This window comes from Methanomassiliicoccales archaeon, assembly GCA_038850735.1.
Classification (GTDB): Archaea; Thermoplasmatota; Thermoplasmata; order Methanomassiliicoccales; family JACIVX01; genus JACIVX01.
Genome location: JAWCLO010000003.1, coordinates 57672 through 167277, shown reverse-complemented (window position 1 = coordinate 167277; position 109606 = coordinate 57672). Strand labels below are relative to the sequence as shown.

Sequence of the window (109606 nt, the reverse complement as noted above, 5' to 3'; positions counted from 1 at the left end):
AATTGTGGCAAAATTACACCTAAATGCTACATCCTCCTTTCTACCAATAAATCCTATTCCTGCTGCTTCAAACGGTCCTCTGCCTGTATAAACCTCGTAAGGATCGTAACCAAGTATCGCTAAATGGGAGGTATCACTTCCTGGACGGATACCGGGAGCAATAACATCGATCAGGCCATTTATGCCATTTTCAGCATACCAGTTTAGATTTGGCCTGTGGGAACATTCAAGAGGCGTTCTCCAGCTCAGTTCCCTTATTGCCCTATCGCCCATTCCATCAACAACAATGATGAGGATTTTCTTAGTTTTAGGCATCGACGAGGTAATATCATTACGAATAGATAAACAAAATCAGCAATAAAATCAGCATTATTCAACAACTACTTCTGTTCTCTCTCTTGACCATATATTTTCAGGCAACGTGTCATAAATATTCATCGACTCATCCCTGATTTCCGATAGTTTTCGTGCCTCCTTTAGTATTTCATCTGTATTGATCTCCCAGTAGAAAATTCTCCAGCTTCTGCCGTTAGGTAGAATCGTTTCTTCCCAATCAGTCTTGAGAAGTTTGAGATCCTGCAGAAAATAGAAAAGCCGTCGATCCTCTTGATCGAGCATGTTATCTATTACCACCTCTCCATAACCAAAATAATTGAGGACGCGCATGGCTAATTCCTTTGCCATTGACTTATTTGCACCGACTTTACTTGCGATCACGTTTGCCAGAAAGTCGAATTTAAATGGGGGGTTTTTTGTCGTATTCATAAATAAAACTATTGTGTAAGTACTTCTATAAGAAATTATCTCCCATAAACTGATTTGATGCATAAACTGACTCCTACAATAATAGCAAAATTCGTTTTTGAAAAAAGCTCGATTACGTGCGTGTGGTTTGCATATCAGTTCAAAATAGCCGTGTGGCGCAAATGCATGCCTTTGTTCATTGACACAGTAACCAGCTCTCATTTATGCATTGGAAATTAATTGTCTGGCTGCAGGATTCCTTAGATTGTAGAAAAGGATATTTCTTAGGACTCTGTTCTTTGTAAGTGACAGGAAAAGTGAAATCAGGCTCTTAGGTTTTTTCCATTTATTGAAGAGTCTGCTATATCCAAGACGCACAAAGGTATCTAACTCTTCTTTGGAAAAGGGAGTTACAGGATACTCAAATATCCGGTGATTTGTTTTCCAATCATCTCCTCCAATGAGCCCCAAAGAATCGAAATTTTCCCACATTGGGGTTCCAACCAAACAATCCAGTATATTGATTTGAATTGCATGAGGGTAGGTTTCTTCTATAAGATCTAGAGTCATCATTACATCGTCATGATTCTCAATAGGAGCACCTATTATGAACGATGCAACAACCAGTAGCCCTGCCTTCTTCGCATTACGAATGGCGTTGCGAATTTCATCGGGTTTACATCCCTTTTTGTAATACGATAAGACCCTTGCTGATGCGCTTTCAGCACCAAAGTAAATGACTTCAAAGCCCGCCTTCTTCATTTCTTTCAGCAGTGAGATGTCGGCTCGGTCTACCCGACCTTCTGCATAGAACCTCAAATCCAATCGTTCTCGTCTTATGAGTCTGCACAGTTCGATTACTCTTTTTCTATTCAATGTGAAATTATCGTCGACAAAAATGCAATTCTTGTATCCTTGGCTTTCTATTTGAATCAGCTCGTCGATAACGTTAGAGGGGCTCCTTTCTCTGTATTTCTTCTTCATTAGGCGCGAGCAGGAACAATAAGTGCACTCATGGGGACACCCTCTTGATGAACAGATAGTCGTCAACTTTCCGAATGTTAATGGTACGCCGAGGTGTGAATACCCATATTCCACATCTGCCACAAGATGTCTATCTGGAAAAGGCAATGAATCAAGATCTCGTATCAGGTCGAATTCATTTTGGACGATTTTCCTACCATCTCGAAATGCGACTCCACTCAAAGAGTAAGGTCGCTGATTCTTTTCAATGAAATCAAGAAGCTGCGGGAGCACGAGTTCCCCTTCTCCCCTGACAATAAAATCGACTTCTTCATAGGACGCAAGAATTTCTTTGGAGGTAAAGGTTGGATGGTACCCACCAAGAATTACAGTAATATCTGGCATCCGCATCTTGACTTCGCTTACCACCTTCATGGTGTCTAGAAACATGTGTGTAGAGCAGTTCATTCCAAGTACGTCCGGTGCTTCCTTTTCAATCTCAGATACGAGGGTGCTGGAATCCATATTCAGGCAGAACGCATCAAATACTCTCACTTTGTCTCCCCTTTGTTTTTTCAGACTCGAAGCTAAATAAAGAAGCCCAAGGGGAGGCCAGCACTCTGAAGACTTTCCAGGTGGCGTAGAAAGCAGAATCTTCAAATCTAAACCCTTAACTAATCATTGACTATCTTTACTTATATGATTTCCGGGTATGTAGAATGTAGAACATTCAAATGTAGTATGCTTTCATTAATGCATAACAAAATCATGTCATCAAAAACTATATCCAGTTTTAACTTTCAAAATTAAAAAGGAATTGAATAAGAAAATACAGAACTACCTCGATCCACTACTTAGAAACCAATACAACATCCTGAAAGTAAATAAAGAATTCAAGAATGATAGGAATGGGAACCAAAGGAGTCAAGACTGTTTTGCATTGTAAATTATAAAATGTTGTTTTCTGGCACAATAGAGTTATTGCATCTAAACTAATTTTTATTGCAGGAATCCCAAAGAAATATTAACTGATTTTCTGACAAAAATGAATTAAAAAGTAAAAGAACAGGAAAATAGCAAGGAGATATATTAGAACTAATAAAACTCCAATTTCAAAGAGATCAATCCCAAGCAAGCATATTACTTATGATACAAGACGTAAATAGTGACAATGATGAGTCCAATGATCACAATTGCAAGAGCAAATTGACCATAAGGTGAATTAAGAGCGTCCCAATAGAAGTTAAAAAATCTCGCTATCTGTACGACCAGCAGGATCATAAGCAAAGAAACGATGATGATTCCACCTATAATATCACGCCGATGCTTTTTGTTAGTCTTATCGTTCATATGTAATTTTATGTAATCATCATATACATATAGTATTGCAGAAAAAATAATGGCACTTCTCAATCAAGATCGATTGTTTGACGAGTCATATAGATATATCTTACCTCGGCGAGATACATTTTCTTAGGTGATCACCCTCCGATCCAATAAGAATGTCCTTTTTTTGATCGATCACTTACATTGAATTCAACGGACAACAATTGGAACAATAAAGCCTTACACCAGTTTAATTCTATGGCGTTGGGAAAGGTTGATAGAAACGGGACCTAAACGCTGTCGATGTGCAAAAATAACCCTTGAGACCCAGTTTTTCAGCTGATGCTATTGGAGAAAATGGTGGGTGGAAAATCAAATGCCAAAGCCAAGAAGGTTCAGGAGTTCTTTTTCAACTCGTGATTTAGCCACAAGACGAGTCCTATAGTTATAGGAATCCCAAAGATGATTGCAGTCCAGACCACTATTGTAATCATCGAATGCGCAACATAGTCCAAGGTCCAAGATGCAATAGCAACATTCCAGTTTCCATCGATAAAAACCTTGATGCAGAGAGCAATAAAGAACACAAATGATGCCCCGCTTCCACCACGCATTGCGCGGGATCGTTTCTTAAAAAAACGATATCCTTTCTTTTCCTCAACGGGTAGCCTCTTCCACCACAGCCAACCTAATGCCGCTCCTATGATTGCTGGAACACCAATAAGGAGTGATTCCCAGAAAATCAAATTCAAAATAAATGCCACCACATGCCCAATTGTCCAAGAACCCAAAGCTATGGGTACTAGACCCGTTGACTGAATCTCTTCAATGAACCATGAAAAGACGTAGATTGCGCCCACAAATGCCAAAATTCCAGCTGCTGCGAATGCCGCAACTATGTTCCAGTGTTCTTTAATAAATTTCTTCCAATCTAAATCATTTTCTACATAAGATTTTTCAGTCATGACCATTCACGAAGTTCATATATAAGTTATTATCTCCATTAACGCATAATCTTGTCTTATCGTATTTTGAACAGCAATTGATATTAATTTAATTAGTCTTAACTGGTGTTGTTAATTGCGTCGGTTGTAGCGGCTATGGTTTTATGGAGAAGAAAGCGATGGCAAGCAATAGCGCTGAAATCCAGATCAGGATTGCCCCTATGCCAAAAAGAATAATCAGCAATGCACCTATTAGAAGTAATAATCCAGCTGTTGAGAACAAACCAACGCCTGATTTTCTTGAAAGCGCTCCAAACGAGCGTCTAACAAAGAATGCCGAAATTACAACAAACACCCAAAGTACAACGAATGCCGCTAAAATTCCTATCAAAAAAGGCATGATGACCTCTGTAGAAAACCTTGACATATCCGGTGTTAGACCTGAAAGAGCCGTCCAGTCTCCATTCCAATCTGGAAAAATCGTGTAGAGAAAATCTTTGAGCGAAGTTAGAACAGTAACGATGACCAATGCAATTGTGATTACGACGCCAATTAGTCCCATTGTCAATGCGTAAAGGGCATTGCTGAAAATCCTCCCTTCGTTGTAATAGTTAGCCAGATTGTGCAGAGCGATCATGATGAGTATTAGACCGACGAACTCAATTATGCCAAAATAATTGACGTATGGAAAAACCCCAATAAACATAAGTAATGAGCCCACTCCGCCCAATATTCTACTACTTCTTACTGACATTTTTCAGCCTCAACCCTTATCGTAGACGATATACGTATAAGAAAACTATCTCGAAGTTGTAATTTCCATCCAATTGCTTCTCCCCGTTAATTTCCAATAGAAAAGAAGACCGTCAGGAGCTTCCCCGTGATTATATTATTAATCAAAATCATTCAATGCAAGCAAACCAAGATCGTTACAAGCCAGTTGCTGCCAAAAGGTGCAGGGGGTGCGATTTGAACGCACGGACCCCTTCGGGACAAGGTCCTAAGCCTTGCGCCGTTGGCCAGGCTTGGCTACCCCTGCGGAATACTGTTCGATATCCCATGTAATATTTAATATCTTATGATATGAGAAATCAGATTCAAATCAAAAGTGCATTAGGTAGCTTCACTTCAATCGACGAGCTAGAGTAATCCCTTTTCTTTCAGGAAAAAATTATGCCGTCCCGTAGTTGGGAAGTCATTTCATGATATTCTTTTTACTTCGATCAGTTGAGTAAAGTACTCTCTTGCAACCTCAACTGCACGATCCCATGTGCTTGGATAGGCCATGATTTTGCCTTTTACCGCAATGACGTCCTCTCCCTCGCTCAAGATCAACCTCTCATAGAATGCTTCCTGCTTGTCAAATCTGAAAAAAATGAAACCATTTTCATCGATTCTCACCGACAAGGTTTCTAAGACGCGCTCTAAGTCCTCTAATCTCCATCGCACGAAAAAAGAATTGATTTCGTGGCTTCTATTAAGCGTTGATTCAAATATGGTTTTTGGATTGCCATGGTATCCAAGAGTGACAGACCTTCGAAACTGCTCTGTACCAGTTACAAACTGCAGTGCCTTGATAACTTTGTTCTCATCTTCCGTAGCATTTGCAAAGACCCTGAATTGAAGCGAATGAAATATGATTTTTCTTGAACTCATACAAAGATTCCTAATCTACAAAAGCATTACTTATGCATTCCTCGACAAAGCATGATTTGCAGCCTATATTAATATCATTTAACTGCAAATCGCTCGATAATCAACGAAAACCGAATGCTATCAAGTAACGTGCTCAATAAGAGCATAGAAAACGCTTATAACTACCGACCAACTTGACCGCATTGGTGTCATACTCATGATTGAAATTCGCATACATGGACGAGGAGGGCAGGGAGCCGTTGTGGCCTCTGAAATCCTTGCCCGGGCTGCGGTCAAGGACGGTATGCGGGTTGCAGCGTTCCCTTTTTTTGGCGTCGAAAGACGCGGGGCACCTGTGACAGCGTTTTGTAGGATCGATGATAAGCCTATAAGAATTCATGCAGGAATCTATGAGCCAGATTACGTGATTGTTCTCGACCCTAAACTTATGGAGTTCGTCAATGTTTTCCAGGGACTGAAAACCGGTGGAGAGGTTCTATTGAACACAACAAAGAGCAAAGCAGAACTCGGAATTCAAATTCCAAACAAAACTTGGATTGTTGATGCGACAGGCATCGCGCTGAAACACGGGCTTGGAAGCGAAACTGCGCCGATAGTAAATACTGCTATCGTCGGGGCATTTGTGAAAATTTTTCAAAAAATAAGATTAGAATCACTAATGGAAAGCATTAGGGAAGCGGCTCCGACTAAAAAGGAGGAAAACGCAGCAGCGGCAAAAGATGCCTATGATTTGGTAAGGGAGGTTTGATCATGATAAAATTGCCCCAAACCTACAAAGATTTGCCATCAACACCGATTACATTTTGCAATACTGAGGATAACAAGACAGGTACTTGGCGCACTATTAGGCCGGTGATCAACGCCGAAAAATGCACTCGCTGCTATATCTGCTGGAAATTCTGTCCAGATGTTAGTGTCGAGGTGGATAAAGAAGGTGACTATCCACGGGTAAACTATGAATACTGTAAGGGATGTGGAATCTGCGCAAATGAATGCCCATCTGGTGCAATCACCATGGAAAAGGAGATGGGAAAATGATCGAGGTTATGACTGCTAATTACGCGGCCGCTTACGCAGTAAAGCTGGCAAGAGTTAAGGTGATAGCGGCATACCCAATTACACCGCAGAGCAGTATTTCTGAGAAGCTCGCAGAATTTTATGCTATGGGCAAACTTGATGGGAAATACGTTCTCGTTGAAAGCGAACATAGTGCAATGTCAATGCTGATCGGTGCATCATATGTAGGAGCGAGAACTTTCACGGCAACTTCGTCACAAGGTCTTGCACTCATGCATGAAATGCTCTTTTGGGCCTCTGGCGCTCGAAGACCTATCGTCATGGGTGTCGTTGCCCGAGCATTAGCGCCCCCATGGAATATCTGGGGCGATCATATGGACGTCATAAGCGAGCGCGATACAGGATGGCTACAGTTGTTTTGCGAGAATAACCAGGAAACGCTTGATACGATCCTTATGGCTTACAAAATTTCTGAGGATCGCTCGGTAATGCTACCATCAATGGTCATCGAAGACGGGTTCATTCTTTCCCACACCTACGAGGCTGTGGATGTTCCAGATCAAGAAGAGGTCGATGATTTTCTACCACCTTTTGATCCAGAATGGAAAATTGACTTCGATGATCCTCGACGCTTCGGTGGGCTTACCATGCCAGATTGGTGGTCTGAATTCAGATATCGCATAGCAATCGAACAGGAAGCATCAAAGAAGAAAATCGTTGAGGTTGACAAGGAATTTGAGAGGAAATTTGGTCGTAGCTACGGCGGGTTGGTGGAATTCTACAACTGCGACGATGCAGATGTTGTTCTCGTGGTCGCTGGCTCTGCTGTAGGGACCGCAAAAGAGGTCTCTGATAGGATGCGCGAACGTGGCAAGAAGGTAGGCGTAGTGAAGCTAAAGTGCTTGCGGCCCCTACCTGCAGAGGAGCTGAAGAAGCTAAATGACATGGTGCCAGTTGTTGGCGTATTCGACAGAAGCTATACTTTTGGCTACGGAGGTGCCATGTACTCGGAAGTGAAAAACGCACTTTACGATCCCGCAGGAGGTCCGCTCATAAAAGATTACGTGGGCGGGATGGGAGGCAAGGACTTTACTCCGAGGAATATGGAATTTATTTTCGAAGACTTACTGGAGATCAAGAAGAAAGGGAAAGTAGATAGAATGGTCGAATGGATAAATATTCGAGACGGCACGGGGAGGTGGTAGGTATTCCTAAATTTACAATTCCAAAAGAAGAATACGTTTGCAGAGGACATAGCGCCTGCCCCGGATGCGGTACACCTCTTGCTATGAGGTACACGCTAAAAGCGCTGGGTCCAAAAACCATACTTAGCATTCCTGCTGGTTGTGGGGGTGTCATACTTGGTCTTTGGCCGGGATACGCACTCAAGGTTCCAGTCGTCGATAACGCGTTTGAGTGCACAGCTGCAATCGCAGATGGAATCAGAACGGGATTTGATGTCATGGGGATAGAGGATGCTAATGTAGTGGCATGGGCAGGGGACGGTGGTACAGTTGATATCGGTCTTCAAGCACTTTCCGCTACCGTTGATCGTAACGCAAACATCATTTACATTATGCTTGACAATGAGGCATACATGAATACTGGTATTCAGAAAAGCGGGTGCACACCGATTGGCGCATGGACTACTACAACGCCAGTTGCTGATGGGAAAGGCTGGAATACCTCGCCAAAGAAACGCATCATGGAGATCCTTGTTGCAAATGGTATCTCATACGGGGCAACCGTGAACGTTGCTTATCCAGAGGACTTTATAGCAAGAATCAAAGAAGCAAAGGAAATCAAAGGCACGAAGTTTATTCACGTCCTTGCGCCGTGCACCCCTGGATGGCGTATTGATCCTCGGATGACCATTGAAGTTGCACGGCTGGCGACCCAGACAGGGATATTCCCATTATACAAGGTGGTCAATGGAAAATATACCTTGACAAAAGAGATTAGGAATAGGAAACCAGTACGGGATTATCTAAAATTGCAGGGTCGTTTTAGGCACTTGTCTGAGGAGTCGATCAATGAGATTCAAAGGATAGTCGATGCAGAATATGAGCGCCTCATGAAACTCATCAAGAGTACGAATGAGTAAGTAATTTTTCTGCCCTTGAATTTCTCTGAAATTTTTTTTATTTTCTATGATTATATTTGGTATTAGGTCATCTCATCAGTCTTGTATTTTGCTGATTGAATTTGATCGCAAAATGAATTCATTTGAGAATAAAATATCACTACTAGCATGGCATTCATGCCAAAAAAATCGAAAATGCTTGAAGGAGGCTTCCGCATCAATCCATAGACATGGCTGATATTCGAATTGACAGACAAAGTAACTGTTTTGATCGAACCAGTCATGATTGCATATCGCTTCTCTACTACTGATTTATATTCGAGTTCGTTAATTGGGTATAAAGCCTGTATCCGAATCGTTAAATCCCTGATTGCCTGGTTCATGTTCTATTGCGGTGTGTAGTAGCTCAGCTTCGAGCGGTTTCTGTGGTGCAAACTCATCAGCATCTTCTTCGTCCAATTCCTGGAGCATTTCTTCAATGTCTGAGGCAATCTGCGTTATGAATGACTCGGTTATCTTTGCGCACACAGACTCAATGATTTTGATGATGCTACGTTCCATTATTGAAAAACTTTCATAGACTGGGAGATCTCCTGCGATTTCGAGCAGTTTATCGTTGTCAAGAACCAAAGTTGTTTCGGCAACTTCTCGAAGCTTTCGGATGCCCTCTTCTGCCTTTTTTCTGCATTCCTTCTCATGAGAGAACGGATTGATTGCGATGGCAAATGTAACTGCATCAAGTTCCCTGGCTATGTGTGCAACAACAGGGGCAGCTCCAGTACCTGTTCCTCCGCCCATGCCGGCGATGACAAATACAATGTCGCTTCCCTTTAGAACATCCCTCAAAGTCTCACGAGCACACTCTGCACAGTGTTCACCTACCTCAGGAAATCCACCAGCGCCCTTCCCATATGTAATGTCCTTTCCGATGAGAATTTTCTTATGAGCATCGATAGACTGGAGCTTCTTTTCGTCCGTGTTTATTGCGATGGTTTCAACACTATTCCTACAATTCCAGTAAATGTTGTTCACAATATTATTACCAGCACCGCCGCATCCCACCACGGTGATCTTCGGTTCGATCATTCCCTTGCTGAGCAACGCCATTATTTGCTCAGATTTCATGGTTGCATTCATCCCTTCGGCCTCCTTCACGAATCCTGAAGATGAGGTACCCTAATCGAATCGACTTTGATTTACAAAGTCGTGCATCCCATCCCTTCTACCGGCTACTCATCTTCAGTATTTTGGTCTTTTCCCGCAATTGGTACAGAGTCTGGAAGTATTTCTAGCATCTCGCTCTCGATCTCATCAACCCTCTTTCTAATTTCGTCAACGACTGCTTTTGATATGAATTCTTTCCTGATGCATTCCTCGATAGCTTCATTAATCGTGTTATAAACGCCGGCCCTCACAAGACTCTTTATTGCCCTTAATGCCAATGGAGGTACTCTGATTGTTACAGTTGTATCGCTTGCCAGTTTCCTACTTTCCTCCTTTCTTCCTTCGATGAAGGCTTTCAATGCTACTCTGGCAAGTTGAGATCTGCTGGTATACTCGGGATGTTTGTCGAGGAAATCATCCATTAATCGAAGTTCCTCAAATCCGAGCCTCAGCGAGATTCTTTCCTCGTTCATTGATTGCCAGCCCTCTGTCCCACCACGGGCGTCATACACTATGACGAAAACTATATTTATAATTTGTTGCAGAAGTCATATTTTGTCATACACAGGCAATCTTAAGGTTTCGGTTATATCTTATTCCTTTTAGAGCTCATAGTTTCAGTTTCAATATCAAAAATTTCTGCGACGGTCCATTGTGGATAATTAATTTATTATTGCGACAAATTCAGATGCATGATGACCACAAAAGAATTGCCTGGCAATTTCATAATGAGGCATTAATCTTTGCTTTTAGAGTAATCAACGAAAATATCTTTAAAATCATTTCTTATACCAAGGCGAAGGTAGAGCATGATAAACGGCAAATTTTCAGAGATTGAACAGAAATGGCAGGAAAGATGGTACGACGTTGGAATCAATGAAGCTGAGCCGGACAACCGACCAAAATTCATGATCATTTTTGCATATCCGGGCGTGACTGGTTATCTCCATGTCGGACATCTGCGAGGATACACATATGTAGATGCCATCGCGAGATACATGCGAATGGTAGGTTACAACGTGCTTTTTCCAGTGGGTACGCACGCTACCGGGAATGGGGCAATAAGTCTCTCTAGGAAAATCAAGATGAGGGATAAGAATACGCTTGACTACATGATTGCTAATGGTTGCCCGCCTGAGATGATCGAAAAACTCGAGGATCCCATCAACGTTGTTCATTTTTTTAATGATGTCTATATCAATCAATATTGGAAGAGATTTGGCTTCCTTGCAGACTGGCGTAGATTTACGTGTACGATCTATCCCGACTATCAGAGATTTATCCAGTGGCAATTCAAGAAGCTCATGGAAAACGGACTGTTGATCAAAAAACCATACTATGCTCCGGCCTGCGTTGAATGCGGGCCAGTTGCAGTTGATCCATCCGAGACTGATCTGCAAAAGGGCGGGAGAGCTGAAGTTGTTGAATATACGCTCCTCAAATTCAGATGTGAAGACTACTACCTGGTTGCGGCGACATTGAGACCTGAAACAGTTTTTGGGCAGACGAATTTCTGGATTAACCCAGATGTTGAATACGTGAAAGTGAAAAAAGGCACCGAAATGTGGATCATAAGTGAGCCTTCTTATGAGAAGATGAGATATCAAAAGGAAGGTTTAGAGATTGTTGGAAAAATTAGGGGAAGAGATCTCGTAGGGAAAAAATGCATCGCCCCAATGATTCACCGCGAAATCCTAGTGCTCCCAGCAAGGTTTTGTGATCCAAAAGTCGGTACTGGTCTAGTCACAAGCGTTCCGTCAGATGCCCCGGATGACTGGATTGCACTTCGAGAATTACAGCAGAACCAATCAATGCTCAACGAATTTGGCCTTGATGCAGCTGAAGTGCTTAAGATAAAACCCATACCGATAATCAGCATCGAGGGTTGGGGACCGCTACCAGCTGTTGAAATCGTAGAGAAAATGGGCATAAAACAAAGTGGGGATCCCAAACTGGAAGAGGCCAAGAAAATAGTCTACCGCGATGGATTTCATAAAGGAAAGATGAACGACAACTGCGGACCGTATGCTGATATGACTGTGCAAAAGGCCAAAGAACTTATGCGAGATGAGATGATATCAAAGGGAGAAGCAGAGATTTTTTATGATTTATCAGAAGAGGTTATTTGCCGCTGCGGCAAACCCGTCGTCATTAAGCGCGTTCCAGATCAATGGTTCATTGATTATGGGAACGTGGAGCTTACAGAGAACAGCAAAAGACATGCAAAAACTATGCATATACTCCCCCCCGAATATTATTCTAATATCCAGAATGTCCTAGATTGGTTCCATGAAAGAGCTTGCGTAAGGCAAGGAAATTGGCTGGGAACCCGCTTTCCATTCGATGATAAGTGGATAATAGAGGCGATATCTGACTCGACTCTTTATCCGATCTATTATCTCGTCTCAAAGTACGTCAACTGTGGAGAATTAAAGTTGGAACAACTAACAGATGAATTCTTCGACTTTGTCTTCCTAGGTAAGGGAAAACTGGAAGATGTCTGCAATAGGACAAGAATCGATCCTACTCTTCTCGCGAAAATAAGAGAAGATGTGGAATACTGGTATCCCCTGGATATAAACCTGGGCGGAAAGGAGCACATGACTGTTCACTTTCCAGCATTTCTTATGAATCATGTTGGAATACTTGAGCAAAAATTTTGGCCTAGGGGAATTTTTGTTAATTGGTACATCACAGGGAAACTTGGAAAAATATCGAAATCGAAGGGAGGTGCTGAGCCGATTCCCGGCGCAGCGGAGAAGTTTGGCGTGGATACGATGAGGTTATACTACGCTCATATCGCTTCTCCCTTTGCAGATGTAGAGTGGGACGAAGAAGCATTGGAAAATTACAAGAGTAGAATCGAAAGAATTTTCAAAACTATCGATGAACTGAGGAATCTCAATGGAAAGGGAGAGCTTACCCACATCGATCAATGGATACTGTCGCGCCTGAACTCAAGAATAATCAAAATAAGAGAGAGTATGAAGGAGTACGATTTGCGATTGCTTGCAAATGAGGTCTACTTCGAAATGATGAACGATATTAGATGGTACCTGCGAAGAGGGGGGAACAACGCACGTATTTGCAGCAGAATCCTCGACGCTTGGATTAGGATGATGGCTCCGATCACCCCCCACATAGCTGAAGAGCTGTGGGAGAATCTTGGAAAACAGTGCTTTGCCTCAACTTCGAGTTTTCCGAGCGCAATCCGAGATGAACTCAGAGCTGAAGTTGAAGAGGCAGAAGAATATCTCAGATCTGTAATCGCTGATGTCAATGAAATACTCAATGTTACAGGCATAACGCCTAAGCATATTCACATCTACACATCACCTAGTTGGAAATACCATATTTTCATGAAAGCTCTCGAAATGGCTAAACAGAAAAAGCTGAGCATACCCGAACTCACGAAACTCGTCATGAAAGACGAAACAATAAGAGTCCACGGGAAAGAAGCAGCAGAATTTGCACGCAAGTTGGCAGAATCACTCCTCAAATATTCTGAAGACCAGCTAGAACGGATGGCACTAAGACTTGATGAAACTGAATTCCTGACAAAGTCAGAGCCTTTCCTTGAGAAGGAGTTGAATTGCAAGATATCAGTGCATTCGGCAGATGATCAAGATATTCCCGATCCTCAAAATAAGGCCCGATTAGCAATTCCGAGGAGGCCGGCCATATTTGTTGAGTGATGTTTAACGAGGTGATTATATACCAGTATTTTATCTCCTGATGGCTATTTGAATTAGCCATGAAATAAATTGATTCCTACTCAGTTTCAACTATTGAAGTTTATTTGATTGACTAATATCAACTTCCTAGGCAATTTTTTCAGAATCATATCACGAGAGAGAGTCCAGAAAAAGTCTCGGCCAGCTGAACTTTGAAGCTATGGTCTTTAGTATCAATAAGCGATATTTCCATCATAATATACCACATTATATAACTAATTGCAATAAGGAGCTGACAAATGAAGGTAGCGCTTGTTGGGGATTGAACAATAATAAATTTATGGGAAATCTGCATTCTCTCCCCATTCAAGGGGTTCGCAGGGAGGTCTTGAAATGTTTGCCAAGATAGCTGAGTTTATAATCCGCCACTATAAGGCAATCATTGTATCATGGATTCTGATCTTGATCATAGCCGTCCCGATAGCACCTATGGCCTTTGGGGTAGTAAAATACGAAGAGACTGAAATGGCTCCTGAGAATATAGAATCAATAATCGCTCAACAGTTCATAAACGAGCACTTCCCATCAGCAGGGAAAGAAGGCACTACGATCATAGTGCTCACGAACGAAAACGCTTTCAACGAAGAGATGAAAAGGACTGTTTTCAAAATTAAGAGTGATATCATCAATGAAACGCTTGAGGGAAGGATCGATGGCAACGTTCGCGTTGACACGCTCTATGATTCACTTACACTATATTCAACTGGTGTTTTGAAAAATGTCCATTCCTCATATTATGAATTGAAATATCTGGCCAATCTTACAGGTTATGCGATTTTTGGAATTCCCACAGGATTTAGAGAACTGTGGAAGACGTCAAATCAGACATCATCATTGATCTTCGGTATACCGGCTACACACCTTGCAATTTGGGTTCAAACCAGCTATCAGCATCCTGATTGGAATGTTACAGCAATCGACGACGCCGCATATATAAATGCAACTGGCATTATCATGTACACATTAGCATCCCAGGATCTCAATGACACTGAAAGAGCCTTCGCATTGGGTTGGTATTCAACATATGTTGAAGCGTGGAATGCCACGAGGGGAACTCCTATTGAATCAAACGGGCCATTGAGAGCTGACGTCGCGCTTGAGAGCTTCAGCTATTACCTAGAGATTATTCCGCTGCCCGCGGATTTCAAAACATTTTTCTCGATTATGTATGACAGTTTCACTCTCAATAACTGGAACAACTTCCACCTCTTCAATGTATTCACCAAAAATCTATTCCTAGGAGAAGCAGAATTGATTTCTGAATTACCATCAGACTACCAGGACTTATTTTTAGGCTACTTCGATACTTTTTACGCGCTCTGGAATTCGTCATCGTCGGAGCCTAATGATTTGGCGTTCGTTAACATGGTCGAGCAATCGGTGAATGTTCTGAGCGGAATGATTGGCGGCGATGAGGGGGAATTCATCAAGGAGGTTTACGCAAATGTGGGATGGAACGGATGGGACAACCAGTCCGTTATCTGTAACTTCGTTTCATCGGTATTAGCTGAGAAGAGCCATGTCAATTTCTGGCTAGTGGATGCGGTTGGAAACCTCCCACCAAACGCTTCATTATTTGAAATTCACCGTCTTGCTGCACATCTCGTGGAAAATTCGTCGATCACAGACTTTCCACTCCCAGTGATTCCGGCATTGCTTTCTTCATTCGTCAATGTACCAAAAAACGACACGATGATCGTGCTTCTCACTTACGAGAGTGCTGATTCAAATGGTTCACCTGGAAAGGAGTCAATCGGAGTGGTAAGGGAAATCGCGAGGTCTGCAAGCACTTCGGCTGTAGCGATATACGTAACAGGTTCCGATGCAATTTCCACAGATATGGAGAGCTCCATGTGGGAAGACATTAAGAAAATCGATCCAATAACCGTGATCCTTGTCTTCGTTTTGATAGGCTTGTTCTTTAGATCTTTTGTGGCCTCGTCGATTCCGCCCGCAATCATCGGTATAGCTCTTGGCGTAAGCCTAGCAGCCGTTTATGCCATTGGTTCTTACATATTGCCAGTTCATTACAGCGTCCCGACGCTCATGGTTACCTCAATGATGGGCGCTGGATGCGACTACTGTATATTCATTCTTTCCAGATATAGAGAAGAACGGCGAAATGGACTTTCCAAGGAAGAAAGCGTTAGGACTGCAGTCACATGGGCAGGCGAATCGATTGCAACAAGCGGCGCCACAGTGATCATCGGCTTTGGCGTCCTCTCGCTCGGTAGATTTGAGATGCTCAAGTCTATGGGTGTTGGCCTTGCACTAGGCATAACGATCGCGCTGCTCGCGGCGCTAACACTCCTTCCATCGATTCTCATGCTCCTGGGCGATAAGGTAATGTGGCCTTCGAGAATTGATGGTAGCGAAAGAAATTCTGAGAATGAAACAGGTAATGAGAAAAGAAAGCACAAGGTGGGATACTTCACTAAGAGCGCAAAGTTTGCGGTGAAACATGCAAAGGCAATAGTGCTTGTAGCTATCGTCGTTTCAATACCATCCGTCTATCTTGTCCTTACGTTAGACACAAGTTATGACTTCATCCAAGCGATGCCCGACAATGAAAGCAAAATCGGCATTAATATTCTCAGCGAGAGTTTTGGCGCAGGAAGAATGCTGCCGACCTACATAGCAATTGAAATGGAAGAGCCAGTCCTTATAAACAGCTCGATAAACAAAGATGCGATGGATGCTATAGAGAACATGTGCGAAAATCTCTCTAAGATGTCCAGCGTAGCGGACGTGGTGAGTCCGAGCCGTCCACTCGGAGAGGATCAACCAATCAATTATGCAAATCTTTCTGTCTATCCACCAGATGAAGCGGCGCAATACCTCTCACTCATAAGAAACATGATCAGTGAGAACAACTCGAATGTCGTTTTGATCACTTTATCCTTCAAAGAGGATCCGTTTGCAAAGGAGTCAATCGATAGCATCAACGAGATAAGAGCGTTCACAAGAGAATACACAGCAACCAACGATAACATCCGTGCTATTTATGTTGCTGGATCAACTGCCATTATGTACGACATTTCAACACTCGTGTGGAACGACTTCAAAATGATGGAAGTTGTTGCGATCATAGGTATCTATATCGTCCTCATGATCGTCCTCGGTTCGATTATCAGTCCATTGCGTTCGATTATTACAATACTCCTAAGCATATCTTGGACAATAGCTGCCACTATGCTGCTTTTCAACTTCCTCCAGGGTGTTCCAATCCTGTGGCTGATGCCGATGGTGCTCACTGTAGTATGCCTTGGTCTCGGCATGGATTATGATATATTCATAACCACGAGGATAAGAGAGGAGGCGCAGAAAGGAAAGGAGGATACGGAGGCCATCGTCCACGCCATGGAAAGAACTGGAGGTATAATTACAGCCTGCGGAATCATCATGGCCGGCGCCTTTGGTACAATGCTTCTCTCGCAAGGCTCTTTGCTCCGGGAATTTGGCTTTGCCCTCGCATTTGCCATTCTGGTGGATTCCACAATTGTACGGATATATCTAGTGCCCGCCGTTATGTCACTTCTTGGAAAATGGAATTGGTATGCACCAGGAAACTTGCAACGAGTGAGGCGAGAAGAGAAGTATAAGAAGAAATGATGTTCCTTCAACAGCATAATCCAGTAGCATGAAGATTGAAGGAAGAAGTTTTCTTTTCTTTTTAATTTTTTTTAAGTTTTTTAATCCTGCTATCCCTTATGCTCGTATTCGCCTGAACGCCAGCGCGTATACAGATCATGCGGCTGACCTAATTGATCCAGAATCTTTCCAACTACGAAGTCTACTAAATCCTTGACTGTAGCTGGTTTGTTGTAGAACCCTGGACTCGCTGGCAATAAGATAGCACCTAACCTGCACAGCTTCAGCTCATTTTCCAACATTATAGCATTTACAGGTGTTTCCCTTGGGACGAGAATCAGTTTCCTCCTCTCCTTCAATGCGACTGAGGCCACCCTTGTGATCAGTGAGTCAGCGATTCCTGCTGCTATCTTCGCAACAGTTCCCTCCGAGCACGGAACAATGACCATCGCATCAAAACAGTGGCTACCAGAGGAAATTGGTGCAAAAAGATCGTCGTTTCTGAACACGACATCCGCCATCTCCTCGATCTTATACGGATCTATGCCAAGTTCCTCTCTTGCTATATCTTTTGCCGTTTCTGACAATACGAGTATTTTTTCGCCCTTAAGAACTTCTAAAAATCTCACGCCGTAGATCACGCCCGAAGCGCCCGTTATCCCAATTACACATTTCACGTTACGAAATTAATAGTCGCATTATTTTAATATTACAAATTAGGAAAGTCATATCTGCACCGTGAAGTTTCTTGTAGAAAAGATAAAGATGCATGGTAATCTCATTACCACGAGAAGCCACATTTCTACGTTCTGCAAAACGCTTTTATATGGGCAGACTATTAATGCCGCAGCGTCATCATTGGATTGGTAGAATTTAGGATATTCCTGAGGTTGGATACGATGGTTACTGTCTTTGATGTCCCTGCTGAGAGACTGATCGAAAGAACGGCAAAACTGCTGAAGACGTATGAGACGATAAAACCACCCGAGTGGGCGGATTATGTACGAACAGGTAGGCACACGGAAAAATCACCTGTTCAAGGAGACTGGTGGTACACTAGGGCTGCGTCTGTTCTGAGGAAAATCTACATAATGGGTCCCATAGGCACTTCAAGACTCGCTGCGGAATATGGAGGATACGCAGATCGTGGGTCTAAGCCTAATAGGGCTGTAAAAGGTAGTGGATCCATCACCAGAAAATGCCTCATGCAATTAGAGGCATCTGGATTGGTCATAAAAGACAAGAGGAAGGGCAGGATCGTCACGCCGAAAGGGCGCTCGATCCTCGATAATCTTGCGAAAGAGATATACGAGGAAATGAATAAGAAAGAAATGGGTTGAGGATGTGATCATATGGAAGACGCTGAACTCGAAGAGCTGAGGCGTAGGAAGCTTGCTGAGCTTCAGCGGCAGAGAGAACAGCAAATGCTCGCCGAAGAACAAGCGAAACAGATTGAGGCGGAGCGTCAAGCCCTCCTAAGGCAGATCCTCACTCCTGAAGCAAGAGAGAGATTAGCGACCGTACGAATGGCTTATCCTGATATTGCCAGACTTGTTGAAGATCAACTCATTTTGCTGGTGCAATCTGGCAGACTTGATAGACAAATCGATGATGCAACGCTTAAGCAGATTTTGAGGCGCGTTGCGCCAAAAAGAAGGGAGATTACGATCGAGAGGAAGTGAAGTTATGACTCGCAACAAACCGCTTGGAATGAAAATCCGCCTCATGAAGGCAACAAAGCAAAATCGGAGGGTTCCAGCTTGGGTTATGATAAGAACGAACAGAACTTTCCTTCGCCATCCTAAGCGCAGAAACTGGCGGACCCATAGGCTAAAGGAGTAGTGTTAATATGGATCAGGAAGAACTCATACTTAACATTCCTTTGAGACTCACTAAGAGAGTACCAAGGACTCAAAGGGCGGAACGTGCAGTAAAGGAAATACGCCAATATGTAGTTAGGCATCTCAAAGCTACGGAGGAAAATATCTGGATCGACAACCGATTGAATGAGGTTATCTGGAGCAGGGGAATTAAGAAGCCACCATATCGATTGAAAGTCAAGGCCGTAAAATTTGAAGATGGTCTGGTCGAACTCTCCCTCCCAGAGGACTGATCAATCGGTGCATTTGCAATGATGAAACTCTCCAGTTACAACGGAAACCCCTATGTTGGAGTTTACTGCGTTGCGAATGAATTCTTTTCTCTCATACCCTTCGATTCCTCTAAGACTCTTGAGCGAGACATCGAGGAGGCCCTTGGTGTCGAAGTAGAACGCTGTTCAATTGCTGGTGCAAATATCCTTGGATCACTTGTGGCTATGAACTCTTATGGTGCAGTGGTCACCAACATGGCATCCCTTAATGAAATCAAAGCGATATCCAGACGCATCCCTGTTTACAGAATCGAAGACAAACTTAATGCTAGTGGGAATAACATCCTTGTGAACGACAATGGCGCAGTGGTACACCCCGATATAAACAGGAGAATTGTAAAAAAAATTGAAAAAGTGTTGCAGGTGGAAGCGGTTCAGTGTTCCATCGCGGGACACAAGACCGTAGGGTCGGTTTGCGTTGCAACGAATAGAGGAGTCCTTGCCCATCCCAATGCAGGAAAGGAAGAACTCGAAGTAATCAGTTCTCATCTTAAAGTACCCGCTTCAATCGGTACGCTCAACTACGGAACTCCCATCGTCAGGGCGTGCCTCGTTGCAAATTCTAAGGGTGCAGCCGTGGGGTTCAAGAGCACCCCAATCGAACTAGGGAGAGTCGAAGATGCCCTCGGCTTAATCTAAAACCGTTAGAATTCAATAAATCATTCGAACGAAAATTGAATTATAAAAAGAGGTTCTTTATTTTAGATCAAATAATATAAGATGCTTAAAATAAAATAAGCATCATGCTGAAAAGACCCAATATTCTCTTTCTTTCGGAAGGTCTTCCTTTGCGAATTCTACTTCATTTCCAACTCTACGTATTTTTTCTTCCGGGATGCCTGAAAGAAAAACCTCTACGGGCTGAATCGATAAGGCGAGACCAGGTACTTTGAAATGCATAGGGATTACCACTCTTGGATCAAGATCTTCGACAACCCTTTTCGCATGTTCAATCTCAATAGTTGGAATTCCTCCAACGGGCAGGAATAAAATATCGATAGGTTTCAGCAACCCTATTTGTCCAGATTCGAGTCTATGGCCAAGATCGCCGCAATGGCAAAAGATCAAACTACCCAACTCAAACCTGAACACGATGTTCTTTCCCCTCTTCATACCCTTACAGTCATCATGCGCCGTGTTAACCCCAAGAATCAAGACGTTCTTAATCGCTCGTTCACCTGGTTCCTTCACAACCGCAAAATCACCTTTGACGGTTTTCACAGCATTATGATCAAAATGATCGTGGCTCACCAAGACTATATCAGCTCTTGCTCGAGGAGGCTTGATTCCGAGTGATTTTCCATCGTGCGGGTCTGTTACAATCGCTGTATGATCCCTTATCTCAAAACATGCATGACCGTGCCATATAATTCTCATTCTCACACCTCACGATGTCTTCATTCCTTTTGTTCCAGATATTTCAAATTCTACGCCACAGCATGGGCAGACCTCATCATCCTCCGAGACCACCTCATGACAAACCGGACATATTATTATATCCGTTTCGTCTTTTTCCATATATGGCTGGATTCCCATCGTCTTCGTGCCCTCATGTTCAAATTTTCTAGAACAAACGATATAAATAGCCACTACGCAACCAATTGCAGCGATTGCTGAGCCTGCAATTGAGAGGCTCCAACCAATTATCCATCCAAGAGATGCAGAGGCTTCTACCAATATTGCTGTTGTATAAATTGAAAAGCCAAAAATAATAAAAGATATGGACAAGTGGCCCCTTCTGTGCCCGAAAATCCGACAGAATCCTCCGTCAGCGGGCTTTGCCGATTTCTCAACGAGTTCCTCCTCAACCCGTTGACTTGTAAGTTCGTATTCCCTAGAAACGTCTTTATGAGATGATGGCTCCATGGGAGCTATGGTAGCTGCTTCATGCTCCTGCTGCCCCTCTTTTGGCTCAGTATCGGTCATCGTTTCGAAGAATTCCTCGATACCGGATTCGACATTTTGTATAACGTCGGTGATTTCAGATATGTCGATTGCCCCGCTTCTCGTGATTTCTTGCTCTTTTGTATCATGAATGACTGGTTGTTCACCTGCCTCCGGTTTCGGTTGTGCAGTTATCTGTTGCACTTCCGTGACGGATTGCATTTCCGCAGCAGCAACATTGTTTTCGACTGGTTCGGCTGTGATTTCACTAGTAATCGGAGAAGCATCTCGTATCACATCAGTAGGCTCCAGCACGTCATTTTCGACTCTCTTGCTCACTAGCTGGATGCGTTCCTTGTTTCTTACTAACGTTGCTTCCACGATCTTTGATTCTTCTCTAGATATTCTTTCGGATGATTTTTCGGAGGCTAAGCGCTCGAGTTCAATCAATTCCTCAGCCCACTCATCACTCACGTCATTAAACTCCCAGCCACAAAAATCGCATTCTGAAGCGTAGATTTTATTACGCAAGCCGCATCGAGGACATTCTTTGTAACTTTTTTTATTCTCCATTCTTTATTTGCATTAGGATCGTCGCTTATAATTTTTTTTACCCTTATTTGATTGGCTATCGCGTAATAAAACAGCATAATGAAACCGCATAAGTAAGACTAATTGAATGATAACAAGGGAAATCAAATTACATACCGGTATCAGTGCACTATTCATAAGGCGTTGTCGAGCCTTTATGAGCATCGAGAACATTTCTTGCGAGTTACGCTTGGAATAAAAAAATACAAATATATTGAAACTGGATGAGTTCACTGCATGAAGGTCATGGTCCTTTGCGTAGACCGCGACGACGACTTCGGAATAAAGACAGGACTAAATAGTCCCTTTATCGGAAGGGAAGAAAATCTCAACGCCGCTCTCGCACTTGGATTGAAAGATCCAGAGGATTCGGATACGAACACTCTTCTTGCAGCTATCGGCATGTACGACGAGATGGTGAAATCCGGGATCGATGCAGAAATTGCGACAATTTGTGGCGATGCCAAGGTAGGATACCAGTCAGACCTCGTTCTTGCCACCCAGCTGGAAAACGTCTTGGAAATGGTTAAACCTGATAGGGTTGTCTTGGTGAGCGATGGGGCAGAGGACGAGTACATTTATCCAATGATCTCTTCGAGAGTGAAAATTGATTCTGTGAGAAGGGTTTTTGTAAAACAAGCACCAACCGTTGAGGGTACTTACTACATTTTAACGAAAATGCTTCAGGATGACAAGATAAGGAGGAGAATGATTACTCCCGTTGGTCTTGTACTCGCCGTGTTTGGACTTTTTTCTTTAGTTCCAAAGATTTTCCAGCTCATGAGTAATTGGGATATGGGCATCGTATCGGGAATGGCTGCGGGTACGATCGCAGTGGTTCTTGGTATTTATTTGATTCTATATGCATATAGAAGTGGTGAAAGACTTAAAGAATTCTCAAAGAGAGCCTCAGCAGCTATAAGATCAGGTAGCCAAATGATTCCATTTGCAATTCTTTCAATTGCCCTCATTTTTCTCGGACTTGTATATGGTTTTGATGCAGCCCGTGCAAATGCGGAAGCGGGCGCCCTTGTTCAGGCACTCTTGTTTGTAAATGGAACAATCTGGGTATGGATATTTGCAGCGCTTTCCTACGAAACAGGACGCTTCGTCAATCACTTCCTTTCAGAAGGGAAAATATACTCTACTTATCTCGTTGTTTCCATTACAATATTCGCAATTGGTTTTATAATCCAAGGGGCAATCGATGCCGCGCAGTTTTTCCTAGGTTATCGAAATTATGAGGAATCCGTCATCGTAATGGAGGTCATTTGTGGATTTTTACTAGCGGTATTTGGTGGCCTTCTGAACACCGTTATGAGGGGAAGATCAGCAAAGAAGATCGCCGAAAAAATTGAGAACGGGGAACCAATGGATTAGGTGGTGGATTGGATTATCGCGAGTGGGAGCCCCTTTACTTCCAAATCCTCGAAGAATTCAATTTTTCTCGTTCAGATGATGAAATGGCTGCTCACATTCTCAATACGCTTGTCAAGAACAAAAGAATCTGCGAGCCTGATTGTCTTAAGGAAGTGATCCAGTGCAGGGCAACCATATACGGATACGGCCCCAACCTAGAAAGGGATATTGAAATCGTGAAACCTGCAGGAACGATTATTTCTGCCGATGGTGCCACTACAGTCCTTTTGAAGAATGGAATCGTACCAGATGTAATCGTTACAGATCTTGATGGCGATGTTCTTGCACAGATTAGAGCCAATAGCGAAGGCTCAATTGCTGTAATCCATGCTCATGGCGACAATATCCAAAGGATTTGCGATGCACTCCCATTCTTCGAGGGACGAATAACACCGACAACCCAGTCGAAACCATTCGATCGGATTTACAATTTTGGGGGCTTTACAGACGGTGATCGGGCGGTGATGTTAGCTAGACATTTTGGAGCAAAGCGCATTTTCCTGGTTGGCTTCGACTTTGAGTTGGTTAGAGAGCAGGCGGGAAAAGATTCTGAGATCAAAGCGAGAAAGTTGAGGTGGGCACGGCGTTTGATATTTGATTTTAACCCTCCCTATGTTCAGCTGTTGACTCCTTGATCCAATCCAAGTATGGTTTATGCCCCTCTGCGATTTCGTATCGTACAATACACGGTAGCTCGTACGGGTGTGATTTTAAAATGAAATCTTTGAGTCTATTGAAATCCTGCGATCGTATTTTTATCAATAAAATGAATTCGGTCGCTTCCTCGATTTGGTTCTTCCACCAATACATGGATTCAACGGGATAAATGTTCACGCATGCTGCAAGTTTTTTCTCAATAACATTTCTCGCAATTTTCTTTGCGGATTCGCGATCTGGTACTGTGATGAGAACGGTTGAGAACTCACGTTCAACTGTCATTATAGTAAGATATGTAATTTTGAGTTTCATTAGTTTAGCGATTCAAGTATCCTGTGCCACTCAATCAAACAATTTTGGCTAATGAGATATTGAAATGAATCAAAGAAATGATTTCAATGAAAATTCTCGATAAGAATTCTTTAGCAACCACATTCTACTCTTATGGAAAACAAGCTTACATCATGTTCTAGATTTAATTAAGATCAATGAATTAAAAATACAACTCAAGTTATTTTGCCAAATAGCTACAAACTCTCTAAAATGAAATGACTATCTTGAACTTATTTAACTGATTTTTTCAAGTATTATAGAATTTTTGTAATTAGACATTAGAATCAGACTGGCATGAAAAAACAGTTTCAAAATCTATTTATAGCTTCAAGGCTTTATTAGATACCCAGTCCCCTAAATTGGATTATCTTTTTGGGGGGATAAGGAGGAAGTCAGAAATGGAAGGCAAAGGCGAAGAACTTCCCAAAGAGGGGGCACCCAAAGGCTCGATGACAAAGATCATCGCAGCTATCATTGTACTTATTATCGTTGTCGCAGCCATAGCGGGTGCAGTTCTTCTCATGGGAGGTAAAGTCGTTGAAAACGAGAGTCCTACGGTCAGTGCTGAAGCGGACGTGACAACAATCATTGCAGGTGAATCAGTAACATTTGATGCTTCAGAGAGCGCAGATCCAGACGGAGAAATCGTTGAATACATTTGGAATTTTGGTGATGGAAGCACGGATAACGTCGCTGGTGCAGTTGTTACCCACACATACCCATTCCCTGGAAAGTATCTGGTCACAATTACGGTTGTTGATAACAAGGGCGCAAGAACAACCAACTGGAACGCACCGATTAGAATTGAGGTCCTGCCTCCAGCAATCGAGGAGCCCGATAATGCAACTCAACCTTATGCAGTGGTAGCGACTAGTGGTGATGTGATAGAGTCAGATACAAAGGTTGAGTTCGATGCAAGTTCCTCTGCTGCATACAGTGTGGAATACGATGAAGAGTCCGAGGAATGGCTACCGATCCTCGATAGTTCTTTTGTTGCTAGCGTTATCTGGAACTTTGGGGACGGGAAAGTTCTATGCGGCAACTTTGGCGATCTGACAGCGGTGAATCACACTTATGTCGGAAACGGAAGTGTTTATGCATCGTGGCTGGCTATTACAAGCGTGCATGGTGCTATTCAGCTCTATTATAACACAATAATCGTGCTACCTGAGGAAGTTGTCGTGCCCGTTGCTATAAAGAACCCAAATACATATATAGTAGCAACAATCGGAGAGCCAGAGTCCCTTGATCCAGCATATGACTACGAAAGTGCAGGTGGAGAAATCCTTCAGAACGTTTATGAAACTCTTGTCTGGTACGACGGTGAATATGCTGACAGACTCGTGCCAATGTTGGCAACGAATGTTCCAACCATCGAGAATGGTGGTGTATCCCCAGATGGCTTGAATTACACATTCCACATCCGGCAGGGTGTGAAGTTCCACGACGGCACAACCATGGACGCTTATGACGTGGAATACTCATTAGAACGTGTACTCATAATGAATGATGATTCTGGACCAGCATGGATGATGGGGCAAGTGATGGTGCCAAACTACGGAATAGGACCGCTCGATCTTAATGACATTGATGCCTCAGTAGAGGTCATTGATGATTACACAGTGGTGATACACCTCCAGTACCCGTATCCGGCATTCATACAAGTACTGGCATATACTGTGGCATCGATCGTTTCGATGGATTATGTTGAGGCTCACGGCGGTGTCGAAGTCAACACTCGCAGTGATTGGATGGATGAAAACGAGTGCGGAACGGGGCCGTTCAAACTCAAGGAATGGAACCCATATCAATACATCATGCTGGAACGTTTCGATGATTATTGGAGGGGGGCCGCAAAACTCAAGTACGTGATTATAAAGAAAGTCGAGGACGTTGGAACAAGAGAGATGATGTTGTTCTCTGGCGATGCAGATTCAGTATACATCCCAAGACAGCACAAGACTGATGTTGAGGGAAAACCAAATCTCCGTATTGTGCAGGGCAAGCCTACGTTCAACATAGATTTCATTGGTTTCAACCAGAAGATCAATCCCGGTCCAAACGAGATCGGAAATGTGTCTAGCACTTTCTTTGCAGATGTCAATGTGAGAAAGGCTTTCGTACATGCTTTCAATTATAACAAATTCATCAGCGATGTACTTCTTGGCACAGGTATTCAGCCAAGAGGCGTGATTCCAAAAGGAATGTTCGGATATAACGAATCAGTTCCACTGTTCGAATACAACTTGTCAAAAGCTGCAGAATACCTCAAACGAGCTATCAATCCCGCGACGGGACACTCTTGGGCTGAAGACGGATTCGAAATATGGCTGTACTACAACGCGGGTAATGCCGTGAGAGAAGCGGCATGCGAAATGTTCAAGCATGGACTCCAGACACTCTCAACTGAGCATCTTGTTAATGGCACGATCATCGTAAACGTGCAGGCGCTTGATTGGTCTGGAGCATATCTGCCAGCCGTTAAAGGGAGGCAGTTGCCTGTGTTCTTCCTCGGATGGGCGCCCGATTATGCTGATCCAGACGATTACACGTACCCATTCTACCATGAGAATGGAACATACGCTAACAGAATCAGCCTCAAGAATCACACGCTTACGCTGATGGTAGAAGAGGCAGCGAGAGAGCTTAATACTACAAGGAGAGCACAGCTCTACTACGAAATTGAAATGGCCGTTTACGAGAATGCGTACTTTGCATGGCTTGCTCAGGCAACGAACTTCCACGTCGAGCGCGACTGGACCAAGGGATACATATACAACCCGATGTTCTCAGGAATGTACTACTATCCGATATACAAAGGATACACTTGAAATGAATTAAACGCCAACAAACTTTTTTTTTATTTTGATTCTTTTGATTCTTCAAAATTACTTTTTGCTAATATTGGAAAGGCATAGTGTACTTCGGTTGAAACAATTACACATTAAATTATGCACTGGCCTCATAATCTCCTCATTTCTAGAAATCTAGGATTGATTTAGAATTCGATTCTCGAAAACGCTTTATAGCAAAATCCTATTTCATGAAACAAAGGTGACACTTACTTGAAACTGGGAGCCTATATAATAAGGAGGCTTCTACTGCTTATTCCAGTACTTCTCGGTGTTTCAGTTTTTATCTTCACACTCACCAGAGTTGGAGGTGATCCAGCAGCAGCTTACATACATGAGAAAATGACTGACGACCAAATTGCAAGGATTTACGAGAAATTTCATTTGAATGATCCTATATATGTTCAATACTGGTATTGGCTGGACGGGATATTGCATGGGGATTGGGGTTACTCAAAGACAGCGAGGGCGCCAGTAACAACTGCAATAGCGAGATACCTGCCAGCTACATTTGAATTGACTCTTATCAGTATCATCATAGCTGTCAGCGTTGGAATTGGCCTTGGCACTATATCCGCCGTGAGGCGAAATAAACCAGTAGATCATGCAACTCGCATTATGGCCTTGTCAGGAGTGTCGCTTCCGATATTTTGGCTTGGTTTAATGCTCCAGCTTGTTTTTTACAGCAGGCTTAGATGGTTCCCAGCTGGCGGGAGATACGATGAGTTACTGTATCTATCTCAAGGATCGATCACCAAGTATACGGGATTTTGGACTTTGGATACATTATTGAACGGAAATCTCACCTTATTTGCTGATGCTTTGTGGCATCTTATTCTTCCTGCAATAACATTATCATTTGGTACAATTGCCATTATCACTAGAATTATGAGATCGAGCATGCTAGAGGTTCTTGGCCAGGAATATGTAAAGACGGCAAGATCAAAAGGACTGCCTGAAAAAGTTGTCATAAAGAAGCATGCAAGAAAAAACGCGCTCATACCGACAACGACCGTCGTTGGTCTGTCATTCGGTGGTCTTCTCGGTGGAGCCGTTCTCACAGAAACAATTTTTCAATGGCCTGGAATGGGGCAATGGTCGACCCGAGCCATTATAACTAATGATTGGGCATCGATACTTGGATTTGTATTAGTTACTGCAATTATATATGTAATCGCGAATTTGGTCGTCGATATACTTTATGCGTTCTTGGATCCAAGAGTCAGACTGGGGTGAGATAATCGAAGAATCTGGTGAAAAAAAGACAAAAAAACCGTACGTATCGCGATATGATTATCTGAGAAAAACATTGGCTCCGAGGATCAGAGAATTCCGATATTCGCTTTTTCTCATGAGAAAAAGTCTGTTGGCAATCGTCGGTCTGGTGCTTGTACTCACAATAGTCATTATAGCAGTCATGGCTCCCGTTCTTGCCCCAATGAAGCCTGGTCAAAAAAACCCCATGGAAATTCCAAAAGATTTCTCACCTCCCAAGCCTCCAGGCGCGGAAGGTTATATTATGGGCACAGGAAAACTAGGAGCGGACATTTACTACGGCGTTGTTTGGGGAGCTAGGACATCAATTTACATCTCACTGTATGTGGTATTAGTGGCATCAATCATCGGAATAGTTCTTGGTGCCGTATCTGGCTATTTTGGTGGCTGGATCGATGAACTGATTATGAGAATCACCGATATTTTCCTCTCAATCCCTGGCTTGATTCTTGCCATGGCCATCGCCGCTGTACTTAGCAGAAACATCGAGAACACTATGCTCGCTTTAATCATCGTATGGTGGCCACCGTATGCGCGATTGATACGAGGTCAGGTGCTATCTATCAAAGAAAGCACATACGTTGAAGCTGCTCGGGCCGTTGGTGCAAAGAGAAGCAGGGTGCTATTTAGGCATGTAGTTCCGAATTCACTTGCGCCTATGCTCGTTTCGGCTACCATGGATCTTGGCGTTGTTGTCCTAGTCGCCGCAGGTCTCAGTTATATTGGTTTTGGGCCGCCAACTGGATATGCAGAATGGGGAAAAATGGTTTCTGACGGTCAGGAATATTTCCTCGGTGAAATACCGTATCCGTATCCAGATGGACCGAAATACAATCCATGGTGGATGGTCACCTTCCCCGGTCTCATGATATTCATATTCGTTCTCGGATTCAATCTTCTCGGCGATGGTTTGAGAGACATACTCGATCCACGTCTCAGGAGATGACTTCATGGAAAACAACAAGGAAGTGCTGCTCGAAATCGAAAATTTGTACACGAATTTCTATACGTATCAAGGAGTTGTCAAGGCTCTTGATGGAATCAATTTCACTATCAAAAAGGGCGAGACTTTTGGTCTCGTAGGAGAGACAGGTTGTGGGAAAAGTGTGACGGCAAACTGCATTCTTCGTCTTATTCCATCACCTCCAGGTAAGATCGAGAAAGGCAATATATTTTTCATGATGCCTCCAGAAGTGAGGGAGAAACGACTCAATCTTCTCGAAAAGATTTCAAAAATACAATCTGCTGGCAATGAAAACGGTCAGAAAAAGGAACTAGAAGAAGCTAGGAAAGAGTTGGAAAAGATACGACGTGAATACGATCTCTTGGCGAAAAATATGGTCTACATGCAGAAGATCCGAGGCAAATATATCTCAATGATTTTTCAGGAACCAATGAGTGCGCTCAATCCGGTGTTTACCGCTGGTGAACAAATCGCAGAGAACATCTTGCTGCACGAGAAAGACGATCTAGTAAAGGCTGTTTTGAACAACATCGAAAACAACGCGCATGTGGATACTAAATCGGGATTGAAGGGAGTCATGCGCCTGGTAATGCCGTATTACAAATGGGTTTACAAAATGATGGCAATGAGGAAGAATGCGGTAGCACCTCGGATTTTGGCAAGAATCCCCATTTTAAGGCGATACCAAAAACTCGTCAAACAAGAGGCGCTACGTCGCGCTGAAGAAATGTTGAAAATCGTTAGAATTCCAGACCCTCAGAACGTAGCTCGTTCCTATCCTCATGAATTGAGTGGCGGGATGCAGCAACGTGTGACCATAGCGATGGCTCTAGCATGCAAACCGCGGTTGCTCATCGCGGATGAGCCAACAACAGCATTGGATGTCACTATACAAGCCCAGATACTAAAGCTCATGAAAGATCTGCAGAGAGAAACAGGAACGTCAATTTTGCTAATCACACACAACCTCGGTGTCGTCGCGGAAACTTGCGATCGGGTGGGCGTCATGTATGCTGGCGTGATGGCTGAAATTGGTGATGTCCGATCGATTTTTAAGGAGCCACTCCACCCATATACGCAAGGTTTGATGAACTCAATTCCAAAACTTACCACCGAAAATATAAGACTCGATATCATCCCAGGAAACGTTCCGAACCTGATCCATCCTCCTTTGGGATGCCGTTTTCATCCGCGCTGTCAATTTGCTATGGATGTTTGCAGGAAAGAAAAGCCACCCATGATTGAGGTGAGGCCAGAGCACTTTGTCGCGTGTCATTTATACACAAGGAGGGCGGGCTGATGGAAGAGTACCTCATCGAGGCTCGTGCGCTCAAGAAGCACTTTCCTATACGCGCTGGCGTTTTCAAGAGAACTGTCGGGACTGTGAAAGCAGTCGACGGAGTGAACATCGCAATTAAAAAGGGAGAAACGGTTGGACTCGTTGGCGAAAGTGGCTGCGGAAAGACAACAGCTGGAAGATGCATGCTCAACCTCATCCCTCCAACAGAGGGACATGTCTACTACCGCATGCCTGCGAATGAGAGAAAGAGGGTTATTGAGCTCGAAGAGAAAATCAATCATCTGGATGGCAAGAACCCTGAGGACGAAAAGGAAAGAGAAAAACTAGAGAATGAATTACTCGAAATACAACAAAACTATGCTCTTGATGCCAAAGACGAAGAGGAAATGAGAAAGCTTCGTCGATACATGCAGATAGTTTTCCAGGATCCCTTTTCCTCGCTAAATCCGAGGATGCTCATAAAAGACATCGTAGGCGAGCCTCTACTCGTACACGGCATCGCCAAAGGTGAAGAACTAATAAGACGCGTGACTGGACTCCTTGAAAGGGTTGGCTTAAACCCTGAACATCTTTATAGATATCCGCACGAATTCAGCGGTGGACAGAGGCAGCGTATAGGAATCGCAAGGGCATTTGCCCTCAACCCTGATTTTGTCGTACTTGATGAGCCTACGTCAGCACTTGATGTTTCGGTTCAGGCTCAGATTCTGAATCTTCTCAACGACTTGCAAGCAGAATACGGATTATCGTATCTATTCATATCACACGATCTAAGCACGATCAAGTACATGTGCGACACGATAAATGTGATGTATTTAGGAAAGATCGTCGAAACGGCGAGCAAAGAAGAACTGTTTAGAAAGCCACTCCATCCCTATACAGAAGCGCTTCTTTCGGTTATTCCTGTGCCAGATCCCGATCTCAGAAGAGACAGAATTATTTTAGCCGGCGACATTCCCAGCCCTGCAAATCCGCCATCTGGATGTAGGTTCCACACAAGATGCAGGTACCGAGAAGCCGTATGCGAGCAGAAAGAGCCACCTCTTGTCGACAACGGCGGTGGTCACCTCGTTGCCTGCCATTTCCGTTGAGAGAATTATGGCGAAGAAACGAGTTATCAGAGTGAAAGTCGAAGAAAAGAGTGACGAGGCATCACAGACGCATGAAGAGAAAGAGGTCCCGTGGGGTGTGTGGTTAAGAAAGACATACACGAAATACTGGTATGTTGTTAGCTGCATGTTTCTAGATTCTTTTCTCGCGCTTGAAATTGCGAGATCCTATGGCGATGTGCTTGGAGCATCTCCGATAGCAATCATATTGGTTGCGGTTGTCGCCGTTGAGGTTTTGCTCTATACGAAATTGTGGCCGCGTGAGGACAGACGCGAGTAAGCGGTATCTTCTTATTGATTCAGATAAAACACGAAGAATAAAACACGAGCCCTTTATCATATTGTTAATATAGCAAGAAAGCAACTAAGAATCATGTGTCCGCAGTGACGGTTTTCATTGCGTCATTCATCGCTGCTGTGCTTATTTTCATCGTTCTCCCTTCAATTGTTGCCTTGTACAGCTCTTCAACCCTAATGGATTTATGGTATGAGGACTCTTGGGTTGAAGCATTTGCATATGGTTCACTGGCTGTTGTCTCGGCGATTTTCTTCTCTTTCATAAATCTTGTAATTGATGCTGGGCCTCCCATCATCAGTATCAATATAACTGGTGGGATGGCTCCTCTCATTATATCTGCGTTCATCATAGCCCTGAGGAAAGTCAGGCTGCTCAACATATTGATGCTCATCCCACTCGTAGCGCTCATTTCATTCCTTCTGTCGCATGTCGAGCATGGAAAGGTGCTGATAGAGTTTCCCTACTGGCTAATTACTAGTGGTATCGCAGGCATTGGCAGTTTTTGCCTGGCAGAAAGTGGTGATATTGCTAGCGCAGCTTCGTCTGCTTATGTCTCCGCAAGTATCGGTTCATTTCTAGGAATCGATATACTATATCTCTTTGTCTTGGATCCACTGAAAATGAATGAATTTATAATGGGCGCCGGCGGTTTTCTCGATTATGTGTTTTTATCTGGTGTGATGGCAGTTGCGATTTTGTGTGCATTCTCATGGTCTCTTTCAGCTCTAATGAGAAGGAATAGTCGAATAGAAGGAATTTAGCAACGTGATTGCTTCTGACGATGCGAAAAAAAGAATCTAATCTTAAATCAATACTTTCTTTTACTTGAAAAACCATTCGGGTGCTCGGGGAAAGGTTGACTATTGTAAGCATGGATGACGTCGTAATGGCTCTAAAGAATACCCTTGGAAAGAAGGGGATGGCCGAGAACGATATTAAACGCCTCGCAGAATATTTGATGAGTTTCTTTGGTTACACAAATGAGGTCATCGATAACCGCCTTACCTCCGAAGACAGAGATGTTTTTTACATGCTTGAAGAAGAGGGGTTGCTGACAACCACTCAGGAAGAGGTTCACCTCAAGAAGGGAAAGCTATGGAGGATTCACTACTGGATTTTGAAAAGCGATCAAATCCTACGGCTGGCAAAGCAGTGTGAAGATTCGCATAAGAAACAAGACGACGGTTCTGCAATTTACGACCAGATCTCTGATGAGGTCTGGAGCCGCGAATGAAATTCTCGTGTTTGGTCAGAGAGCTTCATTAATCTTTTAATACTATTTAGACCTTTACGAGCCAGATGGTATAATGAATCCATACCTCATCGCACTTGTAATCCTCATTGTTTATTTTCTCATACTTTATGTATTGAACAGGCTCGGCGCGTTTTCCAAGTACGGACTCAAACTTGTTGGACCAATAATCATGTGGAAGACCACCAGGGGAAAGAAATTGATAGAGAATCTGTCAAAGCCTAGATCGTTTTGGCGGGCTTACAGTCTTGTCGCCAAGGGCATTTGTTTTGGTGGCATGATCTTCATTATGGCGCTGCTCATTTGGGAAGCTACAATTGTTTCAAGAATACCGGCTGAGAAAGCACCGGGTCCGGAACTCCTGCTTGGAATTCCAGGTATTAACCCAATAATTCCACTCGGATACGGGATTGTTGGGCTTATCGTGGCAATCGTTGTTCATGAGTTCGCGCATGGAATCTTAACGAGGGTAGGCGGCATCTCATTGAAGTCCCTCGGTTTAATTTTTCTTGTAATTCCTCTTGGAGCATTTGTTGAGCCAGACGAAGAAGAACTTGCAAAAAGTGAGAAGAAAAAGAAAACGAGCGTTTATGCGGTAGGTCCCGCATCGAATATTGTACTTGCATTCATCTGCGCATTGATATTTTCATCAGTATTGGTAACCTCTGCGGTTCCCGAAAGACCGAGCCCAATCATTACCAGCGTGACTGAGGACAGTCCTGCGTATCACGCGGGGCTTAAATTTGGAACACAGATCATAAAAATAGGAGAGAAGGATATCAAAGATCTGTCTGACATACAAAATATCAGCGGCTTTGAACCAGGTCAAACCATTAATGTGCAATACTATTACGCAGGGGAATTGTTAAATGTCGAGGTGACCGCAGGTGTTGTCGTAACGATGACAGCGCCTGGGTTACCCGCCGAGAACTCTGGGATAAAACCAGGAATGATCATTGCTTCGATTAATGATACAATCATTCACAACCAGCGCGAATTCATGAACGCAATGGCGTTGACAAAACCGAACCAAACGGTGAATATCACAGTGCTTGCTTATTATGATGAAACTGGTGAGTACGAGGTATTTGAAGAAATAAGAAGTGTCAAGCTAGCGAGCAAGCTTGAATACTATCAAAGAGTGGCGCCAGAACTCATCGGTCCCGAATTTCAAGACATAGGATATCTAGGCGTCAACACAGCGTTTTTTGGTGCTTCTGCTAATTCACCTGATGTGGTATTGCGGAGACTCGCTCATCCTTTTGCTGGCGTCAACAGCTTTGGAAGCATGATATCCTCTGCCCTCTCATATATTGCGCTGCCGTTTTCGGGTCTAGCGCCAATAAGATCACCACTTTCGGAGCTCTTCATACCTAGCGGAATTCTGGCAGTTATTCCGGCGGATATCTTTTGGGTGATGGCTAACTGTATGTACTGGATATTTTGGATCAATCTTATGGTTGGACTTACAAACGTGTTGCCTGCCGTGCCGCTCGACGGGGGATATCTGTTCAGAGACTGGTTGGATTCATTTGTCAAGGCGCTGAAAAAAGATTCAACGGAAAAGGAGCGCGAGAAATACATAGCGACGATCACATATGCGCTGGCACTTACCGTGCTTGCGCTTATTCTCTGGCAGCTTATCGGACCGCGAATTACTTGAGCCTCTGGAAACTATTATTCCCTCCTGGGAAGGACATAACCAATACACTGAAGTGCAACGAGTTGCACCTCGGGCAAAGTTCTGGGTCAAAAGATTTGAAATTTGAAAACAGTTCGTAAATTTCTCCACATTCCCTGCATCTTCTGTAAATGGGAAAAAGTGGTTTGAAATCTTCGCAATAGTCAACGATTTCCTCCCTATCATGGAGGCATACATCGATCCAACAGTTATCACAGAGGCTTCTCCGACTTAAATTAACACAAAGATGCTGACCGACCCTCACTCTCGCCATGACACATTACCTCGTGCCCTCGAGTTCTTTTTTTCGCTTCTAGTATTTGAATTTTGTACAATGAACATAAAGATGTTCATTACAAAAATGAATTCTTTTCAAGGCATTGTTTACAACGAGAAAGATAAAAAGAAAAAGAAACTTTATACAACAAAAACTGGAAGGTGGGACGGTATAAATCACACTATTTCATTTCTCATCCTTTCCTTCAGCTCGCCGATCTTCCCTTTGTTCCAGCTGCTTGTTTTCGAAAAGAATCCTGTTACCCTTGTGATTCCTTCTACATCAGGGGATGAGCAATACGGGCATGTTGACCTCAGTCCTCTGCTAGTTTTTCCACAGCTCAGGCAGGATGTGAACTCAGGGCTAAATGCGATCTGGGCATTCTGCGTATTCTCAAAGGTCTTCTTAACAAATGCCGCAATGCTTTCAGCCGGCGGCTTGTGTTCTCCGAGCCATACATGCGTGAGTGCACCTGCTTCAATAATTGGGTGGAATAGACCTTCTGTTTTTACCCTTTCAATTGCGCTTACTGGCGCACCTACATTGAGATATGTGGAATTGGTATAGTAGATCTCCCCTGTGCCTTTATTGCCTCTAATAACAGTCGGTGCCTGTAGCGGGTAGTATTTCATGTCGAGCCTCGCGAAACGATAGGCTGTGCTTTCGGCGGGCGTTTGTTCTAGGGGCATTCTTATGCCGAGTTCAGATGAAAGACGATCAGCCTCTGTCTTCATCGCCGCAATAACCTTCAATCCAAACCGCAAGGCATCTTTTGATTCGTGCATCTGCTCGCCAGTGTGGTATTGCACCATTTCGTTAAGGCCGACCATGCCCACAAGGTATGAAGCCTTTTCAAGCCTGAAATACGGTTCACCATCGAGTTTCATGGTGAGCAGGGCTAGAGGACCATGTTTGCCCATGTTTAGGAGTTTCGTGATAAACTCTCTCTTTTGAAGGTGTGCTTGCGCGACGAGTTCTATCCGCTCTCTCAATATCTCAAACAGCTTCTCGTCGTCCTGATGCGCTTCGTAGGCTATCCTAGGTAAATTGATCGTGACATTCTGCATCGCTGAGTACCTCATTTTCCACGGCGTCTTTGCGTCTTCAAGATCGTTCCTATCCAGTTTAAATGCAAGCCTACAGCATTCGCTGATCTTGGCAGTGTTGCCCCTGTCGAAAACGAAGTAAGTATTTCCTTTCTCAGAGGCAACATGGGAAATCTTCCATAGAAATTCTTCGTGCCCATCTGTTGAAAAGAACTTCTCAGTCATGTGGACGTTGGGTTTCGGGAAGAAGAAAGGACGCCCAAGTGCATCTCCCTCAAGATAAACATCGAAGAGTGCCATCACGAACCTCTGGCTTTCTTTGATGTAATCCTCGTAATTCTGGCCCGTGAATTCTCCCTTTGGACCTATGGCAGGAACCCCAACAAAGTGGTCAGGTATCTCCCAATAGAGATTAAGGTCGCTGAAGATCGACTGTCCGCCCCTCGCGACTGCCTGCTGGGCAAATTCAAAAATGAGTATCTGGGCCAACTGCTTCATCCTGACATCATCCACGTTCTCGAGGTAGGGGGCGAGAAAGATGTTCACCGCATCCCAGCCGATTGCACCAGCAAAATGCCCTTGTAAAGCCGCTGAGAATTTTATTATCTGCTCTATAAGAACCTCCGGGTGTTTTGCCGGCTTTGCGATTGAGATTGCATTGGGCAGGTTGAGGCCAAATTTCTTCACATATTCTATTGACTGTCCGCTGCAGTAGGGTCTATCGATCATGCCAAGGTCGTGAAGGTGGATGTCTCCCCTCATGTGCGCGTCCGCTAGCTCCTGTGAGAAAACCTCCAGGAGCGCGAATTCCTTCTTAATTCGCTCTGCAAGTGTAAGATTCGTTGCTTCTGGCCCATGAGGAACGTTGGCGTTCTCCTTGTTTGGATTCATGATGATCTGTCTTGTATCATACAGGGGCACTCCGAGTCTGGTATGCTGTTTTCGGATCTTCGCAAGCCCATATTCAACAAGTTTAGCATTCGTCAGTTCCCTGATCAATGGGGCTGTGATGACATCCAAATCAAGACTCATGATTAATTTTTCCACTTCACGAGCTACAATAGATGCAGCGTCTTCGCTGATCGTTGTCTCGCGAATTAACGCTTCGTAAATTTTGCTGCGGTCCCATTTCTTAATCTCCTCATCTGACGTCCTAACAAATAAGGAAAGCTCTGTCGATTCCTTTTCGTCGGAGTAGACCTCGCCAGGTTCGCGAAGATACTCTATAGCTTTCATATTATCACACTTCTCAAAAGTGATGCATTGATATTCTGCATCCCATTACAAGGCAACTAACACTATTTCCACGACCGCTTAAAGGGATTTTGGAACGTGAATTGGTAACTAATTAACGCTATAGAAAACATAATTATTTATCAAGTCTGTTACCATATCTGTGATCAATTGTTCCATCCAGAGGAAGATTTGAGACGGACCATCTACGAAATTCTGAGTAAAGAGGGCAAATCGATCAGCGCGCTTTCGAAAGAGCTTGAAAAGAAAGGGTTCAAACTCCATAGGCTAGTTCTTACAGGATATCTTAAGGCATTGGCTGATTTGAGACATCTGAAGGAATGCGAAGTTCCACCTGCAAAGCTGTATGTACCGGTCAAATCAGTAGAAAAAGACATTTACGAAATTATCGGTGAAAAGGCGCGGCTCATTGGAAGTGGGGAGACTTCGGATGCAATAATACTTTACTCATTGTGCAGGCTCTTCAAGAGACCGATTTTTCAAGAAGAATTGAGAAGAGCAGGCGTAACGGATAAGCCCATCGGGAGACTTGCTACTCAAGATGAAAAGCAAGAAGCAAAAAAGATACTCTCTCAAGCAGGATGGAAAATTCCAGATAGCATGAAAGCATTCGTCCTTGAAGACGAGAAATACGAAGAAGCTTATGAGGAGATCCTAAGGATGATCGTCCTCGAAGATTACAATGCTCAGCATATGGTCAGGGAGACTACCCAACTGAAATTATTCATGTAAGTGCGTGAGAAAAGAATTCTCAAGCTCCAGATAATATCGATTTTCATATAGACAACGATCGAAGTATTGATGTGGAAAATATTAACCAATATAGGAATATACCCATACGCATGAATCTCGATGCTCTTGTTGAGGACATCAGAAATCATCCCGGTGTTACTAGGAAGCGCACGATATCAGATGTTCTGCACTTTTTCCCGAAGATCGAGCAAAAGAATATACTGGCTTCGTGGGGGGAAGACGCTGCTGTCATCGAATTCGGTGATTATGTTCTATTACTTGCAGCCGATGGTATAATGGAACCTCTGATGAAGACTAATCCATACTTTGCTGGTTACTATTCCGTCCTCGTAAATATTCACGACATTCTCGCCATGGGCGGAATTCCGCTTGCCATGGTTGACGTCATATCAATGAAAGAGGAGAAGATCTGCGCCCAGGTGATGAGGGGCGTTGAATCGGCGGTGAAAAAATTCGGAGTGCCGATGGTAGGAGGACATACACATCCAGACTGTGATTACCATGCGATTGATGTGGCCATCCTGGGAACAGCGGGAAGGGAAGATGTGATTTACAGCCACACAGCGGAAGTAGATGATGATATCATTTTCGCAATGGATCTTGATGGGTATTTCCCAGATAGACTACCCTATGCCTGGGATACCACCTCGAAGAAAAGCGAGGAGTTTGTGAGACGGCAAATGAAAATAATGAATGAAATCGGCAGAAAGCGTCTTGCGAATTCTGGTAAAGATATGAGCAATCCAGGTTCGCTGGGAACCCTAGGTATGCTTTTGGAGACCAGTTGCAAGGGGGGCTACGTCGACATAGCCCTCATACCGAAACCGGATGGTGTAAATCTCAGCCAGTGGCTTAAAGCATACCAGGGATTTGGATTTGTGCTTACAGCTCCCAGCTCAAATTCTGAAGAGATTATTGAACTCTTTAAAACGGTTGATGTGGATGCAGCTGTTGTAGGCAAAGTTGATTCAGGCAACAAATTGGTCATAAAGCAGCGAAATGAGAGCGCTACGCTTTTTGACTTCAGCAAGGACGTCATTGCGGGCTGCAGAGTATTCCCCCACTCCGGGCAGAGTCACAAAAGACCATGACGAAGTGCTAGGCCACAGGGGTTGCCGCCCAGTTCGATGAGGATTGTCCAAACACCTTCTCGGTCCCGTCTCCCCTCGAGCGTCGGTAGTTCATGGTAAAGCTGCTCCCGTCAGGGCCTAACTCGGTCCCCATGATTAGGGCAAAGGACGCAGCCCTCCAGCTGCATCGCAATGCCGCCGCCGACCCCGAGGAACAGAACCTCATCGTCAGTGTAAGGGTCCTCACCGTTCTGGTTACGACGTCCCCTGCTGTCACCCCCGCTATCGACGATTTCGGTGTATAAGGGCACGCCGAACGCCCCGGTCAAGCCTAGCGAATTTCCATTAACTCATATCAATATTTATATCTATTTGATGAGAATGCAACAGAAGAGATTTTTTGGACAGAAAATTTCAGTGTATAGGTATTTGAAATTTCATTGAATTAGTAATCTTTATTTCTCTTGAAAGTTAATTTAACCATCAAGGGGGGTGTTTTTACGAAAGGTGAAGAAACTGCAATAGTATTCATCGAGTTCCAAAACGACTTCTGCAAGCCTGGTGGAGGCTTGTATGAGGCCGTCAAGGAACAGCTCAAGAAGCAGCGAACCATTGAAAATGCCGCCGATTGCATTAAAAAAGCCCGTGGCAAGTGTCTCACAGTATTGTGTCCCATACTCTTTGAACAAGACTACCGCGATGCTGGCTGTGCTGGTGTGCTCGGACCGATTCATCAGAATGCCGCGAAGGCAAAGGCATTTAGAAAAGGGACATGGGGCGGAGAGATCATTGATGAGTTGAAGCCTACAGATCAAGACATCGTCGTCGAGGGGAAAAGAACGCTCGATGCGTTTCACTCGAGCAATATAGACTTTGTTTTGCGGGTAAACGGCATCAAGAATGTGGCGTTTGCTGGCTTTTTGACAAACGTATGCGTTGAGGGCACCGCAAGATCTGCTTATGACAAGGGATACAAAGTATTTCTTCTCAAAGATTGCACATGTGCGATGTCTGAAGAAGAACAGAAATACGTTGAGACTAAATTCTTCCCGCTCATTGGCGAGGTTCTCACTCACGACGAGTTTTTGAAAAGACTCGAATAAATTTTCTCTACTTTTTTTTAACCTTTTTTTTGATTTTCTTAATTCTCATCGTCTAGAAAATCTCGTGAGAAATTTGTATTTCGGCTCTCAAAATGACACCATCAAGATTACTCTTTATTTAGAAAAGAAGCTTGAAGTGCCGGCAGGCCAGTGATGCTAGCTCAGAAGATCGGTTCTGATTTTGCATGATTTCTTTATTCGCTTGCCCATTGCCTCAGCTTTTCAATTGTAACTTTCCCACAGAGCGCCTTCCCAGTCCTTTCATTATAAAAGGCTGGAACGCCTAAATCACCACCACATGCTTTCGAAATAACTTCAGCATACTTTCTCATCAGCCGTGCATTATCTTCGTCGTGCCATACTTCAAGTTCTTCTATTTCGATACCAAGCTCATCCTTAAGGAGTTTTACCAGAGGTCTCACAGCTCTGCAGTGAGGACATTCGCGACCGTAAAACCATATCAACCGATTGCCAACTTGCTCTCCCATGATACCTACCTCCTAACAAATAACCCGCACCAACATTCTCCATCTTCCCTCCAACGTTCCTGAGACTTAAAGTTGCACGGGCATATGAGTTTTAAATCCGCTTCCATACGTCCTGTAGTAATCCGGCAGGGGCAATATCTAAACCCGTATTTTTCCATATTCTGGAGCTCACCTCTTGCCAAAAGGATTACATCCTCCGTCTTTTCGCTCACTTTGAAATCCTGCCCTTCTGCAAATTTTGACCAAATGGAAATAAGATCCTCAACTGTATCGAATTTCTTTTGAAACTGATTGATGATCCCGATTGCCTCTGGCGTATCGATCTCACAGAATGCATTCTTTGCTCGGCATGTGGGACAAATTTCGGGTGGTTTTAGGCCGTAATGGATATCATTACATACACAACAGCGCCAAAGTCTCTTTTCAGCCATTTCTCATCGAATGTCAATACGAATCCTGAAGATTATAAAATGATTGTTTGAAAGGGATATTCATTTAACACATAAAGGAACAGCTTCATCCAGATATCAAAGCAACCGCAAAATTAATAAACCCAAATTCTTACTTCCCCCTCATGCCTGAGGGACTTTCAACTAATGCGGAAAAGGTCTTCAAAGCGATGAAGGATGCTGGTATCATCGGCGAAGAAAAGATGACAGATGCTCAAAGAATAACGAATATGTCGAAACTGCCGAAGGCTCAGTGCCTCGCAGCTCTTCAAGAACTAGAAAAGAAAGGATACGTGAAGAGGCGGGCACGAGAAAAATCAGCTGGATATTACCTCATTAAAACACAGTAATCTGGCTGAGAATAATCACTGTTCCGATCAACGCTGAATTTGTTGGCACTTGTCCGCCAGTATGTTTCTTCTCGCTTTCACTGGAAAGGCGAATTTATTTTATCACTTTTCACCGAGGTGTCATTTTTTTATGAAATACTTAACAGCGAAGCAATGGTCTTGTTTTTCATCAAGGACAACTATCCAAAGACATTTTTCAAGGCGATGTGTTGACCCTCAATCATGGACACAATTCAATGATGAACCCTAGACAAATCAAATCGATTCAAGTCTCAATTTAGGAAGCTCTGTCTCAAAATGCTTAAAACCATTTCAGCACATTCCCATTATATGGATTTATCTGCCATTGTTTACGCTTCAACACTCTTATTCTTCATCTTCGATCCCTTCGCCAGCCTGCCTATATTCATAAGCCTTACAAAGGATTTTAGCGACGAAGAAAAAATCAGGAGTGCTAACCGCGCAGTACTCGTTGCGGGGATACTTTTCGTCATTTTCGTTCTCGTCGGCAGGGAACTTCTCGCCTTTTTCGGCGTGACAACCTCTGGATTTAGAATTGCTGGCGGTCTGGTTCTACTTCTTATGTCCCTTGAAATTATCTTCGGGATGAATATTACAAGGATAAGTAACCAAAATGTTGCATGGGTTATCATTGCAACTCCGATTCTAACAGGACCCGGCGTTATCACTACGGCGATAATTTTATCGACAAACTATGGATACTTGATTCCGCTCATAGGCGGGCTCTTTGCATTGCTCGTCACTTGGATTTTGCTTCACAACGCTGTGCTGATTACGAGGATCGTTGGTAATAACGTGATTGAGATTATGTCAAAGATCATCGGGCTTCTCATCGCTGCCATCGGAATTGAATACATCATGAAAGGTAGCTATGAGTTCATCTCTGGCTTGCTTCATCTGGTACTCTTATGAATAGAACGATTCGGTGCATCGATCTTGCGGTGGTAGGATAGTGGCAGTCAAAATCATTATCTGCCGACGGTGGTTCTAGTATACTCCTATTCGACCTGCACCCAAAAAACCATTTGCTCTTCCAATCTAATTCATATTGGATAATGTGATATGAATACGGATCAGCAGCGCCTGTGGGACAAATGCTACCGTACCTCCCTGAGATTGTGGAAGGGTTTCGAGGAGTTTCCAGTGAAACTCTTGGGAAACGAAAGGGTCCTTGAAATCGGATGTGGCGACGGCAAGACGATAAGTGCGGTAGAGAGGGAAAATAGCTTTTTGGTAGGAGTGGATTTTTCATTTGAGGCATTGCGCACGTGCAGAGCGAGATTTTCGGGAAACCATAAGTTGCATTTTGTCCAGGCAGACGCCGTCTCTCTACCATTTCGGGACAAATCCTTTGACCTAGTGATCTCATTCCACCTTTTTGAGCACCTCAAGAGTGACGAAAGGCAAGCCGTTATCTCCGAAGTCAAAAGAATTCTCGTTGAAAATGGTATTTTCCTTTTTAGGGCCTTGTCCACCCACGATCTGCGTTATGGCTCGGGAAAGGAGATAGAGAAGAATACTTTTCTTAAAGGTAGCGGTATGACGGTTCATTTTTTTGATGAAAATGAGGTGTTGGAACTCCTCGAAGGAATGATTATTGAGCGCTTGTCGAAAATTGACAAGAAGAAAAGGTACGGTGAGGCCGAAGTAAGAAGGTCTTATATCGAAGCAGTCGCGAAAAAACCCGCTCAAACGTTTGACTCACGAGGCTGAAAATAGTTGTGTAGTTTTAGGGGTGTGTGGAGAAGTGTCGGGAAAATGCGTTCATATATTCTCAGAAGCCGTAAGCATCCAATCTAGCTCCCTTTAAACGATAAACCTAAGGTATATTTTAGAAAAATTTTTAAAATCCTCTTATTAGAATAATAATTAATTATGAATATGGTAGGCGCTTGTGGAAACGACTGTTCGGACTGCTTCCACTACGGTGCCTCCTGCGATGGTTGCCTCAACGAGATGACACTTTCTTATGCATACATGTGCGAAGTGTACCAGTGCGTCTTACGGAAGCGAGTAAAGCGATGCACAGAATGCAGCGAATTCAAGAGTTGTGCCAAGAACTCGGAAAGCAGAATGCTGTGTCCCCTGCTGATAGAAAAGTTTACCCGGTCGAACTCGTGCCGAGTCGACATTCCTGACTCGGCACATTGAACAATGCAAAGAGCTGATATTGTTATTCAAAATTCGCGTGAATGGTTGAATGCGGTCTCGAAACAATTCGTTGCAAAATAAAAGGCACGCAATCATTAATTTTGAGATTTTTCGCATGGTCAGTGAATTTACAAGGATCAATGTGAATACAAGTAATAAGATAGAAATTTCGTTAATGTTTATCTAACATGTCCTTCATTTTTCTTCACGATGGATCATGAAGATGGTTCTTTTTGTATGTGTAGGAAACAGTTTCAGGAGTCAAGTGGCCGAGGCTTACTTCAACACATATGCTCCTCCTGGATGGAAAGCCATAAGCGCAGGCATCATGCCCGAGGAGAACGTCCATCCAAACGCGATTGCCTTGATGCGGGAAGAGGGCATCGACATATCACAGAAGAAGCCCCAGGGTCTCTCTGAGAGGTTACAAGAAACGGCCGATATGGCCATACTCGTCTGCAGTGGCGACTACTGCCCGGTGCTCCATACGAGAGAAGTTGAAAAGTGGCCTATGCCAGATCCTCACTTCATGCCGCTGGATGAGGCAAGGAAAGTAAGGGACGAAATAAAAAGAAAAGTCATGGAATTGGTGAGCAGACTTTCGAGGCACTGACGACAGTCCTTCATAATTCACGTGCATCACTTTCCGAAAATCCTCTGCTTGGAGGGAAGTTGTTGATAGAGCTACTTGCGTAATTAATTGAAATTAGCATTACTCATCCGAAAGTTCGCTCGCATTCGAATTGGTTGGATCTAAAACCACTGATGGTAGCAATCGCTTTATTCAGCTTTCACTTCCTTAATGAACAAATTGATATCCGTGATCGGGACGCCATTTTCGTCGCAAATTCTCTGCTTTGCCGGGGGATTTTTGAGGTAAAATGGGATTCTCTGCCCGATTCTATCTTGGAACGTGGGAGCCAGTTCGTTCTTGTAGAAGATACCAATCGGAATCCTGTCGCCCCATTCTCTTGCCTTTTCCATCGCTGCCACGATCTTTACAAATTTCTCATCCTCGTTTCTGACGACTGGATCGTACCCTGTTTCCTCAAGCCTGTAGATTCTAGGCTTGGAAATACCTGTATCAGGGTCTTTTCGATCGATGCCCTCATACCAGTCTTTTGTATTTACATCGTTGTAGGTGGGACATGGCTGCAGAATATCTAGAAAGGCAAGACCCTTATGCTCAACTGCCTGCTTTATCAAATCCTTCAAGTGCTTGGTGTGGAATGCGTAACCTCTCGCGACAAAAGTGTATCCCGAAGACAGAGCGATCATTATGGGATTGATCCCTTCATTGATGTTTTCCCGAGGAATGGACTTCACTTTCAACCCGAATTTGAGGGTCGGAGATGCTTGGCCCTTGGTTAGTCCGTAGACGCCATTGTCATGTATCATGTAGACCATATCTATGTTTCTTCGACCCGCATTGACAAAATGTCCAACTCCGATGCCGAGACCGTCGCCATCGCCACCAACAGCGATAACTTCCAAATCAGGATTTGAGATCTTGATGCCCTGCGCAAACGGTAGAGTTCTTCCGTGTAGGGTATGAACTCCGTAGGCCTTCACGAAATGTGGCAATTTCCCCGAACAACCTATTCCTGAAACGAACACCACCTGGTGCGGTTCCAAGCCGAGCTCAGACAAGGCCACTTGAACAGCGGCAAGTATCGCATGATTGCCGCAACCAGGACACCAGTCGACAAAAACATCAGTTTTGTAATCCTGCCACTTAAGCGCCATGTGTCAACACCTGCCTTTTCGGTGCTTTTCCAACCAACACAAATTTTACGGCATCGTAGACTTCCGTCACCGTCATCGGCCTGCCATTAAACTTGACGATCTCGTAGTCATGCAGTATCCCCGTTTTTTCCCTGATGATACCGCCGAGCTGGCCTGAGTAGTTCATTTCGATATCGATCACGTGCTTGGCATTGCCCATTATCTCAACAATCTCATTTACAGGAAGTGGATGAACTAAGCGAACTTGAAGGAAACCGATATTGAAGCCTTCCTTGATCAATTCGCCTACTGCCTCTACAATCGCCCCTTTGGGAGATCCCCAGCTGACAATGATGTTCTCCGCACCTGCTTTACCAAAATAGTTGATTTTCTCGCTCGAGGGAATTTCTTTGAGGACTGTATTGAGCTTTTTCATGCGTTTCTCCATCATGAGCGTCCTGTTTAGGGGTTCCTCGCTGATGTGTCCTAACTCATTATGCTCGTCTCCCGTATACCAGTGGACTCCACCCTTCATACCGAGATACGCCCTTGGAGAAACTCCTGTTTCGTTGAAAGCAAAGCGTTTATAGCTGCCTTTTGATAACATTTCCTCGCTCACCACGCTGCCGCGGTTGATCCTTATTTGCTTAGTATCAAATACCTTGAGCGTCTGAAAGCTGTTTGCAAGCGCCTTGTCGATGAGGTGAATCACCGGAAGCTGGAACATTTCCGCATAGTTAAATGCATTAACGGCGTCGTAGAAGCACTCGCTGATGTCGCCAGAAGCGAGGACAATTCTCGGAAATTCGCCGTGTCCCCCGTGTATTGCAAATCTTAAATCATCTTGACCGTGTCGGGTTGGTAGACCGGTGGAGGGGGCACCGCGTTGGTAATATGTGATTACGAGAGGTACTTCATTCATTCCAGCCCACGAGAGCCCCTCAACCATCAAGGAAAAACCTGGTCCAGATGTTGATGTCGCTGCTCGTACACCTGTAAGAGCTGCTCCTGACGCCATGTTTACAGCTGCAATCTCGTCCTCTGTCTGGACAACGACAACGCCGGCATTCAATCCGCTTTCCTTTGTTTCCAAGATTTCATGGGCCTCTATGAATTCGCTTTCGTCCGCGGCAGGTGTGATGGGGTAGTAGGTCTGAACACGGCATCCCCCTAACACTTTTCCGATTGCCACAGCTTGATTACCAGAAAGAAGCACCCTCTCTTCCTGTGCACTCTTTTCGATTTTCAATGGAAATGGAAAGGTGCGAAAATTCATTTGCGCATAACTGTACGCAATTTCGAGAGCCCGCACATTCATATCAATGAGCTTACTCTTTTCTGAAAAAATCGACACCAATGCTTTTTTTACCGTATTGATTTCATACCCTAAAATCCCAAAAGAAAGCCCGACTGTGACAACATTAATCATCCTATTGAGCTTCGCCGTCTTTTCGAGGTTGAGTGAATCGGCAACCTGGTAGAGAAGATCTGTATAGGCAACCGGAAAAACATGAATTCCCTTTCTACCAGCATAATTGAGAAGATCTTGAAGTGTCTCCCCTATTTCATTCTTCTCCATGAATTGCGAAAAATTCGATTTGAACTCGAGTGGCAGAGAAGGTATTTCTAAAATTCTCGTATTCAGCTGCCTGCTGTCGACTATGATTCCCCCTTCCTGTACGACCTCAGTTACATGCCTTACGACGGTTTCTGCATCGAATGCAGCGAGCAGATCGACTTCGTCCACATTAGCCGATATTTCTTTTTCAGACACCCTCAGATGAAAGTAGCTGTGCATGCCCTTGATGTTTGAATGATATTCTCTTCTTCCATAAACATGTAAGCCTCCTATGGCACACGCTTTCCCGAGAATATTCGCTGCGGTATCTACGCCGCTTCCTTGAGGGCCCCCTGCCATCCAGTTAAATCCTGCATCCATATGAAAATCAACTCCAGAAGAGCTTTCGAAATATTCATCCACCAGTTGCTTTGTCGAGGCCGATACAGCATTCGCAGCCACATGATTCACCGCAGTAAGGGCACACGCATGCGCACTGGTTTATCGGTCGCCCACAGAATTGACAAATTAGTTCGAGTTCCTCAACAAACATTTCAATCATTGATTTTCAACGGACTGAAAAGGAATTAAAGTTTGCGTTATCAAATGAACTTAACAATCCTCATCCGTTTAAATCAAAATTTCAAAATTTTTTAAAGAATTTGTTACGAGGTATTATTTTGTGAATTCAAATGGAAACGCCTCTTAGCCATATATGGCAATTCTTAAATTTTTCGAATATTTTTACTATTTGTCTCGGGCTATCATTTCCGAGATTTCCAAAGGATCCTGAAGAGATCCCTAAGAAAGAAATGGTGGGGGACCATGGAAGAATTGCTTGGCATTGTGCTGTTTATGACTGGGCTAGCCATTGGTGCATTGGCTTCGATTCTTTTCTATCGGAAGAAAATATCACTAGCTGAAGAAAAAGGAAGATCAGAAGCACGATTGTTAGTTGCCGAGGAAATTGCCAAATTGAGTGAACGCTTGAATCAAAAAGAGCAACAAATTATCGAATTGAAAAATCTTGAAGATCAGAGAAACGAGCTTCTCCAGGAAAATAGTAAATTAAGGGAACAGATTGAATCAGAAAGGAAAATCGCGAATGAAAAACTTGCTCTACTAGAAGATGCAAAACAAAAATTGTCTGATACTTTCAAAGCACTTTCCTCACGAGCTCTCGAAGAAAACAGCCAGTTCTTTCTAAATACTGCCAAGGAAGTACTGGAAAAGTATCATGAAATTGCGAAGTGTGATCTCGAGTCAAAAAAACAAGCAATCGATGTGCTCGTAAAACCTATCGAAGAAGCATTGAAGAAAGTTGATGAGAAGCTCCAGCAAATTGAAACAAATAGAGCTCAACAATACGGTATGCTAAACAACGGAATACAGAAGCTCGCAGAAGCCCAATTGCGCTTGCAATCCGAAACGTCAAAACTCGTGAACGCCCTTAAGATCCCCAGTGTAAGAGGCAGATGGGGCGAAATGCAACTGCGGCGAGTTGTTGAGCTAGCTGGCATGGTCGAACATTGTGATTTTGACGAGCAGGCATCGGTAGTGACGAACGAAGATGGAATGATGCGACCAGATATGGTGATCTATCTTCCAAATAATCACATTATTGTAGTCGACTCAAAGGCTCCGCTGAACGCTTACTTAGAGGCCATCGAAGCCCCAGATGAAGATAAGCGAAGGGAATGTCTTGAAAAGCACTGCAAAGAAGTAAGATCACGAATCGCCTCTCTCTCTAATAGAGCTTATTGGAAGCAGTTTGAGAAGAGTCCCGAGTTTGTTATCCTCTTCCTTCCAGGCGAAATGTTCCTGAGTGCTGCCCTGATGTTCGATCCAGATCTAATCGAATACTCTATTTCGCAAAAAGTGATTATAGCGACGCCGACCATACTGATCGCCGTGCTGTTGGCCGTCGCACAAGGGTGGCAGGAACATCGCATGGAAGAGCATGCAATCGAGGTCGGAAGATTGGGAAAGGAGCTTTACGAGAGAATCGGAAATTTTGTTGAAAACTTCGCTGAAATCGGAAAAGGATTGGATAAGATGATCAAGAGCTACAATCAAGCAGTCGGATCGTTGGAGAGCAGGGTGCTCGTCACAACCAGACGATTGAAAGAGCTCGAAGTCGCTATACAAGAGGATATCGTTTTACCAGATCGGATCGAAAGAGAAGTCAGAAAGATTTCATTCGAAGACGGAGAGGACGCTTAACGAATCTGCCTGAATGAACTTTCGGATTGGCGGTGTTCCCGTATGGTCGACATCTGATCGATGTGATGTGAGGAGCGACGATAACAATAATGTAATATGGGAATGCAAGAAACGTTTTTTGCATATACTCTCTCTTTCAATTTTCATCAACTGGCATTAGTTGGTTCAATTGCGCTCTTCGATGTTCAGTCTTTTGACAGGGAAGGCGATGTGAGCTCTTTTGATTATGAATGAATTGTCGATATTTTCAGCCATTTTCTCAGCCATTTCAAAGGGTAAGGCCATGCACATCATCTCTGGAGGGAACCATGCATTGCCGGTTGGATCAACAGGACCTACGAAGGCTGCATTTTTCGGAGCTCTTTCCGCCAAACCAGCTGCATAAGTTATCATGGTAGCACATGAAGGGCCACCAGGCATGATTGCAGAGTAGAAAATATCTTCAAAAGAATATTGGATAAGTCCTCCGAGATTCCTTATCGATTCAGCATTGCCTATTAGAACGAAAGATAGGACATCCTGATCCTTCTGCAGCTGATCCCAACCAGCGATGTTAAGGTACTTAAATGGAAGAACTATCCTTCCTGGTGCTCTAAAGAAACGTTCAGCTGCTTCGGGTGAGGGCTTGAGGTATTCAGCTTCCCCACGTCTGAATTCGGGCGTACCTGTAGAAATAAAAAACTTGATCATCGGTGAGAAGTCACTCACACCACACCAAGCCTGAGCGCCGGGACACATGCCGTCTTTTGCCTCAGGTCCGAAGAATAGCGGAGAAGTCTCCTTTTCTATTGAAAGTTTGTAAACCGCTCTTGCCAAGCACCTATCTATCCTCGATGACTGAACAGATCCTTCCATTCGCTCGTCACTTCCAAATACACATACCGCGCGTCCTGGTAGCCTTGCCGCCTCCGTCAACCTTCTTCCAATCGCTTTCGCATCCATATATCTAACCTACCTCCCATCAAATGTATGTATGTCTTACTTTAGTTATTAAGTCAATCATTACAATGATCAATTTGGATCTTGACAAGATTATATAAAGTAAAAAGAATCGTATTCGAGAGATCAATACTTGAACTCCTGCTTAATCGAACGCATTCAGCCATGATTTTTCTTGGCTAGAGTTTTTGTTTTCGAAATGAGAACAATAATCATAAAAACTAACAAAATGATGGCAATCGCCCACATCGTCGTCACAACGATTTGATTTGCGCTTTGCTTCACCGCAATGCCCACAAATGCCCATATTGCCACGAGTGCGAAAGCTATGTCCTTCCTCCGAATCAAGACCATAGATACTATCAGCAGCGCAATTATCCCGATCAGTATGGCCCAAACATCAAATGCTATTCCGAATCCATCCCAATCTATAGACACTAATGTTGCCGAAAAGTTTGCAATGGTGGCAATGGTAATCCATCCAAGATAAACGCTGAATGGAAGATGAAATGCAATCCTTTCTTTTAACGAGACCACTAATTTTCCTATATCGAGTCGAAGGTAAATCCATATCAAAGTTGTAAGTAACAAGAACATTACAACAACTGAATAAACAAGATATTCAAATTGCCACAAGAATAGCCAGACGACGTTAAGCATACTGCTTGCAAAGAAAAGAAGACCGATTCTCTCCCTAAATTCCGAGAATCGAGGGTTTGGTAACGACTGAAAGAGTACGAAGATTCCGAGCAATATGTAAATTATTCCCCATATGGAGAAGACGTAACCCGCTGGCGTGATTAATGTTGGATTTGCATCAGAAATCTCGGCAGTGCTTTTGCCTCCGATCATTGTGGTGCTTCCTGCTATGGCGTTCACAACAATCATAATGACGAATGCCATCAGGTTTAACCATTTCAAATACTCATTTTTGAATGCACTCATTCATACCAATAGATCAATTGGTTTCATCAAATATATAAACAGTTGTCGAAAGCACTCAAAAAAACAAAGGAAATTTCCCGAAGCTTGTTTAACTTTCCTCATCTTCGTTCTTCATCTACAAGAAAAACTGGGTTTGGTTCTAAACGCTTAGAATCAAGACTTTTTAGTTCTTCAAACTTTTTTCTATCCCGCATCCTGACCTTTTGTTTCAATAATATGAATTCCTCCTCTAGTTCTTCTCTCCTTATTGAAATAGTCTTCTCGATGCTGATATGCTCAATTTTAGAAGCGTCAAAGGCATAACCTCTCCTGCGCGCTTCCAAATAGATTTGAAACAGATACGCATTAATCAGGTCAATGGGCTTTTCATACCGCCTGAATATTGTGAGCTGTGGGTGATTGGCATAACCCTTGGTTTTGCCTTCTAATACCTTCCTTGCCAAGAGACCCTCTCTCCAAACGGCGACTAGACCCTTGCAATCTAGATATTTTGGATGGAGCAACCAGAGCCTCATTATAACCTCGATGGATTTGAAGGCAAATTTCCATCTTAAATCTGTCTGCGATGAGTATTTGTACGACAAGAAAATAAGCTCCCATTCCCCAGTCTAAACGACCTCTGCCGATCCTTCATGAATCGCCAGTTCTTTAAACGAATGAAGGAAATTTTGCCATGCGATTCAAGAATGGGAATTCATTTTGCGACCTGTTACTCATTTTGGGCCCAGAGAAAGAAGTCAAAAGTCATTGTATGATCCTTCATTCGTTTGCTAGTCGCATTGCAGAGAAGATTGTGATAGACACACGACACACGCGGATTTTTTTGACTTCCAGCTACCACTTTCCGCCTGCGCCCCCACCACCAGAGCGGCCTCCACCCAAACGGCCTCCGCCGCCCCAACCACCTGAGCGACCTCCACCTGAATGACCTCCACCACCTCTCCCAGAACCTCGGCCAAGAACTGGGATAAAAACGCCGAAAAGAATGAAAACGATTATGACCCATATAGGTATTCCGAAGATTTCCCAGTCCCAAAACGATGTCGAAGGCGAATCCGATGCATCGTCGCTTTCATAGTAGTAATATCCTCTCACCTGGAGGTTATTAGGCTCGCTGCTCGGCGGAATGAGTTGACCGAGTGCGACTACTGTATCGTAAAGACCTTCTCCGTAGTTTCCCTCCTGAAAGGCCGGTACAAGATAATCCTGAGCGATGAGGTAGGATTGTATATCAGTTATGTAGCCTTCTAAACCGTATCCGACCTCGATGCGCCATTCATGCTCCTCCATTGCAACTAAAACCAGAACGCCGTTATCTTTACCTGCTTTGCCAATGCCTGTCTGAGTACCACCGTAGACCTCAAGCGGTTCCTCGTTGAATATATAAATTCCCAGGTGAACTATGTCGTTGATTTCCGCGCCCGAGCTGTCTTTTATGCCGTGCCCGTAAAGCGAAGGGAAAACGCAGACCACGATCTCTGCTGAAGTTTCGGCGTCAATATCGAGTGCGTAACTCTCAATGCTTTCGACCCACTCAGATTCAATGATGTAGGAATTGGACGGCCGGAGTGCACACGAGCCAAATGGCGATATTAGTGCTATAAGAAAAATCGCAACGAAGGATATGGCACTAGCTCGTCCAAACAAAAATCTCACCAGTCTAAAGGTTTACTGGGGGTACTTCAGTCGAGGCGATTTCCGCCTCGAAATAAGGTCTGACGGTAAAACCCCAACCTGCAGACCACAGATTTGCTGGGAATGATTGGATAGCAGTATTGTAGTCGCGTACTGCTTCATTGAAGCGCATGCGCTCTGTTGATATGCGGTTCTCTGTGCCTTCGAGGGATATCATCAATGAGATGACTACATCTGACGCCCAAAGTTCAGGATACGCCTCGATGGTAACAATCAAATTTCGTATCCCCGTTTCTATCTGAGCAGTTGCATTATTGACCTCGTCGATATCGTCGGTAGCTAAGGCATTCATCCATTGGCTACGCAATGCGGTGATATTTTCCAGGATAGATCCTTCGTATTCAATATAAGCACTGGCCGCACTCACAAGGTTAGGTATCAAATCGTATCTACGCTGAAGCTCTTGTTCCACTTGGGCCCACTTTTCGTCAACAGCAGCGTTCAAGGCCACAAGTCTGTTATAAGTTGAAAAATAAATTGCCGCAAAGCTCCCAAGTGTTATAATGGTAATTATGGCGATTACTATAATAGCGGTTCTTATTTTCATCAAAGTCCCTTTTTGGTTGTAACGAAGCTACGTTATTTAAAAATTGTCCAGACCAACGATTGCGAACTAGGTTGAAAAACTCGCGATCCCAGGCTCCTAAAGCAGGCATGTGGACTTCTGAAATAAACGAACGCTATTATGAAGACGCGTATCGGGCATTTCGCATAAAATCAAATCTATGCATTTACAATTCAAATTTTGAATATGCCCAGATGCAAACGATTTCACAATTCTTAAGTCCGTTCCTATTTTCACAATACTTCATAAATTCCAAAATTTCGGATCCGTATCGCAGGCAGAAACTTGTCCGTTTTTTCAACATCCCCAGCAACCGCTGCGTAGAATGCTTTTCGAGCTCTAATACAACCAACATTTTGTCATTGCTGACCTCTAAGGCATCTACTATCTCATAGGGTTTATTTTTCGGATCGGTCACCTTCTTGATGAGTATCTTCGCCTTCAGATTTCGTATTTTCCTGGCTGCTTACGCCGTGTTTTGCTCGCTCGATCATTATGCAAACGCCATACACCACACTGATACCATTTTCTTTGCAAAATTCAATTGCCTTATCAGATTCTGAGCCTGGCTGCATCCACACCCTCGTAATTCCGAGCTTCTTACAAGTCTCCACTATATGATCTGTTATTTTCGGAGGGACCACAGTATTGACGACATCAGGTTTCACGGGCAATGTTTCCAAGCTTGGGTAACACTTATCGCCTAGAATTTTATCCGCGTGAGGATTTACAGCAAATACTTTATAACCAGCATTCTTAAGATCCTTATATACTTGATAACCATACTTCTGAGGATCACGGCTGGCCCCAATCACAGCAAATGTATTTCCCCTGTCCAAAAGAACTTTGATCAGTTCTTCATTCATCAGCATTACTCCACCGCTATTTTCAATGATGCTTTTATGAGAAAACATTTTATGAAGGTTATGGTGGCTAATTGAAAAATCATTGCATAGAGAAATGGAACCACAATAGTCTGAGTATTTCTCAGGGCATGCAAATTGAGAAGAATGGAATAGTTGGAAAGAGTGAACAACAGAATTATCCTTTTCTTGACTAGCGAGGTCAAGCATCACCACGAAACCGTTATGGCTCTTTGCGGGCACGTTTGTACGCATTTGCCGCATCTTGTGCACAGATCTAGCCAGACTGCAGTGATTTGCCAATGCTGAGGGTCGTAGGGATTATCTTCTTTGAAACCAATGACAGGGTGCCTGATGAAAACGGCTGGATCACATACGAGTAGACATTTACTGCATGAACGTGGATCTATCCCGCCGCTTGCATTTCCACATTTTGAATAATCGATTTCTATTCTTGTCTTACCCATGAAACCCCTCCATATCTCAATACATGCCCTTAGCGGCGGGAACCTCATCCCGCGGAAGAAGTTTTATTGCGTTGTAGCGACATACATCCCTACATAAACCGCACCCAAAGCATTTTGTCGGTTCGATAATGACTCTATCGAGTGTAGGGCTGAATCTTATGGCTCCAAACTGGCAGCGAGTCACACAGTTTTTGCACGCCTGGCAGAGATCCGGATCGACTTCCGCAACATATTCAGCCTTATAGACTGTGTGAAGACCGTAGTCCATTCTCAGCCGGAGACCTCCACACTGAGGGACTTCGCAAGAGCATATGGCATTTATGTAGGGTACGGGTTGGAACCAGACTGTTGCCACTCGCCCTTTCTTATTCTGCTCTTCGAGGGCCTTAACTGCCTCTTCACGTGTAATTCGCACCTTCATGTTTTCTGGGATGAATCTGGGTAGCTTCTCAATAACGCTCGACAAAAGGCCGAAATTTATGCAACATGCGTCCTTTATGCCCTTTTGCATCATACGGCACATGCAGTAATTCTTTATGATCGGTTCAGCCGCCAAATTCATAATTATAAGCTTAGCCTCTTCAATTGGAATCGCCTGTCCGAAATGACCATCAGCCCTTATAGGGTTGCGTTTCGGACTTTCGGAATGAATCATCCTCTCAACACTCCAACGGATCGACCTTCCAATGATCGGCATCCTGAGCTTATAACCAAGCCCAATTGATGAGATGCCAATGATCTTTCGAATATACACCTGCTCGAAATTTCTCCACTGCTCCTCCAAGTAGGCTTGAAGATTCATAGACTCCGCAAGCTCGTTGGAATAATTCCGAGCATTCAAATACCATTTGCCCCCTGCACCATGCTTCATACACCACTCACACATTGCTGTATGCACCCCCATGCTCTTGAGGCCAAATGTATGATCGCTTTTTATATTTAACATCTAGGAGGAAAAAATTGATAAGCAGATTCGCGCACGTTATCCGAATTTTATTGGAAACTGAGAGATAAATTGAGATATTCGCAATTTTTCTGATGATATACAACATATACGCTGTTTGGTCTTCGCAAACACCATAGAAACTTGTCAAGATTTTAATTTCTTTGACTACATGAGAACATGACTGCTTTAAAGTCAGCGAAAATGTTTTCTTCTTGATGATTGGGTCACGAGGTTCTTTTGCCATCTTAATGAAACTGAATAATCTGGCTACGCATTTTTTGAGTATTCACTTGCGCCATTATTGATCAACCAAGATCATCTTACAAACATGTAAGAATATCATGGAACAAGATTCCTGTTTGCAAGACGCACAAAATGTAGGTGGATTCAGGTTTGTATATTCACAAAAAGAATGCTCATCGTGCCCAAAGAACTTTTTTCCAGGAATCTTAGATATGCAATTTATTTCTCACTTTAAAGGCACTAGCTAGAAATTTCAGAACACAGACCTCGGGCCCATAGTACTTCTCTACCCCCCACCGACAAGGAGATGGCAATCATTCTACTCTACTCTTACTTTCAGAAAGCCAATCGTATATTTATTGCGCACCCTCTTTCGCAGGTAATTCTCTCCCCTTTTGCTGTCTTGATATTGAACGATGATGTTATGAATAACATAATATTAAAACCAAAAACATTCTTATCTAACTCTTCATAATGGGAGGATTTAACATCGAGATTCAATGAATCTAGGAAATTTTACATTGTAGCCATATCAGTCAAGTCCCCCGTTAATCGTTTCAAAGGAGAAAGGCGAGTTGATAGGAAATGATAACACACTAAGTCGAGCACTTTTTGAGAAAGCCAGCGTTGTTAGTGGACCGAGTGGGATTTGAACCCACGGCCTCCGCCTTGCGAAGGCGGCGATCTATAGCGGTGCACCAATGCACTTCCACTGATCTATCGGCCCAGCAACCCATAATAAAATCCCGAATTTAATGCTTTCCTCTATCAATAATTGAAAAATCTCTATGCCCAACATTGCGATAAATAAGTAATGAATTCCTCTATACCAGTTTGCTGAGGAATTGTTCCGCCGTCTTAACTACACGGTCCACGATCTCGGGCGCTTTCCCCAAATAATTCTCAGGCGCCATCACCCGATCTAGCTCCTTTTCATCAATAAGAGATCGTATCTCCTTCCGAGAAAGCAAAGCCTTTTTCAGATGAACACCTTTTTCTTCAGCTTCAAGGCTGCATTCCCTCACGAGTGCGTGTGCCTCCTGCCGCCCCATACCGCGACGCACCAGCTCGATCATGACTGCTTCGGCCATGATGAGTCCCTTCGATTTCTCCAAGTTTTCTTTCATTTTATCCGATCTGACTATCAGATGCGCAAAGACATCTGTGGTCTTCGCCAGTATATCATCGGTGAGCACAAGCACGTGCGGAAGGATGAACCGCTCCGCGCTCGAATTTGTCAAGTCTCGCTCGTGCCATAGGATCATGTTTTCAAACGATGGAACAACAAATGATCTCACGATCCTTGCGAGGCCGCAGATATTCTCCGACACCACTGGATTTTTCTTCTGCGCCATCGTCGAGCTGCCTATTTGCTTTTCAACATCGAACGCCTCAGCTACTTCCTGTATCTCCGAACGCTGGAGATTCCTCACTTCGGTCGCATACCTCTCGCAGGAAGTGCATATCTGAGCCATGAGACAGATGAGTTCAGCATACCGATCCCTGCACACAATTTGAGTCGCCGCTTCCTCAAACTCGAGCCCAAGATCGCGCATGACATCTTCCTGGATTTCAAAGAATTTAGAGCCCAGGGCTGCTCCAGTTCCTACAGCGCCAGACATCTTGCCAACGCATACCCGCTTCTTAATGTCAGTAAGCCGCTCGTAGTGTCTCATCATTTCCATCAAGTAGCCGGCGACTTTGAATCCGAAGGTCGTCGGTACGGCGAACTGACCGTGCGTCCTCCCGACCATGACTGTCGTCCTGTGTTTTTTTGCGAGTTTGGCAAAAATCTCGATCAACTCTACGAGATCCTTTTCGATGATTCCAAGCGCTTCCTTCATTTGCAGTGCGGTCGCCGTATCGATAATGTCATTAGATGTTGCACCGAGGTGGACATACTTTCCCGCGTCACCGCAGGCTTCTGCGAGCGCCCTGACCATCGCCATAATATCGTGCTTCGTCTCCAACTCAATTGCTTTTACCCTGTCTAATTTGACGCAATCTAATGTAGCGCAGCTAACGATGATTTTAGCCATATCTTCTGGAATATTGCCGACACGAGCATGGGCTTTGGCCAAAGAGGCTTCGACCAAAAGCTGCATTCTCAGCCTGTTCTCCTCACTGAAAATCGACTTCATGGCCTTCCGCCCATAGCGGTAGTCAAGGGGGCACAGCAACATTGAATCATTCCTCGAATCTTCAGATATTTAAGGGAATATCCCCGCATGATCTTCGCGACTCATCACTTTTTTCTTCAGGGGGATAAATCCGGGAAATCGGGTTGTACAAACCATGGCGTTTGTTGATAAGAGATAATGATTTGTTGTTATTAATCTTTCATTGAGGCAACCAATTGAAATGACCAACGGCATTTCGGAATAGTTATCATGTTTACTATATGCAATTTTCAGAAATCCGATTAAGCGCGATCGAAAAATGCTTAAAAGAAGTCCCATCAATATCTCTACCAGGCGTTTGGATTGATTGTAGACACAAAATCAAGAGGGATTCCAAGGGAAATCCTTGATTTCCTAAGAGCAGAGGGAGGTCATTCCCTCATCATTAAAGGAGAGGCGGGAACAGGAAAGACTACGATGGCACTTCAAATTGTCGAGGAACTTATGGAAGAGCAGGCCAATTATTATCTGTCATCGAGGGTCTCTGATGATGCCCTTTACCGCCAATTTCCTTGGCTGAGAGAAAGGACGAGAAGGGACAGCATTCTTAGGGCGAGCAGGACATTCCTGAAGAAAACGCATGTCCCGGTCGCAGAAAAGGAAGAATGTAGGAAAGATGCGACGCTGAGAGCCGCGATGGAACTTCTTAAAGTTCTTTCGCGCTCCGAATCAGTTCCGACGGTTGTGCGATCAGAACTTCAAAAACTCGAAGGTCAAATCGAATCTGGGGAGATCGCGGAAGAAGGTGAGACGGGCAGCGCTGAGTTCGTGGACGGGTCGATCATACTTGACCTTGGTACGTTGCTTCCTGAGCTTGAACTCGCTTACGATCTTGCAGAATCCAATCTTCCAAGGAGAACACTCGTGATCATCGATAGCATTGACGGCCTCTCAGAAAAGTATGGAATCCAGTCGAACAGGATCGTTAACACGCTTCAGAAGGACCTTGTAGATCACTCAGGAACCAATGTCATTTACGTCCTCGAAAGCGCTGGGAAAACCCAGATCGACTATCTGGGCGATGGCGTTGTCATACTTAAGAGTGAGGAAAGAAAGGGAAGAAGGCTAAGGTATCTAGTTATTGAAAAGTTGAGGGGCTCGAGCATAGTGAGATGGCGCTACCTCTTTACGCTCGCAGACGGGCGCTTGAAGGCATTCGGAGAGACCGAGATCATCAGACCGGAAAGCATCAGGAAGCATCTACCAGTTGAGGATCCCAATGAGAAGAGAGTATCAGCAGGAAGTAGCGATATAGACAGAGTCATTGGGGGTCTGCCTCGAGGCGGGCTCGTACTGATGGAAATTGGCCCAGATGTGCCACCGGATTTCATTAGGGTTGTTGACCTGCTTCTCGTATTCGATTTTCTTTTAAAGAAGAGAGGCGTCGTGTGGTACCCCCTGCAATCAGTTGATTGCACAGCACTTGAACGGCAAATGCGATGGGGTGTTCCTTCGGATGCTATTTCGGGATGCTTGAGGATCCTCACACTGGCGGGGGATGAGAGATGTTCCTTCGTGAGTACAATCGAGGGGAATGACGCGGCCAACGATTTCAGGTGGGACTCCATTACTTACGGTCTTTCAGCCGCACTCAATCCCTTTGTCGCTTTGCTCGGTTGTGATGCGTTGGAGGCGCAGTATGGGAACGATGTGATGCGCCAGATGCACTCATTTATCGAGAGAATGAGGCGCCACAACAACATTGTGATTGCAGAGGCTACCGATAAGTCGGCATCACTTTCTGCCTTGGCGCATCAATCCCAGGTGCACGTCCAATTCGAGAACATTGATGGCACAATCGTATTCTCTGGCATCAAGCCGCACACACCTTATTTTGCGATCGAATTCGAAGAATCCGAGAGAGTTCCGATTCTTAGACTTCTGCCGATCATTTGATTGCAATTTAGCCGTCTACATGCACATTCTGGTCGATCGCATTTAACATTTTTTGGACTCGATGAATTTTGCGTGTGCATATCGAAAATTCTGGAAGAAGCTGGAATTTGAATTTTGTAGTTTTCCTAGAATAAGTAACAACGCATTCCATAAGGACTGTTGACTACTTTTTGAATCTGGATACACTGATATGAATATCTCACTTCTCCATAAAGTTGAAGTGAGAATGCGATTTTATGAGTTTCGATTACTGAAGTAAGCTGAGATTACCGTAATCTAAAGATGCTGAATAAAAAATGTTTTATCTTCACGGTCATATTTGTTTCAGGATACTCGATCAAAATGCGTGCGGAGGGGAGCAACATAGACCTTCTGAAAACCTCGCAGCTACTGACAGATGAATATGCGATAAAAATTCTCGTAGCAACAGCGAGGATTTCGAGGTCAGCGCAGGAAATTTCAGAAAAATTTGGGATTCCCATCGCCGCCTGTTACCGCAGAATTAGAGACCTGCAAAACGTTGGACTTCTTGAGTGCACGGAGAGAAAGCTCACGCAGTCCGGGAAGAGAGTAGGTTTTTACAAGTCGACCCTCAAGAATGCCTATCTCTTTTATGAGAATGGCAAATTCCGCGTGAAATTCCAAGTGAGATCAGAAGGCGGAAACAGGTATGGTGATGAATGGCACGACATCGAATTCAGATCGCTCGATGATGGTGATTGCGAGGACCTTGAAAAATGAGATCTAGCGATGATCTATCGGTTGTCACACTTATCCCTTTTTTCTTGTGCCGTATATGAAATTGATTTAATAACTGGTACCCATATGCTAGTTAATGAGAAATAAAGAACCTTCCAATCATTGGAAGAGTGTTTTGTCCTAGGAGGAAGGAGATACTGCCGTATCCTTTAGCAATGCATTAGAATGAACAGTATCCATATTCTGATAGGCTATGTAACTATTTTGTTCTTATAAAAGTGCAAAAGCAACGGAGAGCAGTTTCCTCGGAGAGTTTTCCAGATTCCGCATGTGGCGAAAGGATTATAAGGAAAAGTCATTATCTCGATGCCGTCTTACCCGTACATTTGGTTGGTTGAGTGTGGCTTTATGACAGAACTCCTGGAGGAGCTCGAGAACAAACGGCAAATTGCGAATACTGAGGCAGAAAGGCATCGGCGGCTTCGTGACGAGCTTAATGAAAAGACGAAGGAGTGGGTAGAAAAAAGAGATCAGTTGAACTCAAAAGTAAAAGAGCTCGTCGAGGAGGCTTCGAAGTACAGGGAAATGCGCGATTCTCTGAACGCGCAGGTAAAAGAAGCAAAGGAGAACAGGGATATCTGGAATAAAAAAGTAAGCGAGCTCAATGAAAAGGTTACAAAACTCAAGAAAGAAAATTTGCCGAAAAATGGGCCACCTATTTCTAGGCTCAAGAGGGAGCTAAAAAACCTTGAATTTAAACAGATGACTTCCGTTCTCACGCCTGAAAAGGAGAGAGAGCTCATCGAAATGATCTCCCAAGTCCAGGCGCAAATCAGAGAAAGAGAAAAGGCGCTTGAGCAAAATTTGGAGATTAAGAACGCCGTCAAGGAATTGAAGGAAGCAAGGGAAAAGGCAGAAATGTATCACAAAATGGTTGCAGAATTGGCGGAGAAGGCTCAAGAGGCCCACGATAAGATGATAGAACTCTATGAGCAGGCGGACAAGCTGCGCAAAGAGGCGGACGAGGCGCAAGAGAAATTCATCGAAACCAAGCTAAAGGCGGACGAAGAACACAGAAAGCACATCGAATGCATTAAGCAGGTTCACGATTACGATAAGATCATCACGGGATTGAAGCAGAAAGCGAGAAAAGCACGCAAGAAGAAAGAGGAGTCTTCTGCGATGAAGATGGCCGAAGAAATTTTCGAGCGCTTCAAGAGGGGAGAAAAATTGAGCACGGAGGACATCATGGCCCTTCAGAAATCAGGATACCTCTAAAGATCTGGTTCTATCTAGATATTCGTGTCAGAGTCATACTGTTTGATCGCTTTTCAGATCGACTATAAGGTGTGTGATACAGTGTTAATCATCAAAAATCTTAAATAGTATTACTCTCATAAAAGAGAACGGGAATACTGGGCTAGTTGTTAGAGTGCATCCCATCCCTTCTGACAAGGCTAGCCCTTCCCATCCCTTTTTTGCTTTCACCGTTGAGCACTGCTATGAAGAAAGTTCTCAAATTACCCTCCAACAAGAATTAATAGAATTACGGTATTCGATAGAGCAGGTGCATCCCGATGGTTCTGGAGGGACTTGGACGATCACTGAGAGACGCGCTTAAAAAAATTGCCAATTCGAGCAACGTTGACAGCGCGCTTGTGAAAGATGTGAACAAAGACATTCAGCGAGCGCTGTTGCAAGCTGATGTGAACGTCAAGCTCGTGCTTGAAATCACGAAAGAAGTGGAGCGGCGGGCGCTCACAGAAAAGCCGGCCCCCGGCATGAGCTCTAGAGAGCACGTCATCAAGATCATCTATGAAGAGCTTGTAAAGCTGCTTGGCGAGTCGAAAACGCTGCCGCTCGCCGATCAGGTTATTATGATGGTAGGCCTCTACGGCCAAGGAAAGACGACCACCGCGGGGAAGATTGCAAGGTATTTTCACAAGAAAGGGTTAAGAGTAGGTCTTATCGCTGCTGATGTCCACAGACCAGCCGCATACGACCAGTTGAAGCAGATTGGCGAGAAAATCGGCGTCCCCGTTTATGGAAATCCCGAAGAGAAGAATGCCGTGAAGATTGTAAAGGAAGGAATGAGGCAGTTTGCAGGAACGAACGTCATCATCATCGATACCTCAGGAAGGCACTCACTCGAAGACGACCTCATCAGAGAAATAAAGGAGGTTGCTGCGGTTGCAGAACCAAAGGAGAAAATTCTTGTGCTCGATGCCGCTACAGGCCAGCAAGCAGGTCCTCAGGCGAAAGCGTTTCACGATGCTGTCGGCATCACGAGCGTCATATTAACGAAGCTCGATGGCACAGCTAAAGGTGGCGGCGCACTCAGCGCGGTGTCGCAGACAAAAGCACCGATAGTTTTCATAGGAACTGGGGAGCATCTCGAAGATCTCGAGCCCTTCGATCCTGCGCGCTTTGTATCAAGGCTGCTTGGCATGGGCGATATCAAAGCGCTCATCGAAACGGCAAAGGAAACGATGACAGAAGAGCAGGCGCTCGAGACCACAAAGAAGATCATGAGCGGTCGCTTCACACTTAAAGAGATGTACGAACAGATCAAGATGGTGAACAGCATGGGTCCGCTGAAAAAGCTCGTTTCCATGCTTCCAGGTATGCCTGGTCTGTCTGATAAAGTGAACATTGAGGAATCGCAGCACAGGTTGTGGAAATACAGAGTCATCATGGACTCGATGACAGAGGAGGAGCTCGAAGATCCAAAGATCATCAAATCCTCAAGGATCATGAGGATTGCAAGAGGATCGGGCGCTGATCCAAAAGATGTGAGGGAGCTGCTGAAACAGTATAACATGTCAAAGAAAGCGGTAAAGGGATTTCTCGGTAATAGAAAGCTGAGAAAGCAGCTTCTGAAACAGCTGCAATCGAGCGATCTTGAGGTGCAGGAATGAGAAGATTCGTTGTCATCGGCCACAGGGCCACGACCTCAGGCAATTTTAAGCTCGACGATCTCACGGGAGGCACGGGGCGTCTAGATGTGCTTCTGCGCTGCATTAATTCAGCATTTTTCTTATCCCACAACCTTAGAAAGGACGTGGAGGTCTATCTCATTCTCCTCGGACCTCCTAGCCCGCCGAAGACTTTGAGATTTGTTGGATCTGAGCTTAAGTACCTCAATCCAGACGAAAGGAGTACTGGAGCCCTCGTAAGGAACGCCTTGCTGCAGAAGATAACGATGGAAGAGCGCTGCTCTCCAGGGATTTATGCGTCAAACCGATCTTACATTGATGTTCTTACGCTTATTTCAAAGGACAGCGAGATAGTATACCTCAAAGAGGACGGCGACGATATTAGAGCTTGCAGTTTGCCAGAAAATGTGAGCTTCGTATTGAGTGATGATCAGGATCTGACTGCGGAGGAAGAGGAGCTGCTCATGAATTATTCGCCGAGAAAAGTAAGCGTAGGCCCTGTCAGCTACCACGCAGATCACTGCATAACCATCGTCAATAACGAGCTCGACAGGCGCTTACTTTCTTAGAATGAAACCTGGTAAGGTTTAAATGTGGAATTGGATAGTTAGGGATCAATGGTCGTCGAAAAAATTCCACAGCACAAGCACTGCCATCAGTGCGGTAAGGCGTTTATTGGCAAGGGTGATTACTGTTCGACCGAATGCACGAAAGAAGGGGAAGAGCTTCTCAAGAAGAAGAAAAGGCAGCTTCTCGTCTTATATGTTGTTACCTTTATTATTCTAATTGTCGCTCTCCTTGTAATGGCGATGCCATAATGAAAGTTGCTGTCGGCGGCACATTTAACGTCTTGCATAGGGGACACAAAGCCCTCTTGGACAAGGCCTTTGCCCTCGGCGATGAGGTTGTCGTAGGAATTACTTCTGACACCTTTGCATCCGTTGGCAGGAAGAAGCTGATCGCTCTTGAGGATCGTATCAAACAGCTCCAAGAATACCTTTCGACGAAGAATAAGAAATGGCGAGTGGAAATCCTTGAAGATCCCTACGGCTCAGCGGTCAATGACCCTGACCTCGAGATTCTTGTCGCGTCGGTAAGGACTGCGGGAACAGGGAGAAAAATCAATGAACTCAGAAGATCAAAAGGCTTCAAATCGCTGGCGATCTGCGCAATTCCGCTGGTCTTGGCAGATGATTGTACACCAATTAGTTCTACGAGAATCCTAAACGGGGAGATCGATGAGGAAGGGAGAATGCTGCGGCCGATTTTTGTTAAAGTTGGATCAGAGAATCCTGTTAAAATAAGAGCGGTCCAAGCCGTTATGAAGACGATTTTCAAGAACGTTGTCGTCGAGGGCACTGAAGTAGAGAGGAGGGTAGGAGAGCAGCCGTGGAATGACGACACGATCAGAGGCGCGATTGAAAGGGCAAATCAAGCAATTGGAGATGCCGATTTCGGCGTCGGAATCGAGGCGGGCGTGTTCGAGATAGGAGAGAGACTTTATGACATACAGTACTGTGCTGTCGTTGATAAAATGGGAAGGGCTACAATTGGACAGGGTTCTGGGTTTGAAGTGCCTGCGTGCGTAGAGGGAAGGTTGCGCTCAGGTGATTCCCTTGGAAAAATTTTCGAGGACATTGCCGGCGTCAAAAACTTAGGTCGGAAGAAAGGCGTAATTCATTATCTCACAAAAGGGCTCATGACCCGCCAGAAGCTCACTGAACAATGTGTACTCATGGCGATGATCCCGCGCATAAGGAAGGAGCTTTATTTCGAGCGCTGACCATTTTTTCTTTTTTTCAAAAAGGCAAAGTAGTCGTCGATGCTACCGCAGTTCTCTGGACCTATACATTCGAACCGCCGGAATTTCCGGCAGTAGAAATCAAACTCGTTGAATTCGCAGGCCTTTTCCTTTCTCATCCTGCATTTTTCGCCAATGCATCTGAAGCCAGCATATAGGCCAGCGCAATCCCCCTTCTCGTCAAGATACTCGCATCTCATCTGATCATCCCAAGCCTCTGCGTGTACCTTGCAAAATGCGCCATGTATGACTCGGCGGTCGAACAATTCTCGATGCCTGCGCAGTAAAATCGCTGATATTTTGCACAATAAAGACCCTGCCAACTTTCGAAACTGCAGTCGCTCCTTCTTGACTTAGAAAGCGAGGAGAATTTTGCAGCGCAGTTCTCTTCGCCGATGCATTCTCTACCAGCTACGAGCGCGTGAGCGCAGAACCCGCCTCGATACCGATACTTGCACAAGCTACCCCCATCCCTTCTGAAATTCTGCATATAAATGCAAGTATCATGATTTAAATATAGCGAAAAATTCTTGCATTGCCAAAGATCAGCGTCCCCCTCTGAGCCATCGAGCAAGCTCTTTAGAAGTACGAGAGGACGGGGGACGAATAGCTTCTGGTCTTATCACTTTCTCAGAGGCGCCTTCATCTTTTGGGTAAATGACCCTTGTCAAGGTAACGAACCAGATAACCTCAATCGCAAGGCAGACTGTGGCAGGTATTGCTGCCATATCGCCTATGAGTACTGCCGCAAGCGCGGCCGCCATTCCCGTATTTTTGTATGTCGAGAAAAGCACGAGTGAGATGCGCCTCTCCCGTTTTACCCCTAAGCGCTGCGCAAAGTACTCAACAGCGCTTCCAACAATGAAAGTTCTTGCCGCTGCTACACCTAATAGAGAGAGAACGAGAAGAGGCTCGTTGAAAAAGGCAGATCTGTTAGAGCCAGTGATCGCGAAAAACATGACAAAGAATGCGAGGTTGATGAAAATCGTTCGGGATCTGCCTGTCATAGGCACCCTGGCTAGAAATCTCGAGGCGGCAAGAGGGAGGAAAATGAGAACTGCAACATACCATAGAAGAGTAAGCTGGTCGATTGGCGTTCCCATGAATGTCAGGGTTATCAGCGGCGTGATCACTATCGATGCGATATAGATGACTGCAGACGCAACCAACGAAAACTGAAGATCTCCTCTTAAGAGGTATGTGAATGGGATAACGGCGATCGCCGACGGAACCGCAGCGACAAGAATCCAACCCATTCTAATACTAGGGTCGGAAAACAGAAATGAAAGAATAATCGTGAAAAATGCTGAGACAACAAAACACATCAGCATGGCAGTCATCACGGATTTTGCCTGCTCCCTCAGTTTGATGCCGCGGAGCTTAAGACCTCCGAGCGAAAGAGACATGACGATGCCCAACGAAAGCATTGCAATGTCGCCGTTGTGCGATGGGAAACCGCCCAATGCTAATCCAAATACGAACGCAATGAGCATCATGAGAGCGTTATTCTCTAGAATATCCTTCAGCGCCATGTTGAGAGCGGCACAAAACAAAACCTAGATTAATATTTTTTGATGATACATGAGAAATCACTTTATTGAGAGACTAAATGCCCGAGAGCTTCAAAGCTCTTCATTCATGTGCTTCAAATCATTGTGCTAATAAGAACTATGGAGAAACATCATGATAACGATTTAAAATGATAAAAAGAAGGACTGCAAGTCGGAAGACTCGCAGTCCATTGACGCAGGGCACCCCCTATCTCCTTCCAGGAGTCACTCGCCAGACCCAATACTCCTTGCCGTTGAAGATTATCTTTTCAGGGTTTGCGCGCGGATCGCCAGCAGCATAATACGGTGGATGCGCCGGCCTTGGTTTTGTCACGCGCAAGTTGTTTTCCTTTTCGTCCTTGAATTTCTTTTTTACCTCAGGGATAATCTCCTCCGGGACTCCGTAGGTGATCTCGACTTCTACCATTCGTCCCTCTCCTCCTTAATACCGGTTTAATTATGTATTAACATACCTTGACATAATACCTTCGGTTTTAATTTCCAGTATTTTATCTATTGTTAATATATAATTATAATATAAGCAATTTGTATAAATCAGTGAAGAAGAAATTCAACATATTCCTCAATTCCCCGCAGTTTTTCTTTTATGTTTTTTTCTTTTCAAGAAACTGAAATTCATTAAAACTATGCGCAGACTCCTCAAACATCCACTGCGAAGACTCAAGGCTCAGATTATTAAGATGAAGAAGCGCCGAGGGGGAGATTCGAACTCCCGTGGTGCAGAGCACCACCGGCTCTCAAGGCCGGCGCTGTGATCCGGGCTTAGCTACCTCGGCACCTTCCCGATGAACCCTTCATCAAATTTTTCCTATTAGAATTTCTGGTTTCAGACTACACAACTCTTTCAATCTTGCCAGCAAGAAGCCTCTCGACATTGAATTCCATCGCCGCGGCGGGATAGCCAAGAGTGAAATTCTCAAGGACCTCCGGATGCACCTCTCCGAAATGCCCTACGACACCCTCGCTGTTCACCACTGCCGCCTGCCTACCATCGATATACATGCCAAAGGACGAGGGCTCCAATTTGAAATCGGCGCTGCAGTCTCTCATGATGCTTTCAACAAGAGACTTCATCTCAGTGAACCCAGCCTTTGCGTGGAGCGAAATAGCAGCAATGTGTTTTCTGCGCTTTGTCCCGATGACCACGTCCCCGATCTCGAAAATCCTTTGGGGAAGGTCTCGATGCTTGCTTTTCTTCAGTAGAGCGAGGAGGCTGGGAAGCAGATGCGTCCTCAGGCAGGAGTGATCCTGACTTATCGGATTCAGAATTTCCACAAAATCAATTGGCTCAATTCTCATTCTGATGAACTGTTCCTCCGGACTCGAAAGCGTGAGCGTCGTCACTTCCAAATACCCATGACCTACCATCATGTCTCTCAGAAGAGCGGCCGCTTTTTCGAGTGGAATTTCCCCGCCTATCGTCTGGCAGCGCGGGAGGATGCGGCCGAACGACTCGTACCCGTAGCCAATCGCTACGTCTTCAATAAGGTCAACCGTATGAAGGATGTCCATTCGGGTGGCAGGAACAAAGACCTCGATGGAGTCGTCTCGAATCTCACAGCCATAACCCATCCTCTCAAGACATCGAACGATGACATTCACGTCTAGATTCAAACCGAGCAGCTTCTCGCATTCCTCCACGCCAAGGCTCATCCTCTTTGGGTTGAGATCGGGCGTAACAATACTCCCTTCCTCGTTTTCAATCACGATCGTTTCGATCTCAGCCCCTCTCTCAGCCATGGCAGTCGCCACGATGTTTAGGGCTCCAGAAATGGCATGGAAATCGGTGCCAGTGACATCGATAAGGATGTTCCTTGTCTTCTCGGTCACGACAGTAAGCTGGCCATTGATGATCGGGGGGAAAGAAAGCACCTCTCCCCGGCGGTCGACGATAATAGGATACTTTTCTTTTCCCTCGAGGATATATCTATACTCAATTCCCTTCTCATGCCTCTCCAAAATTTCCTGCAAGTTCATTGCTTCGTTCTTGCCCAGGGGAACAAACGAGATTTCGTCAGGTCTTACGGCTTTATAAGTGAAAGGTGGCTCCACACGATCGAGGTCGTGGATTCCTATGGAAACTTTTGCCCTCTTTCTGCCGATCGTCAGGTGGAGCTTTTCTTGAAGTCCCATGAGCGATCGGATAAGTTCGTCCGACATGGTCACGTTGCGAACAACTCCACCAACGAAGAAGGGTCTCACATCCTTTGTGCTCTTGTCATGCTTCATCACAATATCAGAAGCGCGGATGGGGTACTGCCTTATCCCTGGCGCAAAGCCAAGAAAGGATCTCAACGCCCGCGCGATGCCCTCGACGCAGTAAAGATCAGGCCTGTTTGGAAAGAATTCCATCATGATTTCGCCTGTCCCCTCGTCGTAACTATGAAAATCGGCTCCCATCATCGGCAATTCATCAAGAATCTTCTGTAGTGGCACTTCATTCCCAATAAGTTGGATGAGGTCATCGTACTTGAAACTAATAACTGGCATAACAGAGAGGCCATAGGGATATCTTTATTTATGCTTTTCTTGAAACGGCCAGAAGGACTATGTCGCAGACATTTGTACCTGTAGCCCCAGTGAAAATCAATCCGCCGTATTTCAAGAAGTACGAATACGAATCGTTATTGGCAAGGAACCGCGACGCTTCCTCTCTGAACATACTCGCATCTGCTATCGCACCAGCCGCATCCGTGTTTCCATCGATACCATCGGTTCCAAGCGAAAGCAAGGTGATGCCGTCTTCTAATTCGAACAAGGCGCTGAGCACCAGCTCGCAGTTCCGTCCGCCCCTTCCCCTTCCTTTCACTGTGACCGTCGTTTCTCCCCCGGCGATAATCATCTTCATTTGACTTGAATCGAGGGACTGGCGAATTTGGTTGCCCAGGCGAGCAAGGGCCGTGCCGACATTCCTCGCCTCTCCCCTCATCGATGAAGTCAGAATAAGAGATTCAAAGCCGTGATCCCTCGACTTGGCAAGCGCCGCTTCAAGTGCGATGGTATTGCTTGCCACTATGACATTCTTAACCTTCTCAAAAATCGGATCGCCTGGCTTGGGATTTTCCCTTTCCCCTGCAGCCAACTTTTCCTTCACTGACGCAGGCACCTGTTCGAAGACCCCATATCTTTCGAGTACATGAAGCGCATCGGCAAATGTTGTTGGATCGGGGGCTGTCGGGCCAGATGCAATGCTCTCGAGGGGGTCCCCGATCACATCGGAAATGATTAGGCTGAGCACCGTCGCAGGATACGCGATCCTCGCGAGATTGCCGCCTTTGAGTTGCGAGAGGTGCCGGCGGACGGTATTAAGCTCTTCGATTGAAGCACCGGCAAGCATGAGCAGCTCTGCCGTCTTTTTCTTGTCTTCAAGCGTGACACCTCTAACTGGACACGGCATCATCGCGGACCCGCCGCCCGAAATAACACAAATGACGAGATCCCTCTCGCCGGCGCTCTCGCATATCTCCTTGATCCTCAATGCGCCCTGCAAACCCTCGGTACCCGGGTGAGGATGTGTAGTCTTATTCAAGACGATACTCCCCACTTTTCCGCTTTCTAATGCGTTGACGAATCCCCCAGTGATTCTTTCTCCGAGTAAGTTGTGGAGTGCCATTGCCATTCTAGCAGATGCTTTACCAGCGCCAACAACAAAAATTCTTTTGAAAGACTGGAGGTCATAAAGCTCGCCCGATACACTCATTGTGCTTCCATCCACTTTTACTGCATTTTTTATGCATGTGTATGGATCTACAGCGTTCACAGCTGTCTCCACAATATCAAGCATTTTCGCCCGAATCTCAGAATTCCCGGTTCGCAACAACTCGTCTCTGTTAAGAATTTTCACATCAATCCTTCCAGACAGCGGGGTTCACAAGATTGTGCGGCCTTTTTCCCTTGAGTCCGTCGAGAAGGTTTCTTGCGGCCATGATTGCCATCCTGTTGCGCGATTCATAAGTCGCACTACCAGTATGTGGCGTCAGCACAACGTTTTCCAATTTGAATAGCTCAGGATTTACATGTGGCTCATTTTCAAAGACGTCCAGCCCAGCATACGCAATTTTCCTTTCATTCAGCGCAGCAATGAGCGCCTTTTCATCGACCACTTCTCCCCTGGCAACATTCACAAGGATTGCGCTTTTTTTCATGAGGTTCAGTTCTCTTTCTCCGATAAGGTGGTAAGTCTCCTTCGTAAGGGGGACGTGCAAGGTGACGAAATCTGATTCTCGGAGGAGGTCCTCGAGAGATCTGTACTCCGCTCCTACTTCTTTTTCCCCTTCAACGTTCCTTTTTCGATTGTGATAAAGAATCTTCATGTTGAATCCTTTTGCCCGCCTTGCCACGGCGGTACCGATATCCCCCAATCCAATAATTCCGATCGTCCTGCCATAGACCTCTTGTCCCAACAGGAGCATGGGATCCCAACCAACAAACCTTCCTTCGCGTACAAACTTGTCTGATTCGGGAATTCTTCTCGCGCAGGCCATTATGAGCGCCCATGTAAGATCTGCTGTAGCTTCCGTCAAAACGCCGGGGGTGTTAGTCACAAGAATTCCCCTCCGCGTTGCCTCTTCAACATCGATATTATTGTAGCCAACCGCGTAGTTCGAAATAACCTTGAGCTGCGGTCCAGCGGCCTCCATCACCTCGCGGTCAATTACGTCGCTGAGGAGGCACAGGAGTCCATGCTTTCCTCGAACTCTAGCAAGCAATTCACTTCGAGTGATCGGCGCTTCCCCCTCGAAAATATCTATGAACACCTCACCATGCAAAAGTTGAAGACCAGCTTCAGGAATCCTCCTCGTGATCAAGACCTCGAACTGACTCATCGCATAAACGTATTATCAAGAGATTATTTCAATTGTTTTCAATTCAGCTTTTCATAGCATCGGCTCCGAATTATCTACCCAGCGCCTTGTGCGCACTTGCCAATTCCCCAGCTGCTTCCGCAGCCAATGTCGATAATTCTCCGGCAAGTGCAACCGCAGCGACGATTTCTGCGAATTTCTTCGCTTTATTATCCCCGAGACAGTCCATCATTGCAAGCGCCTCCTGCTGGCACGGGAGCCTTGTACCCCCTCCGACTGTCCCAAGCTCGAGTGATGGGATTCTCAGCGAAATATAAAGAGCACCATCGACTACCTCACACGTCGTCATTCCCATGCTCCCCTCGACCACTTGCGCAGGATCTTGTCCTGTTGCTATGAAAATTGCGGCTAGAATATTGGCAATATGAGCGTTAAAGCCGTAGGCAAGCGCCAATGCGCTTCCTACTTGGTTTTTTCTGAAAGAGGCTTCCACCACAGCTTCAGGTGTGGTATGCAATTTCGATTTCACAATGTCAGCAGATATCAGCGCATCTGCGTGCACGGTCTTTCCCCTTCCGAGGATGAAGTTGACAGCCGACGGCTTCTTGTCGGTACAGAGATTGCCTGAAATGGAGATGAGAACGGCACCAGTCTCCCTCTCGATCAGTTTACATGCGGCCTCAGTGGCAATCGTTGCCATATTCATGCCCATTGCATCCCCGGTTTCATAACAAAACCTGAGGAAAAGTGAGCGACCGGCGGCAAATGGCTGGATTTCCATCAATTTACCGTGCTTCGTCGTCGATTCCGCTTCTTTCTTCACATCAGAAAAATGATCATCAATCCATTTTGTAACCTCAGCCATATGACGAATGTCCCTTACTCTGAAAACTGGGGCCCTCGTCATGAAGTCTTGCATAATGATGACGTTCGCGCCATTCGCTGCCGTGATTACGGAGCAGCCTCGGTTCACTGAGGCGACAAGTGCTGCTTCTGTTGTTGCCATAGGAACGAGGAAATCGCCCTTCGCATGATCACCTTTCACCTTAAGAGGACCGACAAAACCCAATGGCATCTGAATGCAACCTATCATATTCTCTATATTCTTTGATGCGAGAAGTGGATCAATGGTATAGGATGAAATGCATTCGAGCTTCACTCCTGCGAATTCCTCAACAGCCTTTTTTCGATCTTCGACATCTTCTTTGTTCCTACCCCTATTTTTCAAGCCAGTTGACATGGAGACCGAACTACAATCGGCTTCTTCATTTATTAAGCCTTCATTTTTGAAAGTACCTTAATATTAGAGAACAAAGTCGCCAATGATCGATGCATGCGTGTCACCTGATATCACTTCTGAGGAAAGGTTTTTAATGGTTCTACATATTCCCAACTGCTTAATGGGCCCATAGCTTAGCCTGGTTGGAGCGCCCGGCTGATAACCGGGAGGTCAGGAGTCCAAATCTCCTTGGGCCCATCTTTATATATTTATTCTTATAATATTCTGGCTCCAACCGAATTATCTTGATACCCTTTTCATGAGGATCTGCGGGACTTCTATCCCATTCTTCTCGACAGCCTTGAGATATGAATATCCGAGCTCGTGAGCTCTCTTCAGATCGTCTATTGTCAGACCCAGATATTCCATTGTCTGCTTCGTATCCGAATGTCCGAGAAGCGAGGCTATTTCCTCTATTGAGACTCCCGCCAAATGCAGATTTCTCCCGCAAGTCCGTCGTAATGTATGGTTCGATACTGGTCGATCGATACCGCATCGCTTCGCGACCCGTATCACAATATTGTCCAGAGCCGTATCCCCATACGAGCCAAGCCTCCCGTGGCGACAGTAGATCACCAGTTGGCTCGGGATTTTCTGCTCTGGATACTTCGCGAGTCCCTCTCGGATCATGCGGTCCCTCTCCCGCATCCATGCCTCGATCTCTTCTTGTGTATCTGGCGCGAATGCGATCGTTCTCCATTTCCCGCCAGCGCGACCTTTTCCGTGAATGTTCATGTATCCAACATTCTCCGCGCCAATATGATACTGGTATATGTCCGAGATCCTCAGCCTCTTGACCTCGACACGTCTCAGTCCGAGCCTGAGCTCTAAATGTATCACGATCCTCTCGACCCCTCTCGCGGAGTTGAGCATCTTGATGGTCTCCTCGGGACTCAGCCAGTCCACGAAGATCCTCGAGTCCTGAGGCCACGTCCACGTCATCCTGTCCCAGATCGAATTTCCGCAATACTTCAGAAATCCGTTCAGAATCGCGAACTTCCACCTCTGGGTCGCAGAGGTCTCGTCCCTCCACTCCTGCCACCGCAAGAACTCGAGCTCGTTCTTCCCGATCTTTTCGGGATCCGACTCGAGCCCGCACGCCTGAGAGATCCGAGAGCTTTCGAGATCTCTCTCCGATACTGGACTATCGTCTCGTGATTCGCTCTTCCACCTCTTGCCAGGGATATCAGATACCTTTCGAGCTCGCAGCAGAGACGCCTCTCTCTCGTCGGCATCTCTACCACCTGCATTCTCTTGCGAAGACATATAGCATCCCATCCCCCCTTCCTCTTGCGAAAAAAGCGCACGCCCTATCCCGTCTGGAGTACCGCCCGGGGACACCGCGGCGAAGTCCCCGAGATCAAACGGCCAGGCTGCGTCTGTCTTCATCCTTCAACCTCCGGCGGGACGACCTTGGCGAGTTTCAATCCCTTATAGGTAGGCTCTGGACCCTTCGTTCGTTTTTATGACTTCTTGCTGGATATTTTCCATAGTTACAATTCTTTTTCAATAATCTCAGAGACTCGGAATTGATGAGATTTGCTTGATTTTGAACTTTATAATCAGCCACAATAGAAGAACTTTTCTATAATTACGCAGAAGGGGAATTCGTCGATACCCTGTCGATTTTATCATATCGCATATCGACGACGATGACGATTAAAGAATTCTAATTTCTCCACCTTTCTGCACACCCATAATTTCCCTAGAAGAATACCGAGTCGTTCTCAATAGATAAAAGACAACTGAATCTTCAGCCTCATCGATCGCCTCTCTCAATTCATACTTTAATCTTTCGAATTTTGCATCCGTGATTTCACCCTCCAATACCGAATTTTGAATCCAAGTGAGATATTTCCGAGCAATTCTCAAGATCTTATTAACACGTTCAACCTTGATGTCATAGACCATAATTACATACATTTTCCTACCATCTTGCAAGAAACGGCTCGTAATTTTCCTCACCGATAAGATGTTTTTCCAGTTTGAAGAGTTCCATTCTCATAAGGTAACGATATGATACATTTCTTTTTAGTTTATCGTGCTTAATGGTTGATGCCAATTTATTTTCGAACTCATTAACGAAAATTGCCCTGCCTTTTTCATTAAGATATACACCATTCAGTTCTTTCACGAAATGACTAGAATCCAGCATTCTTTTGTTTAGGAGACTGAAAAGAGTTCTATCAACAATAATCGGCTTAAAGATCTCAGCGACGTCTAGGTTAAGTGTAAATCTTCTTGAATTCGTTGAATGAAGGAAACCAATTCGCGGATCCAGGTGTGTTTTGTAGATTTCACTTAGAAGTGCCACATATAAGAGACTGTTCCCAAAACTTATTAATGAATTTAATCTTGTCGTCGGAGGTCTCTTTTCTCTTTTATCCAAACGAAATTCAGGATCTTCGATTATCAGGTTAAAGGTCTCATAGTAAGCCTCTCTCGCCAGACCTTCTAGAGCCATCAACTGTTCGATTGTGGAATTTTCTTTTAGTTTTCCACTAATAGATTCTAGCTCCTCAATGTAAGGTGCAAGGTCAATTCCTCTCGCTGCATAATACTTCAGCACTCGCAACATGTTTGCAACTGCCCCTTCAACAAACTTTCTTGCAAGTTCTATCCTTTTCGTATCGTCTAAATAATGTTCGGCTTGCTTAAGAATAATAAGACCTGAATTATAATGTTCTCTTGGATAAAAGGTTCCAATATAATATCCATAATAGTTAAAAAAATGGAGTAATATTTCTTGCTGTGAAAGAAATTCAAGTAGTTTCTTGTTCATCGTCACTTCGCCAAAGATCAAAAATTCAGAAACACTTTCAACTGGTATATACTGCCTGCCCTTATCTCCTTCAAAACAAAGGGTATTCTCTTTTCGGTGGAGCTCACCATTCGAGAATATATAAAACGTTTTCTTCATATAATCACGCCCAGCAAAAATGTCTATATCCGCAACTTCCACAAAATTTATTTCGCTCAGGTGGCGGCGGAAGTTCCCTAGAAACAATTTCTTTTATCTCCACGATTGCCCGTTTGATTTCCTCCTCTAACTCATGGTCTAGCTCGACGAAAATTCTTTTCTTTTCTCTTGGAATGAGTAATTCTCCCTTTACGTCAACTCCCATTTCTTTCAGTTTATACAATGAATAAGCCAATTGCATTCTTGATGAAAATTCGAATTTCGATGATTTCTTGATTTCACAAACAATGTATGCACCATCACTCCTCTTTATCATGTCAAGTTTCATTCCATCTAACGCGATCTCTTTTCTTTCATCTTTGTAGGTGTGTTCGTGAATAGTCCTCCCCAATTCTATGAGGTTGTCGTCTTCCTGGGGGGAGATATCGTGTGCCATCAGCCAAACCTCTCTTCGGCATATATAGTAATACCAAACCAGTGTCGGTGTTATTCGTTCCACGATCATATTATGAATGAATAGTTTTTCTTTGGCTTGAATCCTATTTCCAAATCATATTCCGCAGACGTTATGTGAGCAAGGTTTTCATCAACCATCCTGTCTTGGACACATGCTCGATCTATAGATATTACATAATCGTAAAATCTATTTCGGATCTGGAGAAATCTAGATCTTCTTTCAAATCCATTCTTTATTTTCTGGATGGATTCATATTCGTCCCAGATTCTTCTCGCCTCATCGTCGATTTTGACGAAGCTATCAATCTTGATACTTTCTCTGAAATTGCCCTCAAGGAGTTCAAAAGTGCCGATTGTGGAGAACTCGAGGTATCTCACGGAACTCAGTATTTTCTCTGAGGGATCATCAGAACCTCTTCTGGAGATTTTCTCAAAGTATTTCTCGATCAAACTTAGGAATCTACTCTCTTCAAATTCACTTTCGATTATTTCTCGCGTAATGCTCAATAAAGTTGGATCATAAACAAAGCTAGAATATTGCCTACCATTCTTATCAATTAATTGGACAATCTTAACCAATCCCATTTTTTCTCGATTATTTCGATTGCATCTGCCGCCACTTTGTATGAGGGCGTCAAGAGGTGCAAAATCTCTGTATATAACATCAAGATCGATATCAACGCCGGCCTCGATCAGTTGAGTAGTAATAACAATCTTTCTTCTCTTCTCTTTTTCGTCCCTAATCAACTCAATTCGCATCTTGCGGTGTTTTGGCAAAATATGAGTTGATAGGTTGAATAGCAAGATACCGCAGAACTCTGCTACGCCGCACTTTTGGCAAATCTTGGGGTTTCCATATTTTTCAGTCAAACGCTTTTTTAGGATATTATACAATTCCTTGCAGCAGTCTATGGTATTAAGAATGACACCAATATTTTTGTCGGAATTGATGATGTCGTCAAGTACTATCTCGGCGAGTTCCTCAATATCCTTTTTTTCTTTACAGAAAAAGTATCTAGCTCGATTGAATTGCTTGTAATACTCGGTCTTGTTCCTGACAAGAGGGCAGATTTCATCAGGATTAAATATAAGTGGCATTGTTGCGGTCATCAAAATGATCCAGCTGTTGAACCTTTTCGCAAGATAATTGAGGGCACATTTGACAAGGAGCCAATAGCGATGAGGTATCGCCTGAACTTCGTCCAATATAATGATGGAATTAGCCATGTTGTGAAATTTTCTCGCGGATCTATTCCTGTTGGTTATGAGCGAATGAAAGAGCTGAACGAATGTTGTGACAATGACCTCTGAATGCCACCCTTCTATAAGGAGTAGGGATTGTTCAACATCGAATTTCTCCCTATCACCCACATATCTGATCTCTGATAAATGATGGTGTTTCATTAGTAGGCTTGTTGGGACGGATTTGGAACTCGTCTTTTCTCTTTCTTGTGAACGAGCATCTTCATCATCTGTTGCAATTTCTTGAGATTTATCCTTTACATGGTTCGCGAGAATCTCTGCTAGAACATTTGCATTTTGATCAATTATGCTCAAAAAAGGGAGACTATATATTATCCTTGGAGAAAAGCCGTATACTTTTTTGATCCGCTCTCGAATTTTCAATGCTGCTGAGATAGCCGTGATGGTTTTTCCACAACCCGTTGGTAACTCAATCGTGAAGATCTTTTTTCCAGTAAGATCTACATTATCCAGTTCTGAAATAACCTCGGTGTATGCCTTCGATCTTATTTCGTTTATCGCGCTTGGGTGACCTGTTTCGAATTTCATTTCTTTATAGTTATCCACAATTTCGTTGGTAATTTCTCTCCATTTCTTTCTTTCTTCTTCCAATTGACTATATGATATATCTGAGGCGTCAAGTTTATCAGCATCCAAAAGCACTGAGTAAAGAAACATTGTTAGAAAATAATACTCCCAACCTTTTTTTTCAATAATGATGATAGACTCCCATCTATCTCTTATTTCGTTGCAAAGAGAATCGTAATTCTTGAAGAATTCCTCTAACGATATTTCAAAATCCAAGAGTTCCGAGTATATATCTTTGACAATTTCTGAGGTGTTGCTCCGAATATCCTCAATCTGCTTCTTTTCAACGTCACTCTCGCACAACTTCTCCAGTTCGCCATCATTTCCAACGAGATCTGAGATATCAGTGTGATGTTTCATAATCGCGAGCCACACCACGATCGGAATGTCATATCCTAAAGATACTTCGTTAGTCTCAGAATACTTCTTGCAAATATAATAACCGAAGACGGACGATAATTTCGAATGGTATGATTTTTCTGTTTTTATTCCTTTATCTAGATGATCCTGAAAAAAGGTTGTGCCCTTCCCGAAATCGTGAGAGATGCCCATCAGATATGCAAAGTCTGAAAGCGGCTCATTATTTTTAGTGCGAAGAGACTTTACTATCTGTTTACAAGAATTGCCGACTTCTCTCAGGTGATCTTTTAACAGTTTTCCAGGGTGTGATTTCAATTCAGAATAACACGACATTTATCCTCGCATTATTATTGATTAGTTCGTAATAATTACCGTTCGTAATTTTGATCGTATTTCCGTTCTCCTCATAAATTATGTCAGCAAATTTAGTTACGACTCTCTTGGAGTTCATCGTGTGCGGGATCCTCACTTTCCCATATCTTTTTCCAGGCTCTATCTTTATTTGGAAATTCTCTCCTAAGATTACTGTCGAAATGTCGACACAATCTGACTCCGCCTTTTTTTCGCGCACTTCCAAAAACTCGCCGAAAAAACCGAAGTTAGCTAAACACTCTGATATTCCGAGGTATGGAGTGTACACGGATTTGTGCCTCGAAACCAGCTCTCTTAGTTTATCATAATCCTCCATGTTTGATATCCAGCAAAAGATTCTATAGTGTGGCCTTTTCACGTACTCAAATGGGATCTGTGTCCTTTGCCCCCTTGCTTCTTGGAGATTAAGACCCTGCTTCGTATCAATGAGGTTTTGCATTATCCTGATTTTCCTTATCGGTGACAGAAGCTGGAGTCCGAAAAGAACTTCCGAATTATTGAACAGATCATAGTAAGAGTCCCTTTCTTTTCCCAATATGGCCGAAAGTATCCCTGCCAAAACAGTTCGTGGCGGTACTGGATATGTGATGGGAGAAGTAGTCGTATATCCCCTTCTGAAGCAAGCATAGTCTCCCCATATATCGAACGCAATGACTCTTGTTGGCAACATCGCTGCATCCCGCAGGTCTCGTAATTATCTGTCGATTTTAATTTCCTCGATTTTTTCTCTGAGTTCTTGAATCTCTTCGAGCTTCTTGAGCAGATCCTTTCCCTTGCCTTCTTTGCCATTCATTACATAATTGACATCATTATTAATTTCAATAGATATTTTGTCGATCTTAGTAGCATTGTTCTTGAGGACATCGACGAGGCGAGTCAAATCCAATTTCAACTCGGATATCGATCTTATTTCTTTTCCACTCTTACCACCGTTGTCTATTTCTTTTCCCTCTAAATCGAAGAGCCTTATTCCCTTGTCTAAATCGCCTATGTGATAATTTCTTTCTTTGTATGTTACCTTCATCAAAAGTCGCGGCACCTGACCGAACTTCGATCTTGTAATCAAATTCTTAGTTCCATTCCAAATACCGTCAATAAGAATTGAAATGTCTTCATCCTTTAAACCAGTTGTCTTTGCTGCATTTTCATTGATCACGCCATAGAAACAAATAAGAGAATAAGGTAGGATCCACACCTCCGTGAAAGTTCCTGCTGCTTTTTCTTCTCCAGATGGCATAACAGTTGTTCCTTTTATTAGTTTCGGCTCAACTTTGTGAAGAGATCTACCGAATTTAAACTGCACTGGTCCTGTCCATGTGAAGACCCATTCGCCCTTCTTCCCTTTTTTCTCCTTGTCTTCTTTTTCTTTCTTACCAGCAATTGTCGCGCCAAATAGCCTCAGATCGATGTACTTTTCCAAGAGCTTCGCCGCGTCATTCTCACTTTCTATTCTTTCATCAGCGAGCTTTTTCTCTCGCGTTTTTATATTGCCATCAGAATCCGTCTCCTCTTTTACCCAGATATTGCAATTCAGGTAGTCCGAAAGATAATCTCTTATGGTCCGCTTCAGCCTTACATCGGTGACGATATTGATTTCCGTCTCTTCGTCTATGCGCGGTTTATTTTCGTCTGGATCGCCATTCGGATTAGCGTCGCGCACATCATACAGGAACAAAATCTCCGATCTTCTTTCAACAACCATAGGTCTTCCTCCTTATACCCACATTTCCTTCTCCTCATTGTCCGCATATATAAGCAATTTTGAAAGCGTCATCCCCAGCGCAAAAAAATAGCTTATATCGTCTCTTGAGGATTTCCACTTACTCTCCGCGGCCGCAAGATGAATACCGACGACCTCCTCTAAACTCTGGTATGCTCTTTTATACTGTCTTAGCTTTGCTAGTGAGTCACGATAGATGCTTTTAATTCGCGACTCATCTAACCTCAGATCGTGTAATTTTTCCCAAAATGGTTCTTCTCCAAATTTCTTTTCTCTCTCCTTTCTCTGGACTTCCAGAACACGGTCTGCTAACATACCGACACAAAAGGCGGCGCGCCTATCTTCCCCTGTAATCCCATAATCTTTGAAAAATTCATCGATTCTCTCTAAAAGACTCCTTGATGAACCTACTTTTTCCTTCGTTTCTTCCATCTTTTTATTCCCTCCCATGCAACTTACATCAATCAATTTAAGGTCCCCCAAGAAAAGCAAGAGCATAAACGATTTAATACATAAAGTGTGGAAATCGAAGATTTTTCTTTTTCGGACACTGTCAGTGATTTCCCTCACAAACGACGTAATCACCATTTCACGGCTGATTTTCTTGCTTGAGAGAATGGCACCGATTACTGATCTGAATTCATCACCATAGTTGCCTGTTGCATCTCTAGAATTGAAAAAAGAGCGTAAAAAAACTGCATACCAGTTATTTCCCGCTCGCCCGAGGCCCCGATCATTTCCGTATCTAAATGCGACAAAATTTCCTACGCTGTCTTTGCCGAAAATCTTCTTTACGGCTTCTTCTTGGAAAATTGGCATTTTTCTGATTTTTTTCTGAGATTCGTCAATTTGCTTAAGCCACGACGGGACAACATCCTCAATGTATTGGTGAATTAAGAACCTGCTTTGGTCTTTGTCGTAGAATAAGAAGATCAAGCTCAGAACATCCTCTTTCTTTGCGATTTCAATTTCAATCCAATCCTCCTTTGTTAAAAGCCCCTCATCATAGTCCTTGTTCTTGTAGGGGCCGGACATTATTACATTATAGAGTTCATCGAACATCTGGCCAAAAACAAACTTTGGAATTACATAGTAACGACATCCCAAGAAATTGTCCTCTTTCGGAAAACTCAAATTCTCATCAAGAAATCTTTTTCCCCATTCAATGATTTCCGCACAATCATAACAAATTTGTATAGATTTCCAATAATCACATCTACAGAGATTTGGGGTGAAACCAGGTTTGTCCGGTGTAGCGAATTTAAATCCAAGAGATGCGAGGACATATCCTCCCAATTCCTTCTCTTGCCCGCATAACCGACAGATTCCATTTCCTCTCGATTCGCCCTCCTCATATAAATAATAGCGTTCTCTTGACAACCTTGAAAAAATCTCTCTGAAAGATTGATCTTCTCCAAGATGCTTTTCCTCCCCGTTTTCAACGAATTTTATTGTGAGTAATGCATTAGTTCTCTCGTCGATGCCATTTTTCTTATCTACCCTTAAACTCTTGTAAACTTCACTCAATTCACTTTCAATCAAATTCTTATTTTCGTTAAGTGTCATGTAGATTTTGTCAAAACGCTCATCCAAGTCCTTATATTTCTCAAACCATGCCAATAATTTTTTGTTGAAAGTTTTTATTGGTTCGGTAATGATTGAACATGGTAGAATATCAGGACCATTTGGAGAGCGCGGCCGGTAAAGTACGGGTTTCTCAGAAGAATAATCTTCAACGGCTATGCCTTTGTATTCAATGTCTTCCATACTCTCGCACAACACTATGCATAAAATTTTCTTCGTTTTTTGAAGTTTAGAACGGTCAATGTAAATCTCCACCAAATCGTCTTCTACGCCATTCTTCTTCTCTTTTTCGCTTACATATTTGCCGATATTCCAAATGGCTTCTATCATTCGACTACCTCAAACATGCCAAAGCCTTGCGAATTCTTACTCCCCACACCTGTATCATATGCTAACTTGAGTATTTTTAAGTTTCCGCTCAAATGAAATAGTCCGAGCCATGCTTTTATAACAGTTCCTCTATAATTTAATATCTTCAGATGCGGCTTGCTGATCGGGGTGATTTCCAATTTTTTTGCTCTCGGTGATTTTCGATAAAGCGCGAAATATTTTTTTCTCAAATTTTCATCAACCATTTCTGCAAATTCGTCCTCATAAGGTGAATAGTAGTAAGTTTTCTTCCTACCATCGGCCGTCATTAATGTGCTATAAACAGTGAGAGGTGATATCATCTTTATCTTAATATCTCGTGTTAACTCTGGTTCAGGATGCACTCTGATCGATTTTACATGAATCCTATTCTTACACAGCAATAGATCTTCCTTTTGAAGTAGTGAATTTGCAAGTTCGCTAACAAATCTCTCGACTGGAGAACTGATTGTTATGTAAACAGGAGGTCTAAAAATCATCGTCCCGTTTCCTGCCTCAAAAAAGAATTTACCTTGAAGTCTCGAAAAAGTAAAAAGCTTAAATCTGCGTTTCCCGGCATGAAAACCATGGTCATGAAGAAATTCTGCTAATTCTGGCGAAATATTATTATATAATAAACTCTGGATTTGATAATTATACTGGATTGGAAGTCTTAGTTGCCGATCAAAGGCGAATTCAAGCGTAAGACGCATTTATTTATTAATCGCCTCCTCAGTTATATATTTATTATCTGTATTTGCTACTTTCATCCGTGGAAAATTCTCTAAGAGATTCTACGCATAGATAATCAGATCCTCTCGTTGGCTCAAGTGTTCTGGAAAGTTTAAGAGCGAATCCAAATAACCCACAAAACTTGACTGCATTGCAAATGGCAACTGAAACGCTCTCTATGCTTAACAAAGAAGCCACAGTGCCACAACTCCTCATAATGTTCGAAGAAAACGGTATGTTCTCATGCAGGGAAATAAAATAATAACTTGTCAGCTATTTTGCGCAAGAACTTAGAGACAGCAAAATGACGCTAAAACTTAAAGAAACAGAATTTGCAAGATCATCAGAACTTAGGTAGCCAATATCCTCGACAGCTCGAAGATAACCGCTTTCACTCCATAATCAGAGAAAGTCATGTTTAATCTTCGGGCGATGAAAAAACGAAAACCATAACTTTAAAGCAAGAACTTTCAGAGACAAAATACAATATTTGAATCGCTAAAAACAACGCAACCTTCATACGGGGATCAACCCATCAATCACCATTGAAAAGTTAAATCGGCCTAAAAGCAAGAATAAACCCAAAAGCATTCTTAAGAAATTTGAAAAGAAATGAGCGAAATATCTGGCATTTAGGAAATCCCCCTTCAACCAGTAATTTCTTGAAGCACTTTTCTAAAAATGTTTTGTATCAACGGAGTTTCAATCCTTGTGATCTTTTTCAATAGCAACTTGTATGTCTTCAATCAATCAGATTACTTTTAAACCCGTTCATCAAGTAGTAAAGAGTATTTGATGCCTATCATTTGTGTATTTTTTATTCAACCTCCATGTTTAGACTTTCAATTTTTCTTCCTGTGCTTCTTTTGGTAGCGACAAGACGTTGCCGTTCATATTCCAGGCTGTTATGCGATTTGGAAATTGGAGGCCTGGATGCACCTATTGGTAATCAAATTCAGAGCGTCTATGGATTCAGATTCACGCTGCAGATTGCAAGCCCTGCTTGGCGACATATCTAATTTCGATCCTGTTACTCTTTTCGAGAATTCTCATAATCGTGGGTGTGTCTTGGCCTTTATTAGGAATGCTATCTCAATTCAATTTCCACCACAATTCCGCTCTCACTGGAACCATGATAAAATAATCAGCTCTCAAAAGACCATTTTTTATGTGGTTAATTCTAGATAACCTCCACATTGTTTTTTTTTTGGACACGATTTTACTGTCTGCACAGTGAAAGATTTATCACAAAAGACCAAGGGTAATAAGATGATTATCTGTAATAAATCGACTGCCTGCAAAAAGAAAAAAAAGAGAAAAGGGTTTCATCGGACGAGATATTCGCAACCCCCTCCGCAGCGAGAGGTGCCTGATTTTGAACACTTTTAGCTTCTAGCTAGTCGTCTTCAAGGTAAGAGATGTTCCTCGGATCCCCACTCTACTTTTCTATGAGACACCCGAAGATAGCTTTCCACGTTCTGACAGCAGAAGAAATATATCTTGCACCCAACCTCTTTAGGAATTCTCCTAGTATGCTCTCACTTGTTGCTAAATTTTTTTGGGTTTAAAATCTCTAGAATGGCTGCTTGATGATGTGGCATCGAAGGCGCGTTTGTTAATATTGAAGAGGGGAAAATAGGATAAACATCATGCAACATATCCAGAACGGAGGCCAATCAAATGAAAAAAGAAATCAATGCAAAGAATTGTCTATACCCTATGCCGACGGTGCTTGTTGGTGCATTGGTCAACGGGAAACCGAATTATGCTGCGATTGCTCACGTTGGCATAGCTGATTTCGGATCTATTACCATAAGTGTGAATAAAAAACACTACACTAATTTGGGTATAAGGGAAACCAAATGCTTCAGCGTCAACATCCCAACGGAGGACATGGTGAAGGTGACCGATTATTGTGGACTTGTATCTGGAAGAGACGAAGACAAGTCTACTCTTTTCAAGACATTTTACGGGAAACTTAAGACGGCCCCAATGATCGAAGAGTGCCCAGTTTGCATGGAATGTGAACTCGTCTCAATAATTGACTTTCCCAATCATGATTTATTCGTCGGGAAGATCATAGAAACATATTGCGATGAGAAGGTGATGACCGGCGCTAATTTGGATTTCTCGAAACTCCGGCCTATTTTGTTCTCGATGACAGACCGATCGTATTACCGTCTCGGCGAAAGATTAGCCAAACCCTGGAGTATAGGTAAGGAGTTCAAAAGAGGCACCAGTAATTGAAATTGGAAAAACATATCATATCCTTTGAAATGTCTTTCTAATTGAACTAAGAATTGTCAGAAAACGGCCAGATATCTGGAAATTTTCAAAGGTCCAGTTAATCCACCAATGATGATGTTGCAATGGAGAGCATGCTCAATTTTAAGATCGACGAACGGACCTCTTTCGCCGATTTTTGTGATTCCTAAGGTGGCCGGCACTACTTCTGTTGTTTATTTCTTCCGGCAAATGCGAATGATATGGTGGCTCTCTTTTTCAATCAGCTTTGCATCGATTTGTCACCATGTCCAGTAAACTATCGAACAAAGTTCACCTTCGTACATTAAAGGGATGTCTAGGCATTTTAATATCCAAAACACGTCTGCCTACTTTAATACCGCATCTATTATAAACAATGCTCTTGCAGAAAATGATCAGCGCCAAAACAGCTCTTTATAAGATTTCTTGACGATCCTTGAATTGCAGATCAAGAACTAATGACCCCTTAAGTCCCATAAAACCCCTGCGTGGAGTATTGTCAGATAAGAAAGCTAGAGTAAAGGGCATCAAAGAAAAATCTAAGCGGGATTATGAAGAGCCAGCTCTGAAAAACACATCAAATTGAACATATCTCAGGTAGTTCAATCATGGATCTCCAACAATAAAATCTATTCTTCATCTTATGTTTCATTTTTTGAGGAAGACCGTGAGGAAAAAACAATCCCTTTGCCTTCTTTTAAGAAATTGTAATGCTCTTCCATGATAGCACAAAAGTTCTTTCTTATTCTCACGCGCTAGATACCTGCCTTACAAAACGGATCCAAAAAAGCCATGTGTTTTGTACATGTACCATTGAAATCCTGACTAATTGTTGAAAAAAATACGCTGGAACTTACGAAGATACGGACATCTAAAAGAGGATAAAGATTCGCTCAGACATAGATCTGCACAGTCTTTGTCAGAATAACGCTATCGTTCTCATCGATGAACTCCAACACAAGATCGTGGGTTCCAGATGGAATCGGATTGGAATACACGTTCATGGAGAGTGTTGAGATCCCGCAATTCACGTACCGCGAGACATAAGCATTGAGCTGCTCTTCACCATTAATCTTGCCAATTATTTTGTGGATGTACAATGGGGAATCGCCTGTGTTTTCGAATTCAATCGTTATGTTATCGATGTAATTTGAACTCTGAGAACCATAGTATCTAATTTTTACATTGTTAACCTCGACCGACGGTCCATAGATTTCAATTTCCTTTTGATAAACCACATTGCCGAATGGATCTAGGAAACGTAGTGTATATTGTCCAGGTTTCACGCTCTCCCGATCCGCGCATGCTGGAAGTTTTGCCCTCACACCCATGGGCGAAATCATCGTTGTGCCAGTGATGTGTCCTTCTGGATCGACAAGTTCCGCCTTAAGCATATCCTTTGACTCGTAATCGAAATAAAGATAAGCTACCGTTCCGTCGGCTTTGATTTCCCAATCCGTCACTTGTGCGACTGGGGGAACTTTTACATATACGAAAAGCAACACAATGATCGCGACAACTGCGACTCCAAATATCCCCCACTTTATCACTCTCGTTTTCTCCATGTTCTCGTCTGATTTCATTCTCAATATTTAAAGAGCGCTTCTCGAAACGCTCCAAAAGCTAACCAGGTGTTATGCCTATCGAGATTTTCAGATAAGAATGCCGTTTATCTTGCGAACCTCTGATACAACTCGGGACGCAGTACCAGAAGTCTACCTGCATGTGTATTGAGTTGTACTGGAAAAATGCATCGTTCTGCGTCAATGCTGGTACCTATTTCCCTCGCACCCGTATCGACGAATCAGTCAAGCAGACGAATTCTCTCACACCAGCAAAGCCTCATCACGCGTGTTCGAGAATTATTTCATTATCCTAACTTGAATGAAGGGTCAAAAGCTGAAGAGGAAAATCGATTCAAGCCCCGCATCCGGTGAGAGAATCGAAATACAATTTAATCTAGACGTTTTTTCATTTCTTTCGATAATTGATTGCCTTATTGTTGCCCAGATATCGACATTGAAATTCTATTCGTGCTTCCCTTATTTGAGACTCGCTTTTCTTTTTACCTCGAATCTATCAGCACAGTTCTTACAACAGAAAACATACTCTTTTCCATCGATTGTCGCCGAATAAGCAGCCAGCTGGCACATCTCGAATGGCAACTCGCTCTTGCAGAATTCGCATCGAATAAATTCTTTCTTCAATTTGAGCCCTCCCTAGTCCTTTTCTTCTTATAATAATCCTCTATGGCAGCTTTGAGTGCATCTGCTGCTAGGTTTGAACAATGCATTTTGACCGGTGGGAGGCCCTCGAGCGCATCAGCTACATCTTTTCTCGTTATTTTCAATGCCTCTTCCAAGGTTTTGCCTTTGGCGAGTTCGGTCACCATGCTGCTTGTGGCAACAGCTGCTCCGCAGCCAAATGTCTTGAATTTTATGTCCTCAATCCTATCGTCGCTCACTTTGATGTAGATCGTCATCATGTCTCCACAAACAGGATTCCCGACAGTCCCTATTCCATCAGCATCAGGGATCTCCCCCATGTTTCGCGGATTTTTAAAATGCTCCAAAACTTTATCGCTATACATTAACTCACCAACTCCTTCGGTGTCAACGGTGACATCGCCCTCAACCTCTTGATGATACCGGGCATTGCGCTTATGACATAATCGGCTTCTTCCTCTGTGTTCTGTTTTCCAAGTGTAAATAAAATAGAGCCATGTGCTTCCTCATGCTTCAGCCCCGTTGCCATCAATACATGCGAGGGCTCGAGAGTTTTCGTGGTGCACGCCGACCCCGACGATGCTGCCACTCCTATCATGCTTAGGCTCAATAGTATCGATTCCCCTTCTATGAAGCTGAATCTAACCGCAGCGTTGTCTGGCAGGCGATTTACCGCATGCCCGTTTAGATAGGAATGAGGTATGGATTCGAGCAAACCCCTGATAAGTTTATCCCTTAGCTTGGCTAGTCTTGCACTTTCTCCTTCCATCTCTTTCATTGCGATCTCGGCAGCTTTTCCAAATCCCGCAATTCCCGGCACATTTTCTGTTCCCGATCGCAGTCCCCTTTCCTGGCCGCCACCGTGGAAAATCGGTTCCAGGCGTACTCCCTCGCGAAGAAAGAGGGCGCCAACGCCTTTAGGCCCATAAATGTCGTTTGAAGAAAGAGTAAGAAGATCGATTCCGTCCTTTTCCACATCGATCGGAATCTGTCCTATCGCTGCTGTAGCGTCCACATGAAGCAGCGCGCTCTTCCTATGTACTATTTCACTTATAACTCTGATAGGCTGAATAGTTCCAATTTCCCCGTTCGCATACTGAATCGACACGAGAATTGTGTCATTTCTCAACTCGCGCTCGAGGCTTTCAATATTCACGACGCCATACCGATCCACTGGCAGGAATGTTAAGTCGAATCCCTTTGTTTTGAGGTATTTGCACGGATTCAAAACGGACATATGTTCGATGCTTGAGGTTATCACATGTTTTCCTCGATCAGCATAGCGATTTGCCACACCTTTAATAGCCATGTTGTTGCTCTCGGTGGCGCCTGAAGTAAAAACTATGATGTCCTTCTTTCCAGCGTTTATCAAATTTACAATATTTTTGCGTGCCTCCTCCAAAGCCCTCCTTGGCTCTTCGCCGAATGGATGTATGGAAACAGGGTTGCCATAATGATATCGCATATATTCCGCCATCACTTCGATGACTCGTCCATCCACAGGTTTTCCGGCCGTGTGATCCATGTAAATTTTTTTCTCAATAGACATGCACATCAGCTATCAGAAGCAGATTACGGCATCTGAACTCACGACTAAATCATTCAGAGTCGCTGCACCTACAATTTTGGCCTCGGGCTCGAAATCGCCACGAGGAATTCCGAGTAAAGTGCAGCTCTGCTCGCAGACCATGAGCTTCACTCCTGCCTTTACCGCCTGGTCCATGACTTCTTTTAAAGAAGGGAAGGCGCCGAGCTTGATTTTTTCTGCCTCTCCTTTTTTCACTATTGTGACTCCTTTAATCAAGAAATAGATCGTAGCCTCCATATTCATCATGGCAGCCGTTGTTGCCAAAATGAACGGAGCATAAGTTCTTTCTGGCGCATCCAATCCACTTGTCTGTACATACAGTATTTTTTTCTTTTCAGACATAACATCATGCCTCCAAAATTCATCATTTTACTTTTCTTATCAAAATTCGAACCTGGTTACCTTTTCTATCCACACTTACGACTTCCTGTTCGAGGCTTCTTACGAGGCTTCGTATATCATCCTCTGCAGCTGGATCGTCTGCTGAGACCTCTAGAACTTCTCCTACACGCATCTCGTCAAGCTCCATTCTTGTCCGAAACACAGGTTCGGGGCAAAAAAGGCCAATGCAATCCAGCTTTCTATCAGGTTCAATTTTCATAACAATCGTAAATTACAAGGTGAGCAAGATGAATAAAAACTTTGTTAATGTCTTAATTGAAACGATGTGCGGTGAAATTTCGATTTGTGAAAAGAGAAAAGAGATTTTGGTACAACCAAAAATCAAAGACGATTGTAAAAATTTATTTCCTGTTCTCAATCTTCCGTTTTCTAACGGGGGAGTTCCGAGTGCATTGTCCTCCTCCGGCATCAATACGACAGGCCTCGCAGTCATCGTTGAGAATTCTTGCAACGGTTGAATGCGACACACCCATTTCCCTTGCGATCTGCCTGTAGCTCATTCCGTTCAGCCTTAATTCAAGGATTCTTTTGACGTCGATCGAGGATCTTGATCTTCCCAAGGCAGTCCCTCCAGTTTGATCATGTGTTTAATTTACTTCTCGTTTCAATTCCAATCACCGGAGATATGCTTTCTTACATTTTATCTATATCCCTTGCATAATTTTTGCTTTTTTCTACAGAACATTTTCAATCTAAACAATAGAAGAGGCAATTCTGGAATTATTCTATTTACGTATTGAAGAGTCGGTGTCCATACGATTAGATAAACCCCAGACAGGTATTTTGAGGATACGATCAGAATGAGGATGCCAGGCCAAGACGCCGATTTCGAAAAATCTAATAAAGTCAAGTGATTATTTGCTACACATACGGTTGGGGATATAGTATGTGCCGACTCTTCGGTATAATCGCTAATAGGCCTGTCGATATCCAATTTTCTTTCTTTGGAGCAGATAAACCATTTGTGAGTTTGACTAGGGATAATCCTCATGGGTGGGGAATCGGATGGTATGAAAATGGTGTTCCAAAGTTCTTCAAAGAAGGTAAAGAAGATCAAAGGGATTACCGATTTGAGAGAGTAAAAAGTGTTAATTCTAAGATTATTGTTTCTCACGTAAGACATGCCACCAACGGAGCTCCAACGAGCGAAAACGCCCATCCTTTTGTATACAAGAACTTTGTTTTTGCCCACAATGGGGGTGTAGATCGAATTTGGATTCTGGAGAATCTCGACAATAGATTCAAAAAGGAATTAAATAGCCAGACGGATTCCGAGGCGTATTTTTTGCTGATCATGCAGTTCCTTGAGAAAACTCACGACATGGTTGATTCGATAAGAAGTGCGGTCAAGGTGCTCAAGAAATCCTATTACAGTGGACTAAATTTCATTTTATCAGATGGCAACAATCTTTATGCATTCAGGGATGCATCATCTAATCGTAATCATTACACTCTATATTTTCTGAAAAGATGCTCAAAAGAAAGTGGTCCCTATGAACATAATTCCTCAACAGGTCAGTTGATTCGAAGCAAATCTTTATGGGGCGAGGAGGCTGTTTTGATTTCATCGGAGAAACTGACTGATGATGAGAAATGGGAGGAATTGAAACTCGGAGAGCTACTTGTTGTGGATTCCAATCTAGATATCCAAAGAATAGTTGTATAGCTGGATATTATTTGGATCAGGGCAGAGTGTCTTGATTTCTTTCGTATATCAGCGTAGCAAAAAAATCTGGCAAAATATTTGGCAGATGAATACGTTCAATGCGACCAATACTGCGCGCATCGAGGAGTAGAACAAATAAACGACCGACGTTTGATAAACGATCTTGTTCAAAAAACGAGGACATCTGAGAACCAGGTTTCGTGGCGAATTTCGGTAAGAGGTTCCGTGTTTTATTGGACGACAGTTGCGCCGTACCTTGAGATGAGTTGCGCAGAAGGATGCTTGTATTCATGCTTCTTGGCGGCAACGGCGGTGAAGTACATGTGGCTATTGATGAACCTTTGTTGGCTCCTTTTGCTTCGGAACCTTAATAACTAGGAATCGGAGGAGACTGTCACCAGTATTCCGCACAAGATGCGGTATGCCCTTAGGACTGTCGATGAGCATGTCCCTTTTTACCTCTTCAGCTTCGTCGCCGATTTCGACTATGCCTTTGCCTTCAAGGATATAGAAGAATACGTCCACGGGCGTGGTGTGTTTCTTTAGAGACTGCCCCGGCGCGAGTGCCATGTGTATCACCTCAGCATGTTCGCTGTCATAGATCTTCCTTGCATCAACTCCATGCACATTTTGAAAAGTCTTTGCATCCCCAACACTGAATACCTTCATTATATCCACTCCATCAGTATTCGAGTGTTCACACACCAATATAATCTTTGTCGCTTTGCACTCAGGTTGCTGCCATAATGCATGGGACAGCTCTTTTATTTCTAATCAAACTAAAAAGAATGAGACGAAGAAAGGATGCAACTCTTTCATGCAAATTCTATGACTTAGTGCCGTCCTCTAGAATTGCGATAAACCTTTCCGAGACGCAGTATATAGGAAGTTTCGATCGAACTCATTTTCAAAGTAAGCTTCTCTTTTTATCACATGATAATTGCTTTGATAATTTTTTTTCTTCGAAAAAGTGCTCGTTTTAAGCATCTACAATGAGCGCTAGCATTCGTTGGTATTGGACTCGCCAGATAAATTCACAGAATGAACACAATAGAGTATGTTGAACTTTGAAGTGGCGTTTGGCACTTACTGCAATATGCTCATCGCCGTCAAGAATTTCTTTTAGATTGGATGTATCTGGATTGAGAATTCAATACGATAAGCATCGTCCATCCGCCAATCCTGCGTAATCGAATCTAATCGAAATGCGTTAATTCGAAGAAATAATGTGCAAAGCAAATTTACCAAGAAACATGTAATCAAGATCAACAACATGAGAATATAAACGGGAAATGGATTTGTGTAGATCTTATCGGCTAACTTCTTCAGCGTCGCGAATCATATCAAGTCGTCCTTTTACAGCATCGCTTGTCAATTCTCGAATCGCATCCGCAGCGATCCATTTAGCACTTCTTGAATCTGTTTTCGCGATTTTTGCCGCGGTTTCAATCGCTCGCCTATTCAAATACTGATTTCGCTTTCCTATATTCCTCAGCGCCCAGTTAACTGCTTTCTTGACATAATTTCTCTCGTCATCCGCTCCCTGTTCTATTACGGTTAGAAAACTCAAGAAGTCCTCGTCAGATGATTCCTTATCGTACCACGCTAGGCACGCCATCAGGGCGAACCCAGCGTGCCTTTCGAATTCCCCCGTGCGTTCTTCTGCCCATTCAATCGCCTTCTTCCACGCTACACTTGTTTTTCTAAACAAATTCATGCAACATTGATCACAGAGATCCCAAGAATCAAAATCCTTGATCCAGCAATCCATTTGCTTTTCTGTCACTTGATCTGGATCGTCAATCATGCTCGCAAGTATGCGCGCTTCATGGATCGCTGAGGACCACAGTGGCTGGGCAAGAGAATGATTTCTTCCGATTTTTCTTGCCATTCTCCTCAGATTTGGAATTGAGACGCCGTAGACGTTGGTTGATTTGATACCAAATCGCGCCATGCCTTCTGCTGCTTCAGGCCTACATAACTTTTTCAATTCATTAAAAATGCTCTCATATTCCCTTTCTTCGGAGTTCATCTTCAATCCTTCAGTGGTTACCGCAATATTGCCTTCGCATTTCTCTTGAGACCCGTCTCAAATTGAAAAGATAGGTTTCATGATAAAAGCCATTTTCGACGAGACTTCCACACGCCATCCGTCTTTTGTTTTCGATAATCCGAGTCCAGCGAATAATCAACTGCGTGCAAAATTTTGATGCATTTACCTCATTCGATATACTCTTGATCTAGATTTCGTTGAACGGTCTTTGATTTATGCATTTTTGGGTGAACAAATTGCTTGATCAGCATTGATATATGATAGTAATCATTGACGTGGTGAGGCTCAGAAGTAGCAGATTCATGGAAATCAGTTTGAGGATTCGTATTCAATGGAGTTTATACCATATGCTACAAAAACACAGTTGATAGTTGTCGTCGGCGCGTGCGAGAGAGCCTGCGAAAATGCCCCTTTTAAGGAGATGAATGTGAGGGCTGCCTGGAAGAGATGAAACATTCCTCTCGGTATCAGTGCAAAGTTTACGATTGCGTAACCTCGAAAGAAATAGATACATGCCTCGAATGCGAAGAATTCGATGAATGTGCACTCGTCTGGGACCATCGAGGCTGTGTCCACTGATAGTCATCAATTCCACAAGGCGCCGGGATACACGCGAAATGGATTTGTAGAGCTCTGCTCACTGAACTTTGGAATTCCATCGGGTATGGTATAATCCTTACCCACTACAGCTTCTGGTTTGAGATGCCTGGCATTCAAAATTTTTGAATCGAAATATTTATTTTTGAAGGTGATGAGATACACACGCATATGGAGAAGCACTTTCGGTTTACTCTCCCCTTCTTCCTTTTAATTCTTAAATGAAGTAGGTTTAGATAGTGAAACATGAAGCTCTCGACGCAGTCGATTTACATTCAAGAAGGGGCGTTCAACCTCCTCATCGCGCCGGAAGAAGTAGCGCTGACCATATTCAACGAACACCTTGATCTTCAGAATTATCTTCTTCTCTATATCTCTGGAAACTATTCAACAATACTCAGCAGACTCAATCGCAGATTTAGCGAGTTCGACGTGCGTCGGGCGTTCACAGTATTTCAACTGATAAAGATCCTCAAAGAACACCACCACTCATTTATCTTCATCGAATACGACCCAACACTCTTCTCAGAACATGAAGAGCTTTCAGATCAAGTGCTTCTCCTGCTGCGGGAGCTTGCCTCCTCAACGACCGTTCTGCTTTACTCGCCAAGAGTCGATCAATTCATTCAAGCTGCCTCTGAAAAAGCTCACCGCGTTTTCTTCGTGACAGAATTCGATCGTCGTGTGCGAGAGAAAATCCCTCGTCCCGTCCAAAGAAAGCTGGAGGAATTCGCATGGGTAGGAGTACGGAGAGTATAAGGATGGAAGTCAAGCGAACCGCCAAACGGTGGGAAAAAGCTGGCAGAGCACTGAAGGAAGACGAGAAAAAATATGCAGAGCGCCTTGCTGAGATGATTGAAAAGCACTCGAGCGACGTCTTTTACGCATTCGACGATCCCCTGGAAGCTTCAGTTTTTGCCGTCTTCGTTGAAATGATGAAACGATTGGAGAAAAACGATGTGGATCTTTGATTCTTCATACGGAAAATGCGTTGAACTATGGGTTAAAGATAATAAGACAAGGCACGTTTGTGAAGGCTACTCTCCACCATTTTTTGTCCACTTCCATGACAAACATCTGGGTTCCACGATTGCAGAATCAATAGCTACAAGATACAAAGTCGAAGAATGTTCGTTCAGGACAATTTATGGAACGCTCGATGGCTATGCGGTTTACGCACCTATTGATGTGGCGGAAAAGATCGAAAAGCAGACGAGATTCGCATCTGAACTCTTCAACGTCGATCTGAGAAAGGATCATCGTTTTATTGCTGAGCGCGGTCTCCCCATGTGCACCGCTGCTGGAGAATTTCGTTATTCTCTGGACTTTGATATGCCATTGGTAACGATGACCCTGCGTGTTGACGGGAACCCACAGACCTGCGAAATTCATTTGATTGAAGTAGAGAGCGAAGAAAAGACTGTGCTGATGGGGAGAGAAAAACAAATCCTCTCAGACTTTTCATCGCTTCTGTATACCTTAGATCCGGATATCATGCTCTTTCCATATGCAGATTTATGGACCCCAATCATTCTGAGAAAGAGTAGAATCTATAAAATTGAAGTTCCGATGAGCAGAAGCGGAAGGTACCATGCAATCTCTTCCAAATCTTACTGGAGTTATGGTAAAGTCAACTACCGAGGGAGCTCAATCATACCACAAGGGCGCATTTTGATCGATACGAAAAACAGTTTCACTTACTCAGAGAGTGGGTTGGATGGTGTGATTCTCGCATCACGATTAACTGGATTGTCTCCAAATTTCACTTCCAGATTCACTCCCGGCACGCTGATCTCTTCATACGAGGTCTACGAGGCCATCAGGCGTGGAATCGCAATCCCGTTCAGAAAGAGTGATGCTGAGCAGCTACGGCGCTTCAGAGACTTAAAAGCAATGGATAAGGGAGGAATGATATTTCAACCTGAGCCAGGTCTCTACGAGAACGTATATCAGCTTGACTTCACATCCCTTTATCCCTTCATCATTGTAAAGTATAATCTCTCGCCAGAAAGTCTTGAGGGAGAAGTGAGGGGGTTTCTGCCAGAAGTTATTGAACCTCTCCTCAAAATGCGGCTCTTGACAAAAAAGAAGAAACGCTTCAATAAACGATACTCCCAACTTGATTCAATACTCAAATGGATGCTCGTGACCTGTTTTGGATATACAGGGTACAGAAATGCAAAATTCGGTAGCATAGAGGTGCATGAGCGAATCACCTCCGCTGCTAGAGAGATCCTGATCCGCGTCAAGGAAATCGCGGAATCCATGGGAATGGATGTCCTTCATGGAATTGTTGATTGCCTCTGGGTGAAGGGAGAAAATGTGGAAACATTCAGAGAGGCAGTTGAGAAGGAAATAGAGATACCGACAGAAATTGAGGAATACAGCTGGATCGTCTTTTTGCCGATGGAGGATGGGAGCGGAGCATATAACCGCTATTTCGGGCGCCTATCAAACGGAGAAATGAAATTAAGAGGCGTAATGGCAAGAAGAGATGATGTGCCGATCTATGTAAAGAAGATGCAGGAGGAGATGTTCACGCTGATGTCGGGTTTGGAGGATGCCAGAAAAATGTTGATGATGAGAGCGAGCCTCGAGGCTCTTTATGATAAATATGTTAAGGCTGTTCCAAATGCTGATCCTCAAGAAATGAAAATCAGGAGAAGAATCAGCACACTCAATTATGCAAAACGCTGTCTTGAAGCCTCGGCGGTGAAGGCACTTTCTGAGAGCAATATCCCAGTAAGTCCAGGTATGGAAATTGAGTATCTCGTTGTAGATGCAAGAAAATGGATTGTTGATGCAACTTCGAGCTCAGCAAGCTTTGACGTCGAGTTCTACCAGAAACTGCTCGCCAAGGCTTGGAAAGAAGTGGAATTTGCATTTCATTCACCCCTTTCCTCTCAAAACAATCCTACCAGTATAGACACGCAATAAGGTGGCAAAACCCACAATACAGAAGTTTTACATTCTGCAAATCAATATAACATCTAGCTTTGGAACCCCAGTACAATTTTTCCTCGAGTTCTTGCATATCGCAACATTTAAAAGTTCATCAAGTCACAGGTTGCGAAATCATTGATATATTCTTGTTCCAATTCAATGACAATGCATTACGTTTCAGGACTTCTCTGGACGCCGAACGGACTCGTCAAGGGCCATATAGGGTTCCAGGAAGGAAGGATCATTGAAATGGGACGAGAAGAAGCCCGAGAAAACATCGCAAGGGGAATCATCTTACCTACCATGGTCAACGCGCATACACATATCGCTGATTTTCTAGTTCCCTTTGACAGCTCCCTCACCCTTGAAGAGATCGTTGCACCTCCCAACGGATTGAAACATAGGAAATTAAGAGAGATTCCCCAAGGCAAGCTGACAGAAGCTGTGCGAAATCTCGCAAATTACATGCTTCAGCGAGGTACATCGAGATTCGTAGATTTCCGAGAAGGGGGTATCAGAGGAGCTTCCGTGTTGACTCAGGTTAAAAATCTTGGTGCAAAGCCTGTCATCTTTGGACGTCCTTCGTCGCTAGAATTTTCCAAGGAAGAGATGGATTCCTTGATAAAAATCGTAGACGGTATTGCTGTCTCATCAATCTCCGATTGGGATTACCCCACATTGAAAGACCTCGCAGATTATGTAAGAAAAAAAGGGAAAAGATTCGCACTTCACGCCAGCGAAAGAGTCCGTGAAAATATCGATCTGATTCTCGATCTCAAACCCTCATTTCTTGTTCATATGACTGCCGCCAGTGATTATGATCTTGAGCTCTGCGCACATGAGGGAATCCCTGTTGTTATATGTCCCAGGTCAAACATGCTTTTTGGGAAGATACCTCCAATCAGCAAGATGATCGAGAAGGGGGTAAAAATCGCGCTCGGAACTGATAATGCGATGTTTGTCTTGCCAGACGTGCTGCAAGAAATGGAATTCGCTGCAAGACTTCTCAGACAACAAGGATTGAAAGATCTTAATGGCCTCTTAAAATCAATCATAGAAACAGGGCGAGAGATCTCAGGGATTAGTGACAAAGTTGAATTTTCTGAGGGCGAAGTATGCGATTTCATGGTCATTGAATCCAAGGGCGGCGATCCTATTGCTGACTTTGTATTCAGAAGTACATCTTTTGATCCCATCGCGGTCTGTATTGGTGATAACTTGATCGTGAAAACACAATTGCTCGGAGATCTAGGTGCAGAGAGCGACGAATCGAGAGTATAATTTTAGTACAGATTTTGGAAATGAAATTTGAGTCTGCCATAATTTAAAAATTTATTGAAAATGCAAAAATAACTAAAAAGAAAAACAAGCGGTTAATTAGTCGCTATAAACGACTTATGACTCTTGTGAGAAAATGAGTTTCATTGTTTTCTTTCTTCGTCCCATTCTTTGAACAATTTTGTAATTCCTTTCTTTGCGACGGACCACGCAGGAACTCCACCTGTTAATACGGCAACCTGCAAAGCCTCTATGATTTCTTGCTTGGTGGCACCGTAATTCTTTGCCACTTTTGCCTGAGGATAAATGCAGTCTTCACACATCCTCACCGCAACACAGGCCAGGGCGATCAACCTTTTGGTTTTCTTATCGAGCGCACCGTCTTCTACCATGATCTTGTCCATATCTCTGATCAAAACCGCTAGATCTGGATTATACTCTTTGATATGCTCAAGCGTTTCTGGTATATACCCGCACATTTTCTTTCCAAGCTCCTTTACAGCCTCATCAGCTTTATCGGATCTCTTCTCTTTTTTCATAATTGAAGTAATGGAAGGAGTACGTATTTAAAATTGAATTTGAATGAAAAATGAGTTTTGAGCGGCGAAATTGAAAGAATGCCTGTTTATGAAGGCTTTTTTGATTCTATATGCATTTTGCCACAACCGGAACAAAAGAATTTAAATTATCATCGCACAATAGCTATCCCGCCCAGATCGAGTTGGTAGTTTGGTAGATCGATAATAAGCATGCTAACAATCTGGGAATTCAAAGACTGTTTGAGGATGTATAGTAACACACAAAAAGTGGAGAGGAAGAAAGATGGTTCTATTCAAAAGGATACTAATACCCACAGATGGAAGCGAGTATACAAAAGCAGCAATATCGAAGGGTCTGGAACTTGCTAAATTGATGAATGCAGAAGTCACTGCGATGTATGTTGTTGATCAGACATCCTTTATCAATTTCCCTATGGACTCAACAATGGTAAGCGTATATTCTCTACTGGAAAAAGAAGGGAAAGAAGCGGTTGATTATGTGAGAAAAGAAGGAGAAAAACTCGGCGTGAAAGTTGAAACTGTAATTGAAGAAGGTTCGCCTGTCCGAAAAATTGTTGATGCTTCAAAAAATTTCGATCTCATTGTTATGGGAACGCTTGGTCGGACAGGGTTTTCTAAACTGCTGCTTGGAAGCGTAGCGGAAAGGGTCGTTAGATATGCAGATTGCCCGGTGATGGTTGTGAGAGCCACAAGGAGGGATGTTCAATGACGCTTATCGAGGAAGTCATGACGGCAAATCCCATTGTAGCGCAGATCCCAAGCAGTCGAAACGAAGTGCTGAAAATTATGGTCAAACATAACTTGACAGGTTTACCGGTGATTAGAAGGAATGACGGTACCCTGGCAGGAATAATTACAAGACAAGACATATTTGAAAAACCTGACGAGGAGCAATTGGCACTTATAATGAATAGAGATGTGCCTACAATAGGCCCAAAAAACGACGTTAAAAAGGCTGCAGAAATTTTCATGAGTGGAACTATCCGTCATTTACCTGTTGTTGATGGGTCAAAGTTAATTGGAATTGTGACTCCAACAGATTTGCTTGGCCTTGTAGAGAAAGTTGCAACAAATATTCCTGTCGAGAAGGTCATCAGGTCTCCATGTGTCCCAATATATCAGGACGCACCTCTTGCTGTCGCCCTGGTAACATTCAAAGTGAGTAAGGCGAGTGCAATGCCAGTTTTAGATGAAACTGGGAGACTTGTAGGTATCGTCACTGATAGAGACATTTTCAACAAATCCTATGTAAATGGTTCAGTGGCTATGGCGGACCTCGGTATCGGACAAGATGAGGATGAGTGGACTTGGGAAGGGCTGAGGAACGTGATGAAACTATGGTATGAGGTGTCAAAAATCGAACTACCTGGTCTACCAGTCAGAGAGATCATGGTCAGAGAGCCGGTAACTGTTTTCAAGAAAACCAGCGTTGCTGAAGCTGCGCGAATAATGAGAAAGAACGATTTCGGACAATTGCCTGTGCGTGATACAAAGGACAATTTGCTTGCAATGATTTATGATACGGATGTTATTTCAGTGTTATTGGGTGAGGAGTAATGGACGCAGCCGATATACTTGCGCTATGCAAGCGAAGGGGATTCATATGGCCAGCCTACGAAATATACGGAGGCGTGGCTGGCATGTACGATTACGGGCCGCTGGGCGTGACAATGAAGAATAACATCATCGAAATCTGGCGTAGGGCATACACGCTTGGTGAAGGCTTCATTGAAATCGACGGGCCGACGATCGGTCCAGAGATAGTTTTTAAAGCCTCTGGCCACGTCGATGCATTCTCCGATTCTATCGTTTTCTGCATGAAATGCAAAGAATCATTCAGAGCAGATCACTTGGCTAAAGGATTGCATGAAAATCCTGATTCACTTTCCAATGAAGAACTTGGCCAGCTGTTGAGAGAAAAAGGCGTGAAGTGCCCTGAATGCGGTGGTGAGCTTTCAGACGTAGAAGACTTCAATCTCATGTTCAAAACCACGATAGGTCCGGGTTCCGGAAGACCTGGATTCTTGAGACCTGAAACCGCCCAGGGGATCTTTGTGGATTATTTGCACCTTTACAGATTCGCACGAGAAAAACTCCCATTCGGCGCGATCCAAATCGGTCGAGGTTATAGGAACGAAATATCGCCTCGGCAAGGAGTCATCAGACTAAGGGAATTCAACATGATGGAAGCCGAACTTTTCGTTGATCCAGAAAACAAGACGTGGCCACGATTTGAGAAGATTAAGGACAAGAAAATGAAGCTTGTACCCAACGACGGTTCTGAAGTGGAGATCTCGGTTGGCGAAGCAGTTGAAAAGGGGATGATCGGCAACGCAACCTTAGCATACTTCATGTACTTCACTCAGGAATTTTTGAAAGCTGTTGGTATAGATCCCGAACGCTTGAGATTCCGTCAGCACCTGCGCACGGAGATGGCGCACTATGCATCAGACTGCTGGGATGCAGAAGTCCTGCTTTCTTACGGATGGACGGAAGTTGTTGGCATCGCTGATAGGGGTTGTTGGGATCTTTCAAGACATATTGAATACTCCAACGCAGACCTCACCGCCTTTATGAAGTATGACGAGCCTATCGAAGTTGAAAGGGAGGTTCTCAAGCCGAAATATGAGTTACTCGGTCCAAAATTTAAAGGCAAATCGAGCAAAATAGGAAAGCTCCTCGAACAGCTCGATCCTTCGAATATCAAGGATAGAAAGGTCACTGTCGTAGTTGATGGCGAGAAAATAACGATCGATGACTCATTCTTTGAGATCGCACGGGTTAAGGAAAAGATAACTGGCAAGAAAGTGGTTCCGCACGTTATTGAGCCTTCCCATGGATTAGATCGCATATTCTATGCCTGCCTTGAACATGCATATAGCGAGAAAAGTGACGGGTATGTTGTCCTTAGGCTTAAACCTGCTATAGCTCCGATCAAGGTGGGAGTATTCCCTCTGATGGCTAAGGACGGGCTCGATATCAGGGCAATGCATATTGACGAGAGGCTGCGACAATGCGGCATCAGTTCATACTACGACGATTCTGGGTCTATAGGAAGGAGATACGCAAGAATGGATGAAATAGGAACACCGCTGTGCATCACCGTCGATTATCAGACCCTTAGTGATGGGACCGTAACTATTAGAGATCGTGACACGGCAGAACAGATCAGAGTCCATGAAGATCGAATTATCGATATGGTCAACTTATTACTGCAAGGAACGCCCTTCAGTGAACTTAAGATGCGCTGACAGATTGAATCAATTTGCAAGAATTGGCAGACCAAAACGAGGGGTATGTATACAAATTGGAGACTGAGGCGCATCTAAATACAATTACGTTGATATAGTTATTATACAAAGAGGTGGACGGTTTTGAAGGCACAAAATGTTGAATCTGTACGATCACAGGAGCAAATCCGTTCAGTGCTTGATCTTACTAAAGCCGGAGACATTATGTCGAAGGAATTCGAGACGATCGATCCAGAAGCGACACTCTCTGCGATCATCTCGAAGATGAAATCACTTGACCTTCACGAAATACCCGTTGTAGATGACCAGAAGAAATTCATGGGAATTGTCAGTTATGCGTCTCTTATCAAAAGAAAAAACCTTCCGCTCAGCACAAAGGCGAAATCAATACTTGCCACGCCACCAAAAATAACCACCAGCACTCCGTTAACCGAACTTGCAGAATTAATCGTTTCAACTGGTTATAGACAAATGCCCGTCCTCAAGGGAAAGAAAGTCGTTGGCGTTGTATCAAGAGAAGACATTGTTCGAGTAATTCCAAAGGTCAAAGAACTAGCATCCATTTCCCTTTCAGAGATCATGACAACTGACGTTCAATTTGTTCATGAGAAGGATTCCGTCAAGAGAGCAGTTGATCTTATGTCAAAGCTGGAAGTCAGGACATTGCCAGTTGTTGGCGAAGATGGAAAATTGACAGGGATTTTGGGAATAAAAGAAATCATCAATTTCAATTGGCAAGGGAAGCAAAGGGAGACCGTAGGGGAGCTCGTCGGTAGCAGCAACCCAGTCGAGATTGAAGTCGGGTCATTGGCGATTGATCACCCCTTGACAGCAAATCCACGAACCACGCTCGAAGAAGCGATAAGAATCATGCTGGACAATAGAATATCCACGCTGCCTATCGTGGAGGATGAGAAACTTAAAGGGATTGTTACAACCTACGACATCGTGGAACTCGTGGCTTCGTTCAGGGCTAGAGAAATGGTATATGTGCAGATAACGGGTTTGGAAGACGAGGATCGTCTTTCTCTCGATGTAATGGACGAAGAAATCGAAAGAGAGCTGAAGAAGATTGCCAAGATAACGAAACCTCTATTATTCACACTCCATGTGTCAAAATATAACGAAGCGGGCAATGTTGCGAAGTACAGTCTGAATGCACGCTTGATTACCGCAGAGAGGATCTTTGTTGCTAAATCAACGGAATGGAACCTCATGAAGGCAACAATATCACTTATGCATACCCTTTCGAATAAGGTCAGAGAGTCAAAGGAAGAGGCGATAGACCAGAGAAAGAGGAAGCAGTATTCTTCCTGATAGAAGTCAGGGCAATCTTTTTTAGTGCGCCCATCTTATTTCCCCTTCCTATGAATCAGTACGATCCCGTGCCTACGGAAAGGAAGTGGCAAAAAAAGTGGAAGGAATGGGGCATTTACCACTTCGATTTTTCTTCAGCAAAGCCGGTCTTCAGTATCGATAATCCACCCAGATACACATCTGGCGCTCTCCACCTGGGCCATGCCACAGGCTATTCGCTTATCGATTTTGCAGCTAGATATAGGAGAATGAGAGGCTACAATGTTTTCTTCCCGCTGTGTTTCGATGTTAACGGCACGCCAACGGAAGTTAAGGTAGAAAAAGAATATGGCATCACGAAGTTATCCATTCCAAGACAAGAGTACATCAAGCTATGCAAGAATTATGCTGAAAGCTTTATCGGTGAAATGACAAGGCAATTTGAGATCCTGGGCACTTGTATGGATCCAACAATTTATTATCAGACGGACGCTCCGTACTACAGGAGAATCACCCAGATATCGTTTCTCAGAATGTTGAAGAAGGGGCTCGTGTATAAGGGTACATTCCCTGTGAACTGGTGCCCAAGATGCATCACAGCTCTTGCTGATGCTGAAGTTGAGTATGAAAGCAATAAGACCTTCCTCAATTTCATCAAATTTAAGATCAAGGATTCTGATGATTTTGTAATCATTGCAACTACGAGACCAGAATTAATCTGTACATGCCAGATAGTAGCGGTACATCCTGACGATGAGAAATACAAGGCACTCATCGGGAAAACTCTTCTTACTCCAATTTACGAAAAACAAGTCAAAATTATCGCAGACCCAAAAGTCGATCCGCATTTTGGATCTGGTGTTGTCATGATTTGCACGATCGGCGACAAGGATGATCTAGAGTGGGTGATGAAGTATGGCTTATCGCTGGAAAAGGGGATCGATGAGCAGGGACGTATGACTGAGATTGCCGGTCCTTACGCAGGCCTCAAGATAAAGGAGGCTAGAAAGCGCATATTAGAAGACCTGAAGAATGCGGGTCTCCTCGTCAAACAAATTGAAATCGAACAGAATGTTGGAACTTGTTGGCGATGCCACGAACCTATAGAGTTTTTGCAGATTCCCCAATGGTTTCTCAAAACACTGGACTTCAAGGAGGAAGTATTAGCAAAAGCCGATGAGATCAGATGGTTCCCCGAATTCATGAAAGTCAGGTTGAAAGACTGGATAAACTCGCTGGAATGGGACTGGGTGATATCCAGACAGAGGTACTTTGCAACGCCAATACCAGTGTGGGAATGCGTAGAATGCGGGGAAGTCGTTCCTGCCCGAGAGGAAGATTGCTATGTTGATCCGACGGTAGATCCACCGCCTGTTGAGAAGTGTCCTAGGTGTGGGGGAGCATTGAAGGGATGCGAAGACGTTTTTGACACGTGGATGGATTCGAGCATCTCGCCTCTGTACAACACATTCTGGATGAGAGATGAGGAGAAATTTAGGAAACTTTATCCCATGTCGCTCAGACCCCAGTCACACGATATAATAAGGACGTGGGCGTTCTACACGATACTTCGTGAATTGCTGCTTGTTGGAGAGAGGCCTTGGAACGAAATCATGATACACGGATTCATCATGGCACCAGATGGTACACCAATGCATGCATCAAAGGGGAACGTCATTGATCCTATGCCTATTCTCGAGAGAAATGGAGCAGATGCATTGAGGTATTATGCCTGTACGTGTTCCCTCGGGGAAGACAATGCGTTTAGGGAAAAAGACGTGATACACGGGGGAAGGCTTTGTAATAAGCTCTGGAACATGGGTAAGTTTGTCGGCAGCATCATCAAGGAGAAACCTATATGCGGAGAACTGAGAACAGTGGATAGATGGATTCTATCCAAATATAGCCGCGTCGTGAAGATGGTAACGGAATACTGCGATAATTACGCATTTGACAAGGCGGTTCGTGAAATTGAGCAGTTCGCATGGCATGAATTTGCGGATCATTACATTGAAATGGTCAAATACCGGACTTCAAATGAAAATGATGCCGGTGCCAGATACGCGCTGTATACAGTTTGCCTGGGTATAATGAAAATGTTCGCGCCGTTCCTTCCGCATGTTACTGAGGAGGTCTACCAAACAAACTTCAAGAAATATGAGGGCGACGAGAGTATCCACATCTCATCATGGCCGGAGCCGTTGTTCGTGGACGAGGTTGAGGAGAAAAAAGGGGAACTTGCAAAAGAAATTATCAGTGCGATCAGATCGTGGAAATCAGAGAAGGGACTTGCACTCAATCAGCCTCTTGGCATGGTTGAGCTCATCGGAGAAGGCGTGGACATTCTTTCAGAATGCAAAGATGATATCATGGAAACGGTGAGAGCGAAGGAGCTGAAAATGGTAGGGGATGCGAAGATCGAGGAAATCATTGTTGGTATCAGACCAAACAAATCAAAAATAGGGCCTAGATTTAGGGAAAAAGCAAAAGAAATCATGTCGGTCATTAATCAACTCAATAGCAACGAGATTTTTGAAGCGATTACAAAAGGCGAATTGAAGGTGGTCTTATCGGATGGCAGCGTCGCAAATATTGAGAAAGACATGATAGATGTTGAAAAGAAACTCATGCTTGAAGGATTCGAAGTTGATACACTACAGATAGGCAGTGTGTTGGTGGCTGTTAGACAGTAAGGACTAATGTTTATAAAGATCTCATAACTGGTTGCGGTCGCAGCTCCTTTCCTTTGTAGGTAGTCCTCTCTAACGCTTTTATTACACTAAATGCAACATCCTTGTGAACTTCGAAAACTGTTTCTTCCTCTCCTATATCAACCACTCCAATCAAAATCTCTCTGATTTTTGCGCTTGAAATGATCATATTAATTAGATCATTAATCCGTAGCCCATCTTTTCTCCCTGCTCTTATTTTTATCTTGACCATCCCGAAAATATCCTGATATTCATCGAAATCCCATACTTTCTTGACGACGTCCTTCCTGCCTGTTTCTGGTACCTCACCTTTTTCGATTCTTGTCTTGCCGAATTTCTCGATGTCTTCGAGGATTTCTTGTTCATGAGAGCTCACGAAAGTGATAGCTTTTCCAATTTTTCCTGCCCGCCCAGTTCTTCCTATGCGATGAACGTACCATTCGGGACTTTCGGGGATGTCGTAATTGATCACGAGGTTCACATCTTCTATGTCAAGCCCTCTTGCAGCAACATCTGTAGCTACAAGTATCTTAACTGCTCCTTTTCTAAAATCCTGAATGACTTTTTCTCTTTTTGCTTGCGAAAGGTCTCCATGAATCGCCTCTACTGGATAACCATATGATTTGAGACGGTTGTAAAGCATATCAACCATCTTCTTGGTTTGGCAGAATATGATTGCTTTAGGCTTTTCTTTGTCGAGAACGCGACAGAGTGCCCAAACCTTATTCTTCCTTCCCACATTAAAGTAGATTTGTTTGGTGGAAGGTAGCGTAAGTTCATCTTCGCTTACTTTCAGTGTTACTGGGTTATTCATATGCTTTGCTACTAATTTCATAATTCCCTCGGGGATCGTTGCTGAAAAAAGAGACGTATGTCGGTTTCTCGGAAGGCGATTGACAATGAACTCAATGTCATCGATAAAGCCCATATCCAGCATTCGGTCGGCTTCATCAAGAACAAGAAAGCGCACGCCGTTGGTTTTAAGTGTCCCGCGTTTAACATGATCAATTATCCTACCAGGCGTTCCAACCACTACTTCTATTCCCTTGCGCAGTTGTTCAATCTGTAAATCAATAGATTGACCACCATATACCGGGAAAGATGATATACCAGCATATTCAGCCAATTTAGCCATTTCCTCAGATACCTGGATAGCTAATTCCCGTGTCGGAACTAGAACCAGAGCAATCGGCCTACCTATGCTTCCAGGAGTTTTCTTGAGAGAAACAATATGTTGAATAAGCGGAATCGAAAATGCTGCAGTCTTACCAGTACCTGTTTGCGCTTGCACGACGGCATCCTTTCCTTCTAGCAATACTGGGATAGCTGCCGTTTGCACCGGCGTCGGTTCAAGAAAGCCAGTCTTATCGATGGCTTTCAATATTTCATCAATCAAACCCAATTTTTTGAAGCCATTTTGCATTGATTTCACTTTATCGAGATAAATGATATTTATAGCATTAATTAAACACTGCGATATCGCCAGTATTAGCGTGATAAGAAAAAACAAAATTTATATTCGGTCATTGCGTTCAGAGGAAAGTGTTCAAAAGCGGGCGTAGTGTAGCTGGTTATCACTTAAGCTTGCCAAGCTTAAAACTCGGGTTCGAATCCCGACGCCCGCACTGATCATTTTCCGTCGCATCTTTTTCTATCATGAATGATGATTAATTTTTTGAGCGTACTAGTGAGCAATTCTTTCATCTGAAGATAAGCCAATCCCCCTACTGGTATTAGAGCATGTTTGGATATGAAAAACAGTAAATTGAGGTAGAAATCAACGAATGTTACCCTCACATCGATTATTTTACTCTGTATCAAGCGCGCTGAATCGATTTACCGCAAAAACGTCCGATATATTCTACAGCGATTCTCCTTGCATTTTCAAGAAAGTCTTCGCTGATTCCTGGCACGCCACATATCATCAGTACGATCTCCTCCGTATTTTCGGTCACTTTGGTAGATTCTGAATCCCGATAGGGATAGACGGCAATTACTTTTCTCGAATCCGTGATAACGATTTCATTTCCGTTTAATTCGATGGGCATCTTCATTCCTATTCCCAGAAACTTCTCATCCTTCTTTGCAAATCTCATTTGGAGTTCACCTTCAATTTTCCTTTTATCAAAAGCGGCCAGCGGGATTCCAGATTTGATTGAGGCGAGGTTGTACGCGTCTACCAGCGTATTTATGAGAGGAATACGTCCGTTTTGCAATATTCTCCTGATCAGTGCTTCGGATGAAGGTCTGGTTTTCGTTGGATCGATTCCAATAGCCCAAAAAAAGTCTCGATATGCTCTAAAAAGCGGTCTCTCTTTCAATCCATCGATATCGTATTCATTTACCACTTCTTGGAAAACTGACTTCTTGAAATTTTCTAGTTCTTCCGAATACTTGGCAACGATGAGGCCGCCCAACTCCTCAATAAGAACACTTAACAATGGAAATCGATTGCGAATTTCCTCCGAATATTTTAGAATCACATTCGATAACACTTCCTTCTTACTTAAAGCATTATTCTTAATTTTTGACCTGCTTCGGAAAAGGATATGCTCGACTTGGGAAGTGCACATGCTTGAAGATCATGATGCTGGAATTTCATCATTGAGTCTTTTGCTGGCCGAACAATACTTCCAAATGGGAAGATCCACAGAATAATATCCCATAAAAATCTTGATCGTCGAAGCACAAATTCAGGCAAAAATACTAAATAGTCATAGTGCGTCACGATGATTACTAAACTGAATACCTCAGTTGGTGAAGCATGAGAGTCGTAGGAGACGTTTGGTTCACCAAAGTGAGGGGAGTTTAGGAAATAAGTAAACGGAGGTGAACCAGACGATGTATAGCAGGCAACCGCGCGAGATGCACAAGGCTGTTTGCTCTGACTGCGGTAAGGAATGCGAAGTTCCTTTTAAGCCGACAGAGGGGCGACCTGTCTACTGCCGCGATTGCTATCAGAACCACCGCCCTGCAAGGCGGAGCAGGTACTGATTGATTTTTTTGAACGGCGAATTTTTGCCTTTCTAAACCTTCTTTTTTTCCTTTGAATTTCATATTGATCTATTTCCTGCATTCCAAAGTAGATACTGAAGTAGTTATTAACAAATTATTTAACAATTGAATCCAATCAATTCAACCACTAATGGGGGTGCTTAATGG

General features: G+C 43.8%; 109 protein-coding genes, 5 tRNA genes and 1 other RNA gene. 51 read left to right on the top strand and 64 right to left on the bottom strand.

Translation table 11 applies throughout. The features are described from left to right. The 8 genes from QW087_03410 to QW087_03375 form a co-directional block, all read right to left on the bottom strand. Positions 1-315 (bottom strand): phosphoglycerate mutase (locus QW087_03410; GenBank protein MEM2943769.1); only part of this gene is annotated, 315 nt, incomplete at its 3' end. 54 nt (positions 316-369) lie between these two features. Further along, positions 370-765, bottom strand: coding sequence for a DUF6015 family protein (locus QW087_03405; GenBank protein ID MEM2943768.1), 396 nt, complete (start codon positions 763-765; stop codon positions 370-372). Between the two features lie 201 nt (positions 766-966). After that, positions 967-2367 (bottom strand): radical SAM protein, encoded by a 1401-nt coding sequence (locus tag QW087_03400; GenBank protein MEM2943767.1) that lies wholly within the window; start codon positions 2365-2367, stop codon positions 967-969. 480 nt (positions 2368-2847) lie between these two features. Further along, positions 2848-3057 carry a hypothetical protein gene (locus tag QW087_03395; GenBank protein MEM2943766.1) on the bottom strand — a complete coding sequence of 70 codons (210 nt, stop codon included), beginning with the start codon at positions 3055-3057 and terminating at the stop codon, positions 2848-2850. A gap of 371 nt (positions 3058-3428) precedes the next feature. Continuing rightward, positions 3429-3998 (bottom strand): hypothetical protein, encoded by a 570-nt coding sequence (locus QW087_03390; protein MEM2943765.1) that lies wholly within the window; start codon positions 3996-3998, stop codon positions 3429-3431. 133 nt (positions 3999-4131) lie between these two features. Then, positions 4132-4731 (bottom strand): DUF996 domain-containing protein, encoded by a 600-nt coding sequence (locus QW087_03385; protein MEM2943764.1) that lies wholly within the window; start codon positions 4729-4731, stop codon positions 4132-4134. Positions 4732-4931: 200 nt separating this feature from the next. Beyond that, a tRNA-Leu gene (locus tag QW087_03380) sits at positions 4932-5016 on the bottom strand. Between the two features lie 161 nt (positions 5017-5177). Next, positions 5178-5633: an RNA-binding domain-containing protein gene (locus QW087_03375; GenBank protein MEM2943763.1), complete on the bottom strand. Its 456-nt coding sequence runs from the start codon at positions 5631-5633 to the stop codon at positions 5178-5180. Positions 5634-5829: 196 nt separating this feature from the next. Between QW087_03375 and QW087_03370 the strand changes: the two genes are divergently transcribed. From QW087_03370 to QW087_03355, 4 genes are read left to right on the top strand one after another with little or no spacing between them, the layout of a single operon-like run. Then, the gene (locus QW087_03370; protein ID MEM2943762.1) at positions 5830-6381 is read left to right on the top strand and encodes a 2-oxoacid:acceptor oxidoreductase family protein; all 552 of its coding nucleotides are present in this window, start codon (positions 5830-5832) and stop codon (positions 6379-6381) included. Between the two features lie 2 nt (positions 6382-6383). Beyond that, entirely contained in the window at positions 6384-6671 is a 288-nt protein-coding gene (locus QW087_03365; GenBank protein ID MEM2943761.1) for a 4Fe-4S binding protein, read from the top strand. Next, entirely contained in the window at positions 6668-7855 is a 1188-nt protein-coding gene (gene porA / locus QW087_03360; GenBank protein ID MEM2943760.1) for a pyruvate ferredoxin oxidoreductase, read from the top strand. Before QW087_03365 ends, porA begins: the two co-directional genes overlap by 4 nt. Then, positions 7819-8754, top strand: coding sequence for a thiamine pyrophosphate-dependent enzyme (locus tag QW087_03355; GenBank protein MEM2943759.1), 936 nt, complete (start codon positions 7819-7821; stop codon positions 8752-8754). Before porA ends, QW087_03355 begins: the two co-directional genes overlap by 37 nt. A gap of 306 nt (positions 8755-9060) precedes the next feature. Here QW087_03355 and QW087_03350 read toward each other — a convergent pair whose 3' ends face one another. After that, the gene (locus tag QW087_03350) at positions 9061-9870 is read right to left on the bottom strand and encodes a hypothetical protein (protein MEM2943758.1); all 810 of its coding nucleotides are present in this window, start codon (positions 9868-9870) and stop codon (positions 9061-9063) included. 92 nt (positions 9871-9962) lie between these two features. Then, positions 9963-10409 (bottom strand): hypothetical protein, encoded by a 447-nt coding sequence (locus QW087_03345; GenBank protein ID MEM2943757.1) that lies wholly within the window; start codon positions 10407-10409, stop codon positions 9963-9965. 297 nt (positions 10410-10706) lie between these two features. Between QW087_03345 and leuS the strand changes: the two genes are divergently transcribed. Beyond that, positions 10707-13592, top strand: coding sequence for a leucine--tRNA ligase (gene leuS, locus QW087_03340; GenBank protein MEM2943756.1), 2886 nt, complete (start codon positions 10707-10709; stop codon positions 13590-13592). Between the two features lie 372 nt (positions 13593-13964). Further along, positions 13965-17243, top strand: coding sequence for an MMPL family transporter (locus tag QW087_03335; GenBank protein MEM2943755.1), 3279 nt, complete (start codon positions 13965-13967; stop codon positions 17241-17243). An 89-nt stretch (positions 17244-17332) separates the two neighbouring features. Here the strand turns inward: QW087_03335 and QW087_03330 are convergent, their stop codons facing one another. Beyond that, positions 17333-17899 carry a UbiX family flavin prenyltransferase gene (locus QW087_03330; GenBank protein ID MEM2943754.1) on the bottom strand — a complete coding sequence of 189 codons (567 nt, stop codon included), beginning with the start codon at positions 17897-17899 and terminating at the stop codon, positions 17333-17335. 222 nt (positions 17900-18121) lie between these two features. Here QW087_03330 and QW087_03325 point away from each other — a divergent pair, with 222 nt between their 5' ends. Genes QW087_03325 through QW087_03305 form a run of 5 tightly spaced genes read left to right on the top strand, consistent with a single transcriptional unit; the run spans position 18122 to position 20013 of the window. Beyond that, positions 18122-18562: a 30S ribosomal protein S19e gene (locus tag QW087_03325; GenBank protein ID MEM2943753.1), complete on the top strand. Its 441-nt coding sequence runs from the start codon at positions 18122-18124 to the stop codon at positions 18560-18562. 12 nt (positions 18563-18574) lie between these two features. Further along, on the top strand, positions 18575-18904 hold the full coding sequence (locus QW087_03320; GenBank protein ID MEM2943752.1) for a DNA-binding protein: 330 nt from the start codon (positions 18575-18577) through the stop codon (positions 18902-18904). A gap of 4 nt (positions 18905-18908) precedes the next feature. Next, entirely contained in the window at positions 18909-19064 is a 156-nt protein-coding gene (locus QW087_03315) for a 50S ribosomal protein L39e (protein ID MEM2943751.1), read from the top strand. Between the two features lie 7 nt (positions 19065-19071). Next, a complete protein-coding gene (locus QW087_03310) occupies positions 19072-19335 on the top strand; it encodes a 50S ribosomal protein L31e (GenBank protein ID MEM2943750.1) in 264 nt (87 codons plus the stop codon). A gap of 18 nt (positions 19336-19353) precedes the next feature. After that, on the top strand, positions 19354-20013 hold the full coding sequence (locus tag QW087_03305) for a translation initiation factor IF-6 (protein MEM2943749.1): 660 nt from the start codon (positions 19354-19356) through the stop codon (positions 20011-20013). Between the two features lie 102 nt (positions 20014-20115). Here the strand turns inward: QW087_03305 and QW087_03300 are convergent, their stop codons facing one another. Both QW087_03300 and QW087_03295 read right to left on the bottom strand, forming a co-directional pair. Continuing rightward, positions 20116-20751, bottom strand: a complete 636-nt coding sequence (locus QW087_03300) for an MBL fold metallo-hydrolase (GenBank protein ID MEM2943748.1) — start codon at positions 20749-20751, stop codon at positions 20116-20118. A gap of 9 nt (positions 20752-20760) precedes the next feature. Continuing rightward, a complete protein-coding gene (locus QW087_03295) occupies positions 20761-21831 on the bottom strand; it encodes a hypothetical protein (GenBank protein MEM2943747.1) in 1071 nt (356 codons plus the stop codon). A 255-nt stretch (positions 21832-22086) separates the two neighbouring features. On the opposite strand from QW087_03295, the gene QW087_03290 reads away from it, so the two are divergent. Beyond that, positions 22087-23229, top strand: coding sequence for a DUF373 family protein (locus QW087_03290; GenBank protein MEM2943746.1), 1143 nt, complete (start codon positions 22087-22089; stop codon positions 23227-23229). 8 nt (positions 23230-23237) lie between these two features. Further along, a complete protein-coding gene (locus QW087_03285) occupies positions 23238-23903 on the top strand; it encodes a 6-hydroxymethylpterin diphosphokinase MptE-like protein (GenBank protein MEM2943745.1) in 666 nt (221 codons plus the stop codon). On the opposite strand, the gene cutA is transcribed toward QW087_03285, so the two are convergent. Further along, a complete protein-coding gene (gene cutA, locus QW087_03280; protein ID MEM2943744.1) occupies positions 23869-24207 on the bottom strand; it encodes a divalent-cation tolerance protein CutA in 339 nt (112 codons plus the stop codon). The two genes, QW087_03285 and cutA, sit on opposite strands and share 35 nt — an antisense overlap. A gap of 449 nt (positions 24208-24656) precedes the next feature. Between cutA and QW087_03275 the strand changes: the two genes are divergently transcribed. From QW087_03275 to QW087_03250, 6 genes are all read left to right on the top strand, one after another. Beyond that, on the top strand, positions 24657-27089 hold the full coding sequence (locus QW087_03275; GenBank protein MEM2943743.1) for an ABC transporter substrate-binding protein: 2433 nt from the start codon (positions 24657-24659) through the stop codon (positions 27087-27089). Positions 27090-27323: 234 nt separating this feature from the next. Beyond that, positions 27324-28346: an ABC transporter permease gene (locus tag QW087_03270; protein MEM2943742.1), complete on the top strand. Its 1023-nt coding sequence runs from the start codon at positions 27324-27326 to the stop codon at positions 28344-28346. After that, positions 28312-29331 (top strand): ABC transporter permease, encoded by a 1020-nt coding sequence (locus QW087_03265; protein ID MEM2943741.1) that lies wholly within the window; start codon positions 28312-28314, stop codon positions 29329-29331. Before QW087_03270 ends, QW087_03265 begins: the two co-directional genes overlap by 35 nt. Before the next feature lie 4 nt (positions 29332-29335). Then, positions 29336-30649 carry an ABC transporter ATP-binding protein gene (locus QW087_03260; protein MEM2943740.1) on the top strand — a complete coding sequence of 438 codons (1314 nt, stop codon included), beginning with the start codon at positions 29336-29338 and terminating at the stop codon, positions 30647-30649. Further along, positions 30649-31740, top strand: a complete 1092-nt coding sequence (locus QW087_03255; protein MEM2943739.1) for an ATP-binding cassette domain-containing protein — start codon at positions 30649-30651, stop codon at positions 31738-31740. The genes QW087_03260 and QW087_03255 overlap by 1 nt, the downstream gene beginning before the upstream one ends. Continuing rightward, a complete protein-coding gene (locus tag QW087_03250) occupies positions 31721-32038 on the top strand; it encodes a hypothetical protein (GenBank protein ID MEM2943738.1) in 318 nt (105 codons plus the stop codon). The genes QW087_03255 and QW087_03250 overlap by 20 nt, the downstream gene beginning before the upstream one ends. A 91-nt stretch (positions 32039-32129) precedes the next feature. On the opposite strand, the gene QW087_03245 is transcribed toward QW087_03250, so the two are convergent. Next, positions 32130-32387 carry a hypothetical protein gene (locus QW087_03245; protein ID MEM2943737.1) on the bottom strand — a complete coding sequence of 86 codons (258 nt, stop codon included), beginning with the start codon at positions 32385-32387 and terminating at the stop codon, positions 32130-32132. On the opposite strand from QW087_03245, the gene QW087_03240 reads away from it, so the two are divergent. The 3 genes from QW087_03240 (at position 32374) to QW087_03230 (ending at position 34971) form a co-directional block, all read left to right on the top strand. Beyond that, a complete protein-coding gene (locus QW087_03240; GenBank protein ID MEM2943736.1) occupies positions 32374-32817 on the top strand; it encodes a DUF1614 domain-containing protein in 444 nt (147 codons plus the stop codon). The genes QW087_03245 and QW087_03240 overlap by 14 nt on opposite strands. Positions 32818-32927: 110 nt before the next feature. Then, complete coding sequence (locus QW087_03235) at positions 32928-33290, top strand: DUF6015 family protein (GenBank protein ID MEM2943735.1); 363 nt, start codon at positions 32928-32930, stop codon at positions 33288-33290. A gap of 73 nt (positions 33291-33363) precedes the next feature. Next, on the top strand, positions 33364-34971 hold the full coding sequence (locus QW087_03230; protein ID MEM2943734.1) for a site-2 protease family protein: 1608 nt from the start codon (positions 33364-33366) through the stop codon (positions 34969-34971). 471 nt (positions 34972-35442) lie between these two features. Here QW087_03230 and nrdD read toward each other — a convergent pair whose 3' ends face one another. Continuing rightward, positions 35443-37548: an anaerobic ribonucleoside-triphosphate reductase gene (gene nrdD, locus QW087_03225; GenBank protein MEM2943733.1), complete on the bottom strand. Its 2106-nt coding sequence runs from the start codon at positions 37546-37548 to the stop codon at positions 35443-35445. A gap of 189 nt (positions 37549-37737) precedes the next feature. Between nrdD and QW087_03220 the strand changes: the two genes are divergently transcribed. Continuing rightward, positions 37738-38298 (top strand): hypothetical protein, encoded by a 561-nt coding sequence (locus QW087_03220; GenBank protein ID MEM2943732.1) that lies wholly within the window; start codon positions 37738-37740, stop codon positions 38296-38298. 110 nt (positions 38299-38408) lie between these two features. Then, a complete protein-coding gene (locus QW087_03215; GenBank protein MEM2943731.1) occupies positions 38409-39410 on the top strand; it encodes a methanogenesis marker 2 protein in 1002 nt (333 codons plus the stop codon). A gap of 5 nt (positions 39411-39415) precedes the next feature. Here QW087_03215 and ffs read toward each other — a convergent pair. Then, an RNA gene (gene ffs / locus QW087_03210) (signal recognition particle sRNA) lies at positions 39416-39726 on the bottom strand. 127 nt (positions 39727-39853) lie between these two features. Between ffs and QW087_03205 the strand changes: the two genes are divergently transcribed. After that, positions 39854-40492: a cysteine hydrolase gene (locus tag QW087_03205; GenBank protein MEM2943730.1), complete on the top strand. Its 639-nt coding sequence runs from the start codon at positions 39854-39856 to the stop codon at positions 40490-40492. 194 nt (positions 40493-40686) lie between these two features. On the opposite strand, the gene QW087_03200 is transcribed toward QW087_03205, so the two are convergent. Together QW087_03200 and QW087_03195 are read right to left on the bottom strand one after the other, a co-directional pair. Then, complete coding sequence (locus QW087_03200; GenBank protein MEM2943729.1) at positions 40687-40980, bottom strand: hypothetical protein; 294 nt, start codon at positions 40978-40980, stop codon at positions 40687-40689. A gap of 5 nt (positions 40981-40985) precedes the next feature. Then, on the bottom strand, positions 40986-41411 hold the full coding sequence (locus QW087_03195; GenBank protein MEM2943728.1) for a ferredoxin-thioredoxin reductase catalytic domain-containing protein: 426 nt from the start codon (positions 41409-41411) through the stop codon (positions 40986-40988). 143 nt (positions 41412-41554) lie between these two features. On the opposite strand from QW087_03195, the gene QW087_03190 reads away from it, so the two are divergent. The 4 genes from QW087_03190 to QW087_03175 all read left to right on the top strand — a co-directional run bounded on the left by QW087_03190 (position 41555) and on the right by QW087_03175 (position 44564). After that, the gene (locus QW087_03190; protein MEM2943727.1) at positions 41555-41779 is read left to right on the top strand and encodes a hypothetical protein; all 225 of its coding nucleotides are present in this window, start codon (positions 41555-41557) and stop codon (positions 41777-41779) included. A 330-nt stretch (positions 41780-42109) separates the two neighbouring features. Next, on the top strand, positions 42110-42712 hold the full coding sequence (locus tag QW087_03185; GenBank protein ID MEM2943726.1) for a MarC family protein: 603 nt from the start codon (positions 42110-42112) through the stop codon (positions 42710-42712). A gap of 150 nt (positions 42713-42862) precedes the next feature. Further along, a complete protein-coding gene (locus QW087_03180) occupies positions 42863-43513 on the top strand; it encodes a class I SAM-dependent methyltransferase (GenBank protein MEM2943725.1) in 651 nt (216 codons plus the stop codon). 655 nt (positions 43514-44168) lie between these two features. After that, on the top strand, positions 44169-44564 hold the full coding sequence (locus tag QW087_03175) for an arsenate reductase ArsC (GenBank protein ID MEM2943724.1): 396 nt from the start codon (positions 44169-44171) through the stop codon (positions 44562-44564). A gap of 167 nt (positions 44565-44731) precedes the next feature. Here QW087_03175 and QW087_03170 read toward each other — a convergent pair whose 3' ends face one another. Genes QW087_03170 through QW087_03160 form a run of 3 tightly spaced genes read right to left on the bottom strand, consistent with a single transcriptional unit; the run spans position 44732 to position 47796 of the window. Then, positions 44732-45697 (bottom strand): 2-oxoacid:ferredoxin oxidoreductase subunit beta, encoded by a 966-nt coding sequence (locus tag QW087_03170; GenBank protein ID MEM2943723.1) that lies wholly within the window; start codon positions 45695-45697, stop codon positions 44732-44734. Continuing rightward, positions 45687-47696 (bottom strand): 2-oxoacid:ferredoxin oxidoreductase subunit alpha, encoded by a 2010-nt coding sequence (locus tag QW087_03165; GenBank protein ID MEM2943722.1) that lies wholly within the window; start codon positions 47694-47696, stop codon positions 45687-45689. Before QW087_03165 ends, QW087_03170 begins: the two co-directional genes overlap by 11 nt. Further along, positions 47650-47796: a hypothetical protein gene (locus tag QW087_03160; protein ID MEM2943721.1), complete on the bottom strand. Its 147-nt coding sequence runs from the start codon at positions 47794-47796 to the stop codon at positions 47650-47652. Before QW087_03160 ends, QW087_03165 begins: the two co-directional genes overlap by 47 nt. Before the next feature lie 263 nt (positions 47797-48059). Between QW087_03160 and rmuC the strand changes: the two genes are divergently transcribed. Beyond that, the gene (gene rmuC / locus QW087_03155) at positions 48060-49457 is read left to right on the top strand and encodes a DNA recombination protein RmuC (GenBank protein ID MEM2943720.1); all 1398 of its coding nucleotides are present in this window, start codon (positions 48060-48062) and stop codon (positions 49455-49457) included. 165 nt (positions 49458-49622) lie between these two features. On the opposite strand, the gene QW087_03150 is transcribed toward rmuC, so the two are convergent. The 10 genes from QW087_03150 to purB all read right to left on the bottom strand — a co-directional run bounded on the left by QW087_03150 (position 49623) and on the right by purB (position 58303). Continuing rightward, positions 49623-50399: a DUF169 domain-containing protein gene (locus QW087_03150; GenBank protein MEM2943719.1), complete on the bottom strand. Its 777-nt coding sequence runs from the start codon at positions 50397-50399 to the stop codon at positions 49623-49625. 156 nt (positions 50400-50555) lie between these two features. Next, positions 50556-51299 (bottom strand): hypothetical protein, encoded by a 744-nt coding sequence (locus QW087_03145; GenBank protein MEM2943718.1) that lies wholly within the window; start codon positions 51297-51299, stop codon positions 50556-50558. A gap of 140 nt (positions 51300-51439) precedes the next feature. Next, positions 51440-51856 (bottom strand): pyrimidine dimer DNA glycosylase/endonuclease V, encoded by a 417-nt coding sequence (locus QW087_03140; protein ID MEM2943717.1) that lies wholly within the window; start codon positions 51854-51856, stop codon positions 51440-51442. A gap of 319 nt (positions 51857-52175) precedes the next feature. Next, the gene (locus tag QW087_03135; GenBank protein ID MEM2943716.1) at positions 52176-52988 is read right to left on the bottom strand and encodes a TPM domain-containing protein; all 813 of its coding nucleotides are present in this window, start codon (positions 52986-52988) and stop codon (positions 52176-52178) included. Positions 52989-53001: 13 nt separating this feature from the next. Continuing rightward, complete coding sequence (locus tag QW087_03130) at positions 53002-53583, bottom strand: LemA family protein (protein MEM2943715.1); 582 nt, start codon at positions 53581-53583, stop codon at positions 53002-53004. 416 nt (positions 53584-53999) lie between these two features. Next, complete coding sequence (locus QW087_03125; protein ID MEM2943714.1) at positions 54000-54467, bottom strand: CoA-binding protein; 468 nt, start codon at positions 54465-54467, stop codon at positions 54000-54002. 206 nt (positions 54468-54673) lie between these two features. Beyond that, positions 54674-54931, bottom strand: coding sequence for a 4Fe-4S binding protein (locus QW087_03120; protein MEM2943713.1), 258 nt, complete (start codon positions 54929-54931; stop codon positions 54674-54676). A 16-nt stretch (positions 54932-54947) separates the two neighbouring features. Next, positions 54948-55817, bottom strand: a complete 870-nt coding sequence (locus QW087_03115) for a 4Fe-4S binding protein (GenBank protein MEM2943712.1) — start codon at positions 55815-55817, stop codon at positions 54948-54950. Between the two features lie 937 nt (positions 55818-56754). Continuing rightward, positions 56755-56847, bottom strand: a tRNA-Ala gene (locus QW087_03110). Between the two features lie 97 nt (positions 56848-56944). Next, complete coding sequence (gene purB / locus QW087_03105; GenBank protein MEM2943711.1) at positions 56945-58303, bottom strand: adenylosuccinate lyase; 1359 nt, start codon at positions 58301-58303, stop codon at positions 56945-56947. A gap of 300 nt (positions 58304-58603) precedes the next feature. Between purB and gvpD the strand changes: the two genes are divergently transcribed. The 7 genes from gvpD (at position 58604) to yjjX (ending at position 65614) form a co-directional block, all read left to right on the top strand. Further along, positions 58604-60196 (top strand): gas vesicle protein GvpD P-loop domain-containing protein, encoded by a 1593-nt coding sequence (gene gvpD / locus QW087_03100; GenBank protein MEM2943710.1) that lies wholly within the window; start codon positions 58604-58606, stop codon positions 60194-60196. A 282-nt stretch (positions 60197-60478) separates the two neighbouring features. Next, entirely contained in the window at positions 60479-60937 is a 459-nt protein-coding gene (locus tag QW087_03095; protein ID MEM2943709.1) for a winged helix-turn-helix domain-containing protein, read from the top strand. 324 nt (positions 60938-61261) lie between these two features. Continuing rightward, positions 61262-62173, top strand: coding sequence for a coiled-coil protein (locus QW087_03090; GenBank protein MEM2943708.1), 912 nt, complete (start codon positions 61262-61264; stop codon positions 62171-62173). A 299-nt stretch (positions 62174-62472) separates the two neighbouring features. Further along, the gene (locus tag QW087_03085; GenBank protein MEM2943707.1) at positions 62473-63813 is read left to right on the top strand and encodes a signal recognition particle protein Srp54; all 1341 of its coding nucleotides are present in this window, start codon (positions 62473-62475) and stop codon (positions 63811-63813) included. Continuing rightward, positions 63810-64400: a tRNA (pseudouridine(54)-N(1))-methyltransferase TrmY gene (gene trmY / locus QW087_03080; GenBank protein MEM2943706.1), complete on the top strand. Its 591-nt coding sequence runs from the start codon at positions 63810-63812 to the stop codon at positions 64398-64400. The genes QW087_03085 and trmY overlap by 4 nt, the downstream gene beginning before the upstream one ends. Before the next feature lie 48 nt (positions 64401-64448). Next, positions 64449-64649, top strand: a complete 201-nt coding sequence (locus QW087_03075; protein ID MEM2943705.1) for a DUF2116 family Zn-ribbon domain-containing protein — start codon at positions 64449-64451, stop codon at positions 64647-64649. Then, entirely contained in the window at positions 64649-65614 is a 966-nt protein-coding gene (gene yjjX / locus QW087_03070) for an inosine/xanthosine triphosphatase (protein ID MEM2943704.1), read from the top strand. The genes QW087_03075 and yjjX overlap by 1 nt, the downstream gene beginning before the upstream one ends. Here the strand turns inward: yjjX and QW087_03065 are convergent. The 9 genes from QW087_03065 to hmgA all read right to left on the bottom strand — a co-directional run bounded on the left by QW087_03065 (position 65599) and on the right by hmgA (position 73248). Further along, a complete protein-coding gene (locus tag QW087_03065; GenBank protein ID MEM2943703.1) occupies positions 65599-65832 on the bottom strand; it encodes a hypothetical protein in 234 nt (77 codons plus the stop codon). The genes yjjX and QW087_03065 overlap by 16 nt on opposite strands. After that, complete coding sequence (locus QW087_03060; GenBank protein MEM2943702.1) at positions 65829-66092, bottom strand: hypothetical protein; 264 nt, start codon at positions 66090-66092, stop codon at positions 65829-65831. The genes QW087_03065 and QW087_03060 overlap by 4 nt, the downstream gene beginning before the upstream one ends. Positions 66093-66177: 85 nt before the next feature. Beyond that, complete coding sequence (locus QW087_03055) at positions 66178-67164, bottom strand: hypothetical protein (GenBank protein MEM2943701.1); 987 nt, start codon at positions 67162-67164, stop codon at positions 66178-66180. Between the two features lie 226 nt (positions 67165-67390). Further along, positions 67391-67609 (bottom strand): hypothetical protein, encoded by a 219-nt coding sequence (locus tag QW087_03050; protein MEM2943700.1) that lies wholly within the window; start codon positions 67607-67609, stop codon positions 67391-67393. A gap of 283 nt (positions 67610-67892) precedes the next feature. After that, positions 67893-67979: transfer RNA gene (locus QW087_03045), tRNA-Ser, on the bottom strand. A gap of 55 nt (positions 67980-68034) precedes the next feature. Next, on the bottom strand, positions 68035-69693 hold the full coding sequence (gene pheT / locus QW087_03040; protein MEM2943699.1) for a phenylalanine--tRNA ligase subunit beta: 1659 nt from the start codon (positions 69691-69693) through the stop codon (positions 68035-68037). Positions 69694-69721: 28 nt separating this feature from the next. Next, positions 69722-71047, bottom strand: a complete 1326-nt coding sequence (locus QW087_03035) for a glycerate kinase (protein MEM2943698.1) — start codon at positions 71045-71047, stop codon at positions 69722-69724. A 1-nt stretch (position 71048) separates the two neighbouring features. Then, complete coding sequence (locus QW087_03030) at positions 71049-72029, bottom strand: D-glycerate dehydrogenase (GenBank protein MEM2943697.1); 981 nt, start codon at positions 72027-72029, stop codon at positions 71049-71051. 70 nt (positions 72030-72099) lie between these two features. Then, complete coding sequence (hmgA, locus tag QW087_03025) at positions 72100-73248, bottom strand: hydroxymethylglutaryl-CoA reductase (NADPH) (protein ID MEM2943696.1); 1149 nt, start codon at positions 73246-73248, stop codon at positions 72100-72102. 162 nt (positions 73249-73410) lie between these two features. Between hmgA and QW087_03020 the strand changes: the two genes are divergently transcribed. Next, positions 73411-73485: transfer RNA gene (locus QW087_03020), tRNA-Ile, on the top strand. 42 nt (positions 73486-73527) lie between these two features. Here QW087_03020 and QW087_03015 read toward each other — a convergent pair. The 9 genes from QW087_03015 to cas6 all read right to left on the bottom strand — a co-directional run bounded on the left by QW087_03015 (position 73528) and on the right by cas6 (position 83590). Beyond that, positions 73528-74676 carry a site-specific integrase gene (locus tag QW087_03015; GenBank protein MEM2943695.1) on the bottom strand — a complete coding sequence of 383 codons (1149 nt, stop codon included), beginning with the start codon at positions 74674-74676 and terminating at the stop codon, positions 73528-73530. Positions 74677-74946: 270 nt separating this feature from the next. Further along, entirely contained in the window at positions 74947-75228 is a 282-nt protein-coding gene (gene cas2 / locus QW087_03010) for a CRISPR-associated endonuclease Cas2 (protein MEM2943694.1), read from the bottom strand. Continuing rightward, a complete protein-coding gene (gene cas1b, locus QW087_03005; GenBank protein MEM2943693.1) occupies positions 75215-76207 on the bottom strand; it encodes a type I-B CRISPR-associated endonuclease Cas1b in 993 nt (330 codons plus the stop codon). Before cas1b ends, cas2 begins: the two co-directional genes overlap by 14 nt. Before the next feature lie 4 nt (positions 76208-76211). After that, positions 76212-76712 carry a CRISPR-associated protein Cas4 gene (cas4, locus tag QW087_03000; GenBank protein MEM2943692.1) on the bottom strand — a complete coding sequence of 167 codons (501 nt, stop codon included), beginning with the start codon at positions 76710-76712 and terminating at the stop codon, positions 76212-76214. Beyond that, entirely contained in the window at positions 76709-79186 is a 2478-nt protein-coding gene (gene cas3 / locus QW087_02995; protein MEM2943691.1) for a CRISPR-associated helicase Cas3', read from the bottom strand. Before cas3 ends, cas4 begins: the two co-directional genes overlap by 4 nt. Then, positions 79170-79895, bottom strand: a complete 726-nt coding sequence (gene cas5b, locus QW087_02990; protein MEM2943690.1) for a type I-B CRISPR-associated protein Cas5b — start codon at positions 79893-79895, stop codon at positions 79170-79172. The genes cas3 and cas5b overlap by 17 nt, the downstream gene beginning before the upstream one ends. A gap of 24 nt (positions 79896-79919) precedes the next feature. Further along, entirely contained in the window at positions 79920-80927 is a 1008-nt protein-coding gene (gene cas7b, locus QW087_02985; protein ID MEM2943689.1) for a type I-B CRISPR-associated protein Cas7/Csh2, read from the bottom strand. 12 nt (positions 80928-80939) lie between these two features. Next, positions 80940-82859 (bottom strand): type I-B CRISPR-associated protein Cas8b/Csh1, encoded by a 1920-nt coding sequence (gene cas8b, locus QW087_02980; GenBank protein MEM2943688.1) that lies wholly within the window; start codon positions 82857-82859, stop codon positions 80940-80942. Next, positions 82856-83590, bottom strand: coding sequence for a CRISPR-associated endoribonuclease Cas6 (gene cas6, locus QW087_02975; GenBank protein ID MEM2943687.1), 735 nt, complete (start codon positions 83588-83590; stop codon positions 82856-82858). The genes cas8b and cas6 overlap by 4 nt, the downstream gene beginning before the upstream one ends. 1699 nt (positions 83591-85289) lie before the next feature. Between cas6 and QW087_02970 the strand changes: the two genes are divergently transcribed. Continuing rightward, a complete protein-coding gene (locus QW087_02970; protein MEM2943686.1) occupies positions 85290-85856 on the top strand; it encodes a flavin reductase family protein in 567 nt (188 codons plus the stop codon). Positions 85857-86767: 911 nt separating this feature from the next. Here the strand turns inward: QW087_02970 and QW087_02965 are convergent. From QW087_02965 to QW087_02935, 7 genes are all read right to left on the bottom strand, one after another. Continuing rightward, entirely contained in the window at positions 86768-87463 is a 696-nt protein-coding gene (locus QW087_02965; GenBank protein MEM2943685.1) for a hypothetical protein, read from the bottom strand. Between the two features lie 453 nt (positions 87464-87916). Further along, positions 87917-88081, bottom strand: a complete 165-nt coding sequence (locus tag QW087_02960) for a hypothetical protein (protein ID MEM2943684.1) — start codon at positions 88079-88081, stop codon at positions 87917-87919. Then, the gene (nifU, locus tag QW087_02955) at positions 88078-88464 is read right to left on the bottom strand and encodes a Fe-S cluster assembly scaffold protein NifU (protein ID MEM2943683.1); all 387 of its coding nucleotides are present in this window, start codon (positions 88462-88464) and stop codon (positions 88078-88080) included. Before nifU ends, QW087_02960 begins: the two co-directional genes overlap by 4 nt. Then, positions 88464-89624: a cysteine desulfurase family protein gene (locus tag QW087_02950; protein MEM2943682.1), complete on the bottom strand. Its 1161-nt coding sequence runs from the start codon at positions 89622-89624 to the stop codon at positions 88464-88466. The genes nifU and QW087_02950 overlap by 1 nt, the downstream gene beginning before the upstream one ends. A 36-nt stretch (positions 89625-89660) precedes the next feature. Continuing rightward, complete coding sequence (locus QW087_02945) at positions 89661-90029, bottom strand: DsrE family protein (protein MEM2943681.1); 369 nt, start codon at positions 90027-90029, stop codon at positions 89661-89663. A gap of 22 nt (positions 90030-90051) precedes the next feature. Then, the gene (locus QW087_02940) at positions 90052-90288 is read right to left on the bottom strand and encodes a sulfurtransferase TusA family protein (protein MEM2943680.1); all 237 of its coding nucleotides are present in this window, start codon (positions 90286-90288) and stop codon (positions 90052-90054) included. Positions 90289-90430: 142 nt separating this feature from the next. Continuing rightward, positions 90431-90649 (bottom strand): helix-turn-helix domain-containing protein, encoded by a 219-nt coding sequence (locus QW087_02935; GenBank protein MEM2943679.1) that lies wholly within the window; start codon positions 90647-90649, stop codon positions 90431-90433. A gap of 326 nt (positions 90650-90975) precedes the next feature. On the opposite strand from QW087_02935, the gene QW087_02930 reads away from it, so the two are divergent. Beyond that, positions 90976-91755 carry a class II glutamine amidotransferase gene (locus tag QW087_02930; protein MEM2943678.1) on the top strand — a complete coding sequence of 260 codons (780 nt, stop codon included), beginning with the start codon at positions 90976-90978 and terminating at the stop codon, positions 91753-91755. Positions 91756-92082: 327 nt separating this feature from the next. Here QW087_02930 and QW087_02925 read toward each other — a convergent pair whose 3' ends face one another. The 4 genes from QW087_02925 to QW087_02910 form a co-directional block, all read right to left on the bottom strand. Continuing rightward, the gene (locus tag QW087_02925) at positions 92083-92424 is read right to left on the bottom strand and encodes a cupin domain-containing protein (GenBank protein ID MEM2943677.1); all 342 of its coding nucleotides are present in this window, start codon (positions 92422-92424) and stop codon (positions 92083-92085) included. Positions 92425-93064: 640 nt separating this feature from the next. Next, a complete protein-coding gene (locus tag QW087_02920; protein ID MEM2943676.1) occupies positions 93065-93787 on the bottom strand; it encodes a DNA alkylation repair protein in 723 nt (240 codons plus the stop codon). 330 nt (positions 93788-94117) lie between these two features. Next, a complete protein-coding gene (locus tag QW087_02915) occupies positions 94118-94369 on the bottom strand; it encodes a hypothetical protein (GenBank protein ID MEM2943675.1) in 252 nt (83 codons plus the stop codon). A 24-nt stretch (positions 94370-94393) separates the two neighbouring features. Then, the gene (locus tag QW087_02910; protein ID MEM2943674.1) at positions 94394-94525 is read right to left on the bottom strand and encodes a hypothetical protein; all 132 of its coding nucleotides are present in this window, start codon (positions 94523-94525) and stop codon (positions 94394-94396) included. 126 nt (positions 94526-94651) lie between these two features. Here QW087_02910 and QW087_02905 point away from each other — a divergent pair, with 126 nt between their 5' ends. The 4 genes from QW087_02905 (at position 94652) to QW087_02890 (ending at position 98629) form a co-directional block, all read left to right on the top strand. Next, positions 94652-95164 (top strand): hypothetical protein, encoded by a 513-nt coding sequence (locus tag QW087_02905; protein MEM2943673.1) that lies wholly within the window; start codon positions 94652-94654, stop codon positions 95162-95164. Further along, the gene (locus QW087_02900) at positions 95140-95376 is read left to right on the top strand and encodes a hypothetical protein (protein ID MEM2943672.1); all 237 of its coding nucleotides are present in this window, start codon (positions 95140-95142) and stop codon (positions 95374-95376) included. Before QW087_02905 ends, QW087_02900 begins: the two co-directional genes overlap by 25 nt. Next, complete coding sequence (locus tag QW087_02895; protein MEM2943671.1) at positions 95363-97342, top strand: type B DNA-directed DNA polymerase; 1980 nt, start codon at positions 95363-95365, stop codon at positions 97340-97342. Before QW087_02900 ends, QW087_02895 begins: the two co-directional genes overlap by 14 nt. A gap of 171 nt (positions 97343-97513) precedes the next feature. Then, positions 97514-98629: an amidohydrolase family protein gene (locus QW087_02890; GenBank protein ID MEM2943670.1), complete on the top strand. Its 1116-nt coding sequence runs from the start codon at positions 97514-97516 to the stop codon at positions 98627-98629. A 140-nt stretch (positions 98630-98769) separates the two neighbouring features. On the opposite strand, the gene QW087_02885 is transcribed toward QW087_02890, so the two are convergent. Then, on the bottom strand, positions 98770-99165 hold the full coding sequence (locus QW087_02885) for a carboxymuconolactone decarboxylase family protein (protein MEM2943669.1): 396 nt from the start codon (positions 99163-99165) through the stop codon (positions 98770-98772). Between the two features lie 283 nt (positions 99166-99448). On the opposite strand from QW087_02885, the gene QW087_02880 reads away from it, so the two are divergent. From QW087_02880 to QW087_02860, 5 genes are all read left to right on the top strand, one after another. Continuing rightward, entirely contained in the window at positions 99449-99895 is a 447-nt protein-coding gene (locus QW087_02880) for a universal stress protein (protein ID MEM2943668.1), read from the top strand. Further along, on the top strand, positions 99892-100743 hold the full coding sequence (locus QW087_02875) for a CBS domain-containing protein (protein MEM2943667.1): 852 nt from the start codon (positions 99892-99894) through the stop codon (positions 100741-100743). Before QW087_02880 ends, QW087_02875 begins: the two co-directional genes overlap by 4 nt. Then, positions 100743-102437 (top strand): glycine--tRNA ligase, encoded by a 1695-nt coding sequence (gene glyS, locus QW087_02870; GenBank protein ID MEM2943666.1) that lies wholly within the window; start codon positions 100743-100745, stop codon positions 102435-102437. The genes QW087_02875 and glyS overlap by 1 nt, the downstream gene beginning before the upstream one ends. Positions 102438-102641: 204 nt before the next feature. After that, positions 102642-103754 carry a CBS domain-containing protein gene (locus QW087_02865; protein MEM2943665.1) on the top strand — a complete coding sequence of 371 codons (1113 nt, stop codon included), beginning with the start codon at positions 102642-102644 and terminating at the stop codon, positions 103752-103754. 50 nt (positions 103755-103804) lie between these two features. Further along, positions 103805-106426, top strand: a complete 2622-nt coding sequence (locus QW087_02860) for a valine--tRNA ligase (protein ID MEM2943664.1) — start codon at positions 103805-103807, stop codon at positions 106424-106426. Positions 106427-106436: 10 nt separating this feature from the next. Here the strand turns inward: QW087_02860 and QW087_02855 are convergent, their stop codons facing one another. Then, positions 106437-107867 carry a DEAD/DEAH box helicase gene (locus QW087_02855; protein ID MEM2943663.1) on the bottom strand — a complete coding sequence of 477 codons (1431 nt, stop codon included), beginning with the start codon at positions 107865-107867 and terminating at the stop codon, positions 106437-106439. 129 nt (positions 107868-107996) lie between these two features. Between QW087_02855 and QW087_02850 the strand changes: the two genes are divergently transcribed. Continuing rightward, positions 107997-108069, top strand: a tRNA-Gly gene (locus tag QW087_02850). Between the two features lie 192 nt (positions 108070-108261). On the opposite strand, the gene QW087_02845 is transcribed toward QW087_02850, so the two are convergent. Beyond that, on the bottom strand, positions 108262-109017 hold the full coding sequence (locus QW087_02845) for a phenylalanine--tRNA ligase beta subunit-related protein (protein ID MEM2943662.1): 756 nt from the start codon (positions 109015-109017) through the stop codon (positions 108262-108264). A 268-nt stretch (positions 109018-109285) separates the two neighbouring features. On the opposite strand from QW087_02845, the gene QW087_02840 reads away from it, so the two are divergent. Beyond that, entirely contained in the window at positions 109286-109438 is a 153-nt protein-coding gene (locus tag QW087_02840; protein ID MEM2943661.1) for a CxxC-x17-CxxC domain-containing protein, read from the top strand. Positions 109439-109606: the final 168 nt, after the last annotated feature.

Coding starts and splice junctions, on each gene's coding strand:
- QW087_03405 (MEM2943768.1), bottom strand. CDS start 765: ATGAATACGACAAAAAACCCCCCATTTAAATTCGACTTTCTGGCAAAC.
- QW087_03395 (MEM2943766.1), bottom strand. CDS start 3,057: ATGAACGATAAGACTAACAAAAAGCATCGGCGTGATATTATAGGTGGA.
- QW087_03390 (MEM2943765.1), bottom strand. CDS start 3,998: ATGACTGAAAAATCTTATGTAGAAAATGATTTAGATTGGAAGAAATTT.
- QW087_03385 (MEM2943764.1), bottom strand. CDS start 4,731: ATGTCAGTAAGAAGTAGTAGAATATTGGGCGGAGTGGGCTCATTACTT.
- QW087_03375 (MEM2943763.1), bottom strand. CDS start 5,633: ATGAGTTCAAGAAAAATCATATTTCATTCGCTTCAATTCAGGGTCTTT.
- QW087_03370 (MEM2943762.1), top strand. CDS start 5,830: ATGATTGAAATTCGCATACATGGACGAGGAGGGCAGGGAGCCGTTGTG.
- QW087_03365 (MEM2943761.1), top strand. CDS start 6,384: ATGATAAAATTGCCCCAAACCTACAAAGATTTGCCATCAACACCGATT.
- porA (MEM2943760.1), top strand. CDS start 6,668: ATGATCGAGGTTATGACTGCTAATTACGCGGCCGCTTACGCAGTAAAG.
- QW087_03355 (MEM2943759.1), top strand. CDS start 7,819: ATGGATAAATATTCGAGACGGCACGGGGAGGTGGTAGGTATTCCTAAA.
- QW087_03350 (MEM2943758.1), bottom strand. CDS start 9,870: ATGAATGCAACCATGAAATCTGAGCAAATAATGGCGTTGCTCAGCAAG.
- leuS (MEM2943756.1), top strand. CDS start 10,707: ATGATAAACGGCAAATTTTCAGAGATTGAACAGAAATGGCAGGAAAGA.
- QW087_03335 (MEM2943755.1), top strand. CDS start 13,965: ATGTTTGCCAAGATAGCTGAGTTTATAATCCGCCACTATAAGGCAATC.
- QW087_03325 (MEM2943753.1), top strand. CDS start 18,122: ATGGTTACTGTCTTTGATGTCCCTGCTGAGAGACTGATCGAAAGAACG.
- QW087_03320 (MEM2943752.1), top strand. CDS start 18,575: ATGGAAGACGCTGAACTCGAAGAGCTGAGGCGTAGGAAGCTTGCTGAG.
- QW087_03315 (MEM2943751.1), top strand. CDS start 18,909: ATGACTCGCAACAAACCGCTTGGAATGAAAATCCGCCTCATGAAGGCA.
- QW087_03310 (MEM2943750.1), top strand. CDS start 19,072: ATGGATCAGGAAGAACTCATACTTAACATTCCTTTGAGACTCACTAAG.
- QW087_03305 (MEM2943749.1), top strand. CDS start 19,354: ATGATGAAACTCTCCAGTTACAACGGAAACCCCTATGTTGGAGTTTAC.
- QW087_03300 (MEM2943748.1), bottom strand. CDS start 20,751: ATGAGAATTATATGGCACGGTCATGCATGTTTTGAGATAAGGGATCAT.
- QW087_03295 (MEM2943747.1), bottom strand. CDS start 21,831: ATGGAGAATAAAAAAAGTTACAAAGAATGTCCTCGATGCGGCTTGCGT.
- QW087_03290 (MEM2943746.1), top strand. CDS start 22,087: ATGAAGGTCATGGTCCTTTGCGTAGACCGCGACGACGACTTCGGAATA.
- cutA (MEM2943744.1), bottom strand. CDS start 24,207: ATGACAGTTGAACGTGAGTTCTCAACCGTTCTCATCACAGTACCAGAT.
- QW087_03275 (MEM2943743.1), top strand. CDS start 24,657: ATGGAAGGCAAAGGCGAAGAACTTCCCAAAGAGGGGGCACCCAAAGGC.
- QW087_03265 (MEM2943741.1), top strand. CDS start 28,312: ATGCGTTCTTGGATCCAAGAGTCAGACTGGGGTGAGATAATCGAAGAA.
- QW087_03260 (MEM2943740.1), top strand. CDS start 29,336: ATGGAAAACAACAAGGAAGTGCTGCTCGAAATCGAAAATTTGTACACG.
- QW087_03255 (MEM2943739.1), top strand. CDS start 30,649: ATGGAAGAGTACCTCATCGAGGCTCGTGCGCTCAAGAAGCACTTTCCT.
- QW087_03240 (MEM2943736.1), top strand. CDS start 32,374: ATGGCTCCTCTCATTATATCTGCGTTCATCATAGCCCTGAGGAAAGTC.
- QW087_03245 (MEM2943737.1), bottom strand. CDS start 32,387: ATGAGAGGAGCCATCCCACCAGTTATATTGATACTGATGATGGGAGGC.
- QW087_03235 (MEM2943735.1), top strand. CDS start 32,928: ATGGATGACGTCGTAATGGCTCTAAAGAATACCCTTGGAAAGAAGGGG.
- QW087_03230 (MEM2943734.1), top strand. CDS start 33,364: ATGAATCCATACCTCATCGCACTTGTAATCCTCATTGTTTATTTTCTC.
- nrdD (MEM2943733.1), bottom strand. CDS start 37,548: ATGAAAGCTATAGAGTATCTTCGCGAACCTGGCGAGGTCTACTCCGAC.
- QW087_03215 (MEM2943731.1), top strand. CDS start 38,409: ATGAATCTCGATGCTCTTGTTGAGGACATCAGAAATCATCCCGGTGTT.
- QW087_03200 (MEM2943729.1), bottom strand. CDS start 40,980: ATGGGAGAGCAAGTTGGCAATCGGTTGATATGGTTTTACGGTCGCGAA.
- QW087_03195 (MEM2943728.1), bottom strand. CDS start 41,411: ATGGCTGAAAAGAGACTTTGGCGCTGTTGTGTATGTAATGATATCCAT.
- QW087_03190 (MEM2943727.1), top strand. CDS start 41,555: ATGCCTGAGGGACTTTCAACTAATGCGGAAAAGGTCTTCAAAGCGATG.
- QW087_03185 (MEM2943726.1), top strand. CDS start 42,110: ATGGATTTATCTGCCATTGTTTACGCTTCAACACTCTTATTCTTCATC.
- QW087_03180 (MEM2943725.1), top strand. CDS start 42,863: ATGAATACGGATCAGCAGCGCCTGTGGGACAAATGCTACCGTACCTCC.
- QW087_03175 (MEM2943724.1), top strand. CDS start 44,169: ATGAAGATGGTTCTTTTTGTATGTGTAGGAAACAGTTTCAGGAGTCAA.
- QW087_03170 (MEM2943723.1), bottom strand. CDS start 45,697: ATGGCGCTTAAGTGGCAGGATTACAAAACTGATGTTTTTGTCGACTGG.
- QW087_03160 (MEM2943721.1), bottom strand. CDS start 47,796: ATGATTGAAATGTTTGTTGAGGAACTCGAACTAATTTGTCAATTCTGT.
- rmuC (MEM2943720.1), top strand. CDS start 48,060: ATGGAAGAATTGCTTGGCATTGTGCTGTTTATGACTGGGCTAGCCATT.
- QW087_03150 (MEM2943719.1), bottom strand. CDS start 50,399: ATGGATGCGAAAGCGATTGGAAGAAGGTTGACGGAGGCGGCAAGGCTA.
- QW087_03145 (MEM2943718.1), bottom strand. CDS start 51,299: ATGGCATTCGTCATTATGATTGTTGTGAACGCCATAGCAGGAAGCACC.
- QW087_03140 (MEM2943717.1), bottom strand. CDS start 51,856: ATGAGGCTCTGGTTGCTCCATCCAAAATATCTAGATTGCAAGGGTCTA.
- QW087_03130 (MEM2943715.1), bottom strand. CDS start 53,583: ATGAAAATAAGAACCGCTATTATAGTAATCGCCATAATTACCATTATA.
- QW087_03125 (MEM2943714.1), bottom strand. CDS start 54,467: ATGAATGAAGAACTGATCAAAGTTCTTTTGGACAGGGGAAATACATTT.
- QW087_03120 (MEM2943713.1), bottom strand. CDS start 54,931: ATGGGTAAGACAAGAATAGAAATCGATTATTCAAAATGTGGAAATGCA.
- QW087_03115 (MEM2943712.1), bottom strand. CDS start 55,817: ATGTGTGAGTGGTGTATGAAGCATGGTGCAGGGGGCAAATGGTATTTG.
- purB (MEM2943711.1), bottom strand. CDS start 58,303: ATGTTGCTGTGCCCCCTTGACTACCGCTATGGGCGGAAGGCCATGAAG.
- QW087_03095 (MEM2943709.1), top strand. CDS start 60,479: ATGCTGAATAAAAAATGTTTTATCTTCACGGTCATATTTGTTTCAGGA.
- QW087_03090 (MEM2943708.1), top strand. CDS start 61,262: ATGCCGTCTTACCCGTACATTTGGTTGGTTGAGTGTGGCTTTATGACA.
- QW087_03085 (MEM2943707.1), top strand. CDS start 62,473: ATGGTTCTGGAGGGACTTGGACGATCACTGAGAGACGCGCTTAAAAAA.
- trmY (MEM2943706.1), top strand. CDS start 63,810: ATGAGAAGATTCGTTGTCATCGGCCACAGGGCCACGACCTCAGGCAAT.
- QW087_03075 (MEM2943705.1), top strand. CDS start 64,449: ATGGTCGTCGAAAAAATTCCACAGCACAAGCACTGCCATCAGTGCGGT.
- yjjX (MEM2943704.1), top strand. CDS start 64,649: ATGAAAGTTGCTGTCGGCGGCACATTTAACGTCTTGCATAGGGGACAC.
- QW087_03065 (MEM2943703.1), bottom strand. CDS start 65,832: ATGAGATGCGAGTATCTTGACGAGAAGGGGGATTGCGCTGGCCTATAT.
- QW087_03055 (MEM2943701.1), bottom strand. CDS start 67,164: ATGGCGCTGAAGGATATTCTAGAGAATAACGCTCTCATGATGCTCATT.
- QW087_03050 (MEM2943700.1), bottom strand. CDS start 67,609: ATGGTAGAAGTCGAGATCACCTACGGAGTCCCGGAGGAGATTATCCCT.
- pheT (MEM2943699.1), bottom strand. CDS start 69,693: ATGCCAGTTATTAGTTTCAAGTACGATGACCTCATCCAACTTATTGGG.
- QW087_03030 (MEM2943697.1), bottom strand. CDS start 72,029: ATGAGTCAGTTCGAGGTCTTGATCACGAGGAGGATTCCTGAAGCTGGT.
- hmgA (MEM2943696.1), bottom strand. CDS start 73,248: ATGTCAACTGGCTTGAAAAATAGGGGTAGGAACAAAGAAGATGTCGAA.
- QW087_03015 (MEM2943695.1), bottom strand. CDS start 74,676: ATGAAGACAGACGCAGCCTGGCCGTTTGATCTCGGGGACTTCGCCGCG.
- cas1b (MEM2943693.1), bottom strand. CDS start 76,207: ATGAAGAAAACGTTTTATATATTCTCGAATGGTGAGCTCCACCGAAAA.
- cas4 (MEM2943692.1), bottom strand. CDS start 76,712: ATGATCGTGGAACGAATAACACCGACACTGGTTTGGTATTACTATATA.
- cas3 (MEM2943691.1), bottom strand. CDS start 79,186: ATGTCGTGTTATTCTGAATTGAAATCACACCCTGGAAAACTGTTAAAA.
- cas5b (MEM2943690.1), bottom strand. CDS start 79,895: ATGTTGCCAACAAGAGTCATTGCGTTCGATATATGGGGAGACTATGCT.
- cas7b (MEM2943689.1), bottom strand. CDS start 80,927: ATGGTTGTTGAAAGAAGATCGGAGATTTTGTTCCTGTATGATGTGCGC.
- cas8b (MEM2943688.1), bottom strand. CDS start 82,859: ATGATAGAAGCCATTTGGAATATCGGCAAATATGTAAGCGAAAAAGAG.
- cas6 (MEM2943687.1), bottom strand. CDS start 83,590: ATGCGTCTTACGCTTGAATTCGCCTTTGATCGGCAACTAAGACTTCCA.
- QW087_02970 (MEM2943686.1), top strand. CDS start 85,290: ATGAAAAAAGAAATCAATGCAAAGAATTGTCTATACCCTATGCCGACG.
- nifU (MEM2943683.1), bottom strand. CDS start 88,464: ATGTATAGCGATAAAGTTTTGGAGCATTTTAAAAATCCGCGAAACATG.
- QW087_02950 (MEM2943682.1), bottom strand. CDS start 89,624: ATGGATCACACGGCCGGAAAACCTGTGGATGGACGAGTCATCGAAGTG.
- QW087_02945 (MEM2943681.1), bottom strand. CDS start 90,029: ATGTCTGAAAAGAAAAAAATACTGTATGTACAGACAAGTGGATTGGAT.
- QW087_02940 (MEM2943680.1), bottom strand. CDS start 90,288: ATGAAAATTGAACCTGATAGAAAGCTGGATTGCATTGGCCTTTTTTGC.
- QW087_02930 (MEM2943678.1), top strand. CDS start 90,976: ATGTGCCGACTCTTCGGTATAATCGCTAATAGGCCTGTCGATATCCAA.
- QW087_02925 (MEM2943677.1), bottom strand. CDS start 92,424: ATGAAGGTATTCAGTGTTGGGGATGCAAAGACTTTTCAAAATGTGCAT.
- QW087_02920 (MEM2943676.1), bottom strand. CDS start 93,787: ATGAACTCCGAAGAAAGGGAATATGAGAGCATTTTTAATGAATTGAAA.
- QW087_02915 (MEM2943675.1), bottom strand. CDS start 94,369: ATGGTCCCAGACGAGTGCACATTCATCGAATTCTTCGCATTCGAGGCA.
- QW087_02905 (MEM2943673.1), top strand. CDS start 94,652: ATGAAGCTCTCGACGCAGTCGATTTACATTCAAGAAGGGGCGTTCAAC.
- QW087_02900 (MEM2943672.1), top strand. CDS start 95,140: ATGGGTAGGAGTACGGAGAGTATAAGGATGGAAGTCAAGCGAACCGCC.
- QW087_02895 (MEM2943671.1), top strand. CDS start 95,363: ATGTGGATCTTTGATTCTTCATACGGAAAATGCGTTGAACTATGGGTT.
- QW087_02890 (MEM2943670.1), top strand. CDS start 97,514: ATGCATTACGTTTCAGGACTTCTCTGGACGCCGAACGGACTCGTCAAG.
- QW087_02885 (MEM2943669.1), bottom strand. CDS start 99,165: ATGAAAAAAGAGAAGAGATCCGATAAAGCTGATGAGGCTGTAAAGGAG.
- QW087_02880 (MEM2943668.1), top strand. CDS start 99,449: ATGGTTCTATTCAAAAGGATACTAATACCCACAGATGGAAGCGAGTAT.
- QW087_02875 (MEM2943667.1), top strand. CDS start 99,892: ATGACGCTTATCGAGGAAGTCATGACGGCAAATCCCATTGTAGCGCAG.
- glyS (MEM2943666.1), top strand. CDS start 100,743: ATGGACGCAGCCGATATACTTGCGCTATGCAAGCGAAGGGGATTCATA.
- QW087_02865 (MEM2943665.1), top strand. CDS start 102,642: ATGTCGAAGGAATTCGAGACGATCGATCCAGAAGCGACACTCTCTGCG.
- QW087_02860 (MEM2943664.1), top strand. CDS start 103,805: ATGAATCAGTACGATCCCGTGCCTACGGAAAGGAAGTGGCAAAAAAAG.
- QW087_02855 (MEM2943663.1), bottom strand. CDS start 107,867: ATGCAAAATGGCTTCAAAAAATTGGGTTTGATTGATGAAATATTGAAA.
- QW087_02845 (MEM2943662.1), bottom strand. CDS start 109,017: ATGTGCACTTCCCAAGTCGAGCATATCCTTTTCCGAAGCAGGTCAAAA.
- QW087_02840 (MEM2943661.1), top strand. CDS start 109,286: ATGTATAGCAGGCAACCGCGCGAGATGCACAAGGCTGTTTGCTCTGAC.